Below are 111,763 nucleotides of genomic sequence, written 5' to 3' on the forward strand. Positions count from 1 at the left end.
CGGTGTTGTAGCTGCCCTGGTAACGCTGGTTGCTGAGCTTGTTGCTCTGCTCGGAGTCGATCATCTCGTAGCGGATGCCGGGGGTGATGGTCCAGCGGCCGATGTCGATGCGGTCGTCCAGGTAGATCGCGTGGGCTTCGGTGGCGCCACGGGTGTCGCGGTCGTTGCGGCTGGCGGTGGTCGGCAGGTTGCCGGTCACAGGTTCACGGAAGCGCAGTTCGTGGCCGGCTTCGTTGATGTAGCGGTAGCCCACGCCCAGTTCGTGCCAGCTGTCGCCCAGTGCAACACCTTGCGAGAAGCGGGTCTCGATGCCACGTACCCAGTACTCGCGTGGCGACAGCGAGACGAAGCTGCCCTGGTCGAGGTAGCCGCTGCGCAAGGTCTTGGTGAAGAAGCTGTTGACGCTGAACTGGCGGTCGTCCTGCTTGTAGTCGTAGCCGAAGTTGACCAGGGTGCGACGGCCCCAGAACTTGTCCTTCAGGCGGGTCGACTGGTACGGGTCTTCATCGAACGCCGCCTTGCTCAGGCCGCCGGGCATGTCGGCCTCGCCCTCGTAGTACTGAGCCATGGCGTGCAGGCTGTTGGCCTCGTCCAGTTGCAGCTTGCCTTTGAGAATGAGGTCGTCGATCTGGGTGTCGCTGTGTTCGCGCCAGTCGCCGCCGCGGGTGCCGGAGTAGAGCAGGGCGCCACCCAGGCCGTTGTCGTTGGTGCCACCGACCAGCAGGTTGGCGCTGTTCTTGACGCCGTCGTGGCTGGACGAGGGGCTGATCTGGTTCTGCATGGCGGCCTTGAAGGTCGCCTCTTCGGGGATGGCACGGGTGACGAAGTTGACGATACCGCCGACGTTCTGCGGGCCGTAACGCACTGCGCCGCCGCCGCGCACCACATCGACCGCATCCATGTTGCCCAGGCTCAGCGGGGCCAGCGACAGCTGTGGCTGGCCGTAGGGGGCGAAGGGGACCGGGATGCCGTCCATCAGCACCGTGGAACGCGAGGCCAGGCGCGGGTTGAGGCCACGGATGCCGAAGTTCAGTGCCAGGTCGTGGCTGCCGGTGCCGTTGTTTTCCGGGGCATTGACGCCGGGGATGCGGTTGAGCACCTCACGGGCGTTGTTGGCGCCACTGCGCTCGAACGCTTCGCGGCGGACCACGTCACGTGCGCCGGGGTGTTCGAAGACGTTGTCCTGACGTGCCTCGGCCAGCCAGTCGCCAACCACGGTCGAGGCACCCAGCTCGATTGCCGCATCGCTGCCGGAAGTGGCGAGCGGTTGCAGGCTGTAGGCATTGTCGGCCTCCTGGCGCGCCTGCAGGCCGCTGCCATGCAGCAATGCCTCCAACCCTTGCTGCACGTCGTACTGGCCTTCCAGGCCGGGGCTGCGCAAGCCTTGGGTGACACTGGAGCCGAACGAAATCAGCGCACCGCTTTCGCGGCCGAACTGGTTGAGGGCGTCTTCCAGGGTGCCGGGCGCGATGTGATAGGCGCGCGGTTCGGCAGCCTGGGCGAAGTTCAGGCTGGTGGCGAGCAGCAGGGCGATGGCGAGAGGCGTGGGGCGCAGGGGCATGGGGTTGGGTCCTGTCAGGAGGGTTCTGCCTGCTCTGTCACGCGAGGGAAGCGAAATGGCTCAGGTTGGAAGAAAAATAGTTGTCGGCACAGGCTCAAACCGCCTCGACCTTGACCCAGTACCGGGTGAACCGCCGCACCCGCACCGGCAGCGCCACCTCCAGCATCTCCAGGATCCGTTCGCTGTCATCCAGCGGGTACGACCCGGAAATCCGCAGCCCTGCGACCTGCTCGCTGCAGCCCAGCTGTCCGTGGCGATAACGTGACAGCTCGGCGAGAAACTCGCCCAGGCGCATCTGCGAGACCACCAGCATCCCATCGACCCAGGCGCCGATGTTGCGATCCAGCGCGCCGATACCTTCCCAGTGGCCCGCTGCCAGACGGGCTTGCTGCCCCGCGAGCAGCACCTGGCCCTGTAGCCGAGCCATGCCGCTGAACACCGAGACCTGGCTGAACCCCTCGAACTGGCGCACGTTGAAGCGGCCGCTTTCGAGTTGCAGGCTGCCATCGTCGGTGCGCAACACCAGCGGGCGGGTATCGCGGGCGACGTCTAGCGACAACTCACCGTCGAGCAGGTGCACGTAACGTTGCTGCCCATCGAACCGCACATCGGCGGCGCTGCGGGTGTTCAGTCGCAACAGGCTGCCGTCGTCCAGCGGCAGGCGTCGGCGCTGGCCCACGGGGCTGCGGTAGTCGGCCATCAGCCCTGGCAACGGATTGTGCGATTGCAATCCCAGCCCGGTGGCACTGGTCACGCCCGCCAGCAGCAACGCCTTGAGCGCGCGACGCCGGGCCGGGGAGGGTGGTGCCTGCAAGGTGGCGTGCACCACGGGCGAGGTCGCGCCACGCAGACGCTGGTTGACCTGCTGGATATGCGCCCAGGCGCGCTGGTGTTCGCCGTCCGCCTGCAACCAGTGTTCGAGTGCCTGCTGCTGGACCGGGTCGAAATCGGCCCCCTGGGATTCGATCAGCCAGTGCACCGCCTGCTCGGCGACCTGGGGCGAGATGCCTGCGCTCACAGGGCGAAATAGCAGCGCAGGGCTGCCTTGTGCAGGTAGCGTTTGACCGTCGCCAGGGAGATACCCAGTTCACGGCCGATCTCGGCTTGGCCCAGGCCATCGACCTGGGCCAGCAGGAAGGCGCGTTTGACCAGCGGCGGCAGGCCATCGAGCAGGCGGTCGAGTTGGAGCAGGGTTTCGAAGATCAGCGCCTTTTCTTCCTCGCTTGGCGCCAGGCGCTCGGGCACCTGGGCCAGGGCTTCGAGGTAGGCGCGCTCCAGCTCCTGACGGCGGAAATGGTTGCACAGCACGCGCTTGGCGACGGTGGCGAGAAAGGCCCGGGGCTCGATCAACTGTGGGGTGTCGCGAGCCTGGAGCAGGCGCACGTAGGTGTCCTGGGCCAGGTCGGCGGCGCTCTGCGGGCAGCCCAGGCGACGGCGCAGCCAACCGGTCAGCCAGTTGTGGTGGGCGTGGTAGAGGCCTTCGACGGTGGAGGAGAGGGCACTGGACACCGAGGTGACTCCGGCGTCCGATGACGCGATTGGGAGTAAGAATTGTTCGCATTATATTCAGGGTGGTGCGGTGTCGCAATCCTGTTGGGCCGGGCACAGCTCATCCCCAATCTTTGCTTATGAGAATTGAAATCATTACTATTGCACCCCTCTCAACCTGTCCCCGGACCGTCGCCCCATGAAAAGCAAAGCCGCCGGCCTGCCCCTGAGCTACCGCCTGGCCGTGACCTCGCGCAGCCTGGCTGCCTTGCTGGGTGGCTACCTGCTGGCCTCGGCGGCCAGCGTCTGCGTCAGCCTGCTGATGCCCGGCGCCCAGGTCGATGCGGCACTGACCGGGATGATGCTGTCGTTCGTGTTCTATCTGCTCGCCTTCATCTGGTGCTTCGCCTGCCGCAGCGCATGGCGCGCCTGGCTGGGCGTCTTGCTGCCAAGCCTCGTGCTGGGCGCGATCGGCGGGCTGGCTTATTGGATGAAGAACCCATGAAAGAGGGCTTCCGCCAGGCCATGGCCTGGCTGCACACCTGGACCGGCCTGATCTTCGGCTGGCTGTTGTTCGCCATCTTCCTCACCGGCACGCTTGCCTACTTCAAGGAAGAGATCAACCACTGGAGCAAACCGGAGATCCACAGCCATCCGCTGAATCCGGCGGCCAGCCTGGAGATGGCGCAGCGCTACCTGCAAGCCAACGCCGCCGATTCCAGCACCTGGTTCATCCGCCTGCCCAGCGAGCGCGAGGCGGCGCTGAGCGTCGGCTATCGCGACCCCAACGCCGGTGGGCGACGCGGCTTCATCAGCAAGGAACTGGACGCGGCCAGCGGCGAGATGGTCGAGGGCCGCGACAGCCGTGGCGGCGACTTTTTCTACCGTTTCCACTTCCAATTGGAGATGCCGCACCCCTGGGGGCGCTGGCTGTCGACCTTCTGTGCCTTCATCATGCTGCTGGGGCTGGTGACCGGGATCATCACCCACAAGAAGATCTTCAAGGAGTTCTTCACCTTCCGCCCCGGCAAGGGCCAGCGCTCCTGGCTCGATGGCCACAACGCCATCGGCGTGCTGGTGCTGCCCTTCCACCTGATGATCAGCTACAGCAGTCTGGTGATCTTCATGTACATGGTCATGCCTGCCGGGATCATGGCCAGCTATGGCAGCGCCAACGGTTACTTCAACGACCTGTTCGGCCGCGACGAAGTGCCGAAGGTGGCTGGTGTGGCCGCGCCGCTGGTCCCCCTGTCGAGCCTGTACGCCAAGGTCCAGGAGCAGGCGCCAGGCGCGCGCATGGGCTTCATCCAGGTACAGAACCCTGGCGACCAGAATGCCCGCGTCACCTTGAGCCGTGCCTCGGCCGACAGTGTCGCGTACAAGCGCAGCGCCAACTGGACCTTCGACGGTGCCACCGGTGCACTGCTCACCCAGGGTGCGCCGGAAAGCGCGGCGATGATGACCTCCTTCACCTTCGTCGGCCTGCACATGGGCAACTTCGCCGGGCCCTGGCTGCGCTGGTTGTACTTCGTCTTCGGGGTCGCCGGCACGGCGGTGATCGGCACTGGCCTTGTGATGTGGCTGGGCAAGCGTCAGCTCAAGCATGCCAAGAGCGAGCGCATGCCCGCGGAGCTGCGCCTGGTCGAGGTGCTCAACATCGCCAGCATGAGCGGCCTGCTGCTGGGCGTGGCGGCGTTCTTCTGGGCCAATCGCCTGCTGCCGGTCGGGCTGCAAGGGCGGGCCGACTGGGAGGTCAATGCGTTCTTTCTGGTCTGGGCACTGTCGCTGCTGCACGCCATGCTGCGCCCCGGGCGTCGCGCCTGGGGCGAGCAGTTGGCGCTGGGGGCCCTGGTGTTCGCTGCGTTGCCGTTGCTCAATGCCGTGACCACAGGCCAAGGCCTGGATCATTCGCTGATCGTCGGTGACTGGGCGATGGCTGGGTTCGATCTCACGGCCCTGGCCACCGGCCTGTTCCTCGGCTGGGCGGCCGGCAAGATGCTGCGCGCGCCCAAGCCGGTCGCCAAGCGCTCGGCCAAGGTCAAGGCCCGCGCCGAAACCGTGGAGGCGAGTTGATGCTGAGCCTGGCCCTGTTCACCTTTGCCGGCCTGGCTGCCTTGTGCCTGGCCATGGAAAAACACTTCTCCGACCTGCTGGGTCGCAAGCCGCGGCAGGCCCAGTTGCGTGCCTTGCGCATCGTCGGCTGGCTACTGCTGGTGCTGTCGGCGGTACTGGCCGTGCACCTGCGTGGCTGGGCGCTGGGGCTGGTGGAGTGGACGGCCGTGTTGATGGCCGGGCTGACCCTCTGGGTGTTCGGCCTGCCGTACCAGCCACGCCTGCTGCTGAGCCTGGCGGCGGCGAGCCTGGTGCTGGCGCCGGTCGTGGCGGTGTTTGGCGCGTGAGCGAGCCTGACCTCGACGAGGCCGGTGGCCGGGCGCGCTTCCTGCAGGTGTTCCTGGCCCAGCGCGGACGCATGGAGGCGCTGGTCAGCCGGCGCGTCGGCTGTCGTGCCACGGCCTCGGACCTGGTCCAGGAACTGTTCCTGCGCTTCTGGCGTCGGCCTGCGGTCAAGGTCGAGGCGCTCGACACCTACCTCTTGCGCTGCGCCGGCAACCTGGCGATCGATCACCTGCGCAGCGAGGGCAGTCGCGGTCGTGTCACCGAAGGGCTGTCGATCAGCGACGAGGCGCTGTCGGCCCAGGCGCCAGAGCAGGCGCTGGAGGTCGATCACGATCTACGGCGCATCGAGCAGGCGCTGCGCGCCTTGCCGGAACGTACGCGACAGATCTTCCTGCTCAACCGCATCCATGGCTGCAAGTACGGCGAGATCGCCAAGGCCATGCAGGTGTCCCAGAGTGCGGTGGAAAAGCATATGATGCGCGCCCTCGAAGCGTGCAAGGCGAGTGTCGCCGAGCCCGCTACCCCATTGCGCAGGCCAGGGAGCGACCGTCGATGAGCCAGCCCTATCCGATCACCGCCGAACAGTCGCGCATGGCCCTGGGCTGGCTGAGCCGCATCAACGAGCATCCTCCGGCAGCCGAAGGCGCCGAGTTCAAGCGCTGGTTGCTGGCCGATCCTGCGCACCGCGCCGCTTATGCCGAGGCCCTGGCCGTGTGGCAACTGAGCGAAGCACCCGCCGCGCACCTGGCTGAAGAGGAACGCGAGGATCTGGAGCAGTACCTGCAGGCCATGCGTCGGCCGAAAGCCCGCTGGGGGCGGCGTGGCGGGGCACTGGCGGCAGCGGCCTGCCTGGTGCTGACACTGGGCAGCCTGGCCGGTTGGCAGCCGCAATACTGGCTGCAGGACCTGCGTGCCGACTATCGCAGTGATGAGCATGTGCGCCAGATCACCCTGGCCGACCAGTCACGCCTGACCCTGGATGCCAACAGCGCCGTGGTGGTGGATTTCGACCATGGCGAGCGGCGCGTACACCTGCTGCGTGGCGCGGCGTTCTTCGAGGTGACCCACACCGGTGCGCCGTTCCTGGTCGATGCGGCGGGCGGCGAAGTGCGGGTGCTGGGCACTCAGTTCGAGGTACGCGGGCAGGGCGACGGCGCCCAGGTTACCGTGCGCAGTGGACGGGTGGCGGTGACACCGATTGCCGGTGCCGTGGCGCGTGAGCTGACCGCCAACCAGCAACTGACCTACGCCGAGGGCGCGGCGGGGGCGATCAGTGCCGTGGACAGTGACAGTCGCCTGGCCTGGCGCCAGGGCTGGCTGAACTATTACCAGGTGCCGCTGGCGCAGGTGGTCAAGGACCTGGAGCGGTATTACCCGGGGCGCATCCTGCTGCTCGACGATGCCTTGGCGCAGCGCAAGGTCAGCGGCAGTTTCCCGGTGGAGGAGCCCTTGCTGGCGCTGGCGTCGCTGGGCAAGGTCATGGGCTTCGTGCCGCAGACGCTGTTCGGGCGGGTGACGGTGGTGCGCTGAAGCCGACCCCATAACGGCAAAACCCCACCGGCACCCTGGTGCCGGTGGGGTTTTTCGCATATGCGAGGGCTTCAGTTCCCCGCTTTGATGCTGGTCCAGATCCGCGTGCGGATGCGGTCGATCTTCGCTGGCATCGCTTCCAGGGCAAACAGCTTGCCCATCACGTCCGGGCTCGGGTAGATCATGGTGTTCTGCTTGAGTGCCGGATCGACCAGGGCGTCTGCCTTGGCATTGCCGTTGGCGTACTGCACCGAATTGCTGATGTTGGCCATCACCTCAGGCTGCAGCAGGTAGTTCATGTAGGCGTAGCCGGCTTTCTCGTCTGGTGCATCGGCTGGCATGGCGACCATGTCGAACCACAGCGGCGCACCTTCCTTGGGAATCGAATAGCCGACCTTCACCCCGTTCTTCGCATCTTCGGCGCTGTTCTTGGCCTGCAGCACGTCGCCGGAGAAGCCGACCACCACGCAGATGTTGCCGTTGGCCAGGTCACCGGTGTACTTCGAAGAATGGAAGTAGTTGATGTACGGACGCACCTTCATCAACAGTTCCTTGGCTTTCTCGTAATCCTCAGGCTTCTGGCTGTGCGGCGGCAGGCCCAGGTAGTTCAGGGCGATCGGCAGCAATTCCGGGCCGTTGTCGAGCATGGCCACGCCACAGCTCTTGAGCTTTTCCATGTTCTCGGGCTTGAACACCAGGTCCCAGGAATCGACCGGTGCCTTGTCGCCGAGCACGGCCTTGACCTTGTCGATGTTGTAGCCGATGCCGGTGCTGCCCCACAGGTACGGGAAGCCGTACTGGTTGCCCGGGTCGTTCACTTCCAGCGCCTTGAGCAGCACCGGGTTGAGGTTCTGCCAGTTCGGCAGCTGGCTCTTGTCGAGCTTCTTCAGGGCCTTGCCCTGGATCTGCCGGGCCATGAAGTGGTTGGAGGGGAAGACCACGTCGTAACCGGAGTTGCCGGTCATCAGCTTGCCGTCGAGGGTCTCGTTGCTGTCGTAGACATCGTAGGTGGGCACGATGCCGGTGGCTTTCTGGAAGTTCTGCAGCGTGTCCGGGGCGACGTAGCTGGACCAGTTGTAGATCTTCACCGAGTCGGCGGCGCTGGCGACGCCAGCAGCCAGCATCAGGGGGGCGAGGAGGAGTTTGCGCATGTCCGGTTTACCTTGCTTTGTCTGTTGTTATCGAAGAACGGCAGGCGATCAGCGGATCAGAAAATCAGTACGTAGGTCTTGCGCACGGTTTCCTGGATATCCCAGATCCCGGTGCTGTTGGCCGGTAGCATCAGTGCGTCTCCGGCTTCTATGACCAGGGGCTCGCCACCGTCGGGGGTGAAGGTGCAGCGGCCCTTGATGAAATGGCAGAACTCCTGTTGCACGATCTGCCGGCGCCAGCGCCCGGGGGTGCATTCCCAGATACCGGTTTCGACGCCATCGTTGCGTTCGACGCAGGTGACCGAGGTCACTGCGACGGGTTCTCCGAGGGGGACGGCGACCGGGTTGGAGGTTTCCAGCGCGGCGCTGTCGGTGTGCTTGAACTGGGTGATGCTCATGACTGCAGGATCTCTTGTGGTAGTGGGTGCAACTCAGTGCATGAAGCCTTCCATGAACCCGGCCAGGCCGCTGGCCAGGCGTCGCCGCCAGGCCGGGCTGGCCGGGTTGGCGAGGGTGCGGTCCTCGTGGACGAAACTCTGGATGATCGCGTTGTAGCCTAGCCAGCGGCAGGGCTCGGGCGGCCAACTGGCGAGGCTCGACAGCGGGCGGTTGTCGTGGACCCAAGGCTGGGCGGTCAGCTCGTTGTGCTGGCCGAGAATCAGTGCCGCGAGCGTGCGCCCGCCCAGGTTGGTGGCGCCGACACCTTCGCCGCCATAGCCACCCGAGAGCGCCAGGCCGCGTTGGCGGTCGCACAGCATGTGCGGGCGGAAGCGCCGCGCCATGCCCAGGTTGCCGCCCCAGGAGTGGGTGATGCGCACGTTCTTCAGGTGTGGGAACAGTTCGCCGAACAGATAGCGGCGCAGCTCGATCTCGGCGTCGCTGAGGCTGAAGTCCTCGCGCAGACGGCCACCGAAGCGATACCCGCCGCGGGCGCCGAACACCAGGCGGTTGTCGGTGGTGCGCTGACCATAGGTGACCTGGCGGCTGCCTTCGCTGAAGGCCTGGCCCTGGCTCAGGCCGATCTGCTCCCAGGCCGATTCCGGCAGCGGCTCGGTCGCCACCAGCAGGCTCTGCACGGGCAGTTGATGGCGATCCAGCGGCGGCAGGCTGGCGGCGTAACCTTCGACCGCCGGCACGACCCATTGGCAACGGACCTTGGCCTGGGCAGTGCGCACCTCACCGGTCTGCCAGTCGTTGGCCGGGGTGTTTTCGTAGATGGGTACGCCCATGCCCTCGACCACCCGTGCCAGGCCGCGCACCAGCTTGGCAGGCTGGATGGTTGCGACGTGGGGGCTGAAGATCGCGCCGTAGGCATTGCTGACCCGCAGTTGGCCGGCCAGTTGTTCGGGCTTGAGCCAGCGGTAGTCGTCCTCGTTCATGCCCTGGCGGTACAGGTCGTCGAGGTAGGCGCGCAGGCTGCGCTCCTGCTCGGGGTAGCGGGCGGCGCAGTAGATGACGCCACCCTTGCGGTAGTCGCAGTCGATGCCTTCGCGCTGCAGCACGCCGTGCACTTCGTCGGGGATGGCGTGCAGCAGGTCGACGCTGGCGCGGCGCTGCTGTGGGGAAAGGGTGGCCAGCAGGCGGTCTTCGCCCAGCAGGTTGCCCATCAGCCAGCCGCCATTGCGCCCGGAGGCACCGAAGCCTGCGGTGTTGGCCTCGAGGATGGCGATGCGCAGGTGCGGGGCCTGGCGCTTGAGGTAGTAGGCCGTCCACAGGCCGGTGTAGCCGGCACCGATGATGCACACGTCGACATCCAGGTCCTGCTGCAGCGACGGGCGGGCGTCGAGCGGCTCGTCGAGCTGGTCCATCCAGAGGCTGATCGTGCGCCAGGCTTGCATCAGGTACTGCTCCCACTTCCGTTCAAGGTTCTGGGAGCGATGCTAGTAGGGCGGGCGCTTCGCTGTCTTACGTGCGTGCACGCAGAGAAATCTGCTTCACGTAGGCCTTGGGCGAGAGCCCGGTGTGTTCGCGAAAGCACTTGTAGAAGGCCGACAGCGAATTGAAGCCGGCGGCAAAGGCCAGTTCGTCGATCGGCGCCCTGCAGCCCGCGTCATCGAGCCCGGCGAGCAGGTGCTGCAGGCGGGCCTGGTTGACGTAGCGGTAGAAGCTCTGGCCGAGCACCTGGTTAAGCAGGTAGGAGATCTGGTTGCGGCTGTAGCCGCTCTCCTGTGCGACCTGTTGCAGGTCCAGCTCAGGGTCCAGGTAGGGGCGCTGGGCCTGGAAGTAATGTTCCAGGTCCTGGGCCATGGTGCTCAGTTGCCGTGGCGACAGGCCCAGGCGGCTGGTCGCGGGACGCGGCCCGGAGGCGCTGGCGCCCTTGCCGTCGCGGCGGATCAGCGTGCCGTATTCGTTGACCCGCCAGATCAGGTTGTCCTTGACCGTGATCGCCTCGCTGGACTGGAAGGCCACCAGGCCTTCACCGCCCTGGACCGTCACCTGGTACTGGATGAAGGCTGTGCAACCGTCGACCCGGATGCGGTCGCTGTGGACGATGTCTTCCCCGGCTTCGTGCGGCAACGAGACGCGCACGTATTCGCGCAGCTCGTCGAAGCCGAGCACGCGGTTCTGGAAAAAGTCGTGGTACTGGATCTCTGGGTGATACAGCGCCATGACCCCATCCAGGTCGCGATGCTTCCAGCACAAGTGGTAGCGCATGACGACTTCCGCAGTGAGCGGTGTCTGGGCGGGGCCGTCTGGAAGGAGAGTGGCGGTCATGGGCCGATAATGCATCGGGCCGCTCCGGGCGACAAGGGCGCACGGCCTGGCCTGAGAAGCCACAGGGCTGCGGGGACTGCATAACGCCCAGTTCGAATGGGTGGGTTCGGGCGATTCGCACGATCCTAGGAAGTGGTTTTCAGCTAAGTGATTGATTTAGTTGGATGTCATTTTTTGTCACAACTGGCACGCGCGCTGCACTGATCCAGTGGCAAACAAAAAGGAAGTTTTGCTCACCCTCATAAGGCGCGAATCATGATTACCACTGCCGATCTGCCAACCGTTGTTTCCGAGGCCCCGAACCGCTCGGGCGTATCCTGGGCCGCCATCTTCGCCGGTGCCGCTGCTGCGGCGGCGTTGTCGTTGATCCTCGTGATACTGGGCGCGGGCCTGGGCTTTGCCGCCTCATCTCCCTGGGCCAACGAAGGTGCCAGCGCCAAGGCGCTGGGGATATCCACCATCGTCTGGCTGCTGATTACCCAGATCCTCGCCTCCGGGCTGGGCGGGTATATGGCGGGTCGCTTGCGGGTGAAGTGGGCCAACCTGCATGGTGACGAGGTGTATTTCCGCGATACCGCCCATGGCTTCCTGTCCTGGGCCATCGCCACCCTGGTGACTGCGTTGCTGGTCGTGTCCTCTGCTGGCGGACTCGCCAGTGCCGGTGCCTCGGCAGGCGCTGCTGCCGCTTCCGGAGCCGTCGCCAGCGTTTCCATGGCGGATGACAAGAGCAAGCCGTCGGGCGCCGCCGACCCCATGGGTTACTACGTCGATCGTCTGTTCCGTGGGGATGGTCCGGTCGCGGTGAGCGAGGATGCGGCCAATGGCGTGGCCAGCCGAATCCTGGTCCGTGGCCTGGCTGCCGATGGCGGGATGGCTGCCGAGGATCGCACCTACCTGGCCCAGTTGGTGGCCCAGCGTACCCGACTGACCCAAACCGAAGCCCAGGCGCGGGTCGAGCAAGTCTATGAAGAGGCGCGTCAGGATGCTGCGCAAGCCAAGCAGGCGGCCCAGGAAGCTGCCGACACTGCGGCCAAGGTCGCGGCCTGGACCGCCATCTGGACCTTCATCGCCTTGCTGTGCGGCGCGTTCTTCGCCAGTTTCGCAGCCCTGTTCGGTGGCCGACTGCGTGACGGTGCGCGGTGGATCGAGCAAGACCACCGTGCGCTGCATGCTTCGACCACTGTTGTCCGCTAATTCGAATTCACGACTGGAGGAACCATCATGCGCTCGATACTGCTCTGGATGCTTGGGGTGCCAATCCCGGTGATCATTCTGATCGCGATCTTCATGCACTAATAGAAAAGGGCCGCTACTGCGGCCCTTCTTGCAACTGTTGTCCTACGGTAGCGGCTTCATGCTGCTTACAGAAACTGCTCCGCGTAGTGACAGGCCACCTGCCGCGTTCCGACCTGCCTGAACGCTGGAATCTCCTTGCCGCAACGCTCCGTGGCATAGGGGCAGCGCTTGTGGAAGGCGCAGCCGTCTGGCGGATTCAGCGGGTTGGGCAGCTCGCCGGCGATACGGATCTTCGGTTTGAGCGGATCCGGGTGAATGGCCGGGGTCGCCGAGAGCAGCGCTTGCGTGTAGGGGTGCAGCGGCTTCTCGTAGATATCTTCCTTGGGCCCCATTTCCGCCGGGCGGCCCAGGTACATCACCAGCACCTGGTCAGCGACATGCCGCACCACCGCGAGGTTGTGTGAGATGAACACGTAGGCGGTGTTGAACTCTTTCTGCAGGTCCATGAACAGGTTCAGCACCTGGGCCTGGATCGATACATCGAGCGCCGAGGTCGGTTCGTCCGCCACCAGCACCTTGGGCTGCAGCATCATCGCCCGAGCCAGGGCGATACGCTGGCGCTGACCGCCGGAGAACATGTGCGGATAGCGCTGGTAGTGCTCAGGGCGCAGGCCGACCTGCTGCATCATCTTCTGCACCTTGTCGCGGCGCTCGGCCTTGCTCAGCGATGTGTTGATCAGCAAGGGCTCGGCCAACTGATCGCCGATCTTCTGCCGCGGATTGAGCGAGGCATAGGGGCTCTGGAAGACCATCTGCACGTCACGGCGCAACTGCTTGCGCTGGGCTTTGTCGGCGCCTTTGACCTCGGTGCCGGCAATCTGCAGCGAGCCCGAAGAGGGCTCTTCGATCAAGGTCAGGGCACGGGCCAGGGTGGACTTGCCACAGCCGGATTCGCCGACCACGGCCAGGGTCTTGCCGGCCTCCAGTTCGAACGACACGCCATTGAGCGCGCGCACCAGTGCATGGCCCTTGAACAGGCCGCGGGAGACTTCGTAGTGACGGGTCAGTTCACGGGCGGACAGAACGACAGTCATCACGCCACCTCCTGGTTCAACGGGTAGAAGCAGCGCACCAGGCTGTGGGCCTGGGGATCGAGGGCCGGACGCTGTGCCCGGCAGTTGTCACGTACATAAGGGCAGCGAGGTGACAGCAGGCAACCCTGGGGGCGGTCATAGCGCCCGGGCACGATGCCAGGCAGGGTGGCCAGCCGTTCAGCGCCGATGCTGTGTTCGGGGATCGCTGCCAGCAGCGCTTCGCTGTAAGGGTGTGCGGGGATGTCGAACAGCTCCGGCACCTGGCCCACCTCCACCGCCTGCCCTGCATACATCACGCACACACGCCTGGCGGTTTCGGCAACCACGGCCAGGTCGTGGGTGATCAGGATGAGCGCCATGTTGCGCTCCTTCTGCAGGTTGACCAGCAGTTCCATGATCTGTGCCTGGATGGTCACATCGAGGGCGGTGGTCGGTTCGTCGGCGATCAGCAGCTTGGGTTCGCCAGCAATCGCCATGGCGATCGCGACGCGCTGGCTCATGCCGCCGGAGAGCTGGTGCGGGTAGGCGTCAAGGCGGCTTTCGGCGGCCGGGATCTCGACTTTCTTGAGCAGCTCCAACGCGCGCTGGCGTGCAGCCTTGCCCTTCAGACCGAGGTGTTGGCGCAGCACTTCCTCGATCTGGTAGCCCACGGTGTAGCTGGGATTGAGTGCGGTCATCGGGTCCTGGAAGACCATGGCGATGTCCTTGCCCACCACCTTGCGGCGCTGACGACCGCTGAGCTTGAGCATGTCGATGCCGTCGAAGGTGAGGCTGTCGGCGGTGATGCGCCCAGGGGCGTCGATCAGGCCCATCAGGGCCATCATGGTCACCGACTTGCCGGAGCCGGACTCGCCGACGATGGCGAGGATCTCGCCGGCGTCCACCGACAGGTCGAGGCCGTCCACCACGGGGACGGCGTTGGCGTCGCCGAAGCGCACGTTCAGGTTGTTGATCTGCAACAGTGACATGGCGCTCTCCTCAGGCGGCGTTCTTGAGTTTAGGGTCCAGCGCATCGCGCAGGCCGTCGCCCATCAGGTTGATTGCCAGCACGCTGAGCAGGATCGTCAGGCCAGGCAGGCTCACCACCCACCAGGCGCGCTCGATGTAGTCGCGGGCAGAGGCCAGCATGGTGCCCCATTCGGGGGTGGGCGGCTGGACACCGAGGCCGAGGAAGCCCAGGGCGGCGGCGTCGAGGATCGCCGAGGAGAAACTCAAGGTAGCCTGCACGATCAGTGGTGCCATGCAGTTGGGCAGCACGGTGACGAACATCAGGCGCGGCAGGCTGGCACCGGCCAGGCGTGCGGCGGTGACATAGTCGCGGTTCAGCTCGCCCATCACCGCGGCGCGGGTCAGGCGCACGTAGGAAGGCAGCGAGACCACGGCGATGGCGATCACTGTGTTGATCAGGCCAGGGCCGAGGATGGCGACGATGGCCACGGCCAGCAGCAGCGAGGGCAGGGCCAGCATCACGTCCATCAGGCGCATGATCGACGGGCCTAGCAAGCGTGGGAAGAACCCGGCGAACAGGCCCAGCAGGATGCCGGGGATCAGCGACATCACCACCGACGACAGGCCGATCAGCAGCGACAGCCTTGCGCCCTGGATCAGGCGCGAAAGCAGGTCGCGGCCCAGTTCGTCGGTGCCGAGGATGAATTGCCAGGTGCCGCCCTCGAGCCAGACCGGTGGGGTCAGCAGGAAGTCGCGGTATTGCTCGCTGGGGTTGTGTGGTGCGACCCAGGGGGCGAACAGCGCACAGAACACGATCAGGCACATGAAGGCCAGGCCTGCCACTGCGCCCTTGTTGCGCGAGAAGGCCTGCCAGAACTCCTTGTACGGGGAGGGGTAGAGCTGGCTGTGGTCGGCGGTTGCAGCCTGGGTCACAGCGTTGGAAGTCGGATTAGTCATGGCGGGGACCTCAGCGCTGATGACGGATGCGTGGGTTGGCCAGGCCGTAGAGGATGTCCACGACGAAGTTGACCAGGATCACCAGGCAGGCGATCAACAGGATGCCGTTCTGGACCACGGGGTAGTCACGGGCGCCAATGGCTTCGATCAGCCATTTGCCGATGCCCGGCCAGGAGAAGATGGTTTCGGTGAGCACGGCACCTGCGAGCAAGGTGCCGACCTGCAGACCGAACACCGTCAGCACCGGGATCAGCGCATTGCGCAGGCCGTGCACGAAGACCACGCGGGCCGGCGACAGGCCCTTGGCGCGGGCGGTACGAATGTAGTCTTCGCGCAGCACTTCGAGCATCGAGGAGCGGGTCATGCGGGCGATCACCGCCAGCGGGATGGTGCCGAGCACGATGGTCGGCAGGATCAGGTGCATGAAGGCATCCTTGAACGAGCCTTCATCGCCCACCAGCAAGGTGTCGATCAGCATGAAACCGGTCACCGGCTCGACGTCGTACAGCGGGTCGATGCGCCCGGACACGGGTGTCCAGCCCATGCTCACCGACGAGAACATGATGAGGATCAGGCCCCACCAGAAAATGGGCATGGAGTAGCCGGCGAGCGAGACGCCCATCACCCCATGGTCGAACAAGGATCCGCGCTTGAGCGCCGCGATCACCCCGGCCAGCAGGCCGAAGACGCCGGCGAAGATCAACGCGCAGAACGCCAGCTCCAGCGTGGCGGGGAACAGCGTGGTGAACTCTTTCCACACGCTCTCGCGCGAGCGCAGCGATTCGCCGAGATCGCCTTGGGCAAGCTTGCCGATGTAGTCCATGTACTGGGCCGGCAGGGGTTTGTTCAGGCCAAGGCGTTCCATGGCCTGGGCGTGCATTTCAGGGTCGACCCTGCGCTCGCCCATCATCACTTCCACCGGGTCGCCGGGGATCAGGCGTATGAGCGCGAAGGTCAGCAGGGTGATACCGAAGAAGGTCGGTATCAGCAGGCCCAGGCGCCGGGCAATAAAACTCAACATCGTCGGAGGTACCTCATCGGCCGGTCAAGGCAGCCGCCGGCCCTTGCAGAGGCCGGCGGTCATGTTTTTCTTCTACTTCACCTTGGTGGTGGCGAAGTTGTTATTGGTCAGAGGGTTGATGACATATCCCTCTACGTTGTCGCGCATGGCCGTGAACATCTTCGGGTGGGCCATGCTGATCCACGGTTGATCCTCATCGTACACCGCCAGCGCCTCGCTATAGAGCTTGGCGCGTTCATCGTTGTCGATGATCTCGCGGGCACGGGTGATCAGTTCCTGGAACTTAGGGTTGCACCAGCGCGCATAGTTCTCGCCGGTCTTGGCGGCATCGCAACTGAGCATCGGGGTCAGGAAGTTGTCCGGGTCACCGTTGTCGCCGGCCCAGCCGGCGGAGACCAGGTCTGCTTCACCCTTCTTGGCGCGGCGCAGCATCTCGGCCCATTCCATCACGCGGATGTCGAGCTTGAGCCCGATCTTGGCAAGGTCGGCCTGCAGCATCTCTGCCGAAAGGCGTGGATTGGGGTTGGTCGGGCCGCCACCGTTGCGGGTGAACAGGGTGATGACGGTGCCTTCGGGAACGCCGGCTTCCTTGAGCAGGGCGCGGGCCTTGTCGAGGTCGCGCGGCGGATTCTTGTTGGCGGTGTTGTAGCCGATCATGGTCGGCGGGTAGGGGTTGACCCCGACCAGCGCGTTGCCCTTGCCGAACAACTGGTCGACGTGGGTCTGGCGGTCGAAGGCGATGTTGATCGCCTTGCGCACGCGCACGTCGCTAAGGTACTTGTGCTCGGTGTTCATGGCGATGTAGCCGGTCACCAGGGCTTCGATCTCGGCGACCTTGAGCTTGGGATCGGTCTTGATCGCCGGGACGTCGTCGGGCTTGGGGTACAGGGCGATCTGGCATTCGTTGGCCCGTAGCTTCTGCAGGCGCACGTTGTTGTCGGTGGCGATGGCGAACACCAGCGTGTCGCTGGGCGGCTTGCCGCGGAAGTAGTCGGGGTTGGCCTTGAAGCGGACCTGGGCGTCCTTGTTGTAGCGCTGGAACACGAACGGACCGGTGCCAATCGGCTTGCTGTTCAGGTCGCCGGTCTTGCCGGCCTTGAGCAACTGGTCGCCGTACTCGGCGGAGTAGATCGAGGTGAAGGCCATGGCCAGGTCACGCAGGAACGGCGCTTCCGGGCGGGTCAGGGTGATCACCACGGTGTGGTCGTCGGTCTTGCTCACCGACTTGAGCAGTTGCCCGAAGGCCATGCTCTCGAAATAGGGGTAGCCGACGCTGGTCTTGTCGTGCCATGGGTGCTTGGCATCGAACTGGCGGTTCAGGCTCCACAGCACGTCGTCGGCATTGAAGTCACGGGTGGGAGTGAAGTAGTCGGTGGTGTGGAACTTCACGCCCTTGCGCAGGTGGAAGGTGTAGGTCAGGCCGTCGGCGCTGACGTCCCAGCTATCGGCCAGCGCCGGCTGGATATCGGTGGTGCCGGGCTTGAAGTCGACCAGGCGGTTGAACACGGTTTCGGCCGAGGCGTCGGCGGTGACCGCGGTGGTGTACTGGACGATATCGAAACCTTCGGGGCTGGCTTCGGTGCACACCACCAGGGGCTTGGCCGCGAGGTTGCCGGCGGCGCCCAGGATGATCGCTGCCAGGGCAGCGCGTAGCGGTAGCGATTTCATGGAACCTCCCTGCGAATGACTCCAGCGTAGACGTCACGGCCCGGAAAGCCCGGGCCGTGACCGTGGCGGTCAGAGAATGTTGAACGGAATGGTGGTCACGATGCGCAGCTCGTCCAGGCTGCCGTCGGCCTGGGCCTTGCTCGCGCGGTGGGCGGTATAGGTGGCGCGGATGCTGGTGTCCTTCAGCATGCCGCTCTGCACCGCATAGCTGGTGCCGATGCCCCACTCGTAGTGGGTCTCGCCATCCATGCCACGCACGTCGTAGGCGGTACCGCGGTAGTGGGTACCGTCGATGCCCCAGCCGCGGGCGTTGTACAGGTTGAACTTCAGGCCTGGCACGCCGTACTGGGCCATGTTCAGCACGTAGGAAATCTGCAGGGATTTCTCGTTCGGGCCGTTGAAGTCCGACAGCAGGGAGTTGGCCAGGTAGATACCGTTGGTTTCGTGCAGGTAGTCGAAGTACTCGTTGCCGTTGACCTGCTGCCAGGAGGCGGTGAGCGTGTGCGCCTGGTGGGTGAGGCCGAACGACAGGCTGTAGGTGTCATTGTCGATCTCGCCCATCTTCTTGCTGCCGGCATCGACCGTCTTGTAGTAGTTCAGGCCGGTGGTCAGGCTCAGCACCGCGCTGTCACCCAGCACGTGGTTGGCACCGAAGTAGTACTGGTTCCAGAAGTCGTCGACCTTGGTGGCGTACAGGCTGGTGGTCAGGCTCTTGAACGGCTGGTAGTTGATACCGGCGGTGCTGGCACGGTCGGTTTCCACGCCGGTGGCGCTGTATTCGGAGCGGAACTTGCTCAGGCTCTGTTCGGTACGCGGCGAGACGCGGTCGAAGGTGCCGATGTCGAACGACAGGTTGTCGAATTCGGCGCTGTGCAACGCCACGCCCTGGAAGCTCGAAGGCAGGGCACGGTTGCCGATGTAGGCGATCATCGGCGTGTCCAGGGACTGACGGCCGACGGTGAGGGTGGTGTTGGAGATGCGCGCCTTGACGTTGGCCAGGCCCGCCTTGCTCCATTGGCCGACAGGGTCGCCATCGCTATGGGTCAGGGTGCGGTTGTTCGGCCCGGCAATCGCTGCGCGACCACGCTCGAGGGCGATGGCGTTGTAGGCGGCGACTTCGGTGGCGAAGCCCACGGTGCCCTGAGTAAAGCCCGAACTGTAGTTGAGGATGGTGCCCTGTACCCAGTTGTCACGGCTGTGGGTGTCGTGGCGGGTGCCGTCGCTCTTGTAGTACTTCCACAGCGGCGCACGGGTGGCGCGTTCGCGGGCGTACCAGTTGCGGGTGCTGCCGCTCAGGCTCTGGCCTTCGAAGAAGCCTGAAGCATCGGCCTGCTCACTGCCTGACTTGAGGCTCAGCGGGTAGAAGTCCTGGCTGACAGGTTCTGCCTGGGCGGCGGCGCAGAAGGCGCCGATGGATAGGGCCAGCGCGGTTTTGGTGGTTCGTTTCAAGGTTAAAGCTCCCTTTCTATTCTTATATCTGTGGCCCGATCTTGTGGGTCGGGCTTGGCTCGGTGACGCGGTACTGCGGGTGTTCACCTGGGATTGCCAGGCAAATCCGGGCTGCACGCGGTCGCGGGAGTGGGGGGTACTCCCGGTCTGGCGATACAGGGTCAATCGATGCTGACGCCGGAGAAAACGTTGCGTCCGAAGGGGCTGACCTTGAAGTCTTTCACACTGATGCTGAGGGGTTGGTTGACCGTCGAATGGGCCACCGGGGTAATCGGTACCTGCTGCTTGAGGCGTTGCTGGGCCTGCTGGTAGAGGTGGGTGCGCTGTTCGCGGTCGGTGACCTGCTTGGCCTTCTTGACCAGTTCGTCGTACTGGCTGTCGCACCACTGCGAGTAGTTGTTGCTGCCAATGGCATCGCAACTGAACAGGGTGCCGAGCCAGTTGTCCGGGTCACCGTTGTCGCCGGTCCAACCGATCAGGGCGATGTCGTGTTCGCCATTTTTCATGCGCTTGAGGTATTCGCCCCATTCGTAGCTGACGATACGGACCTTGAAGCCGAGCTTGCTCCAGTCGGCCTGGAGCATTTCAGCCATGAGCTTGGCGTTGGGGTTGTAGGGGCGTTGCACCGGCATGGCCCAGAGGGTGATTTCCGTGCCTGGCTTGACCCCGGCCTGCTCCAGCAACTGCTTGGCTTTTTGCGGATCGAACGGCGCGTCCTTGAGCGTATCGTCGTAGGACCATTGGGTGGGCGGCATGGCGTTGACTGCCACTTGCCCGGCGTCCTGGTAGACCGCCTGGATGATCGCCTGCTTGTTGACCGCCATGTCCATCGCCTGGCGCACTTCAAGTCGATCGAACGGTGGATGCTGGGTGTTGTAGGCGATGTAGCCGAGGTTGAAGCCGGGCTGCGTCATGATCTGCAGCTTGCCGTCCTGCTTGAGCGCAGGGAGATCGGCCGGGCGTGGATGAAGGGTGACCTGGCACTCGTTGCGGCGCAGTTTCTGGATACGCACCGAAGGGTCGATGTTGATAGAGAACACCAGGTTGTCGATCTTCACCCGGTCAGGGGCCCAGTAGTCCTTGTTGCCCTTGAAGCGGATCTGCGAGTCCTTCTGGTAGCGCTGGAACACGAACGGGCCGGTGCCGATCGGCTTCTGGTTGATATCGCTGGGCCTGCCGGTCGCCAACAGGTGCTCGGCGTATTCGGCGGAGAGGATGGACGCGAAGGCCATGGCGATGTTCTGGATGAACGCGGCATCGACCTTGTTGAGGGTGAAAACCACCGTGAGCGGGTCGGTTTTCTCGACCTTGGCGATGTTCTTGTCCAGGCCCATGCTGATGAAGTAGGGGAACTCGGTGGGGTAGGCCTTACGGAACGGATGCTCTTTGTCGAGCATGCGATTGAAGGTGAACAGCACGTCGTCGGCGTTGAAGTCGCGGGTGGGCTTGAAGTCCTTGTTGTGGTGGAACTTCACCCCAGGCCGCAGGTGGAAGGTGTAGCGCAGGCCGTCCTCGGACGCCTGCCAGTCGGTGGCCAGGCCTGGCTGCACAGCGGTGCCGCCACGCTCGAATTCGACCAGGCGGTTGTAAAGGGGCTCGGCGGCGTCGTTGTCGGTGGCCGAGGTGTATTGGGCGGTGTCGAAGCCAGCCGGGCTGCCTTCGGAGCAGAACACGAGGTTGTTGGCCTGGGCAGCGATGGCCTGGCCGAGCAGGCCCAGGCCCAGCACGGTGCCGAGTAGTGTGGTACGGCGCATGGCGATCCTTTCCTCATCTGTTTGCGCTGCCGCGTACTGAACAGGCGGCAACAGAAGCCCGTTCCTGACGTTAGCGGCATCAGGAAGGGCGAGACAGGTAATGAATATGTCTAGTGGCGTAAGAAACTTCTGAATGTTGCCGAGAAATTTCGACAATTCGCCGAGCCCATGCCAGCCCCGTCACATGGCGGGGCTGGCTGGGCGCTATTTCTCCACGCTTACGCCATAGAAGGAGTTCAGTCCGAACGGACTGATCTTGAAGTCCTTCACTTTCGCACTCATCGGCTGATAGACCGTGGAGTGGGCGATGGGGGTCATCGGCACCTGCTCCTTGATGATGTGCTGCGCCTGCTTGTACAGCTCGGTGCGCTTGGCCTGGTCGGAGGTGGCCTTGGCCTGCTTGATGATGTCGTCGTAGGGCTTGTAGCACCACTTGGAGAAGTTGTTGCCCTCCAGTGCGTCGCAGCCGAACAGGGTGCCGAGCCAGTTGTCCGGGTCACCGTTGTCGCCGCTCCAGCCAATCAGCATGGCGCCGTTTTCGCCGCCCTTGGAACGCTTGATGTATTCGCCCCATTCGTAGCTGACGATCTTGGCCTTGATGCCGATCTTGGACCAGTCCGATTGCAGCATCTCGGCCATCAGCTTGGCGTTGGGGTTGTAGGGGCGTTGCACCGGCATGGCCCACAGGGTGATCTCGGTACCTTCCTTGACGCCGGCTTCCTTGAGCAACTGCCTGGCTTTTTCCGGATCGTACTTGGCGTCCTTGATGGTGGTGTCGTAGGACCACTGGGTCGGTGGCATGGCATTGACTGCCAGCTGGCCGGCGCCCTGATACACCGAATCGATGATCTGCTGCTTGTTCACCGCCATGTCCAGCGCCTGGCGCACCTTGAGCTGGGCCATGGGGTTGGGCTCGTTGCTGCCCTTGATCTTGTCCATCACGTTGTAGGCGATGTAGCCGAGGTTGAAGCCGGCCTGTTCAGGCATCTGCAGCTTCGGATCCTTCTTCAGTGGCTCGATGTCGGCCGGGCGCGGGAACAGGGTGACCTGGCACTCGTCACGCTTGAGCTTCTGCATGCGCACCGAGGCGTCGGTGCTGATGGCGAAGACCAGGTTGTCGATCTTCACGTCGTCCGGTTTCCAGTAGTCCTTGTTGCCCTTGTAGCGGATCAGCGCGTCCTTCTGGTACCTGTTGAACACGAACGGCCCGGTGCCGATCGGCTTCTGGTTGATGTCGGCGGCCTTGCCCTGCTTGAGCAACTGGTCGGCGTACTCGGCGGACTGGATCGAGGCGAAGCTCATCGCCAGGTTCTGGATGAACGCGGCGTCCACTTCGTTGAGGGTGAACTTGACGGTGTGATCGTCGAGCTTCTCGAGCTTGGCGATGTTCTTGTCCATGCCCATGTCGGTGAAGTACGGGAATTCGGTGGGGTACGCCTTGCGGAACGGCATGTCCTTGTCGAGCATGCGGTTGAAGGTGAACAGCACGTCGTCGGCGTTGAATTCGCGAGTCGGCTTGAAGTAGTCGGTGGTATGGAACTTGACCCCTTCACGCAGGTGGAAGGTGTAGGTCTTGCCGTCTTCGGAAACGTCCCATTTGGTGGCCAGGCCGGGGATGACGGCGGTGCCGCCACGCTCGAACTGGGTCAGGCGGTTGAAGATCGTTTCGGCCGAGGCGTCGAAGTCGGTTCCGGTGGTGTATTGGCCCGGGTCGAAACCGGCGGGGCTGCCTTCGGAGCAGAACACCAGGTTGGACGCGGCGAGGGCTGCAGGGGCGCCAGCCAGCAGGCCTGCGCCTACCAGGAACGGAATGACTGCGTTTTTGAGCATGGTGGCCTCATTGTTGTCATTTTTGATTTGAGGTGGCCTCGTGAGCCGACCTGCGGATACTTATGCAGGGGGTGTACCCATTGCAACACTCAACAGGATAGTCGGCGCCAGAAATGTGGCACGGTCGTACATGGATGTCGCATTCATGTAAATTTTGCGCAGGTTGAACGTTTGCGCAAGAAAAAAGCGGCATTTTGCGACATGTTTCGAAGCGATAAGGGATGTAGGTTGCACTGAAACAGTGCGTAGGAAGATTCAGATGCAGGGTGGAGATGACCATTGCCCCCGCTGTCATTGCGACAGATGCGGTGGCCAGGAGAGGGGCCACCTTGCAGGTGGCCCCGGTCGCTCAGTCGAGCGCAGCCGCGATCACGGCATCTGTACTTCGATCAGCCCATCGGCATTCATGCTGACTTCGCTGGTGCCGGCTTCGATGTCCGGCGAGGCGGCTTCATCCGCAGCCATGGCTTTCATCGCCATCGGTGCGCTGCGCATGTAAGGGCGCGGGTAGCCGCTGCTGTTGAGGTTCAGGCTGACCACTTTGTAGCCTTTGCCGCCGAGGGCTTCGGTGGCCAGTTGGGCGCGGGCCTTGAAGGCGTTGACCGCATCCTTGAGCAGCTCGTCTTCACTGGCCTTGCGGGTGGCCGGGGCGATGGAGAAGTCCATGCCGCCCATCTTCAGTTCCTGCAGCAGCTCACCGGTGAGTTTGGACAGGGCCGGGAAGTCGGCGCTTTCCAGGCGCAGCTCGGCGCGCTCGCGCCAGCCGGTGATCTTCTGGCCCTTGGTGTCGTAGACCGGATAGCTGTTACGGCTGCCCTGGCTGATCTTCACGTCCTTGACTTCGCGGGCCTGCTGGACCGCCTTGTTCATGGTTTCGGTGATCTGCTTGGCGAGCTTGCCCGGGTCGGTGTTCTGCGCTTCGCTGTACAGGGTGACGACCATCAGGTCGCGGGCCACTTCCTTGCTGACCTCGGCGCGCAGCGATACCTGGTTGTAGCGCGGCTCGTCGGCGGCCAGGGCCGGCAGGCTGGCGAGCATGCCACAAGACAGGACTAACGCGGCGCTGCGACGGGAAATGTGCATGTATGACTCCTTCAAGTAGAAAGCGTGGGGATGACGTCCGTTCCACGCATGGCCCATCAGACCGGAAACAGTGTAGTGGGTTCAACAATGCCATCATGACTTTGTGACAGAGTGTGGCGCTTTGCCGCATTGCTGCAGCGGGGCGCCTGGCTTCGGTATACTCCAGCCGATTGTCCTGGAGCACTCATCAGGAGAGCTCATGCTCGCCCCCGCACACCCAATGTCCGCCACCCGTCAGAACCTCTGGCGCCTGACCATCATTCGCATCCTGGTCCTGGCCGCCCAGGCCGGCTCCGTGGGCGTGGCCTACTGGACCGAGCTGCTGCCGCTGCCGTGGCTGTCGCTGGCGGCAACGCTCGCGCTGTCGTCGCTGCTGTGTGCCTTTACCGCCTTGCGCCTGCGCCTGACCTTGCCGGTCACGGAGATGGAATACGCCCTGCAACTGGCCTGTGACCTGCTGATCCACAGCGCCCTGCTGTACTACTCGGGGGGCTCGACCAACCCCTTCGTGTCCTATTACCTGGTGCCGCTGGCGATTGCCGCCGTGACCCTGCCGTGGATCTATTCACTGGTGTTGTCGGGCATTGCGCTGGTTGCCTACAGCCTGCTGCTGGTGCAGTTCTACCCGCTGGAGACGCTGCCGTTGGCACGTGACACCATGCAGGTGTATGGCATGTGGCTGAGCATCGCCCTGGCCGCTGCTGTCATTACCTTCTTTGCCGCGCGCATGGCCGAGGAACTGCGCCGCCAGGAGCAGATGCGTGCCGAGCGGCGCGAGGATAGCCTGCGCGACGAACAGTTGCTGGCCGTGGCAACGCAGGCCGCCGGGGCCGCCCATGAGCTGGGCACGCCGCTGGCGACCATGAGCGTGCTGATCAACGAGATGCGCCAGGACCATACCGATCCGCAGTTGCAGGAAGACCTTGCGGTGCTGCAGGACCAGGTCAAGCTTTGCAAGGAGACGCTGCAGCAACTGGTGCGTGCCGCCGAAGCCAACCGACGCATGAATGTGCAGGAGCAGGATGTCACGGCATGGCTCGACGAGGCGCTCAATCGCTGGCACCTGATGCGTCCGGAAGCCAGTTACCGTTTCCAGCGCCTGCGCGATGGCGAGGTGCCGCGGCTGACTCCGCCACCAGACCTCACCCAGGCGCTGCTCAACCTGCTGAACAACGCCGCCGATGCCTGCCCGAACGACCTCGAAGTGCGTCTGGACTGGGATGCCCAGGATATCCTGATCAGTATCCGCGACCATGGTGCCGGCGTACCGGTAGCCATCGCCGAGGCGATCGGCAAACCCTTCTTTACCACCAAGGGCAAAGGCTTCGGCCTGGGCCTGTTCCTGAGCAAGGCCAGCGTTACCCGCGCGGGGGGCTCGGTGAAACTCTATAGTCATGAAGAGGGCGGCACCCTGACCGAGCTGCGCCTGCCCCATGGCAAGCGAGGAGATGAACGATGAGCGATGAGAACCAGATCGAAGGCGAAGAGCTGCCGCACCTGCTGCTGGTGGATGATGACGCCACCTTTACCCGGGTGATGGCCCGTGCCATGAGCCGCCGCGGTTTTCGGGTGAGCACCGCCTCGAGTGCCGAGGAGGGGTTGATCCTGGCTCAGCAGGACTTGCCGGACTACGCCACGCTCGACCTGAAGATGGAAGGTGATTCGGGCCTGGTCCTGTTGCCCAAGCTGCTGGAGCTGGACCCGGAGATGCGCGTGCTGATCCTGACCGGCTATTCCAGCATCGCCACTGCGGTTGAGGCGATCAAGCGCGGCGCCTGCAACTACCTGTGCAAGCCGGCCGACGCCGACGATGTGCTGGCGGCGCTGCTGTCCGAACATGCCGACCTCGATACCCTGGTGCCGGAAAACCCGATGTCGGTGGACCGCCTGCAGTGGGAGCATATCCAGCGCGTGTTGACCGAGCACGAAGGCAATATCTCGGCGACGGCGCGGGCGCTGGGCATGCACCGGCGCACCTTGCAGCGCAAGCTGCAGAAGCGGCCGGTGCGGCGCTGATCGGACGACAGACCGCGGCGCCTGCTTCGACTTGCCCGTGAAGCAGGCGCCGCGAAAATCAGCCCCCGATCACCGTCCGATCCATGCGCACCGCCAGCGCACCTGTGCCTGGCTCGACCGCGAACGACACCTCTCCCTCCCGCGCCACCTGCGCTCGCCCGATCACCTGCCCATCGCGCAGCAGCTCCAGCAGCATCCCTTGCAGCGACTGGCCCGAAGCCAGTTCCAGTTTGATCCTGATATTCATCGGTGACCTCCTTGTCACGCGTTACGGTCGATGTAAGTGGTGGCCTGCCCGTCTAGGCGCGCGATCAGCTCCGGTGCGCCATCGCGGAACTGGCGGAACAGGTTGCGCCCACGACGTTGGGCATCGAGCGGTACCTGCACGGTCGGGTGGAACTGCTCGCCCAGCTCGGTATAGGGGTTCCAGGGGCCGATGTAGGATTCGTTGACGCCATCGTCGACACTGAAGGCATAGCGCACGGCATTACCTTGGCGCCAGTTCAGGCCATCCGGCTCGCGGCGCTGCCAGCCGCCGGCAACGATGGTCGGTGAAGTTGCCGGGGCATCGATGAAGCCCGTCGGGCGGTTGGGTTTGTAGTCCTTGAGCAGCAGATAGGTGCTCCAACCCCACCAGTCACTGGTGTACTGGCGGTCGTTGAGGTCGGCCACATTCTTGCGCCGCAGTACCGTCGAGCCTTGCTGGCGGTAGAGCGCAGCGAAATTGCCGGGGACCAGGTCCTGCTCGGCTGCCTGCAGGTCTGGCGTCAGACGCAGGGCGGCGTACTGCTCCGGCGATGCGGCCCGCCCCTTGTCGAAGGCCTGGAACACTTCGTCGGCCGAACGCTGTACCGCGCGCCCGACCTGGCGCCGGTTGGCCACATCAACGCTGTCGAAATAACGCTTGTCACCATAGGCGCGCCATTGCTCGCCTTCGGCATTGCGCACGCGCAGGCCATACTTGCTGTCCTCGTCGTGCATGAAGCGTGACACCAGCGAGCCGATGTCGCTCGGCGTGACCGTGTCGGCCAGGGCCTTGCGCGGTACACGCAGGTGGCCGGCGGAGAACAGGTCGGTAAGGAAGTGGTCGGCGAAGGCGTTCATGGCATAGGCCAGTTGCAGGTCGCGTTCGTCGCCGCTGTCACGGGCGCGCAGCGCCTGTTGCAGTGCTGCGCCGTGACCGGCCTGGTAGGCCAGCAGGGCCGACCGGCCGAAATGGTCCCAGTTGCTGGCGGCCAGTTTCAGGTAGCGACCCAGTGGCAGGAGATCCGAAGCCACGCTACCGCCCCCGGTGATGCGATTCCAGCGCGCCGACAGGCTGTCGCCCAGTGCGTCATAGGCTTCATGGGGTTGACGGCCGTCCTTGATGGCGCGGTTGGCCGCCGAGATCTCTTCCTGCATGACCGCCAGAATTTCCTGGGCTTCGGCACGGGAGGCGGGCAGGCGGGCCAGCGAGTCGAAAGCCTGGACGAAGCGTTCGATGCGCTCGGAGGGTGTTGTTCCATCGGCGATGGGGCGTTCCGGCACGCCGTAGAAGTCACCTCCCAGCGCAACCACCTGACCGTAGGTCAGGCTCAGGCCGTTGGGCAACGGCAGCGGAGACTGGTGCGCCACGATCGGTGGTTGGTTGGCCGTGAAGCGCAGCAGGACGTTGTCGCCGATGGCGGTGTGCTCGCCGCCCTCGAAGCGCAACTCGGGCCCGGTGGGCTTCGGTGCTTCGAGTGGTGGCAGGCGGTGGTACTTGATGGTGTGATGGCCGTCCACCACCAGCACCAGATGCGTGTGCTCCCCCTCCAAGGGGATGCCTTCGGGGTCGAACAAGCGGTCGAGGTCCGCGACTTGCAGATTGGCTTGGCCGGTTGCGGGCAGTGATTGCATTTCTGACATTGGTTGCTCCATGCGATGTCTGAAAAGTCCTAATTAACTGTATGCATATACAGTTGTTTTGATAATAGGGTGGAAATTTCCTACGTCAAGATCTGTTTGTGGGCAGATCCTTCATCCATGGCGGACGCAATCACCTGGCACTGACGTATGATTAGCTCCCTATCGGCAACCTTCTCAGGATCGCGCGCAATGCTCGCCCTTCTCATCCAGACGTTGAACATCACGGCCCCGGTTTTCGCCATGCTGTTCATGGGCGTGCTACTCAAACGCATCCGCTTGATCGACGACAATTTCATCAAGGTCGCGTCCTCGCTGGTGTTCAACACCTGCATGCCGGCGCTGCTGTTCCTGGGTATCTATCACGCCGACCTGTCGACGGCGGTCAAGCCCGGGGTCATCCTCTACTTCATCCTCGCGACCCTGGTGTGCTTTGCGCTGTCCTGGGGGCTGGCGATCTGGCGCAGCCCGCCAGAGGACCGCGGCATCTACACGCAAGGTGCGTTTCGTGGCAACAACGGGGTGATCGGCCTGGCGCTGGCGGCCAGCCTCTATGGCGACTACGGGATTTCCCTGGGTGCGGTACTCGCCGGGTTGGTGATCCTGCTCTACAACTCGCTGTCGACGGTGGTGCTGGCGGTGTACAGCCCGAGCCTGAAATCCGACCCGTGGAGCCTGTGCAAGAGCATCTTCAGCAACCCGCTGATCATCAGCGTGCTGGCGGCGACGCCCATGGCGTATGGGCAGGTGCCCCTGCCCAACTGGTTGCTGACTTCAGGCGACTACCTGGCGCAGATGACCCTGCCACTGGCGCTGATCTGCATTGGCGGCACCCTGTCGCTGGCGGCCCTGCGCGACAGCGGCAAGCTCGCGGTGGATGCCAGCCTGGTGAAGATGGTCTGGCTGCCGCTGGTGGGTACCCTGGGCGCCTGGCTGTGCGGGTTTCGCGGCGCGGAGCTGGGGATTCTGTTTCTCTACATCGGCAGCCCGACGGCGGCGGCCAGTTATGTCATGGCCCGCGCGGCCAATGGCAATCACGAGCTGGCTGCGTCTATCATCGTGATCACGACGCTAATGGCGGCGATCACCACCAATATCGGCATATTCATCTTGCAATGGGGCGGGTGGATCTAGATGCTGGCCGCACAACACAACAACACTGCCTCCTGAACTAAAGGACACTTCATGCAAGACCAGAGCACGCCCGCGGGGTTGCAACGCGGGCTGAAGAATCGCCATATCCAGTTGATCGCGCTGGGCGGCGCCATCGGCACCGGCCTGTTCCTGGGGATCGCCCAGACCATCCAGTTGGCCGGCCCTTCGGTACTGCTGGGCTATGCGATCGCTGGCCTGATGGCTTTCCTGATCATGCGCCAGCTTGGCGAGATGGTGGTCGAGGAACCGGTCGCAGGCAGCTTCAGCCACTTCGCCCATCAATACTGGAGTGAGTTCGCCGGCTTCGTCTCCGGCTGGAACTACTGGGTCGTCTACGTGCTGGTGGGCATGGCCGAACTGACGGCCGTGGGTATCTACGTGCAGTACTGGTGGCCGGACTTTCCGACCTGGGCCACAGCGACGATCTTCTTCGTGGTGATCAATGCCATCAACCTGACCCAGGTGAAGGTCTACGGCGAGATGGAGTTCTGGTTCGCCCTGGTCAAGGTGGTGGCGATCGTCAGCATGATCGGCTTCGGCGCCTGGCTGCTGGGCAGCGGTCATGGTGGCCCGGATGCCAGCGTGGCCAACCTGTGGCAGTACGGTGGCTTCTTCCCCAATGGCGTCACCGGGCTGATCATGGCGCTGGCGGTGATCATGTTCTCCTTCGGCGGCCTGGAGCTGGTGGGTATTACCGCTGCCGAGGCGGACAATCCGCGCCAGAGCATCCCCAAGGCTACCAACCAGGTGGTCTACCGCATCCTGATCTTCTACATCGGCGCGCTCGCCGTGTTGCTGTCGTTGTACCCGTGGCAGAAGGTGGTGCAGGGCGGCAGCCCGTTCGTGATGATCTTCCATGAGCTGGACAGCGATGTGGTCGCCACCGTGCTCAACGTCGTGGTGCTGACCGCCGCGCTGTCGGTCTACAACAGCTGCGTCTACGCCAACAGCCGCATGCTGTTCGGCCTGGCCAGCCAGGGCGATGCGCCGCGCCAGTTGCTCAAGGTCAGCCGCAGCGGCGTACCGCTGGTGGCGCTGGGGGTTTCGGCTCTGGCCACCGGTCTGTGCGTGGTGATCAACTACCTGATGCCGGGGGAGGCGTTCGGTTTGCTGATGGCCCTGGCAGTGTCGGCGCTGGTGATCAACTGGGCGAGCATCAGCATCACCCACCTCAAGTTCCGCAAGGCCAAGCTGGCGGCGGGCGTCACGCCGTTCTACCGCAGTTGGGGGCATCCACTGACCAACTACCTGTGCCTGGCGTTCATCGTGCTGATCCTGGTGGTGATGTACCTCACCCCGCCAGTGCGCATCTCGGTGATGCTGATTCCGCTGTGGATCGCTGCGCTGTGGGTAGCGTTCCGGGTGAAGAAAGCGCGTCAGGCCAGGGGATGAATCTGCGCTGATGCGTCGTTCTTTTCGCGGGTAAACCCGCTCCCACAGGGGCCGCATAGTGGCGTGCCTGTGGGAGCGGGTTTAGCCGCGAAGAGTCCGGTGCGATCTCAGGCCTGGTAGCTGTCGATCACTTCCTGCGCCGCGCGGAATGCATCGATCGCTGCCGGCACCCCGGCGTACACTGCGCAATGCAGCAGTGCTTCGCGAATTTCCTCCACCGTGCAGCCGTTGTTCAACGCCCCGCGCACATGGCCCTTGAGTTCCTGTGGGCACTTCAGTGCGGTCAGCGCCGCCAGGGTGATCAGGCTGCGGGTCTTCAATGGCAGCCCCTCGCGGGACCAGACGCTGCCCCAGGCATGTTCGTTGACGAAGTCCTGCAGGGGCTGGGTGAACGCCGTGGCATTGCCCAGGGCACGATCGACGAAAGCGTCCCCCATCACCTGGCGACGAACCTGCTCGCCGGCCTTCTTGTTGTCGGTCATTGCGTAATCCTCAGTGTTGGCGGCGCCAGGCACGAACGGTGGTGTACAGCAACACCACCGCCAGCACCGGCATGACGTAGAACAGCATCAGACGCTCCAGTCGCCCGGCCAGTGGCATGCCGGTGGTGAAGGCCACCACGTGCAGGCCGTAAGCCAGGTAGAGCGCCAGGAACACCAGCCCTTCGGCGCGGGTGATCCGGTAGCCGGAATAGAACACGGGCAGGCTCAGGGCGGCGACCCCGAGCATCACCGGCAGGTCGAATGCCAGTGCGTTGGGTGAGATGGTCAGTGGCTCGGGCGTGGTCAAGGCGGTCAGCCCCAGCACTGCCAGGAGGTTGAACAGGTTGCTGCCGATCACCGTGCCCACGGCGATCTCGCGTTCGCCCCGCAGGGCGGCGATCAGCGCGGCGGCCAGTTCCGGCAGCGAAGTGCAGACCGCGACCACGGTCAGGCCGATGATCCGCTCGGACAGGCCCAGATCCGTGGCGACCTCGACCGCCGCCTCCAGCAGCAAGTGCCCACCGAGGCTGAGCAGCACCAGCCCGAACAGGGTCTGCAGCACCACGGTGCTCCAGAAACGGCCCGGGCTGCGGCGCGCGGCGTCGGGCGCCGGATAGGTGCGGGCATAGTGGCGTGACTGGTGCCAGAGCATGCCCAGGTAGCCCAGCAGGCCCAGCAACAACAGCCCGCCCTCGAGCCTCCCCAGTTCGCCGTTGGCCGCCAGCAGGTAGACCACTGCACTGGCGGCGATCATCAAGGGGATGTCCAGGCGTACCAGTTGCCGCGAAACGCGTAGCGGGATGATCAGCGCGGCAAGCCCGAGGATCACCAGCACATTGAAGATGTTGCTGCCGATCACACTGCCCACCGCCACGTCCGGGGCACCCTGGTAGGCCGCCTGCAGGCTGACCGTCAGTTGTGGTGCGGTACTGCCGAAGGCCACCAGGCTCAGGCCGATGATCAGCGGCCGCACATGCAGGCGCGTGGCCAGGCGCAGGGCGGCGCGCACCAGCAGTTCGGCACCGATGACCAACAGCACCAGGCCCAGGCCCAGTTGCAGGAGGCTGAAGGTGGGGAGGGTAGCGAGGTCGAAAATGGCAGGGCTCCAGTCAGGTCAGTCGCTCAGACCTTGTACCCGGACTCGCGCCGTTCCGCTACGGAGCATGCCGATTTTTTCTGCGGCAGCGCGTGACAGGTCGATCAGTCGGCCACGGGTATGGGGGCCGCGGTCGTTGATGCGTACCACCACGCTGCGCTGGTTGGACAGGTTGGTCACCAGTACCTGGCTGCCGAACGGCAGGGTGCGATGGGCGGCGGTCAGGCCGTGCTGGTTGAAGGCTTCGCCGCTGGCGGTGCGTTTGCCGTGGTGGCGGGAGCCGTAATAGGAGGCGGTGCCGGTTTCGTCGTAGCCGCGCGGGTCGATGTCATGGCTGGCACAGCCGGCCAAGACAGAGAAAAGAGCCAGGGCGGTGAGGTTTTTTTTTAGCAAGGCAGGTGCTCTCCGGTGCTTCCATTCGCGGGCAAGTCGGCGCCCCGACTTGCCCGCGAACGAGGGCGTTCAGGTCACCCTTCGAGCTTGGCCTTGAGCAATTGGTTCACCTGCCCCGGGTTGGCCTTGCCTTTGGAGGCCTTCATCGCCTGGCCGACGAAGAAACCGAACATCTTGCCGCGCTTGGCCTCATCGGCGGCGCGGTACTGTTCGACCTGCTCGGCGTTGGCCGCCAGCACTTCATCGAGCATCTTGTCGATCGCGCCGGTGTCGGTCACCTGCTTGAGGCCCTTGCTCTCGATGATGCTGTCGGCATCGCCTTCACCGGCAGCCATGGCCTCGAACACGGTCTTGGCGATCTTGCCGCTGATGGTGTTGTCGCGGATGCGCTGCAGCATGCCACCGAGCAGCTCGGCACTGACTGGCGACTGGTCGATTTCGACACCCAGCTTGTTCAGCAGGCTGCCCAGCTCGACCATGACCCAGTTGGCCGCCAGCTTGGCGTCGCCGCCGATACTGGCCACCTGCTCGAAGTAGTCGGCCTGTTCGCGGCTGCTGGCCAGCACGTTGGCGTCGTAGGCCGACAGGCCGTACTGGCTCTGGAAGCGCTCGACCTTCTGTGTCGGCAGCTCGGGCAGCGAGGCGCGGACGGTCTCGAGGAAGCTTGGCTCGATGACCACCGGCAGCAGGTCCGGATCGGGGAAGTAACGGTAGTCGTTGGCTTCCTCCTTGCTGCGCATGGAGCGGGTCTCGTCCTTGTTCGGGTCGTACAGACGGGTTTCCTGGACTACCTTGCCGCCGTCCTCGATCAGGTCGATCTGGCGCTGGATCTCGCTGTTGATCGCCCGCTCGATGAAGCGGAACGAGTTGACGTTCTTGATCTCGCAGCGGGTGCCGAACTCGACCTGGCCTTTGGGGCGAACCGAGACGTTGCAGTCGCAACGCAGCGAGCCTTCGGCCATGTTGCCATCGCAGATACCCAGGTAGCGCACCAGGGCGTGGATGGCCTTGACGTAGGCCACGGCCTCTTTTGCGCTGCGCATGTCCGGCTCGGAAACGATTTCCAGCAGCGGTGTGCCGGCGCGGTTCAGGTCGATCCCGGTGGCGCCGTTGAAATCTTCGTGCAGGCTCTTGCCGGCATCTTCCTCAAGGTGTGCGCGGGTGACGCCGATGCGCTTGAGGGTGCCGTCTTCCAGGGCGATGTCCAGGTGGCCCTTGCCAACGATCGGCAGGTCCATCTGGCTGATCTGATAGCCCTTGGGCAGGTCGGGGTAGAAGTAGTTCTTGCGCGCGAACACGTTGCGCGGCCCGATCTCGGCATCGATGGCCAGGCCGAACATGCAGGCCATGCGTACGGCCTCCTGGTTCAGCACCGGCAGTACGCCGGGCATGCCCAGGTCGACCAGGCTGGCCTGGGTGTTCGGCTCGGAGCCGAAGGTGGTGGCGCTGCCGGAGAAGATCTTCGACTGGGTGGCGAGCTGGGTATGAATCTCCAGCCCGATCACAACTTCCCATTGCATGTGTGAATTCCTCAGAAGCCTTTGGGGGCGCGGGTGTGCCAGTCGGTGACTTGCTGGTAACGGTGCGCGACGTTGAGCAGGCGGCCTTCCTGGAAGTACGGGGCCAGCAGTTGCACGCCCACCGGCAGGCCATCGACGAAGCCGGCCGGCATCGACAGGCCGGGCAGGCCCGCGAGGTTGGCGGTGATGGTGTAGACGTCCTCGAGGTAGGCGGCGACCGGGTCGGCGTTCTTCGAGCCGAGTTTCCAGGCCGGGTTCGGCGTGGTCGGGCCGAGGATGACGTCGACCTGTTCGAAGGCGGCCATGAAGTCGTTCTTGATCAGGCGGCGGATCTGCTGGGCCTTGACGTAGTAGGCGTCGTAGTAGCCGGCCGACAGGGCATAGGTGCCGACCATGATCCGGCGCTGCACTTCAGCGCCGAAGCCTTCGCCACGCGAGCGCTTGTACAGGTCGGTGAGGTCTTTCGGGGCTTCGCAGCGGTAGCCGAAGCGCACGCCGTCGAAGCGCGAGAGGTTGGAGGAAGCTTCGGCCGGGGCTATCACGTAGTACGCCGGGATGGCGTGCTGCATGTTCGGCAGGCTGATTTCCTTGACCACCGCGCCGAGCTTCTCCAGTTCCTTGACGCTGGCCTGGACCAGTTCGGCGATGCGCGGATCGAGGCCGGCACCGAAGTACTCCTTCGGCAGGCCGATGCGCAGGCCCTGCAGCGAGGCATTGAGGTTGGCGCTGTAGTCGGGTACCGATTCGTCGACGCTGGTCGAGTCCTTGGCGTCGAAACCGGCCATGCCTTGCAGCAGCAGGGCGCAGTCTTCGGCGGTGCGGGCCATCGGGCCGCCCTGGTCGAGGCTCGAGGCGTAGGCGATCATGCCCCAGCGCGAGACACGGCCGTAGGTAGGCTTGAGACCGGTGAGGTTGGTCAGCGCGGCTGGCTGGCGGATCGAGCCGCCGGTGTCGGTGCCGGTGGCGACCGGCAGCAGGCGCGCGGCCACGGCTGCGGCGGAGCCACCCGACGAGCCGCCTGGCACGTGTTCGAGGTTCCAGGGGTTCTTCACCGCGCCGTAGTGGCTGGATTCGTTGGCCGAACCCATGGCGAACTCGTCCATGTTGGTCTTGCCCAGGGTGACCATGCCGGCCTCGGCGAGCTTGGCGACCACCGTGGCGTCATAGGGGGCGGTGAAGCTGTCGAGCATCTTCGAGCCGCAGCTGGTGCGCACGCCCTGGGTGCAGAACAGGTCCTTGTGGGCAATCGGTGCGCCCAGCAGTGCGCCGGTTTCGCCATTGGCGCGACGGGCGTCGGCAGCGCGGGCCTGCTGCAGCGCCTGCGCTTCGGTGATGCTGATGAAGCTGTTGATCTGTGGGTCGAGCTGCTTGATGCGCGACAGCAGCGCGCCGGTCAGCTCTTCGGAAGAAAACGACTTGTCGGCGAGTCCGCGGGCGATCTCGGCCAGAGTGAGTTGATGCATGGCAGGCTCTATCCCTTACTCGATGACTTTCGGAACCAGGTACAGACCGTTTTCGGTCGAGGGTGCCACCGCTTGGTAGCGATCGCGCTGGTTGCTTTCGGTCACCTGGTCGGGACGCAGGCGCTGGGTGGCTTCGAGCGGGTGGGCGAGAGGCTCGATGCCGGTGGTGTCGACGGCTTGCATCTGGTCGACCAGCCCGAGAATACTGTTCAAGGCATCGGTAATGCGTGGCAGTTCGCCTTCATTAAGGCCCAGGCGGGCCAGATGGGCGATCTTTTCCACGTCACAGCGTTGAAGCGCCATGGGGATCTCCAGGAAAAACAGAAACAGAATGCTTCCGTAATGAGGAACATGCCGGGATTCTGGCGGTCATACGGCCGCGATCATCGGCTGGCGTGCTCGGAAAAACTGCCAATTTAACATATTGGCTCCTTGCCCAAAATCCCTGCCATTGTTAGAGTTTGCCGCACTTTTTTACCCACGCTTTCCCCAGGGTCACTTTCCCATGTTCAAGAAACTGCGTGGCATGTTTTCCAGCGATCTGTCCATCGACCTGGGTACTGCCAACACCCTTATTTACGTGCGTGAGCGCGGTATCGTCCTGAATGAGCCCTCGGTTGTTGCCATCCGTACCCACGGCAACCAGAAAAGCGTCGTGGCCGTCGGTACCGAAGCCAAGCGCATGCTCGGCCGCACTCCCGGCAACATCGCTGCCATTCGTCCGATGAAGGACGGCGTGATCGCCGACTTCAGCGTCTGCGAGAAGATGCTGCAGTACTTCATCAACAAAGTGCACGAAAACAGCTTCCTGCAGCCCAGCCCTCGCGTGCTGATCTGCGTGCCGTGCAAGTCCACTCAGGTCGAGCGCCGTGCCATCCGTGAATCGGCGCTGGGCGCCGGTGCCCGCGAAGTGTTCCTGATCGAAGAGCCCATGGCCGCCGCCATCGGTGCCGGCCTGCCGGTCGAGGAAGCCCGCGGTTCGATGGTCGTCGACATCGGTGGTGGTACCACCGAAATCGCCCTGATCTCGCTCAACGGTGTGGTGTACGCCGAATCCGTGCGTGTCGGCGGCGACCGTTTCGACGAAGCCATCGTCACCTACGTGCGCCGTAACTACGGCAGCCTGATCGGCGAATCCACCGCCGAGCGCATCAAGCAGGAAATCGGCACCGCCTACCCGGGCGGCGAAGTCCGCGAAGTCGACGTGCGTGGCCGCAACCTGGCCGAAGGTGTACCACGTGCCTTCACCCTGAACTCCAACGAAGTGCTCGAAGCGCTGCAGGAATCGCTGGCGACCATCGTCCAGGCGGTCAAGAGCGCCCTGGAGCAGTCGCCGCCGGAGCTGGCCTCCGACATCGCCGAGCGCGGCCTGGTGCTGACCGGTGGTGGCGCGCTGCTGCGTGACCTCGACAAGCTGCTGGCCCAGGAAACCGGCCTGCCGGTGATCGTTGCCGAAGACCCGCTGACCTGTGTCGCCCGTGGCGGTGGTCGTGCGCTGGAAATGATGGACAAGCACGCCATGGACCTGCTTTCCAGCGAGTGAGTCCTGGCGCTGTCCAGCCGTCGCTGAAGATCGTCTGGTTTACAGGTGGCACGCACAGTGCTACCTGTATGCGCTGTTGACGTCCGTCGGGCGTCGTTTCCGTCAATCCGCAGGCTGGTGGTTGCATTGACCTCGTGCAATGACCGCCTGAATCGTCGTCCACGAGGAACGGCCCATTAAACCGCTTTTCTCCAAGGGCCCTTCGCTGGGCGTTCGTCTGCTCGTGCTGGTGGTGATGTCGGTCGCGCTGATGGTGGTCGACTCGCGCTTTGACGTGCTCAAGCCGGTACGCAGCCAGATGGGGCTGGTGCTGATGGAATCCTATTGGGTCACCGATTTGCCGCAGCGTCTGTGGCAGGGCGTGGCCGGGCAGTTCGGCAGCCGCACCGAGCTGATCGCCGAAAACGAGAAACTCAAGACCGAAGCCCTGCTGTTGCAGGGGCGCCTGCAGAAGCTGGCGGCGCTCACCGAGCAGAACGTGCGTCTGCGCGAGCTGCTCAATTCTTCGGCACTGGTCAACGAAAAGGTCGAAGTCGCCGAACTGATCGGGGTCGATCCCAATCCCTTCACTCATCGCATCCTGATCAACAAGGGCGAGCGCGACGGGGTGTTCCTCGGCCAGCCGGTGCTCGATGCCCGTGGCCTGATGGGCCAGGTGGTCGAGCTGATGCCCTACACCTCGCGCGTGCTGCTGCTGACCGACACCACCCACAGCATTCCCGTACAGGTCAACCGCAACGGCCTGCGCGCCATTGCCAGCGGCACCGGCAACCCGGAACGCCTGGAACTGCGTCACGTGGCCGATACCGCCGACATCAAGGAAGGCGATCTGCTGGTGAGTTCGGGCATGGGGCAGCGTTTCCCGGCCGGTTATCCGGTGGCCACGGTCAACGAGGTGATCCACGATTCCGGTCAGCCGTTCGCCATCGTGCGCGCCATTCCTACCGCCGCCCTCAATCGCAGCCGCTACATGCTGCTGGTGTTCAGCGATCGTCGTACACCTGAGCAGCGTGCCACGGATGCAGCGATCGCCCAGGAAGAGGCCGACCGTCAGGAAGGTGCGAGTGCCAAGCCGACAGCTGCGCCAGCACCTGCAACTGCGCCAGCGAGCGGCGCGCCGGCCCACGCACCCGCACCTGCCGCACCGGCTGCCACTGCGCCGGCCCACGGTACGTCCACCTCACACCCGCCAGCCGCACCCGCGTCGACTGCACAGCCCCGGAGAGAATGATGGCCAGTACCCGTAGCAGAAACGGCTGGGCCATCTGGCTGACATTCGTCATCGGCCTGCTGCTCAGCGTCACGCCGATGCCGCAGTTCATGGAGGTGTTCCGCCCCATGTGGCTGGCCTTGTTGCTGGCGTTCTGGACCCTGGCCGTACCCAGCAAGGTCGGGATGACCACCGCCTTTGTGCTGGGCCTTGCCGAGGACGTGCTCTACGGCACCCTGCTGGGGCAGAACGCGCTGATCCTCACCTTGATCACCTTCCTGGTGCTGTCCCTGCAGCAACGCCTGCGTATGTTCCCCATGTGGCAGCAGAGCCTGGTGATCCTGGTGGTGTTCGGCATCGCCCAGTTGATCCAGCTGTGGCTCAGCGCCCTGACCGGCAATCGCCTGCCGACGCTTGCGCTGGTGTGGTCGGCGGTGATCAGCGCGTTGCTCTGGCCCTGGATCAGCTTCGCCCTGCGCGGCATGCGCCGACGCCTGCATATCCACTGACGCGTCGCCACTGACAGGGAGATGTCCACATGACTCGACTGCACCTGGCCTCCGGCTCCCCGCGCCGGCGTGAGCTGCTGACCCAGATTGGCGTGCCATTCACCGTGGTCAGCGCCCCCATCGACGAAACCCCGTTGCCCGACGAAGCCGCCCAGGCCTACGTCGAGCGCCTGGCGCAAGCCAAGGCGGTGGCCGGTTTCAATCTGCTCGATGCCCCGGGTGTGGTGCTCGGCGCGGATACCGCCGTGGTGCTCGACGGCCAGATCCTCGGCAAGCCTGAAAACCGCGAGCACGCCCTGGCGATGCTCGGCGACCTGTCCAAACGCGAGCATCAGGTGCTTACGGCCGTAGCTGTGACCGACGGCCAGCGCTCGCTGAGCCTGTGCGTGGCCACCAAAGTCCGGTTCCGTACCATTTCCTTCGATGAAGCATGTCGCTACTGGGACAGCGGTGAACCGCTGGACAAGGCCGGCGGTTATGCGATCCAGGGGCTGGGGGCGGTGTTCGTCAGCGCCATCGAGGGCAGCTATTCGGCCGTGGTCGGCCTGCCCCTGAGCGAAACCGCCGAGCTGCTCGAACAGTTCGCCATTCCCTGCTGGCAGCAAGAGGATAACGCCCAGCGCTAGCCAGCCGCCCGACAGCGATCCATCATTACCGAAGACCTTTGACGAGAGCCTGCCATGAGTGAAGAGATCCTGATCAACATCACGCCAATGGAGTCACGTGTGGCAGTGGTGGAGAACGGAGTGCTGCAGGAGGTGCATGTCGAGCGCACCCAGCGCCGTGGCATCGTCGGCAATATCTACAAGGGCAAGGTGGTGCGTGTGCTGCCTGGCATGCAGGCCGCCTTCATCGATATCGGCCTGGAGCGTGCGGCGTTCATCCACGCCTCGGAGATCTCCCAGCGTGAAGGCTCGGCGGTCGAGACCATCACCGCGCTGGTCCACGAAGGCCAGGCTCTTGTGGTGCAGGTGACCAAGGACCCTATCGGCACCAAGGGCGCGCGCCTGACTACCCAGCTGTCGATTCCGTCGCGCTACCTGGTGTACATGCCGCGCAGCAGCCATGTCGGCATTTCGCTGAAGATCGAAGACGAAGCCGAGCGTGACCGTCTCAAACAGGTGGTCAGCGATTCGATGACGCAAGAGAACATCAAGGATGCCGGTGGCTTCATCCTGCGTACCGCCGCCGAAGGCGCGCGCGCCGAAGACATCCTCCAGGACATCCGCTACCTGCGTCGCCTTTGGGAGCAGATCGGCAGCCAGATCCAGACCTGCGGTGCGCCGACCGTGATCTACGAAGACCTCGGCCTGGCGCTGCGCACCTTGCGCGACCTGGTCAATCCAAAGATCGAGAAGATCCGCATCGACTCGCGGGAGACCTTCCAGAAGACCACGCAGTTCGTCGGCGAGCTGATGCCTGAGATCGCCGACCGCCTGGAGCACTATCCCGGCGAGCGGCCGATCTTCGACCTCTATGGGGTCGAGGACGAGATCCAGCGCGCCCTGGAACGCAAGGTGCCGCTCAAGTCAGGGGGCTACCTGGTGGTCGACCCCGCCGAGGCGATGACGACCATCGACGTCAACACTGGCGCTTTCGTCGGCCATCGCAACCTCGAAGAGACCATTTTCAAGACCAACCTCGAAGCAGCCACGGCCATCGCACGGCAACTGCGCCTGCGCAACATCGGCGGCATCATCATCATCGACTTCATCGACATGGAAGACGAAGAGCACCGCCGCCAGGTTCTGCGCACGCTGGAAAAACAGCTTGAGCGCGACCATGCCAAGACCAACATCATCGGCATCACCGAGTTGGGCCTGGTACAGATGACCCGCAAGCGCACCCGTGAAAGCCTCGAGCAGGTGCTGTGCGAGCCCTGCCTGGCCTGCCAGGGGCGTGGCAAGCTGAAGACGCCAGAGACTATTTGTTACGAAATCTTCCGCGAAATCCTCCGCGAGGCGCGGGCCTATCAGGCAGAAGGCTACCGGGTGCTGGCCAATCAGAAGGTCGTCGATCGTCTGCTCGATGAAGAGTCGGGTAACGTCGCCGAGCTGGAGGCCTTCATCGGGCGAACCATTCGCTTCCAGGTCGAGTCCATGTATTCCCAGGAACAATATGATGTGGTGCTGCTCTGACGCGTTCTGAAATCGTTCGCCCAGTGGCGAAAATGCCGCTTGCGGCCATAGTTAATGGACGACTCGGAGGGCAATGGCCATGGAACGTCTGACCCGCGTTCTTGGCGCGTTGACCCGCTGGGGGCTGGGGCTGTGTGCCCTGCTGGCAGTGCTGGTGGCGCTGTATGTCAGCCTCGGTCGGCAACTGGTGCCGCTGGTGGCCGAATACCGGGCCGACCTTGAAGACAAGGCCCAGCAAGCCTTGGGCCTGCCCGTGCATGTGGGGGCGCTCGAGGGGCGATGGAGTGGCCTGGCCCCGGTGCTCAGGCTGCGCGACCTGCAATTGGGTGAGGGCTCGGCGGCCTTGCGCCTGGATGACGTCAAGCTGGTGCCCGACCTGTGGGCCAGCCTGAAGGCCCGAGAAGTGCGGTTGGCGCATGTCCAGCTAGGCGGCCTGCAGCTGATCCTGCATGAGGACCAGCAAGGCGCCTGGACCCTTGAAGGCCTGCCGAAGAAAGACGATGCGCCCATCGACCCTGCCCAATTGCTGCAACGCCTCCAGCAACTGGGCAGGGTCGATGTGTTCGACAGCCAGGTCACGTTCCAGCCGTGGCGCCGTGATTCGGTCACGCTCACTTATGTCAGCCTTGGCCTGCAGGCCGGTCCGTCGCGCCAGCGCCTTGAGCTGCGCGCGACCTTGCCCGACGGCCAACCCCTGGCGTTGAACCTGCGCAGCCGCGCCACCCCTGACGCCTGGCGTGACGGGCGGCTGGAGGCCTACGCCAGCCTGCCGCAGAGCGATTGGGCGCGCTGGGTGCCGCCAAGCCTGCTCGGCCAGTGGCGAGCCAAGACGCTGCGTGCGGGGGGCGAATTCTGGATCGACTGGAACAAAGGCCAGTTGCAGCGCGCCGTCGCCCGCCTGAACGCGCCGCAACTGCGCGGCGCCTATGTCGGGCGCAAGACCGTGACCCTCGACAACCTGGCGCTGTCCAGTTGGGTGCGCCGGGGCAAGGAAGGCTACGAGATCGTGGTCGATTCGTTGGCGGCGAGTATCGGTGAAACCCGCTGGGAAACCCACCTGCAAGCGCGCCAGCGCCGTGGGCAGGAGGCCGCCGGGGAGACGTGGCAGGTCCAGGCCGATCGCCTCGACCTGACGCCGTTGACCCCACTGATCGATGGCCTGGCACCGCTGCCGGACAACCTGATGACCGTGGTCGATGCCCTGAACGTGACCGGTACACTGCGCAATGTTCAGCTCGACATCCGTCCCCATGCCGAAGGTGACCAGCGCCTGCAGTTCGCCGCCAATCTCGACAAGATCGGCTTCGATGCGTATCACGGCGCGCCCGCAGCGGGCAATGTCAGCGGCAGCATCAGCGGCGATCTCGGGCACGGCGAACTGCGCCTTGATACCGATGCCTTCATGCTGCACCTGTACCCCATCTTCGGCAAACCCTGGCACTACCAGAAAGCCAATGCCCGCCTGACCTGGGCGCTGGACAAGGACGGCTTTACCCTCATCGCGCCCTACATCAAGGTGCTGGGCGATGAAGGCAAGATCGCCGCCGATTTTCTCATTCGCTTCAGGTTCCACGAGGAGCAGGCCGACTATATGGACCTGCGCGTCGGCCTCACCGAGGGCGATGGCCGCTACACGGCCAAGTACCTGCCGGAAGTGCTCAGCCCGGCGCTGGACGAGTGGCTTCGCAGTGCCATCGTCAAGGGGGAGGTCGACGAGGGCTACTTCCAGTACCAGGGATCTCTGAACCACAACGCGCCGGCGCATTCGCGCAGCATCAGCCTGTTCTTCAAGGTGCATGATGCGGCCCTCGATTTCCAGCCGGGCTGGCCGCAGGTGCAGCAGGTGGACGGCAATGTGTACATCGAGGATACCGGTGTGCGCATCCAGGCCAGCAAGGGCCTGCTGCTGGACACCCGAGTCAGTGATGTCAGCGTCAACATCCCCCATGTCGAGGGCGACCAGCATAGCCGCCTGTACCTGGACGGCGAGTTCGATGGCAGCCTGGGTGACGGCCTGAAGATTCTGAAAGAGGCGCCGATCGGCACTGGCGAGATCTTCGCCGGCTGGGAAGGCGAGGGCCCGCTGCAGGGCAAGGTCAAACTGGACATCCCGTTGGAACACGGTCTGCGTCCCAAGGTGCTGGTGGATTTCTCGACTTCCGATGCCCGGCTCAAGGTGGAGCCGCCGGAGCTCGACCTGAGCCGCCTGAAGGGCGACTTCACCTTCGATCTCGACAAGGGCCTGAGCGGCAAGGGCATCAGTCTCCAGGCCTTCGACAGGCCGGTGACCGCGCAGATTCTCGCCGAAGGGCAGGGTGGCCAGATCCAGACCCGGATCAACGCCACCGGCCAGGTGCCGCTCAAGTCGTTGACCGACTGGCTGCAGTTCAAGCAGGCACTGCCGGCCTCGGGCGACATTCCCTACCAACTGCAGGTCAGCCTGGGTAGCCGCGACAATCGCCTGAGCGTCAACTCGTCGCTCAAGGGCCTGACCATCGACCTGCCAGCGCCCTTCGGCAAGACGGCGGCCGAGTCACGCGACAGCAGCTTCAGCATGAACCTGCAGGGTGGTGAGCGGCGCTTTGATGCGAGCTACGCCGATGTGGCGCGGTTGGCCTATGCGGCCTCGCTCGACAAGCTGGCCCAGGGACGCGGCGAGCTGGTGCTGGGCGGTGGCGATGCGCTGGTGCCGGGCGGCCAGGGTCTGCGGGTGCGCGGGCGGCTCGAATCGCTGGACCTCGAGCCCTGGCAGCAGCAGTTGGACAAGTATGCTGGCCAGGATCCAGGTGGCAGCGCTCGTCAGAGCCTGCAGGGTGTGGATGTGAGCATTGGCCAGTTGAAGGCATTCGGCACCGACCTCAACCAGGCGGTGGTGCGCCTGGCGCGTGTTGCCAGCGCCTGGGATCTGCGCCTGGACAGCAAGGAAGTGATCGGCAATGCGCGGATCCCGGATGCCAAGGCCGCGCCCATGGTGGTGAAGCTGCAGACCTTGCGCCTGCCGCCTGCCGATCCGCAGGAGGCCCAGGCCGAAGATGCGCCTGATCCGCTGGCCACCTTCGACCCGCGCAAGGCGCCGGCCCTGGACCTGAGCATCGACAAGTTGTATCGCGGCGACGACCTGTTCGGCAGCGCCTCGGTCAAGCTGCGGCCGAATGCCCGTGGTGTGTCCCTGGGCGACATCGACCTCAATCTCAAGGGCCTGCACATCGACGGCAGCGGCGGCTGGGAAGGTGTTCCCGGCAGCACCAGCAGTTGGTACAAGGGGCGCCTGGACGGCAAGGACCTGGGCGATGTGCTCAAGGCCTGGGGCTTCGCGCCCACGGTCACCAGCCGCGACTTCCGCATGGACGTCGATGGCCGTTGGCCGGGTTCGCCGGCCTGGGTCAGTCTCAAGCGATTCTCCGGTAGCCTCGATGCCTCGCTGCGCACCGGCCAGTTCGTCGAGGTCGAGGGCGGCGCCCAGGCGTTGCGGGTGTTCGGCTTGCTCAACTTCAACTCGATTGGTCGCCGTCTGCGCCTGGACTTCTCCGACCTGTTCGGCGAGGGGCTGGCCTATGATCGGGTCAAGGGCCTGCTGGTGGTCAGCGAGGGCGTCTATGTGACCCGTGAACCGATCGCTGTCACCGGCCCCTCCAGCAATTTCGAGCTCGATGGCACACTCGACTTTGTGCGCGACCGTATCGATGCCAACCTGCAGGTGACCCTGCCGGTCACCAACAACCTGCCGTTGGCGGCGCTGATCGTCGGGGCGCCTGCGGTCGGTGGCGCATTGTTCCTGGTCGATCGACTGATCGGTGATCGGGTCGCACGCTTCGCCAGCGTGCACTATCGGGTCGAAGGTCCGGTCAAAGAGCCTAAAATCACCTTTGTGAAACCTTTCGATAAATCGCGCTAGGAGTGGTCATGAAGTCAGCAGTGATCCAGATGGTCAGCCAGGACGGCGTACTGGCCAACCTGCAGCGGGCTCACGTGCTGCTGGAACAGGCGGCTGACAGTGGCGCACGGCTGGCAGTGCTGCCGGAGAATTTCGCGGCCATGGGCCGGCGCGATGCCGCGGTGATCGGTCGCGCCGAAGCGCTTGGCGAAGGCCCGATCCTGCCCTGGTTGAAACGCGCCGCACGCGACCTCAAGTTATGGATTGTTGCCGGCACCTTGCCGTTGCCCCCGGTCGGTCAGCCCGAGGCCAAGTCACATGCCTGCTCGCTGCTGGTCGACGACCACGGCGAGATCGCCGCGCGTTACGACAAGCTGCACCTGTTCGATGTGGACGTGGCCGACAACCGTGGGCGCTACCGCGAATCGGACGATTACGCCCATGGCGCGCAGGTGGTGGTGGCCGATACACCGGTTGGGCGCCTGGGCTTGTCGGTGTGCTACGACCTGCGCTTTCCCGAGCTCTACAGCGCCCTGCGCGCTGCCGGGGCCGAGCTGATCAGCGCTCCGTCGGCGTTCACTGCGGTGACCGGCGCGGCACATTGGGAAGTGTTGATCCGTGCCCGCGCCATCGAAACCCAGTGCTATATGCTGGCCGCCGCGCAGGGCGGCAGCCATCCAGGCCCACGGGAAACCCATGGCCATGCGGCGATCGTCGACCCTTGGGGGAGGATCGTCGCCGAACATGCGCATGGCGAAGCGATATTGCTCGCCGAGCGCGACGCTGAAGAACAAGCGTCCATACGGGCGCGTATGCCGGTCGTTTCGCACCGGCGCTTTTTCTCGCAGGACGCCTTGCGGCCTGCGCACACCTCGGAGTGACTATGAGCCAGATGTTATCCACCGTCAGCGAGCAGCTCCTGGCCCCGGGCGGACTGACCCTGGACAGCCTGCAGGCTGTGCTGGGTGAGTTGGCAGGGCCCGGCATCGACGCTGCCGACCTGTATTTCCAGGGGCAGATCTCGGAAACCTGGGCACTGGAAGACGGTATCGTCAAGGAAGGCAGTTTTAACCTCGACCAAGGTGTCGGCGTGCGTGCGTTGTCCGGCGAGAAGACCGGCTTCGCCTACAGCAACGCGATCAATCTTGAAGCCTTGACGTCGGCGGCGCGCGCCGCCCGCTCGATTTCCCGCGCTGGCCAGAACGGTAAGGTGCAGGCCTTCCGCAGTCAGGACGTGACCGCCCTGTATGCACCGAACAACCCACTCGATGTCCTGAGTCGGGCCGAGAAAGTCGAACTGCTCAAGCGCGTCGATGCCGCCACCCGTGCCCTCGATCCACGCATTCAGCAGGTCAGCGTGAGCATGGCGGGTGTGTGGGAGCGCATCCTGGTGGCGGCGGCCGATGGCAGCCTGGCCGCGGATGTGCGGCCGCTGGTGCGTTTCAACGTCAGCGTCATCGTCGAACACAACGGTCGCCGCGAGCGCGGCGGCCAAGGCGGAGGCGGGCGTACCGACTACCGCTACTTCACCGAAGAGCGGGTGATGGGCTATGCCCGCGAGGCGCTGCGCCAGGCGCTGGTCAACCTCGAGGCGCAGCCCGCGCCGGCCGGCACGTTGCCGGTGGTGCTCGGTCCCGGTTGGTCGGGCGTACTGCTGCATGAAGCGGTCGGCCACGGCCTGGAAGGCGACTTCAACCGCAAGGGCAGCTCCGCCTACAGCGGCCGGATCGGTGAGGCGGTGGCGTCGAAGCTGTGCACCATCGTCGATGACGGCACGCTGGAAGGCCGTCGCGGTTCGCTGAGCGTCGATGACGAAGGCACCCCAACCGAATGCACCACCCTGATCGAGAACGGCATCCTCAAAGGCTACATGCAGGACAAGCTCAATGCCCGCCTGATGGGCATGGCGGTTACCGGCAATGGTCGGCGCGAATCCTACGCGCACCTGCCGATGCCGCGCATGACCAACACCTACATGCGTGCCGGCGAGAGCGACCCGCAGGAGATCATCGCCTCGGTGAAGAAGGGCATCTACTGCGCCAACCTCGGCGGTGGTCAGGTGGACATCACCAGTGGCAAGTTCGTGTTCTCCACCAGCGAGGCGTACCTGATCGAAGACGGCAAGATCACCGCGCCGGTCAAGGGCGCGACCCTGATCGGCAATGGTCCTGAGGCGATGAGTCGGGTGTCGATGGTCGGTAACGACCTGGCCCTGGACAGCGGCGTCGGGACTTGTGGCAAGGATGGGCAGTCGGTGCCGGTTGGCGTTGGCCAGCCGACCCTGAAGCTGGACGCGATCACCGTGGGCGGTACCGGGGCCTGATGGCACGCGCTGCCTGCAGGAGCGGCCTCGTGTCGCGACGCGAGGCCGCTCCTGCAGGCGGTCAGTGGCAGGGCTCAGCGCAGGCCGCGCTGGAGCTCGTCGAGGTCGCGGATGTACTTGAACACCTTGCGCGCAGCGGCTGGCGGTTTGTTCCGCGCCTTTTCGTGCTGGGCATGGCGGATCAGCGAGCGCAGTTGCTGGCGATCGGTATCGGGGAACTCCTGGACGAAGCGCTCGAGGTCTTCGTCGTTGCCGTCGATCAACCGGTCGCGCCAGCGCTCGAGGCCGTGGAAACGTTCGTTGTACTGGCGCGTGGAGCTGTCTATCTGCTCGAGCAGCGCATGGATGGCATCCAGGTCCTGTACGCGCATCAGCTTGCCGACGAACGACATGTGGCGTTTGCGGGCACCGTGGGCAGTGTGTTTGGACGCTTCCTCCAGTGCTTTGCGCAACTCGTCGGTGAGTGGCAGGCGCGCGAGGATATCGGGCTTGAGCGTGGTGAGTCGCTCGCCGAGTTCGACCAGCGCATGCAGCTCGCGCTTGATCTGGGTCTTGCTTTTTTCGCCGTCGAAGGCGTCGTCGTATGAATCAACCATGGTGGCAGTCCGCAGGAAATCGCCGCCATGATAACCAGTCGGGGGCCGCTTTGTCCGGCCCGGTCGAAGAATGGCCCTCGCCGAACGCAGAATTTGAGTGGAGAAAACCATGAGTGCAGTCCAGAGCATAGGTCCGAAGGACCTGCCAGCGTTGCAGGAACAGGTCGAGGCGATCGTTGCCGAAGCACGCCGCCAGGGCGCCAGTGCCTGCGAGGTGGCGGTTTCGCTGGAGCAGGGCCTGTCCACCAGCGTGCGCCAGCGCGAGGTCGAGACGGTCGAGTTCAACCGTGACCAGGGCTTTGGCATCACCCTCTACGTGGGCCAGCGCAAGGGGTCGGCCAGTACGTCGGCGAGCGGTCCCGAGGCCATTCGCGAAACGGTGGCTGCTGCACTGGCAATCGCCAAGCACACTTCCGAGGATGAGTGTTCGGGCCTGGCTGACGCGGCGCTGATGGCGCGCGAAATGCCTGACCTCGACCTCTACCACGACTGGGACATCGAGCCCGAGCGTGCCATCGAGATGGCCCTGGAGTGCGAAGCGGCCGCCTTCGATGCCGACAAGCGCATCCTCAATGCCGACGGCACCACCCTCAACACGCACCAAGGGGTGCGGGTGTATGGCAACAGCCATGGCTTCATCGGCGGCTACGCTTCGACGCGTCACAGCCTGAGCTGTGTGATGATCGCCGAAGGCGAAGGGCAGATGCAGCGCGACTACTGGTATGACGTCAATCGCCAGGGCCAATTGTTGGCCGACCCGCGCAGTATCGGCCAGCGCGCTGCACAGCGTGCCGCCAGCCGTCTTGGCGCACGTCCAGTGCCGACCTGCGAGGTGCCGGTGCTGTTCGCTGCGGAGCTGGCCGGCGGGTTGTTCGGCAGCTTCCTGTCGGCAATCTCCGGCGGCAACCTGTACCGCAAGTCGTCGTTCCTCGAAGGCACCCTGGGCCAGCGTCTGTTCCCAACCTGGCTGACCCTCGACGAGCGTCCGCACATTCCGCGCGCGCTGGGCAGTGCCGCGTTCGACGGCGATGGCCTGGCTACCTATGCCAAACCGTTCATCGACAAGGGCGAACTGGTGTCCTACATCCTCGGCACCTATGCCGGTCGCAAGCTCAAGCTGCCAAGCACCGCCAACGCTGGCGGCGTGCATAACCTGTTCGTCACCCATGGCGTCGAAGACCAGGCCGCACTGATCCGTCGCATGGGGCGCGGCCTGCTGGTGACCGAGCTGATGGGGCATGGCCTGAACATGGTCACGGGTGACTACTCCCGTGGCGCTGCGGGTTTCTGGGTGGAGAACGGTGAAATCCAGTTCCCTGTTCAGGAAGTGACCATCGCCGGCAATATGAAGGACATGTTCCAGCAGATTGTCGCGATTGGCAGCGATATTGAAACGCGCAGCAATATTCACAGCGGTTCGGTGCTGATCGAACGGATGACCGTCGCCGGTAGCTGACGGTGCACGTCTGACCTAGGCTTTACGACAAACCCGGCCATCGCGCCGGGTTTTTTGTTTGTGGTCTCGCTCTTGAAGTGATTCTATTTATCAATTAATAATGAATATCATTATCCAGTAAACCTCGGCGATGATGTTCATGAAAACCGTCCTCCACGAATTGCCCTACCTGGAAAACTGGCGCTGGTTGAGTCGGCGCATCCGCTGCGCCCTCGAGCCGGACGAGCCACGGCTGATCGAACATTACCTGGCCGAGGGGCGCTATCTGGTCTGTTGCACCCAGACCTCGCCCTGGACCGTGGCGCTGACCTCCTTCCGCCTGCTGCTGGATACCGCCTGCGACCGCATGTTGCCTTGGCATTGGCGCTGCCAGTGCCTGGATCAGGCCTGGCGCCCGCTGCTTGACCTGCGCAACCTCGACCGTTGCGAGCAGAACGAGCGCTGGCAGCCCTATGCGATGCAACTGGCCAGTTGCGTGTTGCTGCCTTCGATTTCCCCCGATGAACTGATGCAAGGATCCGATGATGAGTAATACCCGTATCGAGCGTGACAGCATGGGCGAACTGCAGGTGCCGGCCCAGGCCCTGTATGGTGCCCAGACCCAGCGCGCGGTCGACAACTTCCCGGTCAGCGGCCAGCGCATGCCGCTGCAGTTCATCCGGGCACTGCTGTTGGCCAAGGCCGCAGCAGCCAAGGCCAACATCGCGCTGGGGCAACTGAGCGCGGAGCAGGGCGGTGCCATCGTCAAGGCGGTCGAGCAACTGCTGGCCGAGGACTTCATCCAGCATTTCCCGGTGGACGTGTTCCAGACCGGTTCCGGCACCAGTTCCAACATGAACGCCAACGAGGTGATCGCCACCTTGGCCAGCCGGGTGCTGGGTGACCAAGTCAACGCCAACGACCATGTCAATTGCGGTCAGAGCAGCAACGACATCATTCCGACCACCATTCACGTCAGCGCAGCGCTGGCCTTGCACGAGCAACTGCTGCCGGCTCTGGGGCATCTGGTCCAGGTGATCGAGGCCAAGGCTGTCGAGGTTCACCGTTACGTCAAGACCGGCCGCACCCACCTGATGGATGCCATGCCAGTGCGCATGAGCCAGGTGCTGGGGGGCTGGGCGGCACAGATCAAGGGCGCCCAAGCGCATCTGGAAGCCACCTTGCCCGCCCTGCAGGCGCTGGCCCAGGGCGGTACAGCGGTCGGCACTGGCATCAATGCCCACCCGCAGTTCGCCGTGGGCTTTGCCCGTGAACTGAGCGACTTGACCCGCATTCCGTTCACACCTGGCGAAAACCTGTTCGCCTTGATCGGCTCCCAGGACACGGCCGTGGCGTTGTCCGGCCAGCTCAAGACCACCGCTGTCGCGCTGATGAAGATCGCCAACGACCTGCGCTGGATGAACTCCGGCCCCCTGGCCGGGCTTGGCGAAATCGAGCTCGAGGGGCTGCAGCCGGGCTCTTCGATCATGCCGGGCAAGGTCAACCCGGTGATCCCCGAAGCCACCGCGATGGTTGCCGCGCAGGTCATCGGCAACGACGCGACCATCGCCGTTGCCGGCCAGTCGGGCAACTTCGAACTCAATGTCATGCTGCCGGTGATCGCCCGCAACCTGCTGGAGAGCATCGAACTGATGGCCAACGCCAGCCGCCTGCTGGCAGACAAGGCCATCGCCAGCTTCAAGGTCAATGAGCCGAAGCTCAAGGAGGCGCTGTCGCGCAACCCGATCCTGGTCACGGCACTGAACCCGATCATCGGCTACCTCAAGGCTGCCGAGATTGCCAAGACCGCCTACAAGCAAGGTCGCCCGATCGTGGAAGTGGCGCTGGAGCACACCGACCTGTCGCGTGACCAGCTAGAGGCCCTGCTGGATCCGGAAAAACTCACCGCTGGCGGTATCTGATCCACGGTCGTCGCCCAGGAGACACGTCATGCAGCATTGGAAACGCACCACGGAAACCGCCAATCGCCTGTTCGAACAAGGTGAGCTGGTAGACGCCCGGGAACACTACCTGCAAGCCCTGGCCCTGGCGCAGGTGCTGTTCGAGCGCTGGCATGACGTCGATGAGGCGGTGGCGGCCTTCGTCATCGCCCATCACAACCTGGCTGACCTGCATCTGCGCCTGAACCAGCCCCACGAGAGCGCCGATTACCTGTGTGCGGCCCACCAGCGGCTGCTCCAGGCCAGTCAGGAGCCGCGCCTGCCCCAGGCGCTGCGTGATGCCGCGTTGCGCCACAGCGGGCGCACCTACACCGAGCTGTTGAGCTTTATCGCCGAATACGGCCAGTACCCACGCACCGAGCGCCTGCTCAATCGCCATGTGCCTGAAGCGAGCGAACTGGCTGCCCGGCCGGATGCCACTCACCGTTCACCTGCATACGGAATTCACTGACATGCCCCACACCTTGCCTGCTCTGCCTTACGCCTACGATGCGCTGGAGCCGCACATCGATACCCAGACCATGCAGATTCACCACAGCAAGCACCACCAGACCTATGTGAACAACCTCAACGCCGCCATCGAAGGGACCGAGTGGGCCGAATGGCCGGTCGAAAAATTGGTCGGCGCGGTCAAGCAGCTGCCCGAAAAGCTGCAGGGAGCGGTAATCAACCAGGGCGGCGGCCATGCCAACCATGCGTTGTTCTGGACCGTGATGTCGCCCAAGGGCGGTGGCCACCCCCAGGGTCAGGTGGCCCAGGCCATCGATACGCAGCTCGGTGGCTTCGAGGCGTTCAAGGACGCATTCACCAAGGCTGCGCTGACCCGTTTCGGCAGCGGTTGGGCCTGGCTCAGCGTCACCCCGGCCAAGACGCTGGTGGTGGAGAGCAGCGGCAACCAGGACAGTCCGCTGATGCACGGCAACACACCGATCCTGGGGTTGGACGTGTGGGAGCACGCCTACTACCTGAAGTACCAGAACCGTCGTCCCGAATATATCGGTGCCTTCTACAACGTCGTCGACTGGACGGAAGTGGAACGTCGCTACCTTGAAGCCCTGAAGTGAGTCGATCTGCCATGCGCTCCGAGGTGATGTCTGTCAGCAGTGTGCGCCTGTTCCGACTGGCGCTTGGGACTTTGCTGTTGCTGGTCGGCACGGCGCTGTTGGTGGCGCGGGGCATCGCCTGGCTGGACCTGGAACCGCGCATGTTACGTGCGCTCGAAGGCGGCGCACTGTGCGCGCTGGGCACGGCGTTGGGCGCGGTACCGGTGCTGGTGATCCGCAACATGCCGGTAGCGGTGGCTGACACCTTGCTTGGCTTCGGCGCCGGGGTGATGCTGGCGGCCACCGCGTTCTCCCTGATCATCCCGGGTCTTGATGCGGCGCAGTCCATCGGCTTCAGCCCTTGGGGCGCCGGTGGTCTGGTCAGTGCCGGGTTGTTGCTCGGGGCGCTGTGCCTGTTCCTGGTCGACTTGCGAATCTCCGGGGTTTCGCCGGAATCCATGGTCGGGCAGGGCAATCAGCCGGTGATCGCTGCGCGTATCTGGCTGTTCGTGGCCGCGATCATTGCGCACAACATCCCGGAAGGTATGGCCATTGGTGTTTCAGCGGGGGGCGGCATGCCGGACGCTGACAGCCTGGCCATGGGCATTGCCCTGCAGGATGTGCCTGAAGGGCTGGTGATTGCGTTGGTGTTGGCGGGGGCAGGGATGTCGCGGTTCAAGGCCTTCCTGATCGGTGCAGCATCCGGGCTGGTGGAGCCGGTGGCGGCGGTGATCTGTGCCTGGCTGGTGAATGTCGCCGAACTGCTGCTACCGCTGGGGCTTGCGTGTGCGGCGGGAGCGATGTTGCTGGTGGTGACCCAGGAAATCATTCCCGAGTCGCGCAGCAATGGCAATCACCGCCTGGCAAGCCTGGGGCTATGCATCGGATTCTGCCTGATGATGGTGATGGACACCGCGATGTCCTGAGGCTGCCGGGCGAGAGACGGGGCGAGGGCTTACTCGCCTTCGTCGAAATAATTGTTGATCAACGCCACCAGTGCATCCAGTGCGTCGTTGTCCTGCTCACCCTCGGTATGCAGGTGCACCTGGGTGCCTTTACCTGCGGCCAGCATCATCACTGCCATGATGCTCTTGCCGTCCACCAGCTTGTCGGGGGCGCGCCCGACTCGAACCTGGCAGGGAAACTTCCCGGCCACGCCGACGAACTTGGCTGCCGCCCGGGCGTGCAGGCCCAGCTTGTTGATGATGGTGATTTCGCGGGCGGGCATCGTGGGGTGGATCCTGTGGGTTAGAGGTCGCGGTGACGGACCTGGACGTTTTTCAGGGTTTGCTGCAGCAGTTGTCCGAGGCGCTCGGTGATATAGACAGAGCGGTGGTGTCCGCCGGTGCAGCCGATGGCGATGGTGACATAGGCGCGGTTGCTGGCGGCAAAGCGCGGTAGCCATTTAAGCAGATAGCTGGAGATGTCCTGGAACATTTCCTCGACGTCCGGTTGTGCTGCCAGGTACTCGATCACCGGAGCTTCAAGGCCCGAGTGCTCGCGCAGCTCGGGTTTCCAGTAAGGGTTTGGCAGGCAGCGCACGTCGAACACCAAGTCGGCGTCCACCGGCATGCCGCGCTTGAAACCGAAGGATTCGACGAGAAAAGCGGTGCCGGGCTCAGGCTGGTTAAGCAGACGCAGCTTGATCGAGTCACGCAGTTGGTAAAGATTGAGGCTGGTGGTATCGATCTTGAGGTCGGCAAGGTCGGCGATGGGGCCGAGCAGCTCACTTTCGACGCGGATGGCTTCGGCGAGCGAACGGTCCGCGTTGGTCAGGGGGTGGCGACGGCGGGTTTCGGAGAACCGCTTGAGCAGCGTGTCTTCGTCGGCGTCCAGGTACAGCACGTCACACTGGATGTGACGGGCGCGCGCTTCCTCGAGCAATTCGGGGAAGCGCGACAGATGGCTGGGTAGATTGCGCGCATCGATGGACACGGCGACCTTGGGTTGCATCAGTTCGGTGTTGATCAGCGCGTTTTCCGCCAGCTGCGGCAGCAACCCGGCGGGCAGGTTGTCGATGCAGTAGTAGCCGTTGTCTTCCAGCACATCGAGCGCGGTGCTCTTGCCGGAGCCGGACCGGCCGCTGACGATGATCAGGCGCATGTTCAGTGCTCGTTCTGTGCGTCCAGGACTACCTGGTAGAGGGCTTCGCTGCTGTCGGCGGCACGCAGGCGATCACGGACTTCCTTGCGATCGAGCATGCTGGCGATCTGGCGCAGCAGTTCGAGGTGGGCATCGGTGGCCGCTTCCGGGACCAGCAGCACGAACAGCAGGTCCACGGGGGCGCCGTCGATGGCGTCGTAGTCGATGGGTGCGTCCAGGTGCAGCAGGGCGCTGACGGGGGCGGTACAACCTTCCAGACGGCAGTGGGGAATGGCGATGCCATTACCGAAGCCGGTGGAGCCCAGTTTTTCGCGAGCGATGAGCTTTTCGAAGACGTCTTGCATCGCAAGCTCAGGTACTTGCTCGGCAATCAGGGTGGCGACCTTTTCCAGGGCGCGCTTCTTGCTGCCGCCCGGCACGTTCACGAGGGAACGGCCGGGGGTCAGGATGGTTTCAAGTCGGATCATGGATGAGGGGGATCAGCGGGCAGCTGCACCTTGCAGCAGGCTTTGCTGTTTTTCCTTGTGTTTTTTCAGTTGGCGGTCGAGCTTGTCAGCCAATGCGTCGATCGCGGCATACATGTCTTGGTGTTCAGCGTTGGCGACCACTTCGCCGCCGGGAATCTGGAGTGTTGCTTCAACCTTCTGCTGCAGCTTCTCGACCTTCATGATCACCGTTGCATTGGTGATCTTGTCGAAATGCCCTTCCACGCGGGCGAGCTTCTCGAGCACGTATTCGCGCAGTGGTTGGGTGACTTCTACATGCTGGCCACTGATGTTGACTTGCATACAGCTTCTCCTTTGTTGCCCGTGCATAAAGAGGCAGGTATTGCACCTGCCACTGAAACGCTGTGGCACATCCCGGGGCTACATCAATCGCTTGCGCTCGCTCGATGGGGCAATCCCCAGCGATTCGCGGTACTTGGCGACGGTGCGGCGGGCTACCTGGATGCCTTGTGCCTCCAGTAAACCAGCGATCTTGCTGTCACTCAATGGCTTTTTCTGATTTTCCGCGGCCACCAGTTTCTTGATGATCGCGCGGATCGCCGTAGACGAGCATTCGCCGCCTTCGGCGGTGCTCACATGGCTCGAGAAAAAGTATTTCAATTCGTAGATGCCACGGGGAGTGTGCATGTACTTCTGCGTGGTGACCCGCGAAATGGTCGACTCGTGCATGCCCACCGCCTCGGCGATGTCATGCAGCACCAGGGGCTTCATGGCTTCATCGCCGTGGTCGAGGAAACCACGCTGGTGTTCGACGATCTGGGTCGCCACTTTCATCAGTGTCTCGTTGCGGCTTTGCAGGCTCTTGATGAACCAGCGCGCTTCCTGCAACTGGTTGCGCATGAAGGTGTTGTCCGCGCTGGTGTCGGCACGGCGGACGAAGCCTGCATACTGCGGATTGACCCGCAGGCGCGGCACCGCTTCCTGGTTCAGTTCGACCAGCCAGCGGTCGCTGTCCTTGCGCACGATGACGTCTGGAATCACGTACTCCGGCTCGCTCGATTCGATCTGCGAGCCCGGGCGCGGATTGAGGCTTTGCACCAGCTCGATGACCTGGCGCAGCTCGTCTTCCTTGAGCTTCATGCGACGCATGAGCTGGCTGTAGTCGCGGCTGCCGAGCAGGTCGATGTAGTCGGTGACCAGGCGCTGGGCCTCGGCCATCCACGGCACGCTCGCCGGCAGTTGGCGCAGTTGCAGCAGCAGGCATTCGCCCAGGTTGCGGGCGCCGACGCCGGCCGGCTCGAACTGCTGGATGCGGTGCAGCACGGCTTCGACTTCATCCAGCTCGATGTCCAGCTCCGGGTCGAATCCGGCGCAGATTTCCTCGAGGCTGTCTTCCAGATAGCCCTGATCGTTGATGCTGTCGATGAGAGTTACAGCGATCAGGCGGTCGGTGTCGGACATCGGTGCCAGGTTGAGCTGCCACAGCAGATGGCTCTGCAAGCTTTCGCCGGCCGAGGTGCGCGTGGTGAAGTCCCACTCGTCGTCATCGTTGCTGGGCAGGCTGCTGGCGCTGGTCTGGTAGATGTCTTCCCAGGCCGTGTCGACCGGCAATTCGTTGGGGATGCGCTCGTTCCACTCGCCCTCTTCGAGGTTTTCCGTGCTGACGGTGGTTTCCTGGAAGCTGTTGTCCTGGGCTTCGGTGGCAGGTTTGCTTTCGCCGTTTTCCGCCATCGGATCGCTGTTGTCGAAGTCGTCGCCGTCTTCCTGACGTTCGAGCATCGGATTGGACTCCAGCGCTTCCTGGATTTCCTGTTGGAGGTCCAGGGTGGAGAGCTGGAGCAGACGGATGGCCTGTTGCAACTGCGGGGTCATCGTCAGTTGCTGGCCCATTTTTAGGACGAGCGATGGTTTCATGGCTGGGGCTTAATACCTTGTTCGCCGGCGCGCATGCGCCATCCACTACAGGGCGCCGGAGCGCCAAATCTTAAGCAAGTTATATGCCTGAAATTGTAGCGTTTGCCTAGAGCACTGTAACACTTAAGCCCGTTTCACCAGGCTTTTCCAATGCTCCAGGCAGGTCCCGGGGATCAGAGACGGAACTCGTGGCCCAGGTAGACTTCCTTGACCAACTGGTTGGCCAGGATGGTCTCGGCGTCGCCTTCGGCGATCAGTTGACCATCGTTGACGATGTAGGCGGTCTCGCAGATGTCGAGTGTTTCGCGCACGTTGTGGTCGGTGATCAGCACGCCGATGCCCTTGGCCTTCAGATGGTGGATGATCTGTTTGATATCACCCACGGAAATCGGGTCGACGCCAGCGAAGGGTTCGTCCAGCAGGATGAACTTCGGTGCAGTCGCCAGGGCGCGGGCAATTTCGACGCGGCGGCGTTCGCCACCGGACAGGCTCATGCCGAGGTTGTCACGGATGTGGCTGATGTGGAACTCCTGCAGCAGGCTTTCCAACTCCTTGCGCCGTCCATCGCGGTCCAGGTCCTTGCGCGTTTCGAGGATGGCCATGATGTTGTCGGCGACCGACAGCTTGCGGAAGATCGACGCTTCCTGCGGCAGATAGCCGATGCCTGCCTGGGCCCGGCCATGCATGGGTTGGTGGCTGACATCGTGGCTGTCGATGAGCACGCGCCCTTGGTCGGCCTGGACCAGCCCCACGATCATATAGAAGCAGGTGGTCTTGCCGGCGCCGTTGGGGCCGAGCAGGCCGACGATCTGGCCGCTGTCGATCGACAGGCTGACGTCGCGGACGACCTGGCGGCCCTTGTAGCTCTTGGCCAGGTGCTGGGCTTTGAGGGTTGCCATTTACTCGGCCTTTTTCTTCGGTTGGATCACCATGTCGATACGCTGACGAGGTGCGGTCACGTTGCCACCACGACCGGCGGTCGCCACCTGAGTCTTGGTGTTGTAGACGATTTTCTCGCCTTCGGTGGTGTTGCCTTCGTTCTCGACCTTGGCGCGGTCAGTGAGGATGACGATATCCTTTTGCGCCTGGTACTGGATGGTGACGGCCCAGCCCTTCATCTTGTCGGGCTTGGCGGCGCTCTGCTGCTGCTCGAAGTAGGCCAGGTTGCCCACCGAGGTCACGACGTCGATGTCGCCCGAGGCGGCGCGAGTCATGGTGACGGTATTGCCTTTGATCATCATCGAGCCCTGAGTGATGATCACATCGCCCGTGTAGGTGGCAACGCCCTGTTTGTCGTCCAGGTGCGCGTTGTCCGCCTGGATGCGGATCGGCTGGTCACGGTCGTTCGGCAGGGCGAAGGCGCTCGCGCTTCCCAGTGCTGCGCTCAGGCTGAGCAAAAGGGGGAGGGTTTTAACGAGCCTCATACTGTCCTCTTACGTTGGACAGCAGGTCCATCCTGCCGTCTTCCAAATATGCTTTCATTCCTACGCCCGTAGTCGTGCCACCGGCGCCGTCGATTCTAACGGCTTGATCGGTCTGCGCATATTGCTTCTGCGGGAACACGGTCATCCGGCTACTGGTGATCAGGGTGTCGCGTTGTTTTTCGTCGGTGCGGGCGATCCGCACGTTGTCGATCAGTTCGACCTCGGTGCCGTCCGGATTGACCTCGGCGCGCACGCTCTGCACGTGCCATGGGAATGCTGTCCCACGGTAGATGTGCATGTCTGGCGTGGTCACCAGGGTGACTTCGCTGGCTTTCAAGTGTTCGACCTTGTCCGCGGTCATTTCGTATTGCAGCCTGCCGTCGGGCAGGAACTGTACGCTGTGGGCGTTGATCGCATAGTAGTCGATGGCGCTTTCGTCGACCTGTGCCGTGGGCTTGTCGAGGAAGCTCTCAGGGCTGATGTTCCAGTAGCCGATCGCAACCAGCAGCGCAGCGATGGCTGCCAGCAGCACGGCGTTTCGAAGTTTCTTGCTGAGCATGGCGTGGCCTACAGGTAATGGGCGTTGGCAGCGTCCAGGGTGCCCTGGGCCTGCATGATCAGTTCACAGAACTCGCGGGCTGCGCCTTCGCCGCCGCGTGCCTGGGTGACGCTGTGGGCGTGCTCGCGGACGAAGGGCGCCGCGTTGGCCACGGCCATCCCCAGGCCCACCCGGCGGATTACCGGGAGATCGGGGAGGTCGTCGCCCAGGTAGGCGACCTGCTCGTAGCTCAGGCCCAGTTCGGCGAGCAGGCCGTCGAGCACCACCAGCTTGTCCTCGCGCCCCTGGAACAGGTGTGGAATGCCCAGGTTCTTTGCCCGACGCTCGACCACGGGGGTCTTGCGCCCACTGATGATCGCGGTGGTCACGCCCGAGGCCATCAGCATCTTGATGCCGTGGCCATCGAGGGTGTTGAAGGTCTTGAATTCGCTGCCGTCCTCGAGGAAGTACAGGCGGCCGTCGGTCAGCACGCCGTCCACGTCGAAGACGGCCAGCTTGATGGCCTTGGCGCGTTGCATCAGGTCCTGGGTCATTTACATCACTCCGGCGCGCAGCAGGTCGTGCATGTTCAGGGCGCCGGTCGGGCGATCCTGGTTATCGACCACCACCAGTGCGCTGATCTTGTGGTCTTCCATGATCTTCAGGGCTTCGGCCGCGAGCATTTCGGCGCGGGCGGTCTTGCCGTGAACAGTCATGACTTCGTCGATGAGCGTCTTGTGCACGTCGATGTTGCGATCCAGGCTGCGGCGCAGGTCGCCGTCGGTGAAGACGCCGGCCAGGCGGCCGTCGTGCTCCATGACCACGGTCATGCCCAGGCCCTTGCGCGACATCTCCAGCAAGGCGTCCTTGAGCAGCGTGCCGCGCTGTACCTGGGGCAGTTCGTCACCCGCGTGCATGACGTTCTCGACTTTCAACAGCAGGCGACGGCCCAGGGCGCCACCCGGATGGGAGAACGCGAAATCCTCGGCGGTGAAGCCGCGTGCCTCGAGCAGGGCGATGGCCAGGGCATCACCCAGGACCAATGCAGCGGTGGTGGACGAGGTGGGCGCCAGGTTCAGCGGGCAGGCTTCCTGGGCGACGCTGGCGTCGAGGTTGACTTCGGCGGCCTGTGCCAGCGGTGAGTCCGGCTTGCCGGTCAGGCTGATCATCTGGATGCCCAGGCGCTTGATCAGCGGCAGCAGCGTGACGATCTCGGCGGTGCTGCCGGAGTTGGACAGGGCGAGGATGACGTCGTCGCGGGTGATCATGCCCATGTCGCCGTGGCTGGCCTCTGCCGGGTGCACGAAGAACGACGGGGTGCCAGTACTGGCGAGGGTGGCGGCGATCTTGTTGCCGATATGGCCGGACTTGCCCATGCCCACCACGACGACCCGACCCTTGCTGGCCAGGATCAGCTCGCAGGCCTTGACGAAATTGTCGTCGATACGGGCCCGCAGGCCTTCTACGGCCTCGAGTTCCAGGCGCAGGGTGCGCTGGGCGGATTGGATCAGCTCGCTGGATTGGCTCATGTCGAAAAAGCAATGCCTGATGAAAAGGCGCCGATTATAGCGGCAATGTGTGAAACGCTCACCTTCGAGTTGTCGTAGGAAGTTGCAAAATAGCTGTACGGTGCCTGAACGACTCGGGGAAATGGCCTTGGGGACAACTTTGCGCGGTGCTATAGTTCGCCGCTATTCGGCCCGCCAGGGATGCGTGTGCCTTCACGATGAAGGCAGGCGTCCATGTAGACGAGGCTGCATTGCAAGGAGTCTAGATGAGTTCGGATAGCGCCTACGCGGTCGAGTTGAAGGGGGTCACCTTCAAACGCGGTTCGCGTAGCATTTTCAGCAATGTCGACATCCGTATCCCCCGCGGCAAGGTCACTGGCATCATGGGACCTTCCGGGTGCGGCAAGACAACCCTGCTGCGCCTGATGGGCGCGCAGCTGCGTCCCTCCAGCGGCGAAGTCTGGGTAGGCGGGCAGAACCTGCCGGCCCTGTCGCGCAGCGACCTGTTCGATGCGCGCAAGCAGATGGGGGTGCTGTTCCAGAGCGGTGCGCTGTTCACCGACCTGGATGTCTTCGAGAACGTGGCCTTCCCGCTGCGGGTGCACACCCAGTTGTCCGACGAGATGATTCGCGACATCGTCCTGATGAAGCTGCAGGCCGTGGGCCTGCGCGGTGCCATCGACCTGATGCCGGACGAGCTGTCAGGCGGCATGAAGCGCCGTGTGGCGCTGGCCCGGGCGATCGCGCTGGACCCGCAGATCCTCATGTACGACGAGCCTTTCGTCGGTCAGGACCCGATCGCGATGGGTGTTCTGGTGCGCCTGATCCGTCTGCTCAACGATGCTCTGGGCATCACCAGCATCGTTGTCTCCCACGACCTCGCCGAAACCGCGAGTATCGCCGACTACCTCTATGTGGTGGGTGATGGGCAGGTATTGGGGCAGGGCACGCCTGACGAACTGATGGGGTCGGACAATCCGCGCATCCGCCAGTTCATGAAGGGCGACCCGGATGGTCCGGTGCCATTTCATTTTCCTGCGCCAGACTACCGCGCCGATCTGCTGGGAGCGCGTTGATGCGCAGAAAATCCTTACTCGAACGCATTCGCCTGTTCGGGCGTGCCGCCATCGACGTGCTGGCCGTGCTCGGGCGCTCGTGCCTGTTCCTTTTTCATGCTCTGGCCGGGCGTGGCGGCATCGGTGGCGGCTTCCAGCTGCTGACCAAGCAGCTCTATTCGGTGGGCGTGCTGTCGCTGGCGATCATCGTGGTGTCCGGCGTGTTCATCGGCATGGTGCTGGCCCTGCAAGGCTATAGCATCCTCACCAAGTACGGTTCCGAGCAGGCTGTCGGGCAGATGGTCGCGCTGACGCTGCTTCGCGAGCTGGGCCCTGTCGTCACGGCGCTGCTGTTCGCCGGGCGTGCGGGTTCGGCACTGACCGCCGAGATCGGCAACATGAAGTCCACCGAGCAGCTCTCCAGCCTGGAGATGATCGGTGTCGACCCGCTCAAGTACATCGTTGCCCCACGCCTGTGGGCCGGCTTCATCTCGCTGCCGCTGCTGGCGCTGATCTTCAGCGTGGTCGGCATCTGGGGTGGATCGTGGGTGGCCGTGGACTGGCTGGGGGTCTACGAAGGCTCTTTCTGGGCCAACATGCAGAACAGTGTTTCTTTCAGCGATGACGTGATCAACGGGCTGATCAAGAGCCTGGTGTTTGCCTTCGTCGTCACCTGGATCGCCGTATTCCAGGGGTATGACTGCGAACCCACTTCAGAGGGGATCAGCCGTGCCACCACCAAGACCGTGGTCTATGCCTCGTTGGCAGTCCTGGGTCTGGACTTTATTCTGACCGCCTTGATGTTTGGAGATTTCTGATGCAAAACCGCACCCTGGAAATCGGTGTCGGCCTGTTCCTCCTGGCCGGGATCCTGGCGCTGCTGCTGCTGGCCCTGCGTGTCAGTGGATTGTCGGCCAGCCCGAGCAGCGATACCTATAAAGTTTATGCGTACTTCGACAATATCGCCGGTTTGACTGTCAGAGCTAAAGTGACCATGGCCGGTGTGACCATCGGCAAGGTCACGGCCATCGATCTGGATCGCGACTCCTACACCGGTCGGGTCACCTTGCAGTTGGACAAGTCGGTCGACAACCTGCCGACCGATTCCACTGCCTCGATCCTGACCGCCGGGTTGCTCGGCGAGAAGTACATCGGCATCAGCGTGGGCGGTGAAGAGCAGGTGCTCAAGGATGGCAGCACCATCCACGACACCCAGTCGGCGCTGGTGCTGGAAGATCTGATTGGCAAGTTCCTGCTCAACTCCGTTGGCAAGGAACCGAAAGAAGCCCAACCAGCTAATTGAGGAGTTTCCATGATTTCGATCCTGCGACGTGGCCTGCTGGTCCTGCTGGCGGCCTTCCCCCTGATGGCCCTGGCGGCGCCGGGCCAGTCCCCGCGCGACGTGGTTCAGGGCACCACCACTGAGCTGCTGTCCGACCTCAAGGCGAACAAGGAACAGTACAAGTCCAACCCCGCAGCCTTCTATGATGCGCTCAACCGCATCCTTGGCCCGGTAGTAGACGCTGACGGCATTTCCAGAAGCATCATGACCGTCAAGTACTCGCGCAAGGCCACGCCAGAGCAGATGCAGCGCTTCCAGGAGAATTTCCGCCGCAGCCTGTTCCAGTTCTACGGCAATGCATTGCTGGAATACGACAACCAGGGCATTACCGTCGATCCCGCCAAGCCGGATGATGGCCAGCGTGCCTCGGTGGGCATGAAGGTGTCCGGCAATAATGGTGCCGTGTATCCGGTCCAGTACACCCTGGAAAACATCGGGGGCGAATGGAAGGTGCGCAATGTCATCGTCAACGGCATCAACATCGGCAAGCTGTTCCGCGATCAGTTCGCCGACGCGATGAACCGTAACGGCAACAACCTCGACAAGACCATCGACGGCTGGGCTGGCGAAGTGGCAAAGGCCAAGGAAGCTGCCGACAGCTCTCCCGAGAAGACTGTCAAATGAGTGAAGCCGACATGACTATGGCCGAGCCGGGTGTCCTGCGCCTGGCCGGTGTGCTGGACTACCGCAGCGGGCCGGCACTGCGCAAGCAGGGCAAGGCGCTGATCGCCGCCAGCCGCGAGCAGCGGCTGGTGCTCGACTGCTCGGCCGTGAGCAAGTCCAGCAGCGTGGGGCTGTCGTTGCTGCTGGCGTTCATGCGTGATGCCCAGGCCGCTGGCAAGGCCTGGGAAGTGCGCGGCATGCCTGCAGACATGCGTGAAATCGCCGAGGTCTACGACCTCGATGAAGTACTGGCGGGCTGATGACCCGTCAACAAGGGAAGGCCCCTCGGTCAGCGCGTCCTCGTATGGGCTTCGCAGGCGAGGGGCTTTTTTGTATCATGGCCGACCCGCGCGCACTGGGCGCCGATTGAGGTTGAGCATGCAGGCCGTAGAAGTTAAGAGCTTCCTTGAAGAAAAACTGCCGGGAACCCGGGTTGAAGTTGAAGGCGAAGGCTGCAACTTCCAGTTGAACGTGATCAGCGACGAGCTGGCTGGCCAGAGCCCGGTCAAGCGTCAGCAGGCGATCTATGCTCACCTGAATCCGTGGATCGCCAACGGCAGCATCCATGCGGTAACCATGAAATTTTTCAGCAGCGCAGCCTGGGCTGAGCGCACCTGAGCCAACGTTGGCGGCGAGATTGAAATGGACAAACTGATTATTACTGGCGGCGCGCGCCTCGACGGCGAGATCCGCATTTCCGGCGCGAAGAACGCTGCCCTGCCGATTTTGTCGGCTACGCTTCTGGCCGATGGCCCGGTCACCGTCGGCAACCTGCCGCACCTGCACGATATCACCACCATGATCGAGCTGTTCGGGCGCATGGGCATCGAGCCTGTGATCGACGAGAAGCTGGCGGTGGAGATCGACCCGCGCACCATCAAGACGCTGGTCGCGCCCTACGAGCTGGTCAAGACCATGCGCGCCTCGATCCTGGTGCTCGGCCCGATGGTCGCCCGCTTCGGTGAGGCCGAAGTCGCCCTGCCAGGTGGCTGCGCCATCGGTTCGCGCCCTGTCGACCTGCACATCCGTGGCCTTGAAGCCATGGGCGCGAAGATCGAAGTTGAAGGCGGCTACATCAAGGCCAAGGCCCCTGAAGGTGGCCTGCGTGGCGCGCACTTCTTCTTCGATACGGTCAGCGTGACCGGTACCGAGAACATCATGATGGCCGCTGCGCTCGCCAAGGGCCGCAGCGTGCTGCAGAACGCCGCGCGCGAACCTGAAGTGGTCGATCTGGCCAACTTCCTGATCGCCATGGGTGCGAAGATCCAGGGCGCCGGCACCGACACCATCACCATCGATGGCGTCGAGCGCCTGCACTCGGCCAGCTACCGTGTGATGCCCGACCGTATCGAGACCGGTACCTACCTCGTGGCTGCTGCTGTTACCGGCGGCCGTGTCAAGGTCAAGGACACCGATCCGACCATCCTCGAAGCTGTCCTCGAGAAACTCAAGGAAGCGGGTGCCGACATCACCACCGGTGAAGACTGGATCGAGCTGGACATGCACGGCAAGCGGCCCAAAGCCGTGAACCTGCGTACCGCGCCGTATCCGGCATTCCCGACCGACATGCAGGCACAGTTCATCTCCCTCAATGCCATTGCCGAAGGCACTGGCGCTGTGATCGAGACCATCTTCGAAAACCGCTTCATGCACGTGTACGAGATGCACCGCATGGGCGCGCAGATCCAGGTCGAGGGCAACACCGCCATCGTCACTGGGGTCAACATGCTCAAGGGCGCGCCCGTGATGGCGACTGACCTGCGCGCTTCGGCGAGCCTGGTGCTGTCTGCGCTGGTGGCCGAAGGCGATACCCTGATCGATCGCATCTACCACATCGACCGTGGTTACGAGTGCATCGAGGAAAAACTGCAGATGCTGGGCGCGAAGATCCGTCGCGTACCGGGCTAGTCGCGCTATCTGCCTGTGATCGGCACACGGACGTGCCAGCCGAATCGAACACGGCCAGGTCGATGACCTGGTCGGCTGTAGCCGCTTAAGGACCGACGTTGCAATGTTGACCATCGCGCTTTCAAAAGGCCGTATTCTCGACGATACCCTGCCGCTGCTGGCCGAGGCCGGTATCGTGCCGACCGAGAATCCGGACAAGAGCCGCAAGCTGATCATCCCCACCACGCAGGACGATGTGCGCCTGCTCATCGTGCGTGCCACCGACGTGCCGACCTATGTCGAGCATGGTGCCGCCGACCTGGGTGTGGCCGGCAAGGACGTGTTGATGGAATACGGCGGCCAGGGCCTGTACGAGCCGCTCGACCTGCAGATCGCCAAGTGCAAGTTGATGACCGCTGGTGTCGTCGGCGCACCCGAGCCCAAGGGGCGTCTGCGTGTGGCCACCAAGTTCGTCAACGTAGCCAAGCGCTATTACGCTGAACAAGGCCGCCAGGTCGACATCATCAAGCTCTATGGCTCAATGGAACTGGCCCCGCTGATCAACCTCGCCGACAAGATCATCGACGTGGTGGATACCGGCAACACCCTGCGCGCCAATGGCCTGGAGCCACAGGAGCTGATCGCCACGATCAGTTCGCGCCTGGTGGTGAACAAGGCCTCCATGAAGATGCAGCACGCCCGTATCCAGAGTCTCATCGACACCCTGCGCAAGGCTGTCGAATCGCGACACCGCGGCTGACTTCTGCGCGCGACCTTCGCTGTCGCGCCCGTCTATCCGCGTCATAGCCACTTTTCTCGGGTGCCCGCGCGGATGGACTGGTAGCCTAGGGCGCCTGAGCATTCGCCAATAAAACGAGGCCCTCGTCATGACCGTGTCCACTGCAATTGCCCGTCTCAACGCCGCTGATCCGGATTTCGCGCGACATCTGGATCATCTGCTGAGCTGGGAAAGCGTGTCCGATGACGCGGTCAACCAGCGGGTTCTCGACATCATCAAGGCCGTTCGCGAGCGTGGCGATGCGGCGCTGGTGGAGTTCACCCAGCGTTTCGATGGCGTTGATGCCAAGTCCATCGATGACCTGATCCTTGGTCGCGAGCGCCTGGAACTGGCCCTGACCCGCATTTCCGCAGCCCAGCGCGAGGCGCTGGAAACCGCCGCCAACCGCGTGCGCAGCTACCACGAGCGGCAGAAACAGGACTCCTGGCAGTACACCGAAGCCGATGGCACCGTGCTCGGCCAGAAAGTCACCCCGCTCGATCGCGCAGGGCTGTATGTGCCTGGCGGCAAGGCGTCGTACCCGTCGTCGGTACTGATGAATGCCATCCCCGCCAAGGTCGCCGGTGTCGGCGAGGTGGTCATGGTGGTGCCGACCCCGCGTGGAGAAATCAACGAACTGGTGCTGGCTGCAGCCTGCATCGCCGGTGTCGACCGCGTGTTCACCGTCGGTGGCGCCCAGGCAGTCGCGGCGTTGGCCTATGGCACCGAGAGCGTGCCGCAGGTCGACAAGATCGTCGGTCCCGGCAATATCTACGTAGCCACCGCCAAGCGTCACGTGTTCGGCCAGGTTGGCATCGACATGATCGCCGGGCCGTCGGAAATTCTCGTGGTATGTGATGGCCAGACCGACCCGGACTGGATCGCCATGGACCTGTTCTCCCAGGCTGAGCACGATGAAGACGCCCAGGCAATCCTGGTCAGCCCCGATGCGGCTTTCCTCGACCGCGTGGCGGCCAGCATCGGCAAGCTGCTGCCAACCATGGAGCGCGCCGAGATCATCGAGAAGTCGATCAACGGCCGAGGCGCCCTGATCCAGGTGCGTGACATGCAGCAGGCCATCGAGGTCGCCAACCGCATCGCCCCCGAGCACCTCGAACTGTCGGTCGCCGACCCGCAGGCCTGGTTGCCGCAGATCCGTCATGCCGGCGCGATCTTCATGGGCCGCCACACCAGCGAGGCCCTGGGTGACTACTGCGCAGGTCCCAACCACGTGTTGCCGACCTCCGGCACCGCGCGGTTCTCCTCGCCTCTGGGGGTGTATGACTTCCAGAAGCGTTCGTCGATCATCTTCTGCTCCGAGCAGGGCGCGTCCGAGCTCGGTCACACTGCATCCGTACTGGCCCGCGGCGAGTCGCTGACCGCCCACGCCCGTAGCGCCGAATACCGCATCCTCAACGAGAAGGGGAACTGAACATGAGTCGATTCTGGAGCCCCTTCGTCAAGGACCTGGTGCCTTACGTGCCGGGCGAGCAACCCAAGCTGGCACGCCTGGTCAAGCTCAATACCAACGAAAACCCCTATGGGCCTTCGCCCAAGGCGCTGGAGGCCATGCGTGGCGAGTTGAACGACAACTTGCGCCTGTATCCGGACCCGAACAGCGACCGGCTCAAGCAGGCGGTGGCTGACTACTACAAGGTCACCCCGCAGCAGGTCTTCGTCGGCAACGGTTCGGACGAGGTGCTGGCGCACATCTTCCACGGCTTGTTCCGGCACGGCGCGCCGCTGCTGTTCCCGGATATCAGCTACAGCTTCTATCCGGTGTATTGCGGCTTGTATGGTATCGACTTCGAGCAGGTAGCGCTGGACGAGCAGTTCCAGATCCGCATCGAGGACTATGAAAAACCAAACGCCGGGATCATCTTCCCCAACCCCAACGCACCGACCGGCTGCCTGTTGCCGCTCGAGGCGATCGAGCAGTTGCTAAAGGCCAATCGCGACTCGGTGGTGGTAGTGGACGAAGCCTACATCGACTTTGGCGGCGAAACCGCCATCGCCCTGGTGGACCGCTACGACAACCTGCTGGTGACCCAGACCCTGTCCAAGTCGCGCTCGCTGGCTGGCCTGCGGGTGGGGCTGGCAGTGGGGCACCCGGACCTGATCGAGGCGCTGGAGCGGATCAAGAACAGCTTCAACTCCTATCCGCTGGATCGCATGGCGATCGTCGGCGCGGCGGTGGCGTTCGAAGATCGCGCTTATTTCGACGAGACCTGCCGCAAGGTCATCGACAGCCGCGAGGCACTGGTCGAGCAGTTGACGGCGCGGGGCTTCGAGGTGTTGCCATCGGCGGCCAACTTCATCTTCGCCCGTCACCCGCAACAGGACGCGGCTGAACTGGCGGCGCGTCTGCGTGAGCAAGGTGTGATCGTGCGGCACTTCAAGCAGGCGCGGATTGCGCAGTTCCTGCGGATCACCGTAGGGACGCCGGAGATGAACCAGGCGTTGATCGATGCGTTGAACGGATAGTTTGCGGCGTCTCTATCGCGGGGCAGGTCGGATCGCTGCATTGCCACTCCGACTTGCCCCGCGATGCTTTTCAGCGCTACTGTCACAAGTTGTAAATTCATCCGATGACTGGACGTTAATATGTCCCTGTTGATCAAGCGCTCCCTGGTGGAGCAAGCCGTGGACCAATTGCGCGAGCGCATCGCCCAGGGCGCATGGGCTGTGGGGCAGCGTCTGCCTACCGAGCCGGAGCTGGCCCTGGAGCTGGGCATCAGCCGCAATACCGTGCGTGAGGCCATGCGCGTGCTGGCCTTCAGTGGTCTGGTCGAAGTGCGCCAGGGCGATGGCAGTTACCTGCGCGCCGCCCAAGACCCCTTGCAGGCGGTGCAGGCCATCTCGCGCTGCACGGTCGAGCAGGCTCGCGAGACCCGCTGCATCCTCGAAGCCGAGGCTATCGGCCTCGCCGCCTTGCGGCGTACCGACGATGATCTGCGCGGCTTGCGCGAGGCCCTGGAGCACAGTTGCGGGCACTTCCACGGCGACCTGGACACCTATGTGGCCTGTGACCTGGTGTTCCACCAGCGCCTGGTGGACGCTGCGCACAACCCCGCACTGAGCGAGTTGTACCGCTACTTTTCCAGCGTCGTCGCTGCAGCGGTCCAGCACAACATGCGTGCGCTTCCCCGCAGTCAACGGGTGTTCGATCTGCACGTGCAGATCCTCGACGCCATCGAACAACGCGACCCGGACACGGCCAAGCGCCTGAGCCGGGCCCTCATCGAATCCTGAGCCCGAGTGCCCCATGCCTGAACAACTGACGCCCAACCGCTCCAAGCACGACCCCGAACTCGATGAACTGCTGATCGATGCTGAGGCCGACGACGAACAGGTCCAGCAGCAACCGGTGGTGCTGCGTCGACCTTGGTTGCTGCTGCTGGGGCTGGTGCTGGTCGCGCTGAACCTGCGCCCGGCGCTGTCGAGCATGGCGCCAGTGCTGGGCCAGGTGTCCGAGGGCCTGGGGCTCAATGCGTCCGCTGCAGGTCTGCTGACGACCTTGCCGGTCCTGTGCCTGGGCCTGTTCGCACCGCTGGCGCCGATCCTGGCGCGTCGTTTCGGCAGCGAGCGGGTGATTCTGGGCATCCTCCTGACCCTGGCGCTGGGGATCCTGCTGCGCAGTGCGCTCGGTGCGACCGGTGTGTTCGTCGGCAGCCTGATCGCCGGTGCCAGCATCGGCATCATCGGCGTGCTGCTGCCGGGTATCGTCAAGCGTGACTTCCCGGCTCACGCCGGCACCCTGACGGGCGTCTACACCATGGCCCTGTGCTTCGGTGCAGCGATGGCCGCAGGCAGCACCGTGCCCTTGAGCCGGTACTTCGGCGACAGTTGGGCCATGGGGCTGGGCTTCTGGCTGCTACCGGCGCTGCTGGCGATGCTGGTGTGGTCGCCCCAGGCGCGCCATGGACATGGTGCGCACCAGGTGGCCTATCGGGTACGCGGGCTGTGGCGTGATCGGCTGGCCTGGCAGGTGACCCTGTACATGGGGTTGCAGTCCTCGCTGGCCTACATCGTGTTCGGCTGGCTGCCGTCGATCCTCATCGGTCGTGGGCTGAGCCCCACGGAAGCTGGGCTGGTGCTCTCGGGGTCGGTGCTGGTGCAGTTGATCAGTTCGCTCAGTGCGCCTTGGCTGGCGACCCGCGGCAAGGACCAGCGCCTGGCGATCGTGGTGGTGATGCTGGTCACCCTCGGTGGTCTGTTCGGATGCCTGTATGCGCCGATCTCGGGGCTGTGGGGTTGGGCGATACTGCTGGGGCTGGGGCAAGGCGGTACCTTCGCTCTGGCCCTGACCCTGATCGTGTTGCGCTCGAAGGATTCGCACGTGGCGGCGAACCTTTCGAGCATGGCCCAGGGGGTCGGCTACACGCTGGCTTCGATGGGCCCGTTCGCTGTCGGCCTGGTACATGACCTCACCGGCGGCTGGGCAGCGGTCGGCTGGATTTTCGCGGTACTGGGGTTGGGGGCGATCGTCTTTGGCCTGGGCGCTGGGCGGGCACTGCATGTGCAGGTCGTTAGCGAACGGGTGTGAAGCCGGTACGACGCTGGATGCATTCATGGCGCAAATGACCATGGCGCGAAGGCGTGGCGCGGATTATCGTGCAGCTCTCGATTCCCAGGACGGACCTGCCCCATGAGCGACGCCAAAAGCGCCCTGATCACCCGTTTCTACCAGGCGTTCCAGCGCCTGGACGCCGAGGCCATGGTGGCCTGCTACAGCGATGACATCGTCTTCAGCGATCCGGCCTTCGGTACTTTGCGCGGCCAGGATGTGGGCGATATGTGGCGGATGCTGACCACTCGCGCCAAAGACTTCTCCCTGACCTTCGACAGCGTGCACGCGGACGCACGGGGTGGCAGTGCCCATTGGGTCGCCACTTACCTGTTCAGCCAGACCGGACGCACCGTAGTCAATGATATCCAGGCTCGTTTCGTGTTTCGCGACGGCTTGATCTGCCAGCATGACGACAGCTTCGACCTGTGGCGTTGGTCGCGCCAAGCCCTTGGTATGCCGGGCCTGTTGCTGGGATGGAGTCCCCTGGTCAGAAACAAGGTCCGCCAGCAGGCCAACAAGGGCCTGCGGGCATTTCAGGCGCGCTGAGCGTCTTTTCAGGACGTGGGAACCGCCTGCTCTTTGCTGTGATAGCTGAATGTGGCCTTGTCGTGGGCCTGCAGGGGCATGCGGATGCGAATGATCGGGATGTAGGTGCCGTAGGTCCTGTGCCAGTCCTTCTGGTCGGCCTGTGCCTGCTCGAGCGCCCCCCACATGCCTTCGATATGGAAGAACGACTGGATCGGCAGTCTGTGGGACTGGTCTTCCTCCCAAGCCTGAACGATGACTTCGTTCCAAGGGAATGGCAGTTCGGAGGCGAACATTCGCTGTGCCATCAGACTCTGGTAAAAGGCTTCGGCGCGCTCGCTCTTGCGGGTGTCACGGACATCGAATGCGCATTGGCGTCTGTAGTCCCCGGTGCGGCGGAACTGGTCGATCCAGGCCTGCGCGGTCATGATGCCTTGCTCGTGGCACAGGCGTTCGTTGAAGGTAGTTTCGCTGTTGTTGCCACACCCTTGTTGTTCACGGGTCCAGGTATCGCCATCGGTTGGCCAGGCGCACAGCACTTGATAGCTGATCGACCCTGCCGGGCGCTGCATGCGCGGGTACAGGGTAAAGCCGCTGCGGGCGTCGGCAGCCAGACGCGTGATTGGCAGATCGGCGCGCAGATAGGAGAACGAGACGCCGCCTTTTTCCTTGTTGTTCGGGCTATGATGCCAGGTGTGGTATTTGGGGGAGGGTTTGGTCGCGCGAATCAGTACGCCCGAACAGCCGTGGGCCGGAATGGCCGAGCCCCCGCAGTCAATCAGTGCGGCATCATAGTTTTCCTGCATCTGTGCAGCGGTTCGCTGCCCCAGGGACGCCTGTGCCAAATGTGAGGTCAGCAGCGCAGCTGCGGCCAGGAGCAGCCGGGAAGATTCTTTCAACATGGTAGAGCCCTCGAGATGGATGGGCTCTCCAAACTAATGACACTCAGGATCCCTGTGGTGAGTGAAGAGATTCCCGAACGGGAGGCCAAACCCTGGTACGTCTACCTCGTGCGGGCGGCCAATGGCTCGTTGTACTGCGGCATCAGTGACGATCCGCAGCGACGCTTCCAGAAGCATCGGAAAGGGCAGGGCGCACGTTATTTCAAGACCAGTCCGGCGCAGGCGCTGGTCTATGTCGAGCAGTGGCCGGACAAGGGCGAGGCCTTGCGCCAGGAACGGCTGGTGAAAAAACTGCGCAAGTCGGCAAAGGAGGCGCTGGTCGCCTCCTTTACTGTTGGCGAGGTGTAGCGGGGCGTGATCAGTCCTTGCGGCGTTTGAGCTGGTCGACCAGTTGGGTCGGCAAGCCTTTGATCACCAGGGTTCCGGCTTCTTCGTCATATTCGATCTTCGAGCCCAGCAGGTGGGCCTCGAAGCTGATCGACAGGCCCTCGGCGCGGCCGGTGAAACGGCGGAACTGGTTGAGGGTGCGTTTGTCCGCGGGGATTTCCGGCGACAGGCCGTAGTCCTTGTTGCGAATATGGTCGAAGAACGCTTTGGGGCGGTCCTCGTCGATCAGGCTCGACAGTTCCTCCAGGGTGATCGGCTCGCCCTGCTTGGTCTGGCTGGTGGCGTAGTCCACCAGGGTCTGGGTCTTCTCGCGCGCAGCTTCTTCGGGGAGGTCTTCGCTTTCGACGAAGTCGCTGAAGGCCTTGAGTAACGTGCGGGTTTCGCCCGGGCCGTCGACACCCTCCTGGCAGCCGATGAAGTCGCGGAAGTAATCCGACACCTTCTTGCCATTCTTGCCCTTGATAAAGGAAATGTACTGCTTCGAGTGCTGATTGTTCTTCCACTCGGACAGGTTGATTCGCGCGGCCAGATGCAGTTGGCCCAGGTCCAGGTGCCGCGACGGGGTGACGTCCAGTTCGGCGTTCACTGCCATGCCTTCGCTGTGGTGCAGCAGGGCGATGACCAGGTATTCGGTCATGCCTTGCTGGTAATGGGCGAACAGCACGTGACCGCCGGTGGACAGGTTCGACTCTTCCATCAGCTTCTGCAGGTGCTCGACCGCGATGCGGCTGAAAGTGGTGAAGTCCTTTTCCTCTTCCTGATACTGCTTGAGCCAGCCGCTGAGCGGATAGGCGCCGGACTCTCCGTGGAAGAAGCCCCAGGCTTTGCCTTGTTTGGCGTTATAGCTGTCGTTGAGGTCGGCCAGGAGGTTCTCGATGGCGTCCGACGCCGCCAGCTCGGTGTCTCGCGCATGGAGCACGGCGGGGCTGCCATCGGGCTTCTTGTCGATCAGGTGAACGATGCAATGACGGATTGGCATGGAATTCTCTGAAAGGGTGGGCGGAGCGAAACCGCGCTGCAAAGTGGCTCAGTTTACCGCAGGGCAGGGGTGATGCAGTGGCCAGATGTTGGCGGAAATGTCAGTTGTTCGTTTTTTGTTCAAAAATCTGCGTTTTTCGGGCAACCCCCCGAAAAACCTGAATAAAATCACGGTCGACAGCGGATATTTCCTGATTCCTGTGTTAGCTTTGCGCCGTCTTGCGCCCCTTGGGGTGGCGCATTGCTGGCAGCTCGCTTGCGTCGTGTCGAACCAAACGCTGATTTTCGTATCTACATACGCGATTGGCGAGGCTCGCCGGACCTTCCGCGCAGCCCGATAACGATGAAGCACGCTGCATACCTCTGATTTGATAGGGAAGGAACACCACCATGGCATTGACCAAAGACCAACTGATTGCCGACATCGCCGAAGCCATCGACGCGCCGAAAACCACCGCGCGCAACGCTCTGGAGCAACTGGGCCAGATCGTCGCCGACCAACTGGAAAACGGCGCTGAAATCACCCTGCCAGGCATCGGCAAGCTGAAAGTCTCCGAGCGTCCTGCCCGTACTGGCCGCAACCCTTCGACTGGCGCTGCCATCGAAATCGCTGCCAAGAAAGTCGTCAAGTTCGTACCGGCCAAGGTCCTGAACGACGCCATCAACAAGTAATTGTCGATGCTTCATTGAAACCGCGCCCGGCTTGTCCGGGCGCGGTTTTTTCATGCCTGTGCCTTGCCCCGCGCGGCATGCCAGGCGCCGCGCATGGCGTCGTCCTGGAAGCTCCAGGCCACCATGCGGCTCTGTTTCTGGCCCTGGCCCATCTCGACGATGCGCTGGGCTTTCACGCCTGCTTTCTTGAGCACCGCTTCGATACCCGGCAGGTTGCCGGCCTTGGACACCAGGCTGGTGAACCACAGCACCTGCCCGCCGTACTGCACGCTTTCGTTCACCAGTTGGGTGACGAAGCGGATCTCACCGCCTTCGCACCACAGCTCGTTGTTCTGCCCACCGAAGTTCAGCACCGGTAGCTTGCGGCTGGGGTCCTGCTTGCCCAGGTTCTTCCATTTGCGCTGGCTGCCACGGGTGGCCTCCTCGCGCGAACTGTGGAAGGGTGGGTTGCACAGGGTCAGGTCGAAGCGCTCGTCGTCCTGCAGCAGGCCGCTGAGGATGTGCTTGCGGTTGGCCTGCTGGCGCAGGGTGATGGCCTTGGTCAGGCCATTGGCCTGGACGATCGCCTTGGCCGAAGCCAGCGCCGTGGCGTCGATATCCGAGCCGAGGAAGCGCCAGCGGTAGTCGCTATGGCCGAGCAGCGGGTAGATGCAGTTGGCGCCGACGCCGACGTCCAGCGCGCGCACCTGGGCGCCGCGTGGCACTTGCCCGCCGTTGTCTTCGGCCAGCAAGTCGGCCAGCACATGGATGTAGTCGGCCCGCCCAGGGATCGGCGGGCACAGGTAGTCAGCGGGGATGTCCCAGTGCTGGATGCCGTACTGGGCCTTGAGCAAGGCACGGTTGAACACCCGCACGGCCTCGGGGTTGGCGAAATCGATGCTGGGTTTGCCGTGGGGGTTGGTCAGGGTGAAGCGGCCAAGGTCCGGGTGCGCCTTGATCAGCGCGGGGAAGTCGTAGCGGCCCTGGTGGCGGTTGCGCGGGTGCAGGGTGGGTTTATTCTGGGTCATGCTCGTGTCCGGTGTTGCGTGCACTGGCCAGAGGCCGCAGGGCGGCCCATTCGCGGCCAAGGCCGCTCCCACAGGATAGTGGGGCTCCTTGAAGACAGCCCATTCCTGCGGGAGCGGCCTTGGCCGCGAACGAGGGCGGAGCCCTCGCCGGTCAGTTCAGCAATGTCAGGTTACAGCGCTGCAATCCGCGCATGCTGCTCGGTGAAGTTGGCCAGGGCCTGTTCGGACTCGGCCAACTTCGCGCGTTCCTTCTCGATCACCGCAGGTGGTGCCTTGTCGACGAAGGCGGCGTTGGACAGCTTGCCGCCGACACGCTGGACCTCGCCCTGCAAACGCTGGATTTCCTTGTTCAGGCGTGCAAGCTCGGCATCCTTGTCGATCAGGCCGGCCATCGGCACCAGCACCTGCAGATCGCCCACCAGTGCGGTGGCCGACAGCGGTGCTTCGTCCTGTTCGCCGAGTACGGTGAAGGTCTCGACCTTGGCCAGTTTCTTGAGCAGCGCTTCGTTTTCCTGCAGGCGACGCTGGTCGTCGGCATTGGCGTTCTTCAGGAACAGCGGCAGCGGCTTGCCCGGGCCGATGTTCATCTCGGCGCGGATGTTGCGCAGGCCGACCATCAGCTCCTTGAGCCATTCGATGTCGCCTTCGGCGTCAGAATCGATGCGGCTCTCATTGGCCACCGGCCAAGGCTGCAGCATGATGGTCTTGCCCTGGACGCCCGCCAGCGGCGCGATGCGCTGCCAGATCTCTTCGGTGATGAACGGCATGAACGGATGCGCCAGGCGCAGTATCACTTCCAGCACGCGGACCAGGGTGCGGCGGGTGCCGCGGGCGCGTTCGACCGGAGCGTTCTCGTCCCAGAGTACCGGCTTGGACAGCTCCAGGTACCAGTCGCAGTACTGGTTCCAGACGAACTCGTACAGTGCCTGGCTGGCCAGGTCGAAGCGGAACTGCTCGAGCTGGCGGGTCACTTCGGCTTCGGTGCGTTGCAGTTGCGAGATGATCCAGCGATCGGCCAGCGACAGCTCGTAGGCCTCGCCGTTCTGGCCGCAGTCCTCGCCCTTGTCCAGCACGTAGCGGGCGGCATTCCAGATCTTGTTGCAGAAGTTGCGGTAGCCTTCGACGCGGCCCATGTCGAACTTGATGTCACGGCCGGTAGAGGCCAGCGAGCAGAAGGTGAAGCGCAGGGCGTCGGTGCCGTAGCTGGCGATACCTTCGGGGAACTCCGCCTTGGTCTGCTTGGCGATCTTCTCGGCAAGCTTGGGCTGCATCATGCCGCTGGTGCGTTTTTCCAGCAGCGCTTCAAGCGTGATGCCGTCGACGATGTCCAGCGGGTCGAGCACGTTGCCCTTGGACTTGGACATCTTCTGGCCTTGGCCATCGCGCACCAGACCATGCACGTAGACGGTCTTGAACGGAACCTGCGGGGTGCCATCCTCGTTCTTGATCAGGTGCATGGTCAGCATGATCATCCGGGCGACCCAGAAGAAGATGATGTCGAAGCCTGTGACCAGTACGTCGGTGGAGTGGAATTTCTTCAGGAACTCGGTCTGCTCCGGCCAGCCGAGGGTGGAGAAGGTCCACAGGCCCGAACTGAACCAGGTGTCGAGCACGTCGTCGTCCTGGCGCAGGACCACATCGTTGCCCAGGCCATGCTTGGTCCGGACTTCTTCCTCGTTGCGGCCGACATAGACCTGGCCGGCCTCGTCGTACCACGCCGGGATGCGGTGGCCCCACCACAGCTGGCGGCTGATGCACCAGTCCTGGATGTCGCGCATCCAGGAGAAGTACATGTTCTCGTACTGTTTCGGCACGAACTGGATGCGACCGTCTTCCACCGCGGCGATGGCAGGCTCGGCCAGCGGCTTGGTGGAGACGTACCATTGGTCGGTCAGCCACGGCTCGATGACGGTACCCGAGCGGTCGCCCTTCGGCACTTTCAGGGCGTGGTCATCGACGCTGACCAGCAGGCCCTGGGCGTCCAGGTCGGCAACCATTTGCTTGCGCGCCACGAAGCGGTCGAGGCCGGCGTACTGGGCTGGCAGCGAGGTGTCGAGGTTTTCGTTGACGCTGCCGTCGAGGTTGAAGGCCTGGACCGCGGCGAGCACGGTGGCGTTCTTGTCGAAGATGTTCAGCAGCGGCAGGTTGTGGCGCTTGCCGACTTCATAGTCGTTGAAGTCGTGGGCCGGGGTGATCTTCACGCAGCCGGTGCCGAATTCTGGATCGCAGTAGTCGTCGGCGATGATCGGGATGCGGCGTCCGACCAGCGGCAGTTCGACGAACTTGCCGATCAGCGCCTGATAGCGCTCGTCGGTCGGGTTGACGGCAACGGCGACGTCACCGAGCAGGGTTTCCGGACGGGTGGTGGCGACGACCAGGTGGTCCTTGCCTTCGGCCGTGGTGGCGCCATCGGCCAGCGGGTAGCGCAGGTTCCACAGGTGGCCTTTCTCGTCGTGGTTTTCCACTTCGAGGTCGGAAATCGCGGTGTGCAGCTTGGTGTCCCAGTTGACCAGGCGCTTGCCGCGGTAGATCAGGCCGTCCTCGTGCAGGCGCACGAAGGCTTCCTTGACTGCCTCGGACAGGCCGTCATCCATGGTGAAGCGTTCGCGGCTCCAGTCGACCGACGAACCCAGGCGACGGATCTGGCGGCTGATGTTGCCACCGGATTGATCCTTCCACTCCCAGACCTTCTCCAGGAACTTTTCGCGGCCCAGGTCGTGACGGTTCTGGCCTTTCGCCTCGAGCTGGCGTTCTACCAGCATCTGCGTGGCGATGCCGGCGTGGTCGGTGCCTGGCTGCCACAGGGTGTCGCGCCCCTGCATGCGGCGGAAGCGGATCAGGGCGTCCATGATCGCGTTATTGAACCCATGACCCATGTGCAGGCTGCCGGTCACGTTCGGCGGTGGGATCATGATGGTGTAGGACTCGCCTGCACCTTGCGGGGCGAAATAGTTCTCGGACTCCCAGGTGTTGTACCAGGAAGTTTCGATGGCGTGCGGCTGGTAGGTCTTATCCATGCGCGGGGGGACCCTTAGGCATTAATTCGGGAAAGCCGAGAAGTATACAACGGGCAAGGCGAAGGGGACATGGTGTCGTTATGTTGCCGACGATGGCGTCCTTTTCGCGGGCAAGCCTGCTCCACACGTGGGAGCGGGCTTGCCCGCGAAAAGGACGCCGCAAAAGGCGAGTGTTACTCGGAACGCTTGATCAACCGTTCCATCCGCGCTTCAAGGCGACGCTTGACCTCGGTCTCGATGTGCGGAACGAAGTCGTTGATCACGTCCTGCATGATTGATTGCGCCGCAGCGCGCAGTTCGGTGTCCAGGTGCAGCAGGGTGTCCTGGCGGCGAGTCTGGGCATCCTCTATCGGTGCGCTGGCCGCGGACGGTTCGACGGCGCTTGGCGCTTTGCCGACCGGCTCATCGAGCAGCAGGGGAATCTGTTCGACCGTTTCGGTCAGCAGCGGCGGCTGCAGGTCGGCGTCGCCAAGCAGTTGGCGGATCGACTCGAGATCATCGAGCAGGTGGGCGGATTGGGTCAGTGAAGAGGGTTTGTCCATCGTCGTCAAAGTCGCTGTAAGCGGTGGTCTTGCAGAGCATAGCCCTGTTCGCGGTAGAAACGGAACCGCTCGCGGGCCAACTGGCGTATGGACGCCTCCTCGACAACGATCTCGGCGACCCGCTCGAACTGGCCGACGAACCCCGGCACATCGCCGCCCAGGTTGATCAGCAGGTCGCGGTGCTCGCCAGCCGTGCCACCAAGGCCCAGCGCGACACTGGCATCGGCATGTTGCTCGGCCAGATCGTGCGGCACGAAGGCCTCGCCCTTGAAGCACCACAGGCGTTCGTCCAGTGCGTTTCGCTGTTCGTCGTCCTGGCAGTGCAGGTAGACCCGGTGGCCGAGGCGCCAGGCCTTTTCGCACAGCTTGCAGGCGAAATCCAGGCGTGCGGCGAGGGAGTCGGTGGGGAGGATGTAGAAGTCGACTTTGCCCATGGTCAGGTACGTTGAGCTGGAAGGTGGGTGTCCGTGACGGCCCTATCGCGGGGCGAGCCCGCTCCCACAGGTTCGCTGCAGTGCTGAAGCTGTGGGAGCGCGCTTGCCCGCGATAGGGTCGCCATGGTCTTACGTCATCAGATGCCCGCGCGGTCCAGCAGGTACTGGGTCAGCAGCGGAACCGGGCGGCCGGTGGCGCCCTTGTCCTTGCCACCGCTGACCCATGCGGTACCGGCGATGTCCAGGTGGGCCCAGCTGTAGTTCTTGGTGAAGCGCGACAGGAAGCAGCCCGCGGTGATGGTGCCGGCCTTGGGGCCGCCGATGTTGGCGATGTCGGCGAACGGGCTGTCCAGTTGTTCCTGGTACTCGTCGAACAGCGGCAGTTGCCAGGCGCGGTCGTCGGCGCGCTTGCCGGCGTCGAGCAACTGGCCGACCAGGTCGTCGTTGTTGCCCATCAGGCCCGAGGTGTGGCTGCCAAGGGCAACGATGCAAGCGCCGGTGAGGGTGGCGATGTCGATCACCGCCTGCGGTTTGAAGCGCTCGGCGTAGGTCAGCGTGTCGCACAGCACCAGACGGCCTTCGGCGTCGGTGTTGAGGATCTCGACGGTCTGGCCGCTCATGGTGGTGACGATGTCGCCCGGGCGAGTCGCGCCGCCGCTGGGCATGTTTTCGGCGCACGCCAGCAGGCACACCAGGTTGATCGGCAACTGCAGTTCGAGCACCGCGCGCAGGGTGCCGAACACGCTGGCGGCACCGCCCATGTCGTACTTCATCTCATCCATGCCGGCGCCGGGCTTGAGGCTGATGCCGCCGGTGTCGAAGGTGATGCCCTTGCCGACCAGCACGAACGGCTTGTCGGTCTTCTTGGCACCTTGGTACTGCATGACAATCAGCCGTGGCGGCTGGTCGCTGCCCTGGCCAACGGCATAGAACGCGCCCATGCCCAGGTCCTTGATCTTCTTCTCGTCGAGTACTTCGACCTTCAGGCCCTTGTGCGCCTTGCCCAGTTCCTTGGCCTGCTCGGCGAGGAAGCTCGGGTGGCAGATGTTCGGCGGCAGATTGCCCAGGTCGCGGGTCAGGCTCATGCCGGTGGTGATCGCGGTGGCATGCTTGACCGAGCGCTCGACTTCAGCCTGGCCGGCCTTGTCGGCGAGCAGGGTGACTTTCTTCAGGGCGCGCGGTTCGGCCTTCTGGCTCTTGAAACGGTCGAACACATAGGCGCCGTCGAGCAGGGTTTCGGCCAGCAGGCGATATTTGCCGTAATGACCGTCGCGGTTGGCCACGGCGATGTCGTCCAGGGCCAGCACGGCGTCACCGCCTGCCAGGTTGCGCAGCACGCCGGCAACGCTGGCGATCAGCTTGCGCCAGGCACGATCGCCCAGCGCTTCATCCTTGCCGCTGCCAACCAGCAGTACGCGCTCGGCCTTGAGGCCCGGCAGGCTCTGCAGCAGCAGGGTCTGGCCCGGCTTGCCGGCCAGGTCGCCGCGCTTGAGGATGGCGCTGATGGCGCCATCGGTCGCCTGATCAACGGCCTTGGCCACGGTGCCAAGCTTGCGGCCTTCACCGACTGGCACGACCAGGGTGGCGGTTTTCACGGATGCTGCGGCTACGGTCTTTACAACCAGTTCCATGTCAGGTTCCCCGAATGATCTCTGTTGTTGGCCACTGCCGCACACGGGGTACGACAGGCCTGGCCGCGTGCTTGCGTGCCAGTTGAAAAGCAGCCAGTTTGAGCCTGCCGCCGCCTCGCTGACAACCCCGGTCTATGCTTTTGCGGGCCTGTGTCTGCTTCAATGATGGGGCTTTGCCGCATTTTTGCGGGCATGACATCCACTGTCATGCGCCGCCAAGTGACAGGCGCGCCCAATCACAGGATAATGCGCGCACTTTTACATGGAGGTTCGCTTGAGGCGAACCGGCATAGGTCTTGGCTGTACTCAGTCATTGTCTGGCAATCCGCCCCTGACAACCCAGGAGTGTCTGGTTTGATCGTCTTTCGTTATCTGTCCCGCGAGGTCCTGGTGACCTTGAGCGCCGTCAGCGCTGTGCTGTTGGTGATCATCATGAGCGGGCGCTTCATCAAATACCTGGCCCAGGCGGCCCAGGGTGCGCTCGATCCGGGCGTGCTGTTCCTGATCATGGGCTTCCGCCTGCCGGGCTTCCTGCAGCTGATCCTGCCGCTGGGCCTGTTCCTCGGTATTCTGCTGGCCTATGGACGCCTGTATCTCGAAAGCGAGATGACCGTGCTTTCGGCCACCGGCATGAGCCAGCAGCGACTGCTGACGCTGACGCTGGCGCCGGCTGCGCTGGTCGCGTTGGTGGTGGCCTGGCTGAGCCTGAGCCTGGCCCCCCAGGGTGTGTCCCAGGTGCAGAAGATCATCGCCCAGCAGGATGCCCTGACCGAGTTCGACACCCTTGTGCCGGGGCGTTTCCAGACCCTGCGTGACGGCACTCGTGTCACCTACACCGAGCGGATGTCCGACGATCGCGTCAATCTGGGCGGGGTGTTCATTTCCGAGAAACGCTTCAACCAGGACAAGACCAAGGACCGTGCACCGTCGGTACTGGTGGCAGAAAAAGGCCACCAGGAAGTGCAGCCTGATGGCAACCGCTACCTGATCCTGGAAAACGGTTACCGTTACGACGGCAACCCTGGCCAGGCCGACTATCGGGCGATCAAGTACGACACCTACGGTGTGCTGCTGCCCAAGCCTGAGGTCAGCGAGGAGGTCACCGAGCGTGAAGCCATCCCGACCACCGACCTGTTCGGGCATGATGGCCTGCGTGAGCGCGCCGAACTGCAATGGCGCCTGTCGCTGCCGTTGCTGGTATTCATCGTGACCCTGCTGGCGGTGCCGCTGTCCAAGGTCAACCCGCGCCAGGGCCGCTTCCTCAAGTTGCTGCCGGCGATCCTCCTGTACATGGCCTACCTGACGATGCTGATTTCCGTTCGCGGCGCCCTCGAGAAGGGCAAGTTGCCGATCTCTCTGGGCATCTGGTGGGTGCACGCGTTGTTCCTGCTCATCGGCCTGGCGCTGATGTACTGGGAGCCGCTGCGCCTGAAGATGGCCGCGCGCCGAGCGGGGGTGGCCCATGGTTAAGATCGACCGGTATATCGGCCAGAGCGTACTGCTGGCCATTCTGGCCGTGCTGGGGATCATTCTCGGCCTGGCTTCGCTGTTCGCCTTCATCGACGAGATGGGCGACCTGAGCGATACCTATACACTGCTCGACGCCAGCAGCTACGTGCTGCTCACCGCGCCGCGTCGGCTGTATGACATGCTGCCGATGGCTGCGCTGATCGGCTGCCTGATCGGCCTGGGCAGCCTGGCCAGCAGCAGCGAGCTGACCATCATGCGTGCTGCGGGCGTGTCCATCGGTCGTATCGTCTGGGCAGTGATGAAGCCGATGCTGGTGCTGATGCTGGTCGGTCTGCTGATTGGCGAATACGTCGCCCCGGTCACCGAGAACAAGGCCCAGGCCGAGCGCTCGCTGGCCCAGGGCGGTGGTGAGGCGCAAAGCTCCAAGCGCGGCATGTGGCACCGCCAGGGCGAAGAGTTCGTGCACATCAACTCGGTACAGCCCAACGGCTTGCTGCTCGGTGTGACCCGCTACCGTTTCGACGAGCAACGCAAGATCGTCGCTTCCAGCTTCGCCCGCCGCGCGCTGTACCAGGATCAGCGCTGGGTGCTGCACGACGTCAGCACCACGTTCTTCCGTGGCGACCACACCGAAGTGGTGCAGGCACCGGAAGAAATCTGGGACGTGTCGGTGACGCCGGAATTGCTCAATACCGTGGTGCTGCCACCCGAGTCGTTGTCGATCACCGGGTTGTGGGAATACATCCACTACCTGGCCGACCAGGGCCTGAACAACGCCCGTTACTGGCTGGCGTTCTGGACCAAGATCCTGCAACCGGCGGTGACCGCTGCACTGGTCCTGATGGCGATTTCCTTCATCTTCGGCCCGCTGCGCTCGGTGACCCTGGGTCAGCGCGTGTTTACCGGCGTGCTGGTGGGCTTCGTGTTCCGCATCGCCCAGGACCTGCTGGGGCCGTCGAGCCAGGTGTTCGGTTTCCCGCCGCTGTTGGCGGTGGTGATTCCGGCCGGGATCTGTGCGCTGGCCGGTGTGTGGTTGTTGCGTCGGGCAGGGTGATGAGCCAGGCGTGAATGAGAAAGCCGACCCCAGGGTCGGCTTTTTTGTGGCTCGAAGTTGGCTTTATCGCAGCCCAGGGTCATTTCTTCTGCTTCGGAATCCGCACCAACTGGGTTTCCGAGTAGATGTCATGCCAGCTGCGCTTGCGCTTGTCGATCAACGACCAGATGAACCCCAGCCCCAGGCACAACCACGACGCGATCGACACCACGAAGCGCAACAGCGCCTGCCACAAACTGATCGCGCTGCCGTCGGCATTCTGTACACGCACGCCCCACACTTGCATGCCCAGGGTCTGGCCGCCGTGGGTCCAGAATTTGGCGAAGAAGCCGAACAGGGCAAACAACAGGACGGTGGACAACAGCGGATCGCCATCGAGCGCCCCGGCGTCGGTCAGCTCACGCATGCGGGCCTCGCCGATGATCGACATCTGCACCAACTTGTAGACACCTGCCGTGACGATCAGCAGGGCGGTGCACAGTAGGAAGTCATAGAACATTGCCGCCAGACGGCGCCCCAGGCCTGCGGGCGGGAAATCGCCCTGGGGGGTGAGAGAACGCTTGGACATGCAGGAGGGCTCCGGGTGGAAAGTCCTCATTCTATGAAATTGCAGGCACAAAAAAGCCCCTGCGCGTCAACGCAGGGGCTTTTTCACAGAAATCAGCCTTCTGCTTGTACTTCGTCAGCCTGCATGCCTTTCTGGCCCTGCACTGCAACGAAGGTGACTTTCTGGCCTTCTTTCAGGCTCTTGAAGCCGTTGCCTTGGATGGCGCGGAAGTGAACGAACAGATCCGGACCGCTCTCTGGGGTGATGAAGCCGTAACCTTTCTCGTCATTGAACCACTTGACGGTACCGTTCTGACGCTCAGCCATTTTCTTATTTCCTATGAATCTTTAGATAGTGATTTCAGTTTCTTTCGCATCACAGAGCGAAAGAGTACTGGGCTGGGTTGCAGGAAAGTAAGAGACGTCGAACGGGTTGTAGCAAATTGCGGCTACTGGCCCAGGTCACGAACTGTTGCGACCCATGCAAACACAGTGAGACGACTCTACGCCAACTCCAGCGACAAAAACAAGCCCCGTTCGGTGCACGGATCAAGGCTTTTGCCGATTACCGACAAAATTGTCGGAAACGGCATGGCGCCTGGCCTGGCGCCATGTTCAAAAGTTATTGCGCAGGTTCGTAAACGAATAAGCGCAGTGTTGTGAGATCGCTTTCAACCTCGGTAGTAACGTTGCGCCACGAAAGGCATTTTGCTGACTTTCAAGGCAACTTGTTTGCCGCGCACGACCGCAAACAATGGCGTTTCCAGTGCGGCATGTTCGTTATCGACATACCCCATTGCAACCGGTGCGCCCAAGGTTGGGCCGAAGCCACCGCTGCAGACCTTGCCGACCGCCTTGCCGTTCGCATCGACGATCTCGGCCCCTTCGCGGACCGGTGTGCGCTCCTGTGGCAGCAGGCCGACGCGCTTGCGTGCCACGCCTTGTTGCTGTTGCGCGAACACCGATTCGGCCCCCGGGAAACCACCGGCACGAGCACCGTCGGCGCGACGAACCTTGGAGATTGCCCACAACAGGCTGGCCTCGATCGGCGTGGTCTGGGTGTCCATGTCGTGGCCGTACAGGCACAGGCCGGCTTCCAGGCGCAGCGAGTCGCGTGCACCCAGGCCGATCGGCTGCACTTCAGGCTCGCTCAGCAGGCGTCGGGCCAGGGCTTCGGCGGCAGTGGCGGGAACCGAGATTTCGTAGCCGTCCTCGCCGGTGTAGCCCGAGCGGCTGACGAAGCAGTCCTCGCCCAACAGCTGCACCGGGCGGAACTGCATGAAGGTCATGCCGGCCACTTCCGGCGCCAGGCGCTCCAGCACCTTGACGGCGGCTGGGCCCTGCAAGGCGAGCAGGGCACGCTCCTCGAACAGGGGCTGGATCTCGCAGCGCTGGCCGATGTGTTTCTGCAAGTGAGCCAGGTCCTGATCCTTGCAGGCGGCATTGACCACCAGGAACAGCGTGTCATCGCCCAGGTTGGCCACCATCAGGTCGTCGAGGATGCCACCTTGCTCATTGGTGAACATGGCGTAGCGCTGCATGCCCACCGGCAGGTCGATGATGTCTACCGGCACCAGGCTTTCCAAGGCCTTGGCCGCGTCGCTGCCACGCAATACGATCTGGCCCATGTGCGACACATCGAACAGGCCGGCCTGCTCGCGGGTGTGCAGGTGCTCCTTGAGCACGCCCAATGGGTACTGCACCGGCATGTCGAAGCCTGCGAACGGCACCATGCGCGCGCCCAGTTCCAGGTGAAGGGCGTGGAGCGGGGTCTTGAGCAACGTTTCGGACATCGGTAACTCCTTGGTTTTTGTTCGGGTCAACATTCGATGATGTTGACGGCCAGACCGCCGCGGGCGGTCTCCTTGTATTTGCTTTTCATGTCGGCGCCGGTCTGGCGCATGGTGCGAATAACCTTGTCGAGCGAGACGAAGTGCTGCCCGTCGCCGCGCAAGGCCATGCGCACGGCGTTGATCGCCTTGACCGAGCCCATGGCGTTGCGTTCGATGCAGGGCACCTGGACCAGCCCACCGATGGGGTCGCAGGTCAGGCCCAGGTTGTGTTCCATGCCGATTTCGGCGGCGTTCTCCACCTGCTGCGGGGTGCCGCCCATGACTTCGCAGAGGGCGCCTGCGGCCATCGAGCAGGCCACCCCCACTTCGCCCTGGCAGCCGACCTCGGCGCCGGAAATCGAGGCGTTCTCCTTGTAGAGGATGCCGATGGCGGCTGCGGTGAGCAGAAAACGCACCACGCCGTCTTCGCTGGCGCCGGGAACGAACCGCATGTAGTAGTGCAGCACCGCGGGGACGATACCCGCCGCGCCGTTGGTCGGTGCGGTGACGACGCGTCCGCCATAGGCGTTCTCTTCGTTGACCGCCAAGGCGTAGAGGTTGACCCAGTCGAGTACCGACAGCGCATCGCGCAGACTGGCTTCGGGGTGTCGGCTGAGCTGGCGGTACAAAGCAGGGGCGCGGCGCTTGACCTTGAGGCCACCCGGCAGAATGCCCTCGTGGTGACAGCCCGCTTCGACGCAATCCTGCATGACCTGCCAGATGCGCAGCAGGCCTGCACGGGTTTCATGTTCGGGTCGCCAGGCGGCTTCGTTGGCCAGCATCACCTGGCTGAACGACAGGTGCTGCGCGACGCAATGGCCGAGCAGTTGCTTTGCCGTCGTGAAGGGGTAGGGCAGGGCGGTGTTGTCTTCGACGATACGGTCCTGGCCGGCTGCATCCTGGTCGACGACGAAACCGCCGCCCACCGAGTAGTACTCGCGGCTGCGGATCTGCAGGCCGGCGGCATCGAAAGCACGGAAGATCATGCCGTTGGGGTGGTAGTCCAGTGGCTTGCGGATCATCGCCAAGTGCTGCTTCTCGACGAAGTCGATCCTGTGTTCGCCAAGCAGGTGCAGGTGACCGCTGGCGCGGATCGCCTGCAGGCGTTCGGGGATGGATTCGGTGTCGACGGTGTCGGGGAGCTCACCCTCGAGCCCCAGGAGCACAGCCTTATCGCTGCCGTGACCCTTGCCGGTGGCACCGAGCGAGCCGTAGAGCTCGGCCTTGACGCTGGCCGTGCTGGCCAGCAGGCCATCGCGCCGCAGCCCCTCGGCGAAGCGCGCGGCGGCGCGCATCGGGCCGACCGTGTGCGAACTGGAGGGGCCGATGCCGATCTTGAACAGGTCGAAGACGCTCAAAGACATGGTGACCTCCTGCCAGGTTGGTTGGGCAGATGCTGAACCCTGTGGGAGCGGGCTTGCCCGGTCCCACAGAGGAACACACCTCTATCAGAGGGCGGGCCGAGGGCTATCAGACGTCCTGATAGCTCTCGATCGACGGGCACGCGCAGACCAGGTTGCGATCGCCATACACGTTGTCGACCCGTCCGACCGGTGGCCAGTACTTGCCTTCCACCAGGCTCGGCAGCGGATACACCGCCTGCTCGCGGCTGTAGCCGTGGGACCATTCGCCAACCAGCTCCGCCGCCGTGTGCGGGGCGTTCTTCAGCGGGTTGTCGTCCTTGTCCAGGCTGCCGTTCTCCACGGCGCGAATCTCTTCGCGGATCTGGATCATCGCATCGCAGAAACGGTCCAGCTCTTCCTTGGACTCGCTTTCGGTCGGTTCGATCATCAGCGTGCCCGCCACCGGGAAGGACATGGTCGGGGCATGGAAGCCGAAGTCGATCAAACGCTTGGCCACGTCATCCACGCTGATGCCGCTGGTGTCCTTGAGCGGACGCAGGTCGAGGATGCATTCGTGGGCAACCAGACCGTTGCCGCCGGTGTACAGCACAGGATAGTGCTCTTCCAGGCGACGGGCGATGTAGTTGGCGTTGAGGATCGCCATCTGCGATGCGCGCTTGAGGCCTGCGCCACCCATCATGCGAATGTACATCCAGGTGATCGGCAGGATGCTGGCGCTGCCGAACGGTGCAGCGCAAACCGCACCGGCAGTGTTTTCCAGGGTGGCATGGCCGGGCAGGAACGGCGCCAGGTGCGACTTGACGCCGATTGGGCCGACGCCCGGGCCGCCACCGCCGTGGGGGATGCAGAAGGTCTTGTGCAGGTTGAGGTGCGACACATCGCCACCGAACTTGCCCGGCGCACACAGGCCGACCATGGCGTTCATGTTGGCGCCGTCGATGTACACCTGGCCGCCGTTGTCGTGAATGATCGCGCAGATCTCGCCGATCGCCTCCTCGAACACACCATGGGTCGAGGGGTAGGTGATCATGATGGCTGCCAGGCGCTCGCGGTGCTCGAGGGCCTTGGCGCGCAGGTCGTCGATGTCGACGTTGCCCCGGGCGTCGCAGGCGGTGACCACCACGCGCATGCCGGCCATGTGTGCGGTGGCCGGGTTGGTGCCGTGGGCCGACGAGGGGATCAGGCAGATGTCGCGGTGGCTATCGCCGCGGCTGCGGTGATAGGCGCGGATCGCCAGCAGGCCCGCGTATTCGCCTTGGGAGCCGGCATTGGGCTGCAGCGACACGGCATCGTAGCCGGTGGCGGCGCAGAGCATGGCTTCAAGCTCGGTGGTCATCTGCAGGTAGCCCTGGCTCTGGGCGGCCGGAGCGAAGGGGTGCAGGTTGCCGAACTCGGCCCAGGTGACCGGAATCATTTCGCTGGCAGCGTTGAGCTTCATGGTGCACGAGCCCAGCGGGATCATGCTGCGGTCCAGCGCCAGGTCCTTGTCGGCCAGGCGGCGCAGGTAGCGCATCAGTTCGGTTTCGCTGTGGTAGCGGTTGAACACCGGGTGCTCGAGGATCGCCGATTGGCGCACCAGCGCAGCCGGCAGGCGCGGGCTGTGGTTGGCGGCGAGGGCGGCGAAGTCCGGCAGCGCCTGGCCATCGGCGAACAACGCCCAGAGCGCCTCGACATCGGCCTGGCAGGTGGTTTCGTCCAGCGAAAGGCCAAGGTGCGTGGCGTCGACCTGGCGCAGGTTGAAGCCCTTGGTACGGGCTTGCTCATGAAGGCTGGTGGTATCGGTGCCAGTGGCCAGGGTCAGGGTGTCGAAGAACTCGCCAGTGATGACCTGAACGCCGAGCGACTTCAGGCCGCTGGCGAGGATGGCCGTGAGCGCGTGGGTGCGTTCGGCGATGCGCTTGAGACCGGCCGGGCCGTGGTAGACGGCGTACATGCTGGCGATGTTGGCCAGCAGTACCTGGGCGGTGCAGATGTTGCTGGTGGCTTTCTCGCGGCGGATATGCTGCTCGCGGGTCTGCATGGCCAGGCGCAGGGCGGTCTTGCCGAAGCGGTCGATCGAGACACCGACCAGGCGGCCTGGCATGTCACGCTTGAAGGCATCGCGGGTGGCGAAGTAGGCCGCGTGCGGGCCGCCGAAGCCCAGCGGTACGCCGAAGCGCTGGGCGCTGCCGATGGCCACGTCGGCGTCGAATTCGCCCGGCGGGGTCAGCAGGGTCAGGGCCAGCAGGTCGGCGGCCACGGCCACCAGGGCACCGGCGCCGTGCAGGCGCTGGACCAGCTCGCGGTAGTCGAACACATCACCGTTGCTTGCCGGGTATTGCAGCAGGGCACCGAAGAAGGCGCTGACATCGCCCAGTTCACGCTCGTCACCCACCACCACTTCGATGCCCAGCGGCTCGGCGCGGGTACGCAGCACGTCGAGGGTCTGCGGGTGGCAGTGCACGGAAGCGAAGAAGGCATGGCTGCCCTTGTTCTTCGACAGGCGTTTGCAGAAGGTCATCGCCTCGGCGGCGGCGGTGGCTTCGTCGAGCAGCGAGGCGTTGGCGATCGGCAGGCCGGTGAGGTCGCTGATCAGGGTCTGGAAGTTCAGCAGTGCTTCCAGGCGACCCTGGGAGATTTCTGGCTGGTAGGGGGTGTAGGCGGTGTACCAGGCAGGGTTTTCCAGGAGGTTGCGCAGGATCGGTGCTGGGGTGTGGGTGTTGTAGTAGCCCTGGCCAATGAAGCTCTTGAACAGCTGGTTCTTGCCGGCGATCGCCTTGAGGGCGGCGAGGGCATCGGCCTCGCTCTGACCGTCGGCGTTACCGAGCACGCTGGTGCCCTTGATGCTGTCGGGAATGACGGCGGCGGTCATGGCGTCGAGAGAGTCGAAGCCCAGGGTGGTCAGCATGGCCTGTTCGTCGGTGCTGCGCGGACCGATGTGACGGGCGATGAATTCGTTGGCGGTGCCGAGGTTGATGGTCATGGTCGTGGTCCTCAGGCGTCGTCGTTGGCTTTGAGCAGGCGGTCGTAGGCATCCTGGTCGAGCAGGGCGGTCACCTCGCTCATGTCTGCAGGAACGAAGCGGAAGAACCAGCCTTCTCCCAGCGGGTCTTCGTTGACCTGCTCGGGGCTGTTGTTGAGGTCTTCGTTGACCGCGACCACTTCACCGTTCAGCGGCATGTATACGCCGCTGGCAGCCTTGACCGATTCGACGGTGGAGGCTTCGGCGCCTTTTTCATAGTGCTGCAGTTCCGGCAGTTGCACGAAGACCACATCGCCAAGGGCGTTCTGCGCATAGGCGGTGATGCCTACGGTGACGCTGCCGTCAGCTTCGACGCGCAGCCATTCGTGATCTTCGGTGAAACGCAACTCGCTCATGGGAAATCCTCGGGAAGCAGGGGCGTTGGGCGCGGTCGGACCGCGCTCTTGAGATTGGATTTCCCTAAGCAATAATGCGGCCATTTATTTAAATCACTATAAAATCAATGACTTATTGATTTATTGGCGAACGCTTGTCACATCTTTGTAATGAAAACGCTACAGGGCGGGCTTAGAAGAAAAGGCTCGAGCGATCAAACCCTTGGAGATGGGGATGCAAGATGCCTTGTATCGAAATGATTACGGTGTATCGATATCGATACAAGGCGGCAGGCAGGTTATAGCGGGGTAAAGAAGGGCAACGCCAGGTACAGCTTGATCACGATGACATTGACGATGTCGATGAAGAACGCCCCCACCATGGGTACGACGAGAAAGGCGATCTGCGATGCACCATAGCGCTGGGTCACCGCTTGCATGTTGGCGATGGCGGTGGGTGTGGCGCCGAGTCCGAATCCGCAATGCCCGGCTGCCAGCACCGCCGCATCATAATTGCGCCCCATGACCCTGAAAGTGACGAAGATCGCGAACAGTGCCATGACCAGTGTCTGTGCACCCAACAGGATCAGGAAGGGCAGTGCCAGGGCGGCCAGGTCCCAGAGTTTCAGGGACATCAACGCCAAGGCCAGGAACAGCGACAGTGCGACATTGCCCAGTACCGAAATCTCGCGTTCGAACACCTGGTACCCACCCCCGGCGGACAGTCCGTTTCTCAGCACGACACCCACGAACAGCACGCAGACGAAGGTCGGAAGTTCGAACGCGGTGCCGCGCAACAGGCTGTTCAACAGGGTGCCTGCCAACAGGCTGACCGAGATCAGCGCCAGGCTTTCGATCATCGAGAAAGGGGTGATCAGGCGTTCCTTGTTGGGCTGTTCGAAGCCTTTCGGTATGCGAGGTGTTTCCGGTTCGAGGCCGGGGGCCTGGACGCGGCTGACCAGCAACCGGGCTACAGGACCACCGATCAGTCCGCCCAGCACCAGGCCGAAGGTGGCCGAAGCCAACGCCAGTTCGCTGGCCGAGGGTAGTCCGTACTGGGTGCTGAAGGTCGAGCCCCAGGCGGCCCCTGTACCGTGGCCGCCCGAGAGCGAGATCGAGCCTGCCAGCAGCCCCATGAGTGGGTCGAGGCCCAGCATTTTTGCCAGGCTGATACCGATGGCGTTCTGCACGATCAGAAACCCGGTAACGACTAGTAGGAAGAGTCCGACAGTTCGTCCGCCTTTTTTCAGGCTGCCGAGGTCGGCGCTCAGACCGATGGTAGCGAAGAAGGCCAGCATCAGTGGGGCTTGCAGGGAGGTGTCGAACTGGATGTGTATGTCCAGGGCCCGGAGTGACAGCAACAGCACGGCAACGACCAGGCCGCCTGCGACGGGTTCGGGGATGTTGTAGGTACGCAGGACGTTGACGTGGGCGACAAGACCGCGTCCGAGTAGCAGTACCAGTGAGGCGGCCACGAGAGTGCCATAGAAATCGAGTTCGAGCATTGAAACGCCACTCTTTGTCACTGTGAGAGAGGTGTTCCTGAGCGCGCTTTCGATCGTGCGCAGGGGCTTTATCGAAGATGCACCCGGAACACGCGTGCGGTGGTACGGCCGCCATTCTAAGTGGGAGGGGCTTGGTTCAATATGTAGGAAAAATCTGCAAAAACGGGGTTATCTGGTGCGCTCCAAGCTCAGGACTTGCCTGGAATTCCGTACTTGCGCAGCCGCTGGGCGATCGCGGTATGTGATGTCTGCAGCCTTCCCGCCAACTGTCGGGTCGAGGGATAGCTGGCATACAGGCGCTGCAATAGCTCACGCTCGAAGTCGCCTACCGCCTGTTCCAGGCTCGCCACCTCACCATCCTGCCCACGTGCCACTGAGGTTCCGGCGATATCCAGGTCGCCGATATCCACCAGGTTGCTCTCGCAGATCGCCGCTGCGCGGAAGATCACGTTCTGCAACTGGCGCACGTTGCCCGGCCAGGGGTTGGCCAGCAGTGCCGGATGGGTGGCCGGGGTCAGGCGGCAGGGCGGGCGCTGGATCTGGGTGCAGGCCTGCTGCATGAAGAAATGCGCCAGTGACAGGATGTCCTGGCCGCGCTCACGTAGTGGCGGGACTTGCAGGTTGAGGACGTTCAGGCGGTAGAACAGGTCTTCGCGGAAAGTGCCTTCGGCGACCATGCGTTCGAGGTCGCGGTGGGTGGCGCTGATGATGCGCACATCGACCTTCACCTCGCGGTCGCCCCCCACCCGGCGAAAGCTGCCGTCGCTGAGAAAGCGCAGTAGCTTGGCCTGCAGGTAGGGCGACATTTCGCCGATCTCGTCGAGGAATACCGTGCCTTGGTTGGCCAGCTCCATCAACCCGGGTTTGCCCCCACGTTGTGCGCCAGTGAAGGCGCCGGGGGCATAGCCGAACAGCTCGCTCTCGGCCAGGCTCTCGGGCAATGCGGCGCAGTTGAGTGCCAGGAATGGCGCGGCATGACGGCTGCTGACGGCATGACAGGCGCGTGCTACCAGCTCCTTGCCGGTGCCGGTCTCGCCGTGCACCAGCAAGGGGGCATCGAGGGTGGCCACGCGCAGGGCGCGGGCCTTGAGCGTGCGGATCGCCGGAGAGTCGCCGAGCAGTGCATCGAAGCCTTCGGCGTGATCATGGTGCAGCGCCGACAGGCGTTCGCCCATGCGGTTGGGTGGATACAGGGTAAGCAAGCCGCCAGCGTTGGTGATCGGCGTGGCATCGAGCAGCAGGCTCTGGCCATTGAGCTGCATCTCGCGCATCGGCAGGTGGAAGTTGTTGTCGAGCAGGGCCTGGAGCAGGTCGCTGTCAGCAAACAGCTCGCCCACCGATCGACCGGCCGATTCGCGTCCGCACAACGCGATCAACGCAGGGTTGGCCAGCAGCACCTTGCCGGCGCTGTCCACTGCCAGCACCGGGTCGCTCATGGCCGCGAGCAGGGCGTCGAGCTGCAGGTGGCGACGCTGGCCGGGGAGGATGTCGACCACTTCCACCGACTGCACGCCGCGCACCTCGAACAGGGCGTCGTGCAGCTCTTCGAGCACGGCGGGGCTGAGTGTGGGGGCGTCGATGTAGACGTTCGGCGGGACCATCTCCACGGCATCGAGGTTGAGGTTGCGGGCACCGAGCAGGGCCAGGACTTCCTGGGTGATGCCGACGCGGTCGATGAAGCTGACGTGGATGCGCATGGGGGCAACGGGCGTGGGGGAAAGGGCGTCAGTATGCCATTGGCGAGGTGGAAGGCCCAATCGCGGGACAAGTCGGGACGCCGAACCGCCGCTGCGACTTGTCCTGCGATGGTGGTATTACGGATTACCCAGATGCTCGGGCTTGATCGGATCCCCGGACTTCACGTCCAGCTTCTGGCGGATGTCCTCGAACATGTGGTCGTAGAGCTTGTGCGGCGAGCTCAGGTTCTCGAATTTCTTCGGCGCCGGCAGGTGCGCCTGGGCCCTGCGGCTCAACTGCATGAGAAAGCTGGGCAGTACCTGGTCCTTGGCCAGGAAGAATTTTTCGTCGACCGTCTTGCCTTCGATGCTGCCATGCATGCGGAACTGGATACCGCGGCCTTCCGTGGGATCCTGAGTGGCTTCGTACTCGATGTTGAGGTCGTAGCTGTGATCATTCTGGTTCAGCGCCGTGCGCTCGATATGAACATGACCAGGACTGTACTGGGCCATGATGGCGTCCTCCGCAAGGTTGGAAATGGCCGGCGCCGTGCACCGGCCAACTGCACTCAACGGTAGCTGATACCTGGCTTGGCGGTCGATACCCGCGTACCGGCAGTACCCTTGACGATCTCTTCGATATTTTCCAGCGAGCTGATCACCGCAACCTTGCCCGTGTGGCGGGCGAAATCGCAGGCGGCCTGTACCTTCGGCCCCATCGAACCCGCTGCGAAGCCGAGTTTTTCCAGCTCGTCGGGATGCGCCTGGGCAATGGCTTTCTGCGTCGGCTTGCCAAAGTCAATGTAGGCGGCATCGACATCGGTGGCGATGATCAGCAGGTCGGCGTCCAGTTGCTCGGCCAGCAGCGCCGAGCACAGGTCCTTGTCGATCACCGCCTCGATGCCCTTGAGCTTGCGGTTTTCGTCGTACATCGTGGGGATGCCGCCGCCCCCGGCGCAGATGACGATGCTGCTTTTTTCCAGCAGCCACTTGATCGGACGGATCTCGAAGATGCGCTTGGGTTTCGGGCTGGCGACCACACGGCGGTACTTGTCGCCGTCGGCCTTGACCACCCAGCCTTTTTCCTTGGCCAGGCGCTCGGCCTCGTCCTTGGCGTAGACCGGGCCGATGAACTTGGTCGGGTCCTTGAAGGCCGGGTCGTTGGCGTCGACCTCGACTTGCGTCAGCAGGGTGGCGAAGGGCACTTCGAAGTCCAGCAGGTTGCCCAGTTCCTGTTCGATCATGTAGCCGATCATGCCTTCGGTCTCGGCACCGAGCACGTCCAGCGGGTAGGCTTCGTCGGGCTTGTAGGCCTGGCCCTGGAGCGACAGCAGGCCGACCTGCGGGCCATTGCCGTGGGCGATGACCAGTTCGTTGCCAGGGTGGATCTTGGCGATCTGCTCGGTGGCAGTACGGATATTGGCGCGCTGGTTGTCGGCGGTCATTGGCTCGCCGCGGCGCAGGAGGGCGTTGCCGCCCAGTGCAACAACGATACGCATGGGGAATGTCCTTTCTGAAGGGCTGCGCAAAACCTCTGTGGGAGCGGGCTCGTCCCGCGATGGCGACCTGCCTGACACACCGTCATCGCGGGACAAGCCCGCTCCCACAGGGGAGGGGGCCAGCCCGGAAGTGGGGGTCAGAGATCAGCCAGGGTCGATACCAGGATCGCCTTGATCGTGTGCATGCGGTTCTCCGCTTGCTCGAAGGCGATGCAGGCTGGCGACTCGAACACGTCATCGGTCACTTCGATGCCGTTGGCCAGGTGCGGGTATTTTTCGGCGATCTGCTTGCCGACCTTGGTCTCGGAGTTGTGGAACGCCGGCAGGCAGTGCATGAACTTGCTGCGCGGGTTACCGGTGGCTTTCATCAGTTCCTTGTTCACCTGATACGGCAGCAGTTGTTCGATGCGCTCGCCCCAGGCATCCACAGGTTCTCCCATCGACACCCAGACGTCGGTATGGACGAAATCGACGCCCTTGACCGCCGCCTTCGGGTCTTCGGTGAGGGTGATGCGCGCGCCGCTTTCCTCGGCGTACTGCTTGCAGCGCTGCACCAGGTCGTCATGCGGCCACAGCGCCTTGGGCGCGGCGATGCGCACGTCCATGCCGAGCTTGGCACCGATCAGCAGCAGCGAGTTGCCCATGTTGTTGCGCGCATCGCCCAGGTAGGCATAGCTGATGTCGTGCAATGGCTTGTCGCTGTGTTCGCGCATGGTCAGCACGTCGGCGATCATCTGGGTCGGGTGGTATTCGTCGGTCAGGCCGTTGAACACCGGTACGCCGGCGAACTTGGCCAGTTCTTCGACGATCTCCTGCTTGAAGCCGCGGTACTCGATGGCGTCGTACATGCGCCCGAGCACGCGGGCGGTGTCCTTCATGCTCTCCTTGTGGCCGATCTGCGAGGAGTTGGGGTCGATGTAGGTGACGTTGGCGCCCTGGTCGTAGGCGGCGACTTCGAAGGCGCAGCGGGTGCGGGTCGAGGTCTTCTCGAAGATCAGGGCGATGTTGTTGCCCTTCAGGTGCTGCTGCTCGGTGCCGGTGTACTTGGCGCGCTTGAGGTCTCGGGAGAGATCCAGCAGGTAGCGCAGCTCACGGGTGGTGTGGTGCTCGAGGCTGAGCAGGTTGCGGTTGTGGATGTTGAACGCCATGACAGTGTCTCCTTGAATGCGGTGAGTGCCCGGCCCACGCCTCGTAAGCGCGGGCCGGATCGAGGGCGTTAGTAGTCGATAGGGTCGCGTACGATCGGGCAGGTCATGCAGTGGCCGCCGCCACGACCACGGCCCAGTTCACCGGCGCTGATGGTGATGACCTCGATCCCGGCCTTGCGCAGCAATGTGTTGGTGTAGGTGTTGCGGTCGTAGCCGATGACCACGCCAGGCTCCAGGGCCACCACGTTGTTGCCGTCATCCCACTGTTCGCGTTCGGCGGCGAAGCTGTTGCCGCCAGTCTCGACCACGCGCAGCTTGACCCCGAGCTGCTCGCCGACCACCTCGATGAACGACTTGTTCTCACGGCGCACATCCATGCCGTAGGGCTTGCTTTCGTCGGGGCGGATGATGAACGGCACGATCTCGCGCACCACTTCCGGGAAGACCGTGACCAGGTCGCGGTCGCAGAAGCTGAACACGGTGTCCAGGTGCATCGCGGCACGCGACTTGGGCAGGCCGGCGACGATGACTTTTTCCACTGCGCCCTTGGCGAACAGGTTCTGTGCCAGTTGGCCGATGGCCTGGCGCGAGGTGCGCTCGCCCATGCCGATGAGCACGATGCCCTTGCCGATCGGCATGACATCGCCGCCTTCGAGAGTGGCGCTGCCGTGTTCCTTGTCAGGGTCGCCATACCAGATCTGGAAGTCGGCGCCGGTGAATTCCTTGTGGAACTTGTATACGGCGGTGGTCAACAGGGTTTCCTGGCGTCGCGCCGGCCAGTACATCGGGTTCAGCGTGACGCCGCCGTAGATCCAGCAGGTGGTGTCGCGGGTGAACTGGGTGTTGGGCAGGGGCGGCAGGATGAAGCTGGAGTGGCCGAGGTAGTCGTTGTACATCTTCACCACATCGGCGCCTTCGCTCTGTGGCAGGTCCTGGCCGGCCACGCCGCCGATCAGGAACTCGGCCAGGTGGCGCGGATCGAGGCCTTCGAGCCAGCTGCGCACTTCATTGGTCAGGCCAACGCCAACGGTATTGGGGGTGATCTTGCGATCGAGGATCCAGGCCAGGGCCTCCTTGTTCTGCACGATGTCGGTCAGCAGGTTGTGCATTTCCAGCACATCGACGCCGCGTTCGCGCATCTTGGTGACGAAGTCGAAGTGGTCGCGTTTGGCCTGGTCGACCCAGATCACGTCGTCGAACAGCAGTTCATCGCAGTTGCTGGGGGTCAGTCGCTTGTGCGCCAGTCCCGGGGCGCAGACCATCACCTTGCGTAGCTTGCCGGCTTCGGAATGCACGCCGTATTTCTGTTTATCCGTGGACATGATGATTCCTCCAATCATACGAAGACGTGGTCAAAGGGTCAGGAAGCCGTCGTATAACCCGTAGGCCGCCACCAGGGCGCCGACGATCACAGCGGCGAAGATCAGTTTTTCCACGTTGGTGAAAATCGGTTGGCCGACCTCGCGCTTGGCCTTGGCGAACAGGATCGCGCCAGGGGCGTAGAGCAGGGCCGACAGCAGCAGGTATTTCACGCCTCCGGCGTACAGCAGCCAGATCGCGTACAGCAGGGCGATACCGCCGATGATCAGGTCCTTCTTGCGTTCGGCGAGGGCCTGTTCGTAGGTTTCGCTGCGCACCGCCAGCAGTACCGCGTAGGCCGCCGACCACAGGTAGGGCACCAGGATCATCGAGGTGGCGAGGTAGATCAGCGACAGGTAGGTGCTGTTGGAGAACAGGGTGATGACCAGGAAGATCTGCACCATGGCGTTGGTCAGCCACAGGGCGTTGGCCGGCACCTGGTTGGCGTTCTCGCGGCGCAGGAACTCGGGCATGGTGTGGTCCTTGGCGGCGGCGAACATGATCTCCGCGCACAGCAGCACCCACGACAGCAGTGCCCCCAGCAGCGAGATGATCAGGCCGACGCTGATCAGCACCGCGCCCCAGTGACCGACCACATGCTCCAGCACCGCGGCCATCGACGGGTTCTGCAGCTTGGCCAGCTCCGGCTGGGTCATCACGCCCATCGACAGCACGTTGACCAGCACCAGGAACAGCAGCACGGTGATGAAACCGATGACCGTTGCCTTGCCCACGTCGGAGCGTTTTGCCGCCCGCGAGGAGAAGATGCTTGCGCCCTCGATGCCGATGAACACCCATACGGTGACCAGCATCATGTTGCGCACCTGGTCCATCACGCTGCCGAGGTCGGGCGAGCCCAGGCCCCAGATGTCGGCGGTGAACACGTCGAGCTTGAAGGCGAACAGGCAGATCAGTGCGAACAGCGCCAGCGGCACGACTTTGGCCACGGTGGTGACCAGGTTGATGAACGCCGCCTCCTTGATGCCGCGCAGGACCAGGAAGTGCACGCCCCACAGCAGCAGTGATGCGCCGATCACTGCTGCCGGGGTGTTGCCTTCACCGAAGACCGGGAAGAAGTACCCCAGGGTGCTGAACAGCAGGACGAAGTAGCCGACGTTGCCCAGCCAGGCACTGATCCAGTAGCCCCAGGCCGACGAAAAGCCCATGTAGTCGCCAAAGCCGGCCTTGGCGTAGGCGTACACGCCACCATCCAGATCAGGTTTGCGATTGGCCAGGGTCTGGAACACGAAGGCCAGGGTGAGCATGCCGACGGCCGTGATGGCCCAGCCGATCAGCACGGCACCTACGCCCGCGCTGGCGGCCATGTTTTGCGGCAGGGAGAAGATCCCCCCACCAATCATCGACCCCACGACAAGTGCAACTAATGCGCCGAGTTTAAGTTTTCCGGGAGAATCAGACATTTAACAACTCCATGCCAGGAGAAAGTTGACGACAGAATAAATCCGGCGCTGTAGTCATTCGCTGATGTGGATCAGTTCATGGCGCAACAGCGTCAGAGAAATTCTTTCTCGGGTCTCCTGAAGAGTGCCGACCGCTTTGCTGCAAGCCTTGTGCGCTGGCACCTCCATGTACTTCTAGAGCAAACGCTCTGTTTGGCTTGCGAACTCTCAAGCTAGTCGCTTTTACCGGTTTCGCAAATTTTTCACGGGCCGTTCGACAGGGTGTCGCGAATTTGCGAGTTGCTCGACAATGTGCACATTGGCCGCCGTCGTCATATAGACAAATGCGTTATGAGTGCTATAGCTTTAATGGCTTTGATTAATAAAAAAGCTGTAACATTTATATGTAATGGCCGTTATGTTTCATACAGGCGACAGGCGTGAGGGAGCAGCAGATGGGCGAACCGGGACATAAGCTTCGCCTGGGGGCGCTGATCGCCCTGGTGGTCGGTTCGATGATCGGCGGCGGGATCTTTTCATTGCCGCAGAACATGGCCGCCCGTGCCGACGTTGGCGCGGTCCTGATCGGCTGGGCCATCACGGCCGTCGGCATGCTGGCGCTGGCCTTCGTGTTCCAGACCCTGGCCAACCGCAAGCCTGACCTGGACTCGGGCGTCTACGCCTATGCCAAAGCCGGCTTTGGCGACTACATGGGCTTCTCGTCGGCCTGGGGTTACTGGATCAGTGCCTGGCTGGGCAATGTCGGCTACTTCGTCCTGTTGTTCAGTACCCTGGGTTTCTACTTTCCCGTGTTCGGTGAAGGCAACACGCCGATAGCCATCGGCTGCGCTTCGCTGTTGCTGTGGGCGGTGCATTTTTTGGTGCTGCGCGGCATCAAGGAGGCGACCTTCATCAACCAGGTCACCACGGTGGCCAAGGTCGTGCCACTGCTGATCTTCATCGTCATCGCGGCCTTCGCCTTCCGCGCGGATATCTTCACCCGCGATATCTGGGGGCTGGGCAATCCGAAGTTCGGCAGCGTGCTGGAGCAGGTGCGCAACATGATGCTGGTGACGGTGTTCGTGTTCATCGGCATCGAGGGCGCCAGTGTCTACTCCGGGCGTGCGCTGCACCGGTCGGATGTCGGCAAGGCCACGGTGATCGGCTTTCTCGGGGTGCTGGCGCTGCTGGTGCTGGTCAACGTGCTGTCGCTGGGGGTGATGACCCGGCCTGAACTGGCCGGGTTGCAGAACCCGTCGCTGGCCTCGGTGCTGGAGCATATCGTCGGGCCCTGGGGGGCGATGCTGATCAGTATCGGGTTGGCGGTGTCGCTGCTTGGGGCGCTGCTGTCATGGGCGTTGCTGTGCGCCGAGATCCTCTTCGCCACCGCTCGCGACCAGACCATGCCGCGTTTTCTGGCCAGGGAAAATGCCAATCATGTGCCGGCCAATGCCTTGTGGCTGACCAACAGCATGATCCAGGGCTTTCTGCTGATCACCCTGTTTTCGGCCGGCACCTATACCAGCCTGATCTACCTGGCGTCGTCGATGATCCTGGTGCCGTACTTCTGGTCAGCGGCCTACGCCGTGCTGCTGGCCTGGCGGGGCGAGAGTTATGCCGGGCAGGCGGGGCTGCGGCGCAAGGATCTGGCGGTGGCGTTGCTGGCGCTGGTCTATGCGTTGTGGTTGCTGTATGCCGGGGGCCTCAAGTACCTGCTGCTTTCGGCGCTGTTGTATGCGCCGGGGGTGATCCTGTTTGCCCGGGCCAGGCATGAACAGGGGCAGGTGGTGTTCAGCCGCTGGGAGAAGCTGATATTCGCGGCGGTGCTGGTGGGGGCGGCGGTGGCGGCTTACGCGCTGTACTCGGGGGCGCTGAGTTTGTAAGTGGGTGGAGGTCGTAACCGTCACCAACGCGCTTGAGCCGAGCCCAGCTCGCATGCCCCGCGTGCCCAGTGCATATGGGCAGGCCCAACCTTCAACGGCCCCCTGATCCTTTGCGCGGTCCCCCAAGGTGTCCGTTCCAGATGCGGGTCGAGATCCTCGGGCGTTTCTGCTGCCAGGGGCAAGTCATCCCCCATCGTTCCATGCTCCACCAACAGCTTGGCGGTGCGTGCCAGGGACAGCCGTGCCCGGTAACCGGCCCTTCCAGCCAGGCGCTGCTCCAGCCCACGGATCGCTTCGGCCGCCATCAGGTACCCGGTTGCATGGTCGAGCGCCTGCACCGGCAAAGGCACGGGTTTTTCCGTTTGTTTCCAGCGCATGCCTTCGCGGGCGATGCCGCTGCTCATCTGCACCAGGCTGTCGAAGCCTCGACGTTCCTGCCAGGGGCCGCTCCAGCCGTAGGCGTTGAGGCTGACGTCGATCAGCCCGGGGTTGAGCTGACGCCTGCGCTGTGCGCCGAAACCCAGATGTTCCAGTGCATCGGCGCGATAGCCATGCAGGAGGATGTCGGCCTCACCCAGCAACCGCTCGAACACCTTGCGGTCAGGCGTCGCGCGCAAGTCCAGGCGCGCACAGCGCTTGCCCAGGGTGACTTCGGCGACCACCGCCGGTTCGTCCCAGCCGGGTGGGTCGATGCGCAGCACGTCGGCGCCGAAGCCTGCCAGCAGACGGCTGGCTGTAGGGCCGGCGAGAATGCGGGTGAGGTCGAGCACCTTGATGCCGGCCAGCGGACGTGTTTCACAGCCTTGCCAGGCCAATGGCGCTGCCGCGTCGAAATGCTCGCGCAACACCAGTGGCTCCATGTTCACTGCCCGCCCCTGCGGGTGCTCGCACCATTCGGCCCAACTGCGCATCTTCGCCGCACAGCCTCCGGCTTCGACCACGGCGCTTTCCAGCGCCTCGCCGTCCCAGCGCCGGACCTGCTCGGCGACCGCCTGGCGATCGGCCGGGGTGCCCAGCACGCCGAGTGCGGCCTGGCGATGATGGGGAGCGTTGGTGTGCAGGCGAATCCAGCCATCGCGGGTGGGGTAGTCGCCGGCGACGGCATCCCACAGAGGCGGTGTCTGCCAGCCCTGGGGGCGCAGGCTGGTGGCAAACCAGAACGAGGCCAGGCGCCGATCGATGCTGACCAGCGGGCAGTGGTCGGTCTGGCGCTGCAGCAGGCTGGCCAGTGCCAGACCGGCGGCGGCCATGCTCGCGGCGGCCAGGTCGGTGACGGCGAAGGTCGAGGGCAGCCCGCCGACGCCGTGCCAGCGCAGGGCGGCATGGTCGAGTTTCAGTTCACGGGCGATGGTGTCGAGCAACTGGGGCATGCAGGATCCTCCTGAGTGGATCCCATTGCAGTACATCCCGCGCAAGGATGCAAATGCTCAGCGTTGCAGTTGGGCGGGCAGTGGTGCGGTGGGTTGTTCGGGGCGCGACCAGATCCACAGGTTGCCCAGGGTCATCCCGGCGATGGCAAGAAACACTGGCCAGTGGTGTTCGAGAACGGTGAGCATCAACCCTGCGCACAGCAGCATGCTGATGGTTGCGCTGACCTTGGCGCGGCGCTGGATCACCTTGCCGTTGCGCCAGTTCCACAGGATCGGCCCGAACAGACGGTGGTTCTCCAGCCAGGCGGACAGGCGCGGCGAACTGCGGGTCGCGGCCCAGGCGGCCAGGAGGATGAACTCGGTGGTGGGCAAGCCAGGAATGACGATGGCGACCAGACCTATCCCGAGGCTGACATAAGCCAGGATCGCATACAGCAGGCGGGACAGTCGGGAGCGGGCAAGTCGGGTCATGGTCTCACTGCAAAGCGGTCCGGCCACCCGAATGGTGGCCGGCAGGTGCGTCTCAGGCCAGCGCGGCATCCGTGGCGTAGGCGTGCTTGAGCAGCTCGGTGAAGCGCTCGAAGGCAGCGACTGCGCCACGCTCGGCGGCGGCGTCCTCTTCGGCCGACAACTCCAGGCTGTCGAGGATGCGGGTGAACTGTTTCCAGCCCTCTGCACGGCCGCCGGCCGGCTCGCCCAGGTGACGGGCGCCGAAGCTGTCGGACAGCTCCAGGGCCACGGCACGCTTGATCAGGAACGCTGCGCCCAGTTTGGAGCCTTCGGAGACGAAGATCCAGCCCAGGGCTTCGCCCAGGCTTGGTTTGACCAGAGCGCCGGCAACCGGGGCGGGTACTTCGGTGTTCAGGTCGGCCAGGTCCAGGCGCGCCTGTTCGGCCCGGCAACGCTCGGCCAGGTCAGGGACGATGGCGATCAGTGCAGGGTCGGTGTACAGCGCCTGCAGCTCGGACTGGAACAGGTACTGGGCGACGACGAAGCGGGCGAAGCTCTCGCGGCTGTCGAACGGCGCGTGCGACTTGACCAGAGCGTCCAGCTCGGTGTGCGGTGCGTGGGTGACCTGGTTCAGGCGTTGCGAGCGCAGGGCGGCGCGCTCGGAGGTGTGGCTGGTCATGGGTGCATCCTTGGGAAATGGGGCTGTCTAGGTACAAGACGAAAGAGAAGACGCAGGACAGTAAAAAAACCTCACCTGGGAGTGGGAGGCATTTGTGTTCGGGCGGGGGAGAGGGATGCCCCTTGCGGGAGCGGCACAGGGCCACTCCCGCAGGGATGCTGGCCTGGATCAGATGTCCCAGATCACATTGATGGCAAAGTTGCGTCCCGGCATGGTCAGGCGGTCGAGGTTGGCCGGCTGGGTCACTGCCGCCTCGCCAAGGCCGTCGTAGCCGCGCACGTCATCCCACTGCCAGTACTTCTTGTCGGTGAGGTTGTAGAGACCTGCGTTGACGGTCACGTCTTCAGTCACCTTGTAGAAGCCGGTCAGGTCCAGCACGCCGTAGCCTGGGGTGCGGAACTGCTTGCTGGCGCCGTCGGGGGCGAAGAAGGTGGAGTCGTCGACACGGTTCTTGCGCTTGACCAGTGTCCAGCTGAGCAGGCCGCCGTAGTTCTGCTGTTCGTAGCCCAGGCCCATCACGGCGGTCAGTGGGTTGACGCTGTTCAGCGGCTGGCCGTTGTCGTCGTTGCGGCCATGGGCGTAGGCCAGGGAGCCCTGGGTGTAGAGGCCCTGCGGCGCACCGAAGTGGTCGAGGTTCAGGCGACCCTTGAACTCGGCACCCTTGATGGTCGCGTGCTTGATGTTGTTGGCCTGGAAGGTCGAGCCCAGGTTGGCCGACTGCACGGCGTCTTCGTTGATGAAGTCGCGGTACTTGTTGTAGAACACCGCCACGTCGAAGTTGCCGGCGTCGAAGTTGCCGCGCAGGCCGGTCTCGTAGCTCTTGCTCTTCTCGGGTTCCAGGTTCGGGTTGGGTTCGACGCGATAGCCCAGGGTCGGGTTGTCGAAGCGCCCGTACATGGCCTTGGCGGTTGGGGTGCGGAAGCCTTCTGCGTACTGGCCATACCAGGTGTAGTTATCGTTGAAGGCGTAGGTGATGCCGAATTTGGGTGAGACGCGGTGCCACTTCTTGTCCGAATCGTCGACGCTGGACGGTGCCGCGCCGGTGCCCTGGATGCCCCGCAGGAATTCGGCGGTCATCTTCGGTTCCATGCGGGTGTAGTCGTAACGCGCACCCGGCAGGAAGGTCCAGTTGTTCCAGCGGATCTCGTCCTGGGCGAACAGGCTGTAGGTGTTGATGGTCGGGTCCGGGAAGTCGCTGACCAGCGCCTGGCTATCACTCGCGCTGTTCTGGCCGATGGCGCGGCAGGTGCCGCCGATGTTCAGGCAAGTGCCGGTACCGCTGCGCGAGCCGGTGACCTTCTCGTGCTTGATTGTGGTGCCATAGGTGAGCAGGTGGTCGGTCTCGCCGATGCTGAAGGCTTTGTCCAACTGACCATCGAACACCCACTGGCGGTCCTTGTAGGTGGTCTGGCGGTCGCGGAACACCTGGCGACCGGAGGCGAAGTAGAGCTCGTCGGTACGTTGGTCGGTCTTGGCGATCTGGTAATTCAGGCTCCACTTGACGTGGTCCGCGACCAGGCTGTCGAGGCCGAACTCGTGGTTGATGCCGAAGCGCTCGCGGGTGACGGTGTCGTTGCCTTCACGCATCCGATACATGTTCGACGCACCACGGCCGGGGATGAATGGGCCGCCCACCGCGCTGAGGATGTTCTGGTCGCGGTCGTCCTTGTAGTGTTCGTAGGTGAAGCCCAGGCGCGCGTCGTCAGCGTAGTTCCAGCCCAGCTTGGCCAGCACGTTGGTGGTGCGCACGTCTTCCGGGTTGGCTTCGGTGCGGGCAAGGCCGGTGCCGCCGTGGCCACCGTAGGATTCGGTCTCGTGGCCGTTGCGCTGGCTCAGGTGCAGCAGACCGTCGAAGTCGCCCTGGCGGCCAGCGACGGTGGCGGAGGTCAGCCAGCTCTCGTCGGCCGAGCTGTAGCCGGTCTTCAGGCGCGCGCCGACGTCCTGGCCGGGCTTGATGATGTCGTCCGGATCGAGGGTGTAGTAGCTGACCGCGCCGCCGATGGCGTTGCTGCCGTACAGCACCGAGGCCGGACCACGCAGGATCTCGACGCGCTTGACGATCTCGGGGTCGACGTAATTGCGCTGGGTCTGGGCGTAGGGGCCGTAGAAGAAGCTGTCGGGGATCGACACGCCATCGACCTGGGTGAGGATCCGCTCACCGTCGATGCCGCGGATGTTGTAGCCGTTCAGGCCGCTGCGCTGGCCGACACCGCCCACCGAGACGCCGGGCTCGTAGCGCACCAGTTGCTTGATGTCGTTGACGTTCTGGCGGTCCAGTTGCCCGCGGGTCTGCACGCTGACCGTGCTCGGCACCTGGCTTACGTCCTGGGCGCTGCGGGTAGCGCTGACGGTCAACTGTTGCAGGGCGATGGCGTTGCCTGCGGTCTGGCGCTCGAGCACGACGTTGCCGTTGCCGATCTTGCGAAAGCCCAGGCCGGTGCCGTGCAGCAGTTTCTGCAGTGCCGCTTCCGGTGCCAGTGCCCCTTGCACGCCCGGCGAAGCCACGCCCTCGGCCAGCTCGGCGGAGAAGCCGACCTGCCAGCCAGTGACTTCGCTGAACGCATTGATTGCCGAGACCAGTGGCTGCTGGGCAATGGCGAAACGGTAGTCGCCCATGCGTGGGCTGGCGGCCTGGGCAGGCTCTGCGGCCAGCGCGGGCAGGCTGCAGGCGCCACTGGCCAGCAGTGCCAGGGTCAGCAGGGACAGTTGCCCCATGCGTCGGGAAGAGGGGGAAGGGCGGGTTGGACCTGAGGACATCGGAAGCGCTCCCTGTCGCGCGAACTGTTATAGGTGAGTGCAGTTCTTGTTTTCGAACAAGAATCAGTTGCATTGGCTATAACGAGACGGACGTGGTGTGGGAGTCGCGTAAAAATAATTTAGTGGGGGCGGCGGTTCGACGCCCCCACAGGCATCACTCAGTTGAGAATCACCACCGCCGGATATTCGTGCAACTGCGCCGAGGTGATATGGGCCAGGGCCCGCAGGGTCTCCAGGGGCTGGTCCAGGCGGTAGTTGCCGGTAACGGCCACCTGTTGCAGGTGGTCGTTGCGGTTGATGATCCAGCCCGGGTAGTAGCGGCGCAGTTCATCGAGTACCTGGCTCAACGGGCAGTTCTCGAACACCAGGCGGCCATCGATCCAGGCCAGTTCCTTGTGCAGGTCGGCGCGCTGGCGTTGACCGAAGCCATCAGGCCCGACGCTGATGCTGTCACCGGCGCTCAAGCGGATGCGCTGGTCGCTGGCGGCCTGCAGGTCGACGTCGCCGCGCTGCACGCGCACCTGCGCCTGGCCATCGAGGTAGCGTACGGCGAAGTTGGTGTCGCGTACCTGGGCGCGCAAGGGGCCGGCCTGGACTTCAAGCGGCGGCTGGTTGCCGCCGGGCACTTCGAAATAGGCTTCGCCCTGCAACAGCCGCGCAACCTGGCGCCCGTCGCGCAGGTCACTGGCAAAGGCCGAGTTGGTGTTGAGCAGCACCTTGGCGCCATCGTCCAGTTGCAGCCGCTGGCGTTCGCCGACCACCGTCAGGTGATCGGCCTGCAGGCGCACTGGCAGGTTGCCGAAGGTGAACAGCCCGACCACCAGCATGGCCGCCGTGGCCAGCGGTTTCCAGTGGCTGCGCAGGCGCCCGCGCAGCGAAGTGCGGCGCTGCTGGTGCAGATCGCTCGCCAGGTGGCGCAGGGTGACGCCGTTCCACAACGCTTCGACTTCGACATAGGCTTCGGCGTTCTGCTCGGCGGCGCCCAGCCAGGCTTCGAAGTCCTGGGTGTCCTGCTCGGTGGGGCATTGCAGGCGGATCAGCCAGTCCTGCGCTTCGTCCATGGCGCGGGCGCGGGCGTCTGGCTCGGCGGGCGATGGGCGAGGGGCGGGGTTGCTCACGGGGGATCCTTGCATGGCGTTTTTTGCAGATGATCGGCGCTGTGCGCAGGCATGGCAAGAGCCAGCACCTGCCCAGGTGGCGAGCGGTCGCTTACTTGAGGCGGTCGGCCACACCCATGCAGATCGCCATGATCAGCTTCAGTTCCTTCTGCACGGTGCTGGCCGAGACCTGCAACTGCTCGGCGATTTCCAGGTAGCTGGCACCGTGCAGGCGGCTGAGAATGAAGATGCGCTGCTGGCGTGCCGTGAGCTGGCCGAGGCTGACGCTCAGGCGCTTGAGCAGTTGCTCGGCATGCACCGCATCCTCGCTGTTGCCCAGCGGCGCGGCGACATTGTGCAGCACCTGCTCGGGCACATCGTCGACCAGAGTGCGCGACTGCACGCGGCGCGCGCGCAAGTGGTCGAGGGCAAGGTTGCGGGCGGTCTGGAACACGAAGGGTTCGAGGTGTTCGATAGGGCGCTCACCCAGCGCGCGGGTAACCCGCAGGTAGGTTTCCTGCAGCAGGTCCTCCGCAGTGCTGGGGTTGCCGACCATGCGCTGCAAGGTGCGCAGCAGGGTGAGGCGCTGGGTGAGGAAGACTGAGTTGAACCGGGACTGACTCACGGGGAAACCTGGCCGATGAGGGGTGAATGATAATGCTTATCATCCATGCGCCAGGTCAAGCGGAGAAATGTCATGAAGGGGTAAAGGTGGGGCCGCCAGGCAGCCCCAAGGCCTTTCACTGCGCCCTGAACAACGCCAGGCAGTTGTCGAGCATGCGGTTGGAGAAGCCCCATTCGTTGTCGTACCAGGCCAGCACCTTGAGCATGCGGCCATTGGCGCGGGTGTGGTTGGCGTCGAAGATCGACGACAACGGGTTGTGGTTGAAGTCGCACGATACCAGCGGCAGGCTGTTGTAGCCGAGCACGCGCGAATGACGGCTGGCTTCGAGGAACAGGCGGTTGACCTCGTCGGCGCTGGCTTCGCGCTTGAGGTTGACGGTCAGGTCGACCAACGACACGTTGATCACCGGCACCCGCACTGCCATGCCGGTGAGCTTGCCGGCCAGTTCTGGCAGCACCAGGCCCACGGCCTCGGCGGCGCCGGTCTTGCTCGGGATCATCGATTGGGTGGCCGAGCGGGCCCGGTAGGGGTCGCTGTGGTAGACGTCGGTCAGTACCTGGTCGTTGGTGTAGGCGTGGATGGTGGTCATCAGCCCCTGCTCGATGCCGAACTCGCGGTGCAGCACCTGGGCAATCGGCGCCAGGCAGTTGGTGGTGCACGAGGCGTTGGAGATGATCTGGTGCGAGGCGCGCAGCACATCATGGTTGACGCCATACACCACGGTAGCATCGGCGCCCTTGGCCGGTGCCGAGATGATCACCTTGCCGGCGCCGGCGGTGATGTGGGCCGCCGCCTTGGCGCGGTCGGTGAACAGCCCGGTGCATTCGAACACCACATCGATGGCTTCGGCTTTCCAGGGCAGTTCGGCGGGGTTGCGGATGGCGCTGACCGCGATGCGATCGCCGTTGACCGTCAGGCTCTCATGATCGGCCTCCACGGTGGCATCGAAGGTGCCATGTACGCTGTCGTACTTGAGCAGGTGGGCGTTCATCGCGCTGTCGCCCAGGTCGTTGATGGCGACGACCTGCAGGTCCTGGCGGTAGCCTTGGGTATAGAGTGCGCGCAGGACGTTGCGTCCGATGCGGCCGAATCCATTGATCGCGATGCGAAGGGTCATTGGCATTACCTCTGGCAGTCTGGGTGAAGCCTATGGCACAAAATGGGTAGAAGCTTCACTGAAACGGTTTTGTTATTGGAATTACAAGATTATTCACTCCAAGATAGAAAACAAGCATTTTTAGTGGCAATATTTTGGTAAACCTACAACGAGTGATCGAGCCTTCCACGCCAACGACCTTTCCGGCCCCTGCCTTGAGCCTAGGTCGCAACCGTTTGGAGTGGAAATGCCGGTTCAGGTCGCCCTTACACATAGCCTGGAGTCCAGTACATGCATCCGCGCATCCTTGAGGTCACCGCAAGGCTGACCGAACGCAGCCGTGCCACCCGTGAACGCTACCTTGAGCTCATTCGCGGCGCGGCCAGCGACGGCCCGATGCGTGCCAGCCTGCAGTGCGCCAACTTCGCCCACGGTGTGGCCGGTTGTGGCAGCCAGGACAAGCACAGCCTGCGGATGATGAACGCCGCCAACGTGGCCATCGTCTCTGCGTACAACGACATGCTCTCGGCGCACCAGCCGTACCAGCACTTCCCCGAACAGATCAAACAGGCGCTGCGCGAGATCGGCTCGGTCGGCCAGTTCGCCGGTGGCGTACCGGCCATGTGCGATGGCGTGACCCAGGGTGAACCTGGCATGGAGCTGGCGATCGCCAGCCGCGAAGTGATCGCGATGTCCACCGCCATCGCCCTGTCGCACAACATGTTCGATGCCGCGCTGATGCTGGGCATCTGCGACAAGATCGTGCCTGGCCTGATGATGGGTGCGTTGCGCTTCGGCCACCTGCCGACCATCTTCGTTCCTGGCGGGCCGATGCCTTCGGGTATCTCCAACAAGGAAAAGGCCGACGTGCGCCAGCGCTACGCCGAAGGCAAGGCCAGCCGCGAGGAGTTGCTGGAGTCGGAGATGAAGTCTTACCACAGCCCTGGCACCTGCACCTTCTATGGGACGGCCAACACCAACCAGCTGGTGATGGAGGTCATGGGCCTGCACCTGCCGGGGGCCTCGTTCGTCAATCCCTACACCCCGTTGCGCGATGCCCTGACCGCCGAGGCGGCCCAGCAGGTCACGCGCATGACCAAGGCCAGTGGCAGCTTCATGCCCCTGGGCGAGATCGTCGACGAGAAGGCGCTGGTCAACTCCATCGTCGCCCTGCACGCCACCGGCGGTTCGACCAACCACACCCTGCACATCCCGGCGATTGCCCAGGCTGCCGGGATCCAGCTGACCTGGCAGGACATGGCCGACCTCTCCGAGGTGGTGCCGACGCTGTCTCACGTCTATCCCAACGGCAAGGCCGACATCAACCACTTCCAGGCCGCAGGCGGCATGAGCTTCCTGATCCGCGAACTGCTCGACGCCGGGCTGCTGCACGAGGACGTCAATACCGTGGCCGGCCACGGTCTGCGCCGCTACACCCAGGAACCGTTCCTCGACGACGGCAAGCTGGTGTGGCGCGAAGGGCCGCAGCACAGCCTGGACGAAAACATCCTGCGCCCGGCCTCGCGGCCGTTCTCGGCCGAGGGCGGGTTGCGGGTGATGGAAGGCAACCTGGGGCGTGGGGTGATGAAAGTCTCTGCCGTGGCGCCGGAACACCAGGTGGTCGAGGCTCCAGCGCGAGTCTTCCACGATCAGCAGTCGCTGGCCGATGCCTTCAAGGCTGGCGAGTTGGAGCGCGATTTCGTCGCCGTGGTGCGCTTCCAGGGCCCACGTTGCAATGGCATGCCCGAGCTGCACAAGCTGACGCCGTTCCTCGGCGTGCTGCAGGACCGCGGCTACAAGGTCGCGCTGGTTACCGACGGGCGCATGTCTGGTGCGTCGGGCAAGATCCCGGCGGCGATCCACGTGTGCCCCGAAGCGTATGACGGTGGGCCGCTGGCACGGGTGCGCGATGGTGATATCGTGCGCGTCGACGGTGTCGAAGGCACGCTGCAACTGATGGTGTCGGCCGAGGAGCTGGCCGGGCGCGATCAGCCTGATGCGCCCCTGGGTAATGACCTGGGGTGCGGGCGCGAGCTGTTCGGCTTCATGCGCGTCGCGTTCAGCCCGGCAGAGCAGGGCGCCAGCGCCTTTACCTCTGCCCTGGAGCGTTTCAAATGAAGGCCTCGCTGGTCGGTGACATCGGCGGTACCAACGCCCGCTTTGCCCTGTGGCGTGACAATGACCTGCACGCGGTGCAGGTGCTGGCGACAGCGGACTATTCCAGCCCCGAGCAGGCCATCGAGGCCTACCTCAAGGACCAGGGCCTCAAGCGTGGCGATGTCTCGGACGTGTGCCTGTCGGTAGCCGGCCCTGTCGATGGCGACGAGTTTCGCTTCACCAACAATCACTGGCGCCTGAGCCGCTCGGCCTTCTGCAAGGTGCTGCAGGTCGAGCGCCTGTCGCTGATCAACGACTTTTCCGCCATGGCCCTGGGCATGACCCGCCTCAAGCCTGGCGAGTTCGTAGAGGTGTGCCCCGGGCAGGCGGACGCCGCGCGCCCGGCGCTGGTCATCGGCGCGGGTACCGGCCTTGGCGTCGGCACCTTGCTGAGCCTTGGCGAGCAGCACTGGATGGCGCTACCGGGCGAAGGCGGGCATGTCGACCTGCCGGTGGGCAATGCCCGTGAGGCGGCGATCCACCAGCAGATCCACAGGCAGATTGGCCATGTCAGCGCCGAGACCGTGCTCAGTGGTGGTGGGCTGGTGCGGCTGTACCAGGCCATCTGTGCACTGGATGGCGACACACCCCGTCACAAGACCCCGGCGCAGATCACCGATGCCGCGCTGGGCGGCGAGCCGCAGGCCCTGGCGGTGATCGAACAGTTCTCACGTTTTCTCGGGCGTGTCGCGGGTAACAATGTGCTGACCCTGGGGGCGCGTGGCGGGGTCTATATTGTTGGCGGCGTGGTGCCGCGCTTCGCCGAGCTGTTCCTGCGCAGCGGGTTCGCGGCAAGCTTTGCCGACAAGGGCTGCATGAGCGGCTACTTCCCCGGTGTGCCGGTATGGTTGGTGACGGCGGAGTTTTCCGGGTTGCTCGGGGCCGGGGTGGCCTTGCAGCAGAGGCTGGACCACTGACGGTCGGTTGTGGTGCCATTCGCGGGCAAGCCCGCTCCCACAAAAAACTGTAGGAGCGGGCTTGCCCGCGAAGGGCATCGACGCCGATAGAATGTCGCCACAACAGGCATCAAGACCTGTACCGACCCAAGGGAATTCATTGTGAGCACTGCCGGTAAAACCATCCTGATGGTCGATGACGATCAGGACATTCGCGAGCTGCTGCAGACCTACCTCAGCCGCTCCGGCTTCCAGGTCCATGCCGAACCCGACGGCCAGGGCTTTCGCCGCGCGCTGGATGCCGGCAACTACGACCTGGTGATCCT

General features: G+C 63.8%; 107 protein-coding genes (2 of these 107 running past the window's edge). 45 read left to right on the forward strand and 62 right to left on the reverse strand.

Features of this window, described 5'->3' with window-relative positions:
• The 3 genes from fecA to AC2CGW_RS12865 form a co-directional block, all read right to left on the reverse strand.
• Positions 1-1,561 carry the 5' portion of a TonB-dependent Fe(3+) dicitrate receptor FecA gene (gene fecA / locus AC2CGW_RS12855; protein WP_484574136.1) on the reverse strand. It extends 755 nt beyond the left edge of the window, so only the first 1,561 of its 2,316 coding nucleotides appear in the window; the start codon lies at positions 1,559-1,561; its stop codon lies off the left edge, out of view.
• A 94-nt stretch (positions 1,562-1,655) separates the two neighbouring features.
• Complete coding sequence (locus AC2CGW_RS12860; protein WP_484574137.1) at positions 1,656-2,579, reverse strand: FecR domain-containing protein; 924 nt, start codon at positions 2,577-2,579, stop codon at positions 1,656-1,658.
• A complete protein-coding gene (locus tag AC2CGW_RS12865) occupies positions 2,576-3,070 on the reverse strand; it encodes a sigma-70 family RNA polymerase sigma factor (protein WP_186721645.1) in 495 nt (164 codons plus the stop codon). The genes AC2CGW_RS12860 and AC2CGW_RS12865 overlap by 4 nt, the downstream gene beginning before the upstream one ends.
• A gap of 178 nt (positions 3,071-3,248) precedes the next feature.
• On the opposite strand from AC2CGW_RS12865, the gene AC2CGW_RS12870 reads away from it, so the two are divergent.
• The 5 genes from AC2CGW_RS12870 to AC2CGW_RS12890 are packed head-to-tail and all read left to right on the forward strand — an operon-like array spanning position 3,249 to position 6,976.
• Positions 3,249-3,554: a DUF3649 domain-containing protein gene (locus AC2CGW_RS12870; RefSeq protein WP_186667768.1), complete on the forward strand. Its 306-nt coding sequence runs from the start codon at positions 3,249-3,251 to the stop codon at positions 3,552-3,554.
• Positions 3,551-5,122, forward strand: coding sequence for a PepSY domain-containing protein (locus AC2CGW_RS12875; RefSeq protein ID WP_484574138.1), 1,572 nt, complete (start codon positions 3,551-3,553; stop codon positions 5,120-5,122). The genes AC2CGW_RS12870 and AC2CGW_RS12875 overlap by 4 nt, the downstream gene beginning before the upstream one ends.
• Positions 5,122-5,448, forward strand: coding sequence for a DUF3325 domain-containing protein (locus AC2CGW_RS12880; protein ID WP_186710704.1), 327 nt, complete (start codon positions 5,122-5,124; stop codon positions 5,446-5,448). Before AC2CGW_RS12875 ends, AC2CGW_RS12880 begins: the two co-directional genes overlap by 1 nt.
• Entirely contained in the window at positions 5,445-6,002 is a 558-nt protein-coding gene (locus AC2CGW_RS12885) for an RNA polymerase sigma factor (protein WP_054893490.1), read from the forward strand. The genes AC2CGW_RS12880 and AC2CGW_RS12885 overlap by 4 nt, the downstream gene beginning before the upstream one ends.
• Positions 5,999-6,976, forward strand: a complete 978-nt coding sequence (locus AC2CGW_RS12890) for a FecR family protein (protein WP_484574139.1) — start codon at positions 5,999-6,001, stop codon at positions 6,974-6,976. The genes AC2CGW_RS12885 and AC2CGW_RS12890 overlap by 4 nt, the downstream gene beginning before the upstream one ends.
• A gap of 71 nt (positions 6,977-7,047) precedes the next feature.
• On the opposite strand, the gene AC2CGW_RS12895 is transcribed toward AC2CGW_RS12890, so the two are convergent.
• From AC2CGW_RS12895 to AC2CGW_RS12910, 4 genes are all read right to left on the reverse strand, one after another.
• Positions 7,048-8,127, reverse strand: a complete 1,080-nt coding sequence (locus AC2CGW_RS12895; protein WP_186721650.1) for a polyamine ABC transporter substrate-binding protein — start codon at positions 8,125-8,127, stop codon at positions 7,048-7,050.
• A gap of 56 nt (positions 8,128-8,183) precedes the next feature.
• Entirely contained in the window at positions 8,184-8,525 is a 342-nt protein-coding gene (locus AC2CGW_RS12900) for a cupin domain-containing protein (RefSeq protein ID WP_054893487.1), read from the reverse strand.
• 33 nt (positions 8,526-8,558) lie between these two features.
• Positions 8,559-9,965: an NAD(P)/FAD-dependent oxidoreductase gene (locus AC2CGW_RS12905; RefSeq protein ID WP_484574140.1), complete on the reverse strand. Its 1,407-nt coding sequence runs from the start codon at positions 9,963-9,965 to the stop codon at positions 8,559-8,561.
• 67 nt (positions 9,966-10,032) lie between these two features.
• Positions 10,033-10,857 (reverse strand): AraC family transcriptional regulator, encoded by an 825-nt coding sequence (locus tag AC2CGW_RS12910; RefSeq protein WP_186667782.1) that lies wholly within the window; start codon positions 10,855-10,857, stop codon positions 10,033-10,035.
• Positions 10,858-11,097: 240 nt separating this feature from the next.
• On the opposite strand from AC2CGW_RS12910, the gene AC2CGW_RS12915 reads away from it, so the two are divergent.
• Positions 11,098-12,036: a hypothetical protein gene (locus AC2CGW_RS12915; RefSeq protein WP_186667784.1), complete on the forward strand. Its 939-nt coding sequence runs from the start codon at positions 11,098-11,100 to the stop codon at positions 12,034-12,036.
• Between the two features lie 167 nt (positions 12,037-12,203).
• Here the strand turns inward: AC2CGW_RS12915 and AC2CGW_RS12920 are convergent, their stop codons facing one another.
• The 9 genes from AC2CGW_RS12920 to AC2CGW_RS12960 all read right to left on the reverse strand — a co-directional run bounded on the left by AC2CGW_RS12920 (position 12,204) and on the right by AC2CGW_RS12960 (position 23,882).
• Positions 12,204-13,172, reverse strand: a complete 969-nt coding sequence (locus AC2CGW_RS12920; protein ID WP_186667786.1) for a peptide ABC transporter ATP-binding protein — start codon at positions 13,170-13,172, stop codon at positions 12,204-12,206.
• On the reverse strand, positions 13,172-14,140 hold the full coding sequence (locus AC2CGW_RS12925; protein WP_186667788.1) for an ABC transporter ATP-binding protein: 969 nt from the start codon (positions 14,138-14,140) through the stop codon (positions 13,172-13,174). Before AC2CGW_RS12925 ends, AC2CGW_RS12920 begins: the two co-directional genes overlap by 1 nt.
• A gap of 10 nt (positions 14,141-14,150) precedes the next feature.
• A complete protein-coding gene (locus tag AC2CGW_RS12930) occupies positions 14,151-15,077 on the reverse strand; it encodes an ABC transporter permease subunit (protein WP_186667790.1) in 927 nt (308 codons plus the stop codon).
• A 10-nt stretch (positions 15,078-15,087) separates the two neighbouring features.
• Positions 15,088-16,098, reverse strand: coding sequence for an ABC transporter permease subunit (locus AC2CGW_RS12935; protein ID WP_186667792.1), 1,011 nt, complete (start codon positions 16,096-16,098; stop codon positions 15,088-15,090).
• Between the two features lie 72 nt (positions 16,099-16,170).
• Positions 16,171-17,766 carry an ABC transporter substrate-binding protein gene (locus AC2CGW_RS12940; RefSeq protein WP_186711247.1) on the reverse strand — a complete coding sequence of 532 codons (1,596 nt, stop codon included), beginning with the start codon at positions 17,764-17,766 and terminating at the stop codon, positions 16,171-16,173.
• Positions 17,767-17,835: 69 nt separating this feature from the next.
• Positions 17,836-19,215 (reverse strand): OprD family porin, encoded by a 1,380-nt coding sequence (locus AC2CGW_RS12945; RefSeq protein WP_186667796.1) that lies wholly within the window; start codon positions 19,213-19,215, stop codon positions 17,836-17,838.
• A gap of 161 nt (positions 19,216-19,376) precedes the next feature.
• On the reverse strand, positions 19,377-20,969 hold the full coding sequence (locus AC2CGW_RS12950; protein ID WP_484574141.1) for an ABC transporter substrate-binding protein: 1,593 nt from the start codon (positions 20,967-20,969) through the stop codon (positions 19,377-19,379).
• A 204-nt stretch (positions 20,970-21,173) separates the two neighbouring features.
• A complete protein-coding gene (locus tag AC2CGW_RS12955; protein WP_484574142.1) occupies positions 21,174-22,799 on the reverse strand; it encodes an ABC transporter substrate-binding protein in 1,626 nt (541 codons plus the stop codon).
• Positions 22,800-23,168: 369 nt separating this feature from the next.
• Entirely contained in the window at positions 23,169-23,882 is a 714-nt protein-coding gene (locus AC2CGW_RS12960) for an SIMPL domain-containing protein (RefSeq protein WP_186667802.1), read from the reverse strand.
• A gap of 199 nt (positions 23,883-24,081) precedes the next feature.
• On the opposite strand from AC2CGW_RS12960, the gene AC2CGW_RS12965 reads away from it, so the two are divergent.
• Together AC2CGW_RS12965 and AC2CGW_RS12970 are read left to right on the forward strand one after the other, a co-directional pair.
• Positions 24,082-25,341, forward strand: a complete 1,260-nt coding sequence (locus AC2CGW_RS12965) for an ATP-binding protein (protein ID WP_186667804.1) — start codon at positions 24,082-24,084, stop codon at positions 25,339-25,341.
• A complete protein-coding gene (locus tag AC2CGW_RS12970; RefSeq protein WP_186667806.1) occupies positions 25,338-25,898 on the forward strand; it encodes a response regulator transcription factor in 561 nt (186 codons plus the stop codon). Before AC2CGW_RS12965 ends, AC2CGW_RS12970 begins: the two co-directional genes overlap by 4 nt.
• Positions 25,899-25,956: 58 nt before the next feature.
• Here AC2CGW_RS12970 and AC2CGW_RS12975 read toward each other — a convergent pair whose 3' ends face one another.
• Positions 25,957-26,145, reverse strand: coding sequence for a hypothetical protein (locus AC2CGW_RS12975; RefSeq protein ID WP_484574143.1), 189 nt, complete (start codon positions 26,143-26,145; stop codon positions 25,957-25,959).
• 14 nt (positions 26,146-26,159) lie between these two features.
• Positions 26,160-27,776 (reverse strand): phospholipase, encoded by a 1,617-nt coding sequence (locus tag AC2CGW_RS12980; RefSeq protein WP_411384441.1) that lies wholly within the window; start codon positions 27,774-27,776, stop codon positions 26,160-26,162.
• Between the two features lie 198 nt (positions 27,777-27,974).
• Between AC2CGW_RS12980 and AC2CGW_RS12985 the strand changes: the two genes are divergently transcribed.
• Positions 27,975-28,916, forward strand: a complete 942-nt coding sequence (locus AC2CGW_RS12985) for an AEC family transporter (protein ID WP_186667812.1) — start codon at positions 27,975-27,977, stop codon at positions 28,914-28,916.
• A 51-nt stretch (positions 28,917-28,967) separates the two neighbouring features.
• Positions 28,968-30,329, forward strand: coding sequence for an amino acid permease (locus AC2CGW_RS12990; protein ID WP_288374312.1), 1,362 nt, complete (start codon positions 28,968-28,970; stop codon positions 30,327-30,329).
• Positions 30,330-30,436: 107 nt separating this feature from the next.
• Here AC2CGW_RS12990 and AC2CGW_RS12995 read toward each other — a convergent pair whose 3' ends face one another.
• The 6 genes from AC2CGW_RS12995 to gatC all read right to left on the reverse strand — a co-directional run bounded on the left by AC2CGW_RS12995 (position 30,437) and on the right by gatC (position 35,586).
• Complete coding sequence (locus AC2CGW_RS12995) at positions 30,437-30,811, reverse strand: carboxymuconolactone decarboxylase family protein (RefSeq protein WP_186667816.1); 375 nt, start codon at positions 30,809-30,811, stop codon at positions 30,437-30,439.
• Between the two features lie 10 nt (positions 30,812-30,821).
• Complete coding sequence (locus AC2CGW_RS13000; protein WP_186668001.1) at positions 30,822-31,865, reverse strand: calcium/sodium antiporter; 1,044 nt, start codon at positions 31,863-31,865, stop codon at positions 30,822-30,824.
• A 60-nt stretch (positions 31,866-31,925) separates the two neighbouring features.
• Positions 31,926-32,300, reverse strand: a complete 375-nt coding sequence (locus AC2CGW_RS13005; RefSeq protein ID WP_186711242.1) for a septal ring lytic transglycosylase RlpA family protein — start codon at positions 32,298-32,300, stop codon at positions 31,926-31,928.
• Positions 32,301-32,374: 74 nt separating this feature from the next.
• Complete coding sequence (gene gatB, locus AC2CGW_RS13010; protein ID WP_054894400.1) at positions 32,375-33,820, reverse strand: Asp-tRNA(Asn)/Glu-tRNA(Gln) amidotransferase subunit GatB; 1,446 nt, start codon at positions 33,818-33,820, stop codon at positions 32,375-32,377.
• An 11-nt stretch (positions 33,821-33,831) separates the two neighbouring features.
• Complete coding sequence (gatA, locus tag AC2CGW_RS13015) at positions 33,832-35,283, reverse strand: Asp-tRNA(Asn)/Glu-tRNA(Gln) amidotransferase subunit GatA (protein ID WP_186667820.1); 1,452 nt, start codon at positions 35,281-35,283, stop codon at positions 33,832-33,834.
• Positions 35,284-35,298: 15 nt separating this feature from the next.
• Positions 35,299-35,586, reverse strand: a complete 288-nt coding sequence (gatC, locus tag AC2CGW_RS13020; RefSeq protein ID WP_054894398.1) for an Asp-tRNA(Asn)/Glu-tRNA(Gln) amidotransferase subunit GatC — start codon at positions 35,584-35,586, stop codon at positions 35,299-35,301.
• Between the two features lie 202 nt (positions 35,587-35,788).
• On the opposite strand from gatC, the gene mreB reads away from it, so the two are divergent.
• From mreB to tldD, 8 genes are all read left to right on the forward strand, one after another.
• On the forward strand, positions 35,789-36,826 hold the full coding sequence (gene mreB, locus AC2CGW_RS13025) for a rod shape-determining protein MreB (RefSeq protein WP_003255163.1): 1,038 nt from the start codon (positions 35,789-35,791) through the stop codon (positions 36,824-36,826).
• A 175-nt stretch (positions 36,827-37,001) separates the two neighbouring features.
• Positions 37,002-38,057 (forward strand): rod shape-determining protein MreC, encoded by a 1,056-nt coding sequence (gene mreC, locus AC2CGW_RS13030; protein ID WP_484574218.1) that lies wholly within the window; start codon positions 37,002-37,004, stop codon positions 38,055-38,057.
• The gene (gene mreD, locus AC2CGW_RS13035) at positions 38,057-38,545 is read left to right on the forward strand and encodes a rod shape-determining protein MreD (protein ID WP_054894397.1); all 489 of its coding nucleotides are present in this window, start codon (positions 38,057-38,059) and stop codon (positions 38,543-38,545) included. Before mreC ends, mreD begins: the two co-directional genes overlap by 1 nt.
• A gap of 29 nt (positions 38,546-38,574) precedes the next feature.
• Complete coding sequence (locus AC2CGW_RS13040; RefSeq protein WP_186711499.1) at positions 38,575-39,171, forward strand: Maf family protein; 597 nt, start codon at positions 38,575-38,577, stop codon at positions 39,169-39,171.
• 54 nt (positions 39,172-39,225) lie between these two features.
• The gene (gene rng / locus AC2CGW_RS13045) at positions 39,226-40,683 is read left to right on the forward strand and encodes a ribonuclease G (RefSeq protein WP_186667824.1); all 1,458 of its coding nucleotides are present in this window, start codon (positions 39,226-39,228) and stop codon (positions 40,681-40,683) included.
• Between the two features lie 73 nt (positions 40,684-40,756).
• Positions 40,757-44,578, forward strand: coding sequence for a YhdP family protein (locus tag AC2CGW_RS13050; protein ID WP_484574144.1), 3,822 nt, complete (start codon positions 40,757-40,759; stop codon positions 44,576-44,578).
• 8 nt (positions 44,579-44,586) lie between these two features.
• On the forward strand, positions 44,587-45,438 hold the full coding sequence (locus tag AC2CGW_RS13055; RefSeq protein ID WP_186667828.1) for a carbon-nitrogen hydrolase family protein: 852 nt from the start codon (positions 44,587-44,589) through the stop codon (positions 45,436-45,438).
• Between the two features lie 2 nt (positions 45,439-45,440).
• Positions 45,441-46,880: a metalloprotease TldD gene (gene tldD / locus AC2CGW_RS13060; protein ID WP_186667830.1), complete on the forward strand. Its 1,440-nt coding sequence runs from the start codon at positions 45,441-45,443 to the stop codon at positions 46,878-46,880.
• Positions 46,881-46,954: 74 nt separating this feature from the next.
• On the opposite strand, the gene yjgA is transcribed toward tldD, so the two are convergent.
• Positions 46,955-47,476 carry a ribosome biogenesis factor YjgA gene (gene yjgA / locus AC2CGW_RS13065; RefSeq protein ID WP_054894391.1) on the reverse strand — a complete coding sequence of 174 codons (522 nt, stop codon included), beginning with the start codon at positions 47,474-47,476 and terminating at the stop codon, positions 46,955-46,957.
• A gap of 109 nt (positions 47,477-47,585) precedes the next feature.
• On the opposite strand from yjgA, the gene pmbA reads away from it, so the two are divergent.
• The 6 genes from pmbA (at position 47,586) to AC2CGW_RS13095 (ending at position 52,841) form a co-directional block, all read left to right on the forward strand.
• Positions 47,586-48,932, forward strand: coding sequence for a metalloprotease PmbA (gene pmbA, locus AC2CGW_RS13070; protein ID WP_125930677.1), 1,347 nt, complete (start codon positions 47,586-47,588; stop codon positions 48,930-48,932).
• Between the two features lie 130 nt (positions 48,933-49,062).
• The gene (locus AC2CGW_RS13075; protein WP_186667831.1) at positions 49,063-49,464 is read left to right on the forward strand and encodes a FagA protein; all 402 of its coding nucleotides are present in this window, start codon (positions 49,063-49,065) and stop codon (positions 49,462-49,464) included.
• Positions 49,457-50,833: a class II fumarate hydratase gene (locus AC2CGW_RS13080; protein ID WP_288374322.1), complete on the forward strand. Its 1,377-nt coding sequence runs from the start codon at positions 49,457-49,459 to the stop codon at positions 50,831-50,833. Before AC2CGW_RS13075 ends, AC2CGW_RS13080 begins: the two co-directional genes overlap by 8 nt.
• A gap of 28 nt (positions 50,834-50,861) precedes the next feature.
• A complete protein-coding gene (locus tag AC2CGW_RS13085) occupies positions 50,862-51,323 on the forward strand; it encodes a hypothetical protein (protein ID WP_186667833.1) in 462 nt (153 codons plus the stop codon).
• 1 nt (position 51,324) lies between these two features.
• Positions 51,325-51,936, forward strand: coding sequence for a superoxide dismutase (locus AC2CGW_RS13090; protein WP_186721679.1), 612 nt, complete (start codon positions 51,325-51,327; stop codon positions 51,934-51,936).
• Between the two features lie 11 nt (positions 51,937-51,947).
• The gene (locus AC2CGW_RS13095) at positions 51,948-52,841 is read left to right on the forward strand and encodes a ZIP family metal transporter (protein ID WP_186711074.1); all 894 of its coding nucleotides are present in this window, start codon (positions 51,948-51,950) and stop codon (positions 52,839-52,841) included.
• A 29-nt stretch (positions 52,842-52,870) separates the two neighbouring features.
• Here the strand turns inward: AC2CGW_RS13095 and AC2CGW_RS13100 are convergent, their stop codons facing one another.
• The 10 genes from AC2CGW_RS13100 to AC2CGW_RS13145 form a co-directional block, all read right to left on the reverse strand.
• Positions 52,871-53,143 carry an HPr family phosphocarrier protein gene (locus tag AC2CGW_RS13100; protein ID WP_054894385.1) on the reverse strand — a complete coding sequence of 91 codons (273 nt, stop codon included), beginning with the start codon at positions 53,141-53,143 and terminating at the stop codon, positions 52,871-52,873.
• 20 nt (positions 53,144-53,163) lie between these two features.
• Positions 53,164-54,018 (reverse strand): RNase adapter RapZ, encoded by an 855-nt coding sequence (rapZ, locus tag AC2CGW_RS13105; protein WP_186667835.1) that lies wholly within the window; start codon positions 54,016-54,018, stop codon positions 53,164-53,166.
• Positions 54,019-54,020: 2 nt separating this feature from the next.
• Positions 54,021-54,485 (reverse strand): PTS IIA-like nitrogen regulatory protein PtsN, encoded by a 465-nt coding sequence (gene ptsN, locus AC2CGW_RS13110; protein ID WP_186667836.1) that lies wholly within the window; start codon positions 54,483-54,485, stop codon positions 54,021-54,023.
• 12 nt (positions 54,486-54,497) lie between these two features.
• On the reverse strand, positions 54,498-54,806 hold the full coding sequence (gene hpf, locus AC2CGW_RS13115; RefSeq protein ID WP_054894382.1) for a ribosome hibernation-promoting factor, HPF/YfiA family: 309 nt from the start codon (positions 54,804-54,806) through the stop codon (positions 54,498-54,500).
• A 78-nt stretch (positions 54,807-54,884) separates the two neighbouring features.
• A complete protein-coding gene (locus tag AC2CGW_RS13120) occupies positions 54,885-56,378 on the reverse strand; it encodes an RNA polymerase factor sigma-54 (protein ID WP_186667837.1) in 1,494 nt (497 codons plus the stop codon).
• Between the two features lie 173 nt (positions 56,379-56,551).
• The gene (gene lptB / locus AC2CGW_RS13125; protein WP_186667838.1) at positions 56,552-57,277 is read right to left on the reverse strand and encodes an LPS export ABC transporter ATP-binding protein; all 726 of its coding nucleotides are present in this window, start codon (positions 57,275-57,277) and stop codon (positions 56,552-56,554) included.
• Positions 57,278-57,802: a lipopolysaccharide transport periplasmic protein LptA gene (lptA, locus tag AC2CGW_RS13130; RefSeq protein ID WP_065863249.1), complete on the reverse strand. Its 525-nt coding sequence runs from the start codon at positions 57,800-57,802 to the stop codon at positions 57,278-57,280.
• On the reverse strand, positions 57,789-58,361 hold the full coding sequence (lptC, locus tag AC2CGW_RS13135) for an LPS export ABC transporter periplasmic protein LptC (RefSeq protein ID WP_186667840.1): 573 nt from the start codon (positions 58,359-58,361) through the stop codon (positions 57,789-57,791). Before lptC ends, lptA begins: the two co-directional genes overlap by 14 nt.
• 8 nt (positions 58,362-58,369) lie before the next feature.
• Entirely contained in the window at positions 58,370-58,894 is a 525-nt protein-coding gene (kdsC, locus tag AC2CGW_RS13140) for a 3-deoxy-manno-octulosonate-8-phosphatase KdsC (protein ID WP_186711068.1), read from the reverse strand.
• The gene (locus AC2CGW_RS13145) at positions 58,895-59,869 is read right to left on the reverse strand and encodes a KpsF/GutQ family sugar-phosphate isomerase (RefSeq protein ID WP_186721685.1); all 975 of its coding nucleotides are present in this window, start codon (positions 59,867-59,869) and stop codon (positions 58,895-58,897) included. It abuts the gene before it with no gap.
• A gap of 245 nt (positions 59,870-60,114) precedes the next feature.
• On the opposite strand from AC2CGW_RS13145, the gene AC2CGW_RS13150 reads away from it, so the two are divergent.
• The 13 genes from AC2CGW_RS13150 (at position 60,115) to AC2CGW_RS13210 (ending at position 70,689) form a co-directional block, all read left to right on the forward strand.
• A complete protein-coding gene (locus AC2CGW_RS13150; RefSeq protein WP_186667853.1) occupies positions 60,115-60,924 on the forward strand; it encodes an ATP-binding cassette domain-containing protein in 810 nt (269 codons plus the stop codon).
• The gene (gene mlaE / locus AC2CGW_RS13155; protein ID WP_186667856.1) at positions 60,924-61,721 is read left to right on the forward strand and encodes a lipid asymmetry maintenance ABC transporter permease subunit MlaE; all 798 of its coding nucleotides are present in this window, start codon (positions 60,924-60,926) and stop codon (positions 61,719-61,721) included. The genes AC2CGW_RS13150 and mlaE overlap by 1 nt, the downstream gene beginning before the upstream one ends.
• Positions 61,721-62,206 (forward strand): outer membrane lipid asymmetry maintenance protein MlaD, encoded by a 486-nt coding sequence (gene mlaD, locus AC2CGW_RS13160; protein WP_186667858.1) that lies wholly within the window; start codon positions 61,721-61,723, stop codon positions 62,204-62,206. The genes mlaE and mlaD overlap by 1 nt, the downstream gene beginning before the upstream one ends.
• A 9-nt stretch (positions 62,207-62,215) precedes the next feature.
• On the forward strand, positions 62,216-62,869 hold the full coding sequence (locus AC2CGW_RS13165) for an MlaC/ttg2D family ABC transporter substrate-binding protein (RefSeq protein ID WP_186667860.1): 654 nt from the start codon (positions 62,216-62,218) through the stop codon (positions 62,867-62,869).
• Complete coding sequence (locus tag AC2CGW_RS13170; protein WP_186667862.1) at positions 62,866-63,168, forward strand: STAS domain-containing protein; 303 nt, start codon at positions 62,866-62,868, stop codon at positions 63,166-63,168. The genes AC2CGW_RS13165 and AC2CGW_RS13170 overlap by 4 nt, the downstream gene beginning before the upstream one ends.
• Positions 63,169-63,286: 118 nt before the next feature.
• Positions 63,287-63,526, forward strand: a complete 240-nt coding sequence (locus AC2CGW_RS13175) for a BolA family protein (protein ID WP_028689666.1) — start codon at positions 63,287-63,289, stop codon at positions 63,524-63,526.
• Between the two features lie 24 nt (positions 63,527-63,550).
• Entirely contained in the window at positions 63,551-64,816 is a 1,266-nt protein-coding gene (gene murA, locus AC2CGW_RS13180; RefSeq protein ID WP_186721687.1) for a UDP-N-acetylglucosamine 1-carboxyvinyltransferase, read from the forward strand.
• A gap of 103 nt (positions 64,817-64,919) precedes the next feature.
• On the forward strand, positions 64,920-65,555 hold the full coding sequence (gene hisG, locus AC2CGW_RS13185; protein WP_186667866.1) for an ATP phosphoribosyltransferase: 636 nt from the start codon (positions 64,920-64,922) through the stop codon (positions 65,553-65,555).
• Between the two features lie 127 nt (positions 65,556-65,682).
• Positions 65,683-67,005 carry a histidinol dehydrogenase gene (gene hisD / locus AC2CGW_RS13190; protein WP_186667868.1) on the forward strand — a complete coding sequence of 441 codons (1,323 nt, stop codon included), beginning with the start codon at positions 65,683-65,685 and terminating at the stop codon, positions 67,003-67,005.
• Positions 67,006-67,007: 2 nt separating this feature from the next.
• The gene (gene hisC / locus AC2CGW_RS13195) at positions 67,008-68,057 is read left to right on the forward strand and encodes a histidinol-phosphate transaminase (protein WP_484574145.1); all 1,050 of its coding nucleotides are present in this window, start codon (positions 67,008-67,010) and stop codon (positions 68,055-68,057) included.
• 120 nt (positions 68,058-68,177) lie between these two features.
• The gene (locus AC2CGW_RS13200; RefSeq protein WP_484574146.1) at positions 68,178-68,825 is read left to right on the forward strand and encodes a FadR/GntR family transcriptional regulator; all 648 of its coding nucleotides are present in this window, start codon (positions 68,178-68,180) and stop codon (positions 68,823-68,825) included.
• A 13-nt stretch (positions 68,826-68,838) separates the two neighbouring features.
• Positions 68,839-70,119, forward strand: a complete 1,281-nt coding sequence (locus AC2CGW_RS13205; RefSeq protein ID WP_186667874.1) for a CynX/NimT family MFS transporter — start codon at positions 68,839-68,841, stop codon at positions 70,117-70,119.
• 102 nt (positions 70,120-70,221) lie between these two features.
• Positions 70,222-70,689 (forward strand): nuclear transport factor 2 family protein, encoded by a 468-nt coding sequence (locus AC2CGW_RS13210; RefSeq protein WP_484574147.1) that lies wholly within the window; start codon positions 70,222-70,224, stop codon positions 70,687-70,689.
• Positions 70,690-70,697: 8 nt separating this feature from the next.
• Here the strand turns inward: AC2CGW_RS13210 and AC2CGW_RS13215 are convergent, their stop codons facing one another.
• Entirely contained in the window at positions 70,698-71,570 is an 873-nt protein-coding gene (locus AC2CGW_RS13215) for a hypothetical protein (protein ID WP_186667879.1), read from the reverse strand.
• Positions 71,571-71,627: 57 nt separating this feature from the next.
• Between AC2CGW_RS13215 and AC2CGW_RS13220 the strand changes: the two genes are divergently transcribed.
• Positions 71,628-71,918, forward strand: a complete 291-nt coding sequence (locus AC2CGW_RS13220; protein ID WP_288374342.1) for a GIY-YIG nuclease family protein — start codon at positions 71,628-71,630, stop codon at positions 71,916-71,918.
• 10 nt (positions 71,919-71,928) lie between these two features.
• Here the strand turns inward: AC2CGW_RS13220 and yejK are convergent, their stop codons facing one another.
• Complete coding sequence (yejK, locus tag AC2CGW_RS13225; RefSeq protein WP_484574148.1) at positions 71,929-72,936, reverse strand: nucleoid-associated protein YejK; 1,008 nt, start codon at positions 72,934-72,936, stop codon at positions 71,929-71,931.
• A gap of 389 nt (positions 72,937-73,325) precedes the next feature.
• Between yejK and AC2CGW_RS13230 the strand changes: the two genes are divergently transcribed.
• Positions 73,326-73,607 (forward strand): HU family DNA-binding protein, encoded by a 282-nt coding sequence (locus AC2CGW_RS13230; RefSeq protein ID WP_054894359.1) that lies wholly within the window; start codon positions 73,326-73,328, stop codon positions 73,605-73,607.
• Positions 73,608-73,657: 50 nt separating this feature from the next.
• Here AC2CGW_RS13230 and rlmF read toward each other — a convergent pair whose 3' ends face one another.
• From rlmF to AC2CGW_RS13255, 5 genes are all read right to left on the reverse strand, one after another.
• Positions 73,658-74,614 (reverse strand): 23S rRNA (adenine(1618)-N(6))-methyltransferase RlmF, encoded by a 957-nt coding sequence (gene rlmF, locus AC2CGW_RS13235; RefSeq protein WP_186667882.1) that lies wholly within the window; start codon positions 74,612-74,614, stop codon positions 73,658-73,660.
• 170 nt (positions 74,615-74,784) lie between these two features.
• Entirely contained in the window at positions 74,785-77,631 is a 2,847-nt protein-coding gene (locus AC2CGW_RS13240) for a valine--tRNA ligase (protein ID WP_484574149.1), read from the reverse strand.
• 173 nt (positions 77,632-77,804) lie between these two features.
• On the reverse strand, positions 77,805-78,173 hold the full coding sequence (locus AC2CGW_RS13245) for a DNA polymerase III subunit chi (RefSeq protein WP_186667893.1): 369 nt from the start codon (positions 78,171-78,173) through the stop codon (positions 77,805-77,807).
• Positions 78,174-78,178: 5 nt separating this feature from the next.
• On the reverse strand, positions 78,179-78,607 hold the full coding sequence (locus AC2CGW_RS13250; RefSeq protein WP_186721699.1) for a DNA polymerase III subunit chi: 429 nt from the start codon (positions 78,605-78,607) through the stop codon (positions 78,179-78,181).
• Between the two features lie 137 nt (positions 78,608-78,744).
• Positions 78,745-80,238: a leucyl aminopeptidase gene (locus tag AC2CGW_RS13255; protein ID WP_484574150.1), complete on the reverse strand. Its 1,494-nt coding sequence runs from the start codon at positions 80,236-80,238 to the stop codon at positions 78,745-78,747.
• A gap of 354 nt (positions 80,239-80,592) precedes the next feature.
• Here AC2CGW_RS13255 and lptF point away from each other — a divergent pair, with 354 nt between their 5' ends.
• Entirely contained in the window at positions 80,593-81,708 is a 1,116-nt protein-coding gene (lptF, locus tag AC2CGW_RS13260; RefSeq protein ID WP_186667899.1) for an LPS export ABC transporter permease LptF, read from the forward strand.
• Complete coding sequence (gene lptG, locus AC2CGW_RS13265; protein WP_186667901.1) at positions 81,701-82,762, forward strand: LPS export ABC transporter permease LptG; 1,062 nt, start codon at positions 81,701-81,703, stop codon at positions 82,760-82,762. Before lptF ends, lptG begins: the two co-directional genes overlap by 8 nt.
• Positions 82,763-82,841: 79 nt before the next feature.
• Here the strand turns inward: lptG and AC2CGW_RS13270 are convergent, their stop codons facing one another.
• The 13 genes from AC2CGW_RS13270 to arcD (AC2CGW_RS13330) form a co-directional block, all read right to left on the reverse strand.
• Entirely contained in the window at positions 82,842-83,330 is a 489-nt protein-coding gene (locus AC2CGW_RS13270) for an RDD family protein (protein WP_054895507.1), read from the reverse strand.
• A 92-nt stretch (positions 83,331-83,422) separates the two neighbouring features.
• Positions 83,423-83,635, reverse strand: coding sequence for a cold-shock protein (locus AC2CGW_RS13275; protein WP_046854299.1), 213 nt, complete (start codon positions 83,633-83,635; stop codon positions 83,423-83,425).
• 344 nt (positions 83,636-83,979) lie between these two features.
• Positions 83,980-85,101: a glycine cleavage system aminomethyltransferase GcvT gene (gene gcvT / locus AC2CGW_RS13280; protein WP_484574151.1), complete on the reverse strand. Its 1,122-nt coding sequence runs from the start codon at positions 85,099-85,101 to the stop codon at positions 83,980-83,982.
• Positions 85,102-85,127: 26 nt separating this feature from the next.
• Positions 85,128-86,504 carry an L-serine ammonia-lyase gene (locus AC2CGW_RS13285; protein ID WP_484574152.1) on the reverse strand — a complete coding sequence of 459 codons (1,377 nt, stop codon included), beginning with the start codon at positions 86,502-86,504 and terminating at the stop codon, positions 85,128-85,130.
• A 106-nt stretch (positions 86,505-86,610) separates the two neighbouring features.
• Positions 86,611-89,466, reverse strand: coding sequence for an aminomethyl-transferring glycine dehydrogenase (gene gcvP, locus AC2CGW_RS13290; protein ID WP_186721707.1), 2,856 nt, complete (start codon positions 89,464-89,466; stop codon positions 86,611-86,613).
• 11 nt (positions 89,467-89,477) lie between these two features.
• Complete coding sequence (gene gcvH / locus AC2CGW_RS13295) at positions 89,478-89,861, reverse strand: glycine cleavage system protein GcvH (RefSeq protein WP_484574153.1); 384 nt, start codon at positions 89,859-89,861, stop codon at positions 89,478-89,480.
• Between the two features lie 278 nt (positions 89,862-90,139).
• A complete protein-coding gene (gltS, locus tag AC2CGW_RS13300) occupies positions 90,140-91,345 on the reverse strand; it encodes a sodium/glutamate symporter (protein ID WP_484574154.1) in 1,206 nt (401 codons plus the stop codon).
• Between the two features lie 188 nt (positions 91,346-91,533).
• On the reverse strand, positions 91,534-93,042 hold the full coding sequence (locus AC2CGW_RS13305) for a sigma-54-dependent transcriptional regulator (RefSeq protein WP_186721709.1): 1,509 nt from the start codon (positions 93,040-93,042) through the stop codon (positions 91,534-91,536).
• 117 nt (positions 93,043-93,159) lie between these two features.
• Positions 93,160-93,534: a DUF5064 family protein gene (locus AC2CGW_RS13310; RefSeq protein WP_186667914.1), complete on the reverse strand. Its 375-nt coding sequence runs from the start codon at positions 93,532-93,534 to the stop codon at positions 93,160-93,162.
• Positions 93,535-93,590: 56 nt separating this feature from the next.
• Positions 93,591-94,520: a carbamate kinase gene (arcC, locus tag AC2CGW_RS13315; protein WP_186667923.1), complete on the reverse strand. Its 930-nt coding sequence runs from the start codon at positions 94,518-94,520 to the stop codon at positions 93,591-93,593.
• A 137-nt stretch (positions 94,521-94,657) separates the two neighbouring features.
• Positions 94,658-95,668, reverse strand: a complete 1,011-nt coding sequence (locus AC2CGW_RS13320; RefSeq protein ID WP_054895515.1) for an ornithine carbamoyltransferase — start codon at positions 95,666-95,668, stop codon at positions 94,658-94,660.
• Positions 95,669-95,736: 68 nt separating this feature from the next.
• The gene (gene arcA / locus AC2CGW_RS13325) at positions 95,737-96,990 is read right to left on the reverse strand and encodes an arginine deiminase (protein ID WP_186667925.1); all 1,254 of its coding nucleotides are present in this window, start codon (positions 96,988-96,990) and stop codon (positions 95,737-95,739) included.
• A 30-nt stretch (positions 96,991-97,020) separates the two neighbouring features.
• Complete coding sequence (gene arcD / locus AC2CGW_RS13330; protein WP_186667927.1) at positions 97,021-98,448, reverse strand: arginine-ornithine antiporter; 1,428 nt, start codon at positions 98,446-98,448, stop codon at positions 97,021-97,023.
• A gap of 434 nt (positions 98,449-98,882) precedes the next feature.
• Between arcD (AC2CGW_RS13330) and arcD (AC2CGW_RS13335) the strand changes: the two genes are divergently transcribed.
• Positions 98,883-100,310, forward strand: a complete 1,428-nt coding sequence (gene arcD / locus AC2CGW_RS13335) for an arginine-ornithine antiporter (protein ID WP_186667929.1) — start codon at positions 98,883-98,885, stop codon at positions 100,308-100,310.
• A 20-nt stretch (positions 100,311-100,330) separates the two neighbouring features.
• Here the strand turns inward: arcD (AC2CGW_RS13335) and AC2CGW_RS13340 are convergent, their stop codons facing one another.
• The 7 genes from AC2CGW_RS13340 to gap form a co-directional block, all read right to left on the reverse strand.
• The gene (locus tag AC2CGW_RS13340) at positions 100,331-101,680 is read right to left on the reverse strand and encodes a CoA transferase (RefSeq protein ID WP_411383861.1); all 1,350 of its coding nucleotides are present in this window, start codon (positions 101,678-101,680) and stop codon (positions 100,331-100,333) included.
• 57 nt (positions 101,681-101,737) lie between these two features.
• Entirely contained in the window at positions 101,738-102,151 is a 414-nt protein-coding gene (locus AC2CGW_RS13345) for a YbaN family protein (protein WP_186667933.1), read from the reverse strand.
• 52 nt (positions 102,152-102,203) lie between these two features.
• Positions 102,204-102,809 (reverse strand): biliverdin-producing heme oxygenase, encoded by a 606-nt coding sequence (locus AC2CGW_RS13350; RefSeq protein ID WP_186667935.1) that lies wholly within the window; start codon positions 102,807-102,809, stop codon positions 102,204-102,206.
• 168 nt (positions 102,810-102,977) lie between these two features.
• Positions 102,978-105,566, reverse strand: coding sequence for a TonB-dependent receptor (locus AC2CGW_RS13355; RefSeq protein ID WP_484574155.1), 2,589 nt, complete (start codon positions 105,564-105,566; stop codon positions 102,978-102,980).
• Between the two features lie 158 nt (positions 105,567-105,724).
• Complete coding sequence (locus tag AC2CGW_RS13360; RefSeq protein ID WP_484574219.1) at positions 105,725-106,627, reverse strand: FecR family protein; 903 nt, start codon at positions 106,625-106,627, stop codon at positions 105,725-105,727.
• A gap of 148 nt (positions 106,628-106,775) precedes the next feature.
• Positions 106,776-107,288 carry an RNA polymerase sigma factor gene (locus tag AC2CGW_RS13365; RefSeq protein WP_054895146.1) on the reverse strand — a complete coding sequence of 171 codons (513 nt, stop codon included), beginning with the start codon at positions 107,286-107,288 and terminating at the stop codon, positions 106,776-106,778.
• Between the two features lie 115 nt (positions 107,289-107,403).
• A complete protein-coding gene (gap, locus tag AC2CGW_RS13370; protein ID WP_186721717.1) occupies positions 107,404-108,405 on the reverse strand; it encodes a type I glyceraldehyde-3-phosphate dehydrogenase in 1,002 nt (333 codons plus the stop codon).
• 270 nt (positions 108,406-108,675) lie between these two features.
• Here gap and edd point away from each other — a divergent pair, with 270 nt between their 5' ends.
• The 3 genes from edd to AC2CGW_RS13385 all read left to right on the forward strand — a co-directional run.
• Complete coding sequence (edd, locus tag AC2CGW_RS13375; protein ID WP_484574156.1) at positions 108,676-110,502, forward strand: phosphogluconate dehydratase; 1,827 nt, start codon at positions 108,676-108,678, stop codon at positions 110,500-110,502.
• Positions 110,499-111,458 (forward strand): glucokinase, encoded by a 960-nt coding sequence (locus tag AC2CGW_RS13380; RefSeq protein ID WP_186667953.1) that lies wholly within the window; start codon positions 110,499-110,501, stop codon positions 111,456-111,458. Before edd ends, AC2CGW_RS13380 begins: the two co-directional genes overlap by 4 nt.
• Positions 111,459-111,626: 168 nt before the next feature.
• On the forward strand, positions 111,627-111,763 hold the start of the coding sequence (locus AC2CGW_RS13385) for a response regulator (RefSeq protein WP_189657787.1). It continues 562 nt past the right edge of the window; the window shows 137 of its 699 coding nt (coding positions 1-137); it begins with the start codon at positions 111,627-111,629; its stop codon lies off the right edge, out of view.

The organism is Pseudomonas sp. SYWMCR5, assembly GCF_057197165.1.

Bases quoted from the DNA above. Each gene is read 5' to 3' on its own strand.
- AC2CGW_RS13205 (WP_186667874.1), top strand. From the start codon at position 68,839: ATGCCTGAACAACTGACGCCCAACCGCTCCAAGCACGACCCCGAACTC.
- rlmF (WP_186667882.1), bottom strand. From the start codon at position 74,614: ATGACCCAGAATAAACCCACCCTGCACCCGCGCAACCGCCACCAGGGC.
- AC2CGW_RS12965 (WP_186667804.1), top strand. From the start codon at position 24,082: ATGCTCGCCCCCGCACACCCAATGTCCGCCACCCGTCAGAACCTCTGG.
- AC2CGW_RS13170 (WP_186667862.1), top strand. From the start codon at position 62,866: ATGAGTGAAGCCGACATGACTATGGCCGAGCCGGGTGTCCTGCGCCTG.
- yejK (WP_484574148.1), bottom strand. From the start codon at position 72,936: ATGCCAATCCGTCATTGCATCGTTCACCTGATCGACAAGAAGCCCGAT.
- tldD (WP_186667830.1), top strand. From the start codon at position 45,441: ATGAGCCAGATGTTATCCACCGTCAGCGAGCAGCTCCTGGCCCCGGGC.
- mlaD (WP_186667858.1), top strand. From the start codon at position 61,721: ATGCAAAACCGCACCCTGGAAATCGGTGTCGGCCTGTTCCTCCTGGCC.
- AC2CGW_RS13085 (WP_186667833.1), top strand. From the start codon at position 50,862: ATGCAGCATTGGAAACGCACCACGGAAACCGCCAATCGCCTGTTCGAA.
- AC2CGW_RS13080 (WP_288374322.1), top strand. From the start codon at position 49,457: ATGAGTAATACCCGTATCGAGCGTGACAGCATGGGCGAACTGCAGGTG.
- AC2CGW_RS13165 (WP_186667860.1), top strand. From the start codon at position 62,216: ATGATTTCGATCCTGCGACGTGGCCTGCTGGTCCTGCTGGCGGCCTTC.
- AC2CGW_RS13095 (WP_186711074.1), top strand. From the start codon at position 51,948: ATGCGCTCCGAGGTGATGTCTGTCAGCAGTGTGCGCCTGTTCCGACTG.
- arcD (WP_186667927.1), bottom strand. From the start codon at position 98,448: ATGTCTGATTCTCCCGGAAAACTTAAACTCGGCGCATTAGTTGCACTT.
- gcvH (WP_484574153.1), bottom strand. From the start codon at position 89,861: ATGAGCGAGTTGCGTTTCACCGAAGATCACGAATGGCTGCGCGTCGAA.
- AC2CGW_RS12985 (WP_186667812.1), top strand. From the start codon at position 27,975: ATGCTCGCCCTTCTCATCCAGACGTTGAACATCACGGCCCCGGTTTTC.
- AC2CGW_RS13355 (WP_484574155.1), bottom strand. From the start codon at position 105,566: ATGTCCTCAGGTCCAACCCGCCCTTCCCCCTCTTCCCGACGCATGGGG.
- AC2CGW_RS13230 (WP_054894359.1), top strand. From the start codon at position 73,326: ATGGCATTGACCAAAGACCAACTGATTGCCGACATCGCCGAAGCCATC.
- AC2CGW_RS13270 (WP_054895507.1), bottom strand. From the start codon at position 83,330: ATGTCCAAGCGTTCTCTCACCCCCCAGGGCGATTTCCCGCCCGCAGGC.
- AC2CGW_RS13215 (WP_186667879.1), bottom strand. From the start codon at position 71,570: ATGTTGAAAGAATCTTCCCGGCTGCTCCTGGCCGCAGCTGCGCTGCTG.
- AC2CGW_RS13285 (WP_484574152.1), bottom strand. From the start codon at position 86,504: ATGTCTTTGAGCGTCTTCGACCTGTTCAAGATCGGCATCGGCCCCTCC.
- pmbA (WP_125930677.1), top strand. From the start codon at position 47,586: ATGAGTGCAGTCCAGAGCATAGGTCCGAAGGACCTGCCAGCGTTGCAG.
- arcC (WP_186667923.1), bottom strand. From the start codon at position 94,520: ATGCGTATCGTTGTTGCACTGGGCGGCAACGCCCTCCTGCGCCGCGGC.
- hisD (WP_186667868.1), top strand. From the start codon at position 65,683: ATGACCGTGTCCACTGCAATTGCCCGTCTCAACGCCGCTGATCCGGAT.
- AC2CGW_RS12970 (WP_186667806.1), top strand. From the start codon at position 25,338: ATGAGCGATGAGAACCAGATCGAAGGCGAAGAGCTGCCGCACCTGCTG.
- gap (WP_186721717.1), bottom strand. From the start codon at position 108,405: ATGACCCTTCGCATCGCGATCAATGGATTCGGCCGCATCGGACGCAAC.
- AC2CGW_RS13150 (WP_186667853.1), top strand. From the start codon at position 60,115: ATGAGTTCGGATAGCGCCTACGCGGTCGAGTTGAAGGGGGTCACCTTC.
- gltS (WP_484574154.1), bottom strand. From the start codon at position 91,345: ATGCTCGAACTCGATTTCTATGGCACTCTCGTGGCCGCCTCACTGGTA.
- AC2CGW_RS12925 (WP_186667788.1), bottom strand. From the start codon at position 14,140: ATGTCACTGTTGCAGATCAACAACCTGAACGTGCGCTTCGGCGACGCC.
- AC2CGW_RS12935 (WP_186667792.1), bottom strand. From the start codon at position 16,098: ATGTTGAGTTTTATTGCCCGGCGCCTGGGCCTGCTGATACCGACCTTC.
- AC2CGW_RS13240 (WP_484574149.1), bottom strand. From the start codon at position 77,631: ATGGATAAGACCTACCAGCCGCACGCCATCGAAACTTCCTGGTACAAC.
- AC2CGW_RS13175 (WP_028689666.1), top strand. From the start codon at position 63,287: ATGCAGGCCGTAGAAGTTAAGAGCTTCCTTGAAGAAAAACTGCCGGGA.
- gatB (WP_054894400.1), bottom strand. From the start codon at position 33,820: ATGCAATGGGAAGTTGTGATCGGGCTGGAGATTCATACCCAGCTCGCC.
- hisC (WP_484574145.1), top strand. From the start codon at position 67,008: ATGAGTCGATTCTGGAGCCCCTTCGTCAAGGACCTGGTGCCTTACGTG.
- AC2CGW_RS12880 (WP_186710704.1), top strand. From the start codon at position 5,122: ATGCTGAGCCTGGCCCTGTTCACCTTTGCCGGCCTGGCTGCCTTGTGC.
- AC2CGW_RS13310 (WP_186667914.1), bottom strand. From the start codon at position 93,534: ATGGCCCAGTACAGTCCTGGTCATGTTCATATCGAGCGCACGGCGCTG.
- mreD (WP_054894397.1), top strand. From the start codon at position 38,057: ATGGCCAGTACCCGTAGCAGAAACGGCTGGGCCATCTGGCTGACATTC.
- AC2CGW_RS13340 (WP_411383861.1), bottom strand. From the start codon at position 101,680: ATGCCCCAGTTGCTCGACACCATCGCCCGTGAACTGAAACTCGACCAT.
- AC2CGW_RS13075 (WP_186667831.1), top strand. From the start codon at position 49,063: ATGATGTTCATGAAAACCGTCCTCCACGAATTGCCCTACCTGGAAAAC.
- AC2CGW_RS12920 (WP_186667786.1), bottom strand. From the start codon at position 13,172: ATGACTGTCGTTCTGTCCGCCCGTGAACTGACCCGTCACTACGAAGTC.
- kdsC (WP_186711068.1), bottom strand. From the start codon at position 58,894: ATGACCCAGGACCTGATGCAACGCGCCAAGGCCATCAAGCTGGCCGTC.
- gatC (WP_054894398.1), bottom strand. From the start codon at position 35,586: ATGGCGCTTCAACGCTGTGACGTGGAAAAGATCGCCCATCTGGCCCGC.
- AC2CGW_RS13345 (WP_186667933.1), bottom strand. From the start codon at position 102,151: ATGACCCGACTTGCCCGCTCCCGACTGTCCCGCCTGCTGTATGCGATC.
- AC2CGW_RS12930 (WP_186667790.1), bottom strand. From the start codon at position 15,077: ATGACTAATCCGACTTCCAACGCTGTGACCCAGGCTGCAACCGCCGAC.
- rng (WP_186667824.1), top strand. From the start codon at position 39,226: ATGAGTGAAGAGATCCTGATCAACATCACGCCAATGGAGTCACGTGTG.
- lptG (WP_186667901.1), top strand. From the start codon at position 81,701: ATGGTTAAGATCGACCGGTATATCGGCCAGAGCGTACTGCTGGCCATT.
- rapZ (WP_186667835.1), bottom strand. From the start codon at position 54,018: ATGCGCCTGATCATCGTCAGCGGCCGGTCCGGCTCCGGCAAGAGCACC.
- AC2CGW_RS13145 (WP_186721685.1), bottom strand. From the start codon at position 59,869: ATGAGCCAATCCAGCGAGCTGATCCAATCCGCCCAGCGCACCCTGCGC.
- hpf (WP_054894382.1), bottom strand. From the start codon at position 54,806: ATGCAAGTCAACATCAGTGGCCAGCATGTAGAAGTCACCCAACCACTG.
- edd (WP_484574156.1), top strand. From the start codon at position 108,676: ATGCATCCGCGCATCCTTGAGGTCACCGCAAGGCTGACCGAACGCAGC.
- AC2CGW_RS12910 (WP_186667782.1), bottom strand. From the start codon at position 10,857: ATGCATTATCGGCCCATGACCGCCACTCTCCTTCCAGACGGCCCCGCC.
- AC2CGW_RS12995 (WP_186667816.1), bottom strand. From the start codon at position 30,811: ATGACCGACAACAAGAAGGCCGGCGAGCAGGTTCGTCGCCAGGTGATG.
- AC2CGW_RS12940 (WP_186711247.1), bottom strand. From the start codon at position 17,766: ATGAAATCGCTACCGCTACGCGCTGCCCTGGCAGCGATCATCCTGGGC.
- AC2CGW_RS12875 (WP_484574138.1), top strand. From the start codon at position 3,551: ATGAAAGAGGGCTTCCGCCAGGCCATGGCCTGGCTGCACACCTGGACC.
- AC2CGW_RS13090 (WP_186721679.1), top strand. From the start codon at position 51,325: ATGCCCCACACCTTGCCTGCTCTGCCTTACGCCTACGATGCGCTGGAG.
- AC2CGW_RS13350 (WP_186667935.1), bottom strand. From the start codon at position 102,809: ATGACCAGCCACACCTCCGAGCGCGCCGCCCTGCGCTCGCAACGCCTG.
- mreB (WP_003255163.1), top strand. From the start codon at position 35,789: ATGTTCAAGAAACTGCGTGGCATGTTTTCCAGCGATCTGTCCATCGAC.
- arcA (WP_186667925.1), bottom strand. From the start codon at position 96,990: ATGTCCACGGATAAACAGAAATACGGCGTGCATTCCGAAGCCGGCAAG.
- AC2CGW_RS13320 (WP_054895515.1), bottom strand. From the start codon at position 95,668: ATGGCGTTCAACATCCACAACCGCAACCTGCTCAGCCTCGAGCACCAC.
- AC2CGW_RS13200 (WP_484574146.1), top strand. From the start codon at position 68,178: ATGTCCCTGTTGATCAAGCGCTCCCTGGTGGAGCAAGCCGTGGACCAA.
- AC2CGW_RS13120 (WP_186667837.1), bottom strand. From the start codon at position 56,378: ATGAAACCATCGCTCGTCCTAAAAATGGGCCAGCAACTGACGATGACC.
- mlaE (WP_186667856.1), top strand. From the start codon at position 60,924: ATGCGCAGAAAATCCTTACTCGAACGCATTCGCCTGTTCGGGCGTGCC.
- AC2CGW_RS12900 (WP_054893487.1), bottom strand. From the start codon at position 8,525: ATGAGCATCACCCAGTTCAAGCACACCGACAGCGCCGCGCTGGAAACC.
- AC2CGW_RS13360 (WP_484574219.1), bottom strand. From the start codon at position 106,627: ATGGACGAAGCGCAGGACTGGCTGATCCGCCTGCAATGCCCCACCGAG.
- gcvT (WP_484574151.1), bottom strand. From the start codon at position 85,101: ATGTCCGAAACGTTGCTCAAGACCCCGCTCCACGCCCTTCACCTGGAA.
- AC2CGW_RS13100 (WP_054894385.1), bottom strand. From the start codon at position 53,143: ATGCCCGCCCGCGAAATCACCATCATCAACAAGCTGGGCCTGCACGCC.
- lptC (WP_186667840.1), bottom strand. From the start codon at position 58,361: ATGCTCAGCAAGAAACTTCGAAACGCCGTGCTGCTGGCAGCCATCGCT.
- AC2CGW_RS12975 (WP_484574143.1), bottom strand. From the start codon at position 26,145: ATGAATATCAGGATCAAACTGGAACTGGCTTCGGGCCAGTCGCTGCAA.
- gcvP (WP_186721707.1), bottom strand. From the start codon at position 89,466: ATGACCATCAACCTCGGCACCGCCAACGAATTCATCGCCCGTCACATC.
- lptB (WP_186667838.1), bottom strand. From the start codon at position 57,277: ATGGCAACCCTCAAAGCCCAGCACCTGGCCAAGAGCTACAAGGGCCGC.
- AC2CGW_RS12870 (WP_186667768.1), top strand. From the start codon at position 3,249: ATGAAAAGCAAAGCCGCCGGCCTGCCCCTGAGCTACCGCCTGGCCGTG.
- arcD (WP_186667929.1), top strand. From the start codon at position 98,883: ATGGGCGAACCGGGACATAAGCTTCGCCTGGGGGCGCTGATCGCCCTG.
- ptsN (WP_186667836.1), bottom strand. From the start codon at position 54,485: ATGATCCGACTTGAAACCATCCTGACCCCCGGCCGTTCCCTCGTGAAC.
- AC2CGW_RS13040 (WP_186711499.1), top strand. From the start codon at position 38,575: ATGACTCGACTGCACCTGGCCTCCGGCTCCCCGCGCCGGCGTGAGCTG.
- AC2CGW_RS12895 (WP_186721650.1), bottom strand. From the start codon at position 8,127: ATGCGCAAACTCCTCCTCGCCCCCCTGATGCTGGCTGCTGGCGTCGCC.
- AC2CGW_RS13245 (WP_186667893.1), bottom strand. From the start codon at position 78,173: ATGGACAAACCCTCTTCACTGACCCAATCCGCCCACCTGCTCGATGAT.
- lptA (WP_065863249.1), bottom strand. From the start codon at position 57,802: ATGAGGCTCGTTAAAACCCTCCCCCTTTTGCTCAGCCTGAGCGCAGCA.
- AC2CGW_RS13275 (WP_046854299.1), bottom strand. From the start codon at position 83,635: ATGGCTGAGCGTCAGAACGGTACCGTCAAGTGGTTCAATGACGAGAAA.
- AC2CGW_RS12905 (WP_484574140.1), bottom strand. From the start codon at position 9,965: ATGCAAGCCTGGCGCACGATCAGCCTCTGGATGGACCAGCTCGACGAG.
- AC2CGW_RS13055 (WP_186667828.1), top strand. From the start codon at position 44,587: ATGAAGTCAGCAGTGATCCAGATGGTCAGCCAGGACGGCGTACTGGCC.
- AC2CGW_RS13250 (WP_186721699.1), bottom strand. From the start codon at position 78,607: ATGGGCAAAGTCGACTTCTACATCCTCCCCACCGACTCCCTCGCCGCA.
- AC2CGW_RS12990 (WP_288374312.1), top strand. From the start codon at position 28,968: ATGCAAGACCAGAGCACGCCCGCGGGGTTGCAACGCGGGCTGAAGAAT.
- murA (WP_186721687.1), top strand. From the start codon at position 63,551: ATGGACAAACTGATTATTACTGGCGGCGCGCGCCTCGACGGCGAGATC.
- AC2CGW_RS13210 (WP_484574147.1), top strand. From the start codon at position 70,222: ATGAGCGACGCCAAAAGCGCCCTGATCACCCGTTTCTACCAGGCGTTC.
- AC2CGW_RS12950 (WP_484574141.1), bottom strand. From the start codon at position 20,969: ATGCGCCGTACCACACTACTCGGCACCGTGCTGGGCCTGGGCCTGCTC.
- AC2CGW_RS12960 (WP_186667802.1), bottom strand. From the start codon at position 23,882: ATGCACATTTCCCGTCGCAGCGCCGCGTTAGTCCTGTCTTGTGGCATG.
- gatA (WP_186667820.1), bottom strand. From the start codon at position 35,283: ATGCATCAACTCACTCTGGCCGAGATCGCCCGCGGACTCGCCGACAAG.
- AC2CGW_RS13050 (WP_484574144.1), top strand. From the start codon at position 40,757: ATGGCCATGGAACGTCTGACCCGCGTTCTTGGCGCGTTGACCCGCTGG.
- AC2CGW_RS13380 (WP_186667953.1), top strand. From the start codon at position 110,499: ATGAAGGCCTCGCTGGTCGGTGACATCGGCGGTACCAACGCCCGCTTT.
- AC2CGW_RS12890 (WP_484574139.1), top strand. From the start codon at position 5,999: ATGAGCCAGCCCTATCCGATCACCGCCGAACAGTCGCGCATGGCCCTG.
- AC2CGW_RS12955 (WP_484574142.1), bottom strand. From the start codon at position 22,799: ATGCTCAAAAACGCAGTCATTCCGTTCCTGGTAGGCGCAGGCCTGCTG.
- yjgA (WP_054894391.1), bottom strand. From the start codon at position 47,476: ATGGTTGATTCATACGACGACGCCTTCGACGGCGAAAAAAGCAAGACC.
- AC2CGW_RS12915 (WP_186667784.1), top strand. From the start codon at position 11,098: ATGATTACCACTGCCGATCTGCCAACCGTTGTTTCCGAGGCCCCGAAC.
- AC2CGW_RS12980 (WP_411384441.1), bottom strand. From the start codon at position 27,776: ATGCAATCACTGCCCGCAACCGGCCAAGCCAATCTGCAAGTCGCGGAC.
- AC2CGW_RS13305 (WP_186721709.1), bottom strand. From the start codon at position 93,042: ATGCGCATCCACGTCAGCTTCATCGACCGCGTCGGCATCACCCAGGAA.
- hisG (WP_186667866.1), top strand. From the start codon at position 64,920: ATGTTGACCATCGCGCTTTCAAAAGGCCGTATTCTCGACGATACCCTG.
- AC2CGW_RS13255 (WP_484574150.1), bottom strand. From the start codon at position 80,238: ATGGAACTGGTTGTAAAGACCGTAGCCGCAGCATCCGTGAAAACCGCC.